We start from the raw sequence: 81,860 nt of genomic DNA, 5'->3' as shown, positions 1-81,860 counted from the left end.
GCATTAGGATATCTCAATTAAAAATTGGTAAGTTAAAGAAAAAAATAAATATGCTTAGACCATAAAAACTGGGTCTAAACATATTATACGAGGAGAATTAAAATGATGGCTAAATCAAAGACATCTGGATATCTAAAGGGGTTTTTTCTATATTTAAACTTATTTATATTTCATTTCATCCAAAAATACACTGGGCTTTAAATCATTAGTTTTTGACTTAATATATGATAGATATAAATTTTTTTTGCTTCGAGTTAGAGCTACATACATAAGTCTTCGCTCTTCTTCTAGCTCATTTTCTAATGAAGCCCTTTTATGTGGAAAATATCCTTCATTTAGGGAAACTATAAAAACATTATCTTTTTCTAATCCCTTAGCCCCATGGACAGTTGTTAACAAAACTCCAGAATTTACTTTAAAATTTATAGAGTCTATTAATGATAAATAACTGTAATATTGCTTAAATCCTTCCTCTAAAGTTGAGTTTTCAGGAAATAATCCTAAAAATTCTGAGATTACATCCTCTAATAACTCTAAATCTATGCCATTAATTTCATAATATTTTATAGCATAGCTCTTATATCCAATATCATTTAAAATAAAATTCACTGCTTTAGTAAAGCTAAGATTTTTAATTATTTTTCCTTTTTTATATATATCATTCAATCTTCTACTACTGATAAAATTCCATTTTTGATGGTTATTAAATCTCTTTATAATGTCTTGATTAGTGATATTCCTATTAGGTTTGTTCTTTATATTCTTTAGACTACTTAAACTCCTATTTAAACTAAAATCAATATATGAAATTATGTCCTTAACAACAAAGCTATTTAGTGTATTAAAGCTAAAATTTTTTACATAAAATCTTATATTAAAATCAATAAATGCTTTCATAAGAAATAAACTTTCTCTATTTGTCCTATATAGAATCATTGTATTTTCTAAAATTAAGTTATCTCTAAGAATTTTTTTTGCTATATTTATTGCTTGATTGGTTTCATTTTCATAATCTACAATATTTGTTATTCCTTTAAAATTATTAAAGGTGATTATATCTTTCTCTGTTCTATATTTATTATTAGATATGAGATTGTTTGAAAGCCTTAGTATGCTTTGAGGACATCTATAGCTTAATACTATTTTATATATTTTCCCTTTAGGAAAATCATTTAAAAAATCCGTTATATATTTCGGATTTGAGCCTCTAAATGAATATATTGCTTGATCTTCATCTCCTACAACGAACAAATTATCTTCACCTTGGATTAAAAGCTTAATTATTTTATACTGGATTTCATTTATGTCTTGAAACTCATCTATAATAAAATATTTGAACTTTTTTCTAAGCTCTTTTAAAATATCTTCGTTATTATATAATAAATCATAAGTGGTGTATAATATATCATTGAAATCTAATCTTTTGTTTTTTATTTTCCATGCAGCATAAGATTTAATTATTACGTCAATGATTGTCTTAGCTTCTGATTCTAAGGATTTAGTATAACTTTTAGAGGAGTTTAGGATTTCTTTTTCAATCTCACTTATTATAGAAGTTAAAAAATCTGAGCTTACAGGGTTTAAGTTTAGTTTATTTAAAAGGATTTTTCGAAGTAAGGATTTTTTTTCATTTTCATCTATAACACAATCATATGTAAAGCTTGAATATCTTATAAGTATATTTAGAAAAAAGGAATGGAAGGTTCCATAAAAGACTGATGTTAGGTTATTGTTTAAAAGAATAGTTCTTTCTTTTAATTCTCTTGAAGAAAATCGAGTAAAGCTTATAGCTACAATATTTTTTCCACTTATTTTTTTATTTGTAGTTAAGTAGTTAATTCTCTCAGATATTACTTTAGTTTTTCCACAACCGGGTCCTGCTACAACAAGGGCAGGACCGTTCAAGTGCATTACAGCGGCTATTTGATTTTGGTCCATAGAGATATCTCCTCATTAAACTTAAAAAAGAGGTGTAAGATGATTATAGAAGAACTTATTATAGAAAATAAAGGTCAATTTATAGATAAGGATACCTTTTTTTTCGATATCGAAACATTAGGATTAAATAGATCTATAAATGAAATTGTTTTAATTTGTATAGGAGTGCTTTGTGAAGAGAATAAGGTTAAAATAAAGCAATACTTTGCAGAATCTCCGAAAGAAGAAAAAGATATATTAAAATCCTTTGTTAAAGACGTATGTAAAAAAAAGAAAATTAAATCCTATAATGGTGATAATTTTGATATTCCATTTATAAATTATAGATTATCTCTACACGAAATAGATTTTGAAATAAATAAAGATATAAGTTATGACATGCTTAAATTTTTAAAACCATTAAAGATTATATGGGAACTAGAAAACCTAAAGCTTAAAACAATAGAAAGGTTTTTTGGTTTATATAGAGAAGATTTAATTACAGGAAAAGAATCTATTGAACTCTATAATAATTATCAGAAAAACAAAGAAGAAGCTATTTTAAGAAAAATCCTTCTTCATAATTTTGAAGATGTTAAGTATATGATAGTACTTGAGGAACTTATACATGAAAAATTACAAAATGATTCTTTCGTTATTAATCACAAAGATGATTTTTTATCTGTTTATATGTATGAGGTGAAAAAACTAAAGCAACAATTAAAAGTAATCTACAAAATAAATAATACTAAGCATTCTAAATATAAATACTATGACGACTTTGGAAACTCTATTGAAATATATGAACATAAGCTAGAATTTAAACTATTTTTTAAAGAAGGAATATTGCCTGATGGAAAAAATATTTCATATATTTATTATAATCAAAGGACAATACCAATAGAAATAAATAAAAAGATAATATTTGAAAACCTGAATTTTCTTTTGAAAATAATGATTAATAATGAATAATAACCAATCTTTACGGGTAAAATTAAAGTAAATAATTTGAAACGGAGGGTTATTATGAAATATAGTAAAAGAATGATGAAATACAAAAATGAATATAGGCCATATTTAGGAAATGAAGAAAACTTAAAAAGTGTAGATTGGAAAAAAGTTTTACTTGGGTTAGTTGCACTTCAGATTATAGTAAGTAGTATTTTAGGAGCTTTTATGATTTCAAAGAAAAATGAAACTCCTGTTGAAAAATATAGTAAAGACCTCAATAAAAAATATAAAAAAACAAAGAAAAAGCTCTCTAAAAAAGCAAATAAGCTTATGAAAGAATTTGAAGCATCAACTGATGATATACATGATAGAGTAATCGATACATCAGATACTGCTTTCTCTAAAGGAAAAGAAATTAAAGATTTCACTCTTGAAAAATCTAAAAAAAGCCTTTCAGAGCTTAATGATTTACTGGATGATATTACTAAGAAAATAAAAGACAAACTATAAATTTTTTAATGAAAAAAGATTGCTAGATGTTATTTAGCAATCTTTTTTCATTAAAGGCCGATAAAAAAAGGAACAAGTATTGGAACAAAAATTGATAAAATTAGACCTGTTATAAAAGAAATTACAGCAGTTTTGCCATCAGTGGCCTTGGAGATAATCGGTAAAACAGTATCCATGGCAGTTGCACCAGCTGGTGCAATTGCTTCCGTATATCCTATATATTTTGCTACTAAAGGAATGCAAATTATTGCTATTATCTCTCTACTCACATTTGTGATAAATGAAAGTGCACTAAGCTGTGAAGAGTAAGGAGCAATAATTATGGCTGATAGTGAGTACCACCCAAAACCTGAGCCGATAGCTGCTGATTCATTTATTGAATAACCTAGAAAAATACCAGCCACTATTGAACCTATAATACTCCCTGCTGCGATTAAAAAAGGTGTTGAAATTGCTTTAATACCTATATCTTTTATTTGATTAAATATATCTTTGTTTTTTCCTATATCTATTCCCACAAAAAAAAGCAAGGTACACAGTCCGATATCCATTAAAGTTCCTAAAAACCCTATAGAGTAGCTAGATAAAAATCTACCTGTTATAATACCAAAAGCAACAGAAAATAATATTTTAAGCGTCAAGTTTTCTCCTCCCCTCTAAATAGTTGTCCTCTTTTTTAAATAATAATAAAATTTTGTTCATTATAAAAATAAAAAATACACTAAAAATTATAGAGAAACTTGCAAAAATAATTCCTTTAAATCCTAAAAAAGAAAAAGAAGACATTACATTAGGGTCAATCCCCATACTTACACCCATTATAAAAAGCAAAAACAAGAGACATACAAGCTGTATTGAATCAAGCTTCTTTATTAGAGCTTTTCCTAAATTACCTTTTCTTCCAACCATAAATCCTAGTAGCATTAATGAAATATAAAGTAAAATTCTTGAAATCATTCCTCTCCCCCGTTCTTAATTACAAACTATAGATATCATATCACTATTTTTTAATGCACGAAAGGTTAAAATCTAAACTAAACATTCTTATATCGTAATATATAGATAAAATTTTGTTTTTCGTTTACAAACATCACTTTATGTTATAAAATATTAATATAGAAAGTATAAAATTTTTCTATATTAATATTAGGAGGTAACTATGAGTGCTATAATAATGGATTCTAAAGCATCAACTGAGCTTAAACGAATTCTATCAGAAAAAAATATTGAATCAACATCAGTTAGAATATTTATGTCTGGAATGGGCTGAAGTGGCCCATCATTTAATCTTGCTCTGGATGAGCAAAAAGAAGAAGATTTAGTTGAAGAAATAGATGGATTTACGATGTTGCTTGAAAAAGATTTGAAAGATCAGTTTGGATCATTTGAGGTTCAATACTTTGAGCAAAACGGTGCTACAGGCGTATTTGTACAGCCCCAATCTCCTATTGGCGGAAATGATGATAGCCCTTGTTCAAGCTGTAGTGGTTGCAATTAAATAAATACAGTATAAAAATCCTGGGTTAATTCCCAGGATTTTTTGTTTTTGAAATATTTTATAGATATAATACTTTAACTTAATAAAAAATCACTTAATGTTTTAGAAGGATTTTAAATATAATCTTTATATACATACTCACTGGTAAACCCTTTAAGAAGAGCTCCGTACCCTACTTTGAAGGTAATTATGTCTCCTATATCATAATTATAATCACTATCTGTAATATCAATTATAAGGTGATCAGAGCTTGCTCCTAAAATAAGAATATTTTGGTCTTTAGGATTTAATGACTCTATATCAGTATCTTGCTGCCCTATTGCAAGAATTGCTCTTCTTCTAACTCCCTTGTCCTCGTAGTATGGGACATTGCCAAAAGCATCAACTCCAATTTCTCCAATTGGCAAAGAAGGTTTTTCTTTTATTTCTACTATTTGGCACTGAAGCTCAAATACATCTTGGTAAAGATTTTTAAGGTCATTTCCATATGCTGTTTCTCTACCTAGTAAAAATGCTTCCCCTACTCTAAGATTACTTACTCCCTTAGGAAGCTCATTTTTATCTATAAGATATATAGAACTAGAATTTCCGCCAGAAATAATAGGAAGCTCTAGATTAAACATGCTTCTTATTTCTTCAGCTATATTGCAAAGAAGAGTCAGGTTGTCATTTTTAGGAATAACAGCTCCGTAGCAAGTAAGGTTGACACCTAATCCCATAATCTTTATATTTTTAAGATTCAGTATTTCTTCCAAATCTTTGAAAAGGTCCTCTTTAGAAAAATAGCCTTCTCTTAAATCACCTAAGTCTACCATAAGGATAATTTCATGAAGCTTTTCTTCTTTTAGTGCGAATTCATTTAATAATTTCACCGTCTTGAGCTCTGAGTTTAAACTTATATCTGAGTATCTAATTACATCCTCAATCTCATTTTGCATAGGGATTCTAAGGAGCATTTTTTTTGTTTGCATATCTTTCATTTTTTTTAGATTTTTTACTCGTGAATCTGCAAAATAATCTACTTTTAATTTATCTAATTCCTTTATTATATTTATATCTGCGCAAAAGGCTTTAGTAACTAAAGATGTTGTACAATTTGCCTTCTTGCAAAGATTATCTATTTCTTTTGCATTATGCTTTAATTTTTCTAAATCAACTTGTATTTTAGGATACATTTAATCAACCTCACTTTTAATTAGTTGATTTTCGTTAAGTTTTAGGCTTTTTTTCATTAAGCTGAAAGAAGCTTCTTTGTGAACCTTTGACAATACACCTAAAGATGCTAGTATATAGTCATTATCCACAAGTATCTCAGTTTCTTCCGTTGGATAAAGATAAAGGCCCGTATGATTATTTTGGGAAATGGATTTCATTATTTCTTTTCTATGTGGAAGTCTTGTTAGAGCTCCACCAGTTCCTATTATATATTTGACCTCTGAAAGATCTTTTCCCTCTGCCAATGAAGATCTTCCTGATGGTCCATACACATTCCTTATTCTTCCAGCATGTCTTTCTAAAGCCTTTAACACTGCTTCCTTGGTCAATCTTTCAACAAAAGAAATCTCATTTTTGTTTTTCGGAATAGCATTATAGGATTTTAATATTTCGCTTATTTCAAATCCTAGTTCTTTTTCAAGCGTATCTTTCCCAATACTTTCTATAAGGTTTTTCATATTTACAAATACTCCAAGATCTCCTTCAACTGTCCTTTTCGCAAGGGGCTCCGGACTAATTAAAATTCGCTCTATCTCTTCTGACCCTTTTGTTACTGAATGAAGATCTGTAGTTGCTCCTCCTACGTCAAATACTATTAAATCGCCTATTTTTTCATAAAGGAGTTTTGAGCTTTCCATTACAGCACCTGGAGTAGGAATTATTGGACCATTTACCATATCTCTTACATGCTCCATACCTGGAGCATGAATAATATGTTCTTCGAATGCATCTTGGATGACTTTCCTTGTAGGCTCTACATTTAACTCATCTATTTTAGGATATACATTATCTACAATATATAGCTTGAATTTAGTGTCTTCAAAAATTAATTTAATCTCTTCTTGATTTTCTATATTTCCAGCATATATTATTGGGATATCAAGGTTTAATTTTGCAAGCATTTCTGCATTATATATGGCTGTATCTCTTTCACCATAATCAACGCCTCCTGCAAGTAAAATAATATTTGGTTTTATCTCTTCTATTTTTTTTATATCAGTTCTTCTCAATTTTCCAGCGGTAACCTGATGAATTATTGCTCCAGCACCCAGCGCTGCCTCTTTAGCAGCTCTGGCTGTCATGTCATAAACAAGACCGTGGACTGTCATTTTAAGACCTCCTGCAGCACTGGAAGTCGCTAGCATTTCTATATAATCTATATTTTCAACTTCTAGTTTTTTTGCAAGGTCATCAATTGCTTCTTTAAGTCCTATATTGACATCACCTTGCAGTACTGAAGTTGGAGCTTGCCCTTGACCCACAAAAACAGGGTCAAGGGAATCAATATTATTAAAAGCGTTTACTACGGTAGTAGTAGATCCAATCTCTGCAACTAAAACATCGATTTTCATTATTTACCTTCTTTCATTTCTCTCCTCTTCTTTACTAGGAAAGTTGCTACGTTTACACCTTTGGAACCTCTTCCAAATCCAGCATCTACTCCTTGTTTTAAAGCTATCTCTGGAGTAACCTGAGTTCCACCAGCTGCAAGCATAATTTTATCTCTTACGCCCTTCTCAACAGCAAGCTCATGGATTCTCTTCATATTTTTATAATGAATATCATCATGACTTATTATTGTAGATGCAAGTATTGCATCAGCGTTAATCTCTATGGCAGCATCCACAAGCTTTTCTACAGGAACAGAAGTGCCTAAATAGTGAACTTCTACTCCATATTTTTCTATTCCGCCATGTTTTATATCAATTATTTCTCTAAGTCCAACTGAATGTTCATCTTCTCCTACAGTTCCAGCTACAACTTTAAGAGGATTTTTTTCAATATCTTCCCTTATTTCATCTTCTGACATTATTTCTGGCTCTGGAGGTATAACCAAATCGTTTATATCTATAGTAAATGGTACTTTACCTTTGATTTCAATTCTTGTACCTTCGGCTTCTTGCATTACTTCTCTATTTATAACTTCTACTTCTTCTAGGTTCATTTTTTTCGCAAATTCAATTGCTGCAAATTCTGCAACCCTTTTTGAAGTAGGAAGAAACATAGTTAAAAGAACAGTACCATCAGCTTGCCACTCTACTTCTGGTTTTATTTTAGAACTGTTTCTGAATTCCTTTGTCTCTTCTAATCTTAGATTTACATTGTCATTTTCATCAAGTTCATCTATATATATAATCTTTTCAGGATCTTCTAAAGTACAACCGCCTATTAAGTCAGATGGGTTTACCTTAGAATCCTCGTTGTACTGAGCGACATTATTGTATCCGAAGTGTGCAGTTACAGGTGCAAAATAGTCTTCATCTCTCTCATATACAGAGCCAGCACCAATCCCTCCATCGATTTTTCTAGCTATTCCATCTCCATTTCTTTCTGGATAGTATCCTGAATCCACAAAGAATCCTTCCTCTACTGCCTTAAAGTACCCTCCCGCTTCAATGATTTCTTCCATAAATAAAACGGATCTTTCTTTTAGCTCTCTTACAGTATCTCTAAGAACTCCATCTTTTTTTATCTCAACCATTTCCATTAGGCCATCCATTCCAACAAGAGCTTGCTTTGCAGTATCACATGCCTCTATGTTGTATATATGCCAAGGTACGTTTCTTCCTTCATCTGGAGTTATTGTAGACTGAATATCTGCTCTTGTAAGCTTAGAGATTAAAAGGTTAAGTACATGAGTAACTGTAGCTTCTCTTGTAGAAGCTTCCATATACTTAGTATTCATTTGGGCTCTCATTCTATAATCCTTAAAAATTTCTCTAAGGGCAACTGCATATGGAAGATCCAGATACATACAAGGCGCTGGAGGTGCAGTTGGAGGAACTGTAGAAAGACAAATATTTTCTTTTTTCATTCCTACTTTAACAGAGAATATAGAGTTTATTGCATGCTGAACTATCAGCTCAGGCATTACCTTCCAAGCTTCTCTTGCCGTTGCATTTGCATTATGTGCGCCATCTATCTGTGCGATGTCAGCCCATGACATTATTGTTTTTGATTCACATGCATCAATAAAAGATCTAATCATATTTATATTTCTATAAAGTACGTTATATTGTGGATCTTGATGGGCTCCATTTACCCCTTCTTCTGCAAACATTACAGCAATATCAGGACCGGCAACCCCAGAAACATATGAATGATAATTTATAGGTCTTCCAACTTCTTCTTCAATTAAATCCAGTGCTTTTCTTTGAGCTCTAACCTGTTTTCTTGTTATAGGCACTCCACCTATTCCTTGTGGTGTCCCCTCAATAAGGCCATCATAATGGGACTGACCAGCAGTTCTTATTACCATGATATGATCTGCTCCATGCCAAGCTGCCATTCTCATTCTTCTTATATCATCTTCAAATCTACCAGATGCTATTTCGGTTGTAATTACAGGTTCAGGTTGAGGATCTATATCTCCAAAATACTTAGAAGAAGGAAGTCCTACGCTATTTCCCATCGGAGTAGTAGCATCTTTGTATATAAATGGTCCCATTTTAAAATTTTCTTCTTTTTGTCTCCAGGTCCATCCTCTTCTTTTAGGTCTATAGCTTTCTAAATCCTTTAATATATTTTCTATATCTAATTTCTCATTATGTTTTAAAGTGAATTCTTTATCCATTATTTCTCTCCTCCCTTAAACATAGCTACAACTTCATCCCAGTATTTTCCTTCACTTAAGGCAACACCTGCATCTCTTATAGACATATCTTTTTCTTTAGATAGCTTGAAAACAATATGTCCTGCACCTTTGCCCATAAGTCCTCTATCAATTGTCTTATCAACTATTGATTTAGATTCTAAAGAAGAAAATCCCATTCTTAAAAGTACAGAACGCTCAATAGAAGGAGTAGTATTTTTTTTACCAAGATCTAATAATGGATCAACTAGTTTTTCTGCTAATTCCCAGAATTTCATTTCCAATTCCTCTTCACTAAGATTAGCTAGATGTCTTCTTCTCTCTTGAAAATCGTCAGCTCTTTTCATTTTTTCCTCCCGAATTTTTAAAAATATTTGATTTAAATAGTTTTTATATTTTATTTATTCCATCTAATGCAGATTTTACAAATTCTATGCTGGTTTTAGTTTCTTTGGCTAAAAATTCCAGATCAGAATCAGAAATAACAACATCAGGAAACTGAGCTATAGCATTTTTTATCAAAGATTTTCTGAGTTTATCCATATCAAAATCCACAGCTTTTATTAAAGATGGATGTTCAGGAAAAATTATACTTTCTCCTGGGATTTCATCTTGCGGATTTCCAAACCTTATATCTATTCCGTTGTCTCTTGCAAAGGAAAGTTGTGGCTGTATATGCTTTCCAGCACCTGTATATTCAGTTTCTTGAACTACAATTATTTCATTTTCATTCATTTCCTGAGCTATAGAAAATGCTGCAGCAAGGGCTGTATTTCCAGCAGGTCCTTTTTCAAGTCCTTCTAGACTAGCAAGTGCTTCAGTAATATAAAAAACTTCTCCTTGATTTACTGTAACATATCTATCCATATATCTTAGAGGTCTAGCGGCTGATCTCGGTACATCAGACCTATCAGGCCAAGTGGCAAATGGCATTCCAAATCCTGTGTGGCTAGTTGTAAAGGACTTTTTGTTGAACTGGCTATCTGATGCCATATGAAGACCTTTTAGGTTAACGCTTGCCGCAACTATTTGAGACTGAGCACCTGCTTTTATAAGACCTCTAGCTGTACCTGTAAGATTTCCACCTCCAGCATTTGAGCATACTATTACATCTGGATCTTTGCCTTCTCTTTCTCGAAACTCCATAGCTAGCTCATAACCTAAGGTCTCTACTCCTGCAATGCCAAAAGGAGTATAAAGGGACGCGTTAAAGTAATCTGTTTCTTCCAATAGAGTCAAGAATTTATAAAAAAGCTCTGGTCCAACTGAAAGCTGTAGTACTTCTGCCCCTAAAGCTTCGCATTTTCTAGCCTTTTCTATAATTTCAGGTTGTCCAACTCCTTTAGAATCATAGCACTCCTGAACAATAATACATTTTAGTCCTGCCATAGCTGCCTGGGAAGCAACCGCTGCACCGTAATTTCCACTAGTAGCGGCTATAACTCCTTTATAACCTAGTTTTTTTGCATGATAAACTGCGTTTGCAGCTCTTCTAGCTTTAAAACTTCCAGATGGATTAGCGGCTTCGTCTTTAATAAATATTCTTGCGCCCTTCCCTTTTGGAGCTAGTTTTCTAGATAGTTCTGTAAGGTTTCTAAGTTCTAAGACAGGTGTTTTACCAACACCAGTAGAATATTGTATCTTTTGCATCTCTTCAAGAGTATAACCAGTTTCCCTCATCATTTTTTCATAATCAAAACCTATAGTTCCACTTTCAAAAATACCGTAATCTATACCTATAGCATTTTTCATTATTTCATTTTTCCTAGACATTACTCCTGAATAAGTCATATCTTTATTCATCCAGATCACCTCCAAAAGTAATCTCTCTAACCTGTTCAGAAATTTTTAAAAGCTCTGGAATGAACTTTCCAAATCCATGATTATAGGTAGGATTTACTTCCAAGAGTTTTCCTATCTCTTCTCGTTTGGTTCGGGTAATGATAGTTACCTCATCACCTATCTCAGCTTCATTATCTTTTAAGTATCCTTTTACCCACATTTCTAATGGTACTTGCTTAGTGTCCTCTGGAACCTGAGGTGCACGTTCATTAGGGGATAAAATTATTTTATGGATTAATACCCAATCATTTTTTTTTGCCATTAAATTCACTTCCTTGAGTTATTTCACTATTTTTGATGATTCTTCTATAAAGTTTCTCATGTCAGACATTATAGCTCTTGGAACAGGAATATCTAACATTGTTTTTAACCCACTATGAGCATTCATAACATGAGGTATTGAGTTTACAACCATTGCTATTGTACCGATTCCACCTGGGATTTCAGGCTTGATTTCTAGATTAATATTAGGATTACCTTTAATCCAAACATAATCTCCAGTTTCTTGTCCTTCTAGATGAGGAAGTATCTGCTGAGGATGTTCCATCTCAATTTTAAGCTCTCCATCAACATAACCAAAACCACATTGTCTGCATCCTGCTACATTTCCAGGCATTACTTCTGCATATTTAGTTTCTCTATGAACTGTTGACATTATTGGCTCTCTTGTTTCATCAACCTTATCAAGATTCCATCCAATTCCATCTGTAATCATCATAATAGATTCTGGGAAACCTACATGTCCTGCAATACTATTGTCTTTAACTCCGCTTTCGAATTCATCCTTAGTTACGCCAACTCCTTGCTCTATCATTACAGCTTTTCCAAATGGAGATAAGTCATTAACTCTAGCAGCTTTAATATGATCTACAGTTTCGCAAGTTCCAGTTAAGGCTAAAATTAAAAGGTCAAGAACAAATCCTGGATTAATACCTGTTCCTAGTACAGTGATATTATTTTCTTTAGCTATTTTATCTATTTCTTTAGCAAGCTCTGGTTCTTGAGCTTTTGGATAAGCCATTTCTTCAGCAGTTGATATGACATTCATTTTTCTTTCAGCTATAAATTTTATTTTTTCAAATGCATGTCTTGTAAATGAATCTGTAGCTAGAAGTACTACATCACAGGATTTTTCTTTAAATGCTTCTTCTGGATCTGCTGTAATAATAACAGAAGCTCTATCCCCTTTTTCAATTTCTAAAACATCAAACATATCTTTGCCAACTCTATGTTCATTTCTATCGCATATTGAGACAATATCTACTCCGGTTTTTTTCAGAAGCATTTCCGCCATACCGCTTCCCATCGCTCCAAATCCCCAAATTCCAACTTTTACATTATTCATTTGAACTCCTCCTAAGGTTAAATAAATTATAAAATTATTTTATCACTATAATATTAATAGCAATTTGCATGCCATATAGAAAAAATAAGAGGATATTCTAAAATAAATCTATAAATAGCTATATTATAGTAAATTTGCGAATGAAAATACTGAATTTTTCTATTAATCAGATTTATAGATCTATAAAAAGTAAAAATTTTCCTCTGAATTCCATAAAAAAGCAAATAATTTTGCACATGGTGCAAAATTATTTGCTTTTTTTAAATTTATATATTAAGTTTTTTTATTTTATGTTGAAGAGTCTGACGCTTTATTCCAAGTTTCATTGCAGCCTTGCTTATATTCCCATTTACTAATCTTAGAGTATCTACTATAATATGTTTTTCCATTTTTTCTAAAAAATCATTTAGGTTTTCATTTCCTATATCATATTCTGGTACAAAGGTTGAATCTTCATCTAAACCATAGATTATTATATTCTGATCAGATATTACATGTTCATCATCAATCATAGAAAACGCAGCCATTATAGTATTTTCAAGTTCTCTAGCATTTCCTGGCCAGTGATGGTTATAAAGCTTTTCTTTAGCTTTATCAGAAAGTATCCAAATTTCTTTATCATATAGCTTATTATACTTTTTGATGAAAAACTCGCTTAAAGGAACTATATCATCTTTCCTATTTCTAAGTGGAGGAATATTTATAGGTATTATATTGAGCCTATAAAACAAATCTTTTCTTAAAAGCTTTTTTTCAATCAGCTCTTTTGGAGGTTCGTTGGATGAAGCAATAACCCTTACATTTACTGCTGTATCCTTAGTTCCGCCTATACGCCTTATATATCCTTCTTGCAGTACTCTAAGAAGCTTTGCCTGCAATTCATAAGGCATGGAATTTATTTCATCTAAAAACAATGTCCCTCCACTTGCTTGTTCAAAAAGCCCTGGTCTATCAATTGCACCAGTAAAGCCACCTTTTGCAGTTCCAAACAATATACCTTCTAGTAATGACTCTGGAAGGGCTGCGCAGTTTTGAGCGATAAAAGGATTATCTCTTCGTTTGCTTGCGTAATGTATGCTTTGAGCTAATAATTCTTTTCCTGTTCCAGTTTCACCATATATAAAAACTGAAGCATCTATTTGAGATGCTTTTTTTCCTAAATTGACAGCCTTTAGAAAATCCTTGTTTTTTCCAAAAATATTTTCAAAAGTGTATTTTTTTATTCTACCTTCACTTTGAGAAGGTGAATATATTTCCTTTTGGAGATCTAAGATTGTATCTGACATTTCCTGAATATCTGTAATATTTTTTGCTATTTCTAAAGCTCCGATTAGTTTATTTTCAAATATTATTGGCATAGTATTATTGATTGTAATAATTTCCTTGCCGTCTTTATTTAAATATATTTGTTTTTTGTTTTTTATTGTAGTTTTATTCTTTAATGCAGTAAGTAAAGTACTTTCTGAGTTTTTCATATCTTTAAAAACTTCTAAAAGAGGTTTTTCAAGTACATCTACTTCCTTCATTTTTTCAAGTTTTGCCATAGATTCGTTATAGATTATTGTGTTTCCTTTATCATCAACTACATGAACTCCTTCTTCTATGTGATGCAAAATTTTTTGCATCACCCAAAGTTTTTCTTTAGACTTCATATTATCTCCTTTAAATTTAATAAGAAATACTCCAATTTTATTAAATTAATGATTTATTATAGAGGTATCAAACTTATTATATTCACAAAAATAAGGTTAGTATATACTAACCTTATTTTATCAGATAATTAAAGTTGTGTGTCTTGATAAATAGGAAATTTATCTGTAAGGGCTATAGCCATTTCTTTAGCTTTTTCAATATTTCTATCAGTAATTACAATGTTTATTATATCTGCAATTTCTTTCATTTCTTTCTCACCCATACCTCTTGTAGTAACAGCTGCAGTTCCTAATCTAACTCCACTTGTTACAAGGAAATTTTCAGGATCAAAAGGTATTGAATTTTTATTTACCGTTATATGTGCTTCATCTAATATTTTTTCTGCTTCTTTTCCAGTAATAGATTTACTTCTTAAATCTACTAGAACTAAATGGTTGTCTGTTCCATTTGTTAATATAGTAAATCCATGATTTATAAGGGCATCAGAAAGTGCCTTTGCATTATTTATTACGTTTTTTTGATATTCTTTAAATTCTGGCTGTAAAGCTTCTTTAAAGCTAACTGCCTTTGCAGCAATTACATGCTCAAGTGGTCCACCTTGAATTCCAGGGAAAATAGCTTTATCTATCTGCTTTGCAAACTCTTTCTTACAAAGGATAGCTCCACCACGAGGGCCTCTTAACGTCTTATGTGTAGTTGTTGTAACAAAATCCGCAACTTCACAAGGGTTATTATGAAGTCCTGCAGCGACAAGACCAGCTATGTGAGCCATATCTACCATCAAATAAGCATCTACTTCATCAGCAATTTCTCTAAACTTTTTAAAATCAATCTCTCTAGAATATGCACTTGCCCCTGCAACAATCATCTTTGGTTTTATTTCATGTGCTAGTCTTTTAACTTCTGCAAAATCTATTAAACCATCCTCTGTTGATACTCCATACTCTGTAAAATCAAAGTATTGGCCAGATATATTAACTGGAGAACCATGAGTTAAGTGTCCACCTTGAGAAAGGTTCATTCCTAAAAGCTTATCTCCTGGCTTAAGCATTGCAAAATATACGCCCATGTTTGCTTGTGAACCTGAATGAGGCTGTACATTAGCATGCTCTGCGTTAAAAAGCTCTTTTAATCTATCTATTGCTAATTGTTCCATTTCATCAACATGCTCGCATCCGCCATAATATCTTTTTTGTGGATATCCTTCAGCATATTTATTAGTAAAGAAACTTCCCATTGCTTCCAAAACAGCTTCACTTACTATATTTTCTGAAGCTATTAATTCAATATTTCTTTTTTGTCTATCAAATTCTTTTTGAAGAGTTTCATAAATTTGTGGATCTGCTTTTTTTAGGTACTCAAAATTCATGATTTTTCACTCCATTCTTAATTATTTGAATTCACATACATAATACCATAAAATAGGTAACGTTTACACATAGTAAAATAATAATTTTTTATATACATCAAAATATTTAGAGGTATAATATTTATATTCAAAATATGAAAATATGTTAAGGGGCACAAAAATGAATGAACTTACTGAACTAAATAAAAAGAAGATACTAAGACTAGCGTTATATGCTGGAGAAATAATGTTAAAAAATGGAGCTGAAACATATAGGGTCGAAGATACCATAATTAGAATCTGTAAGTCAAAAAGACTCAAGCACGTAAGTGCATTTGTGACTCCCACAGTTATTATGGTCTCAGATGATAGATTTGATGGTTTTAGTTTTATAAAAACTATACGATCTAGAAAAACTGACCTTAACAAAATATCGTTAATTAACGATTTTTCAAGAGATTTTGTCAGCTCCTCAATGGATATAGAGACTGGTTTAAGAGAACTAAAAAAAATCGAAAAAGCTACAATTTATTCCATAAGTACAAAAGTAATTTGGTCTGGTATTGCTTCTGCAATGTTTGCTCTTTTGTTTGGAGGAAGTTTATATGATTTTGTTGGAGCTTTTTTAATTTCAATGCTTGCTATGGTAGTTTCTGACAAATTGAATCAGCTATCGGAAACCTCATTTTTAGCCAATGCTGCTGCTGGGGTTATTATTGGAGTTGTATCCATAATATTTAAATATTTAATTGCTCCTGCAAATATTGATATGATTATTGTAGGGTCAATAATGCCTCTACTTCCAGGGGTGGGACTTACAAATGGGATAAGAGACTTTATTTCAGGAGATCTTATTTCTGGGCTGTCAAGAGTTTCAGAAGCTATGCTTGTTGCTGTATCCATAGCTGTAGGAGTTGGTACATCACTTTCAATCTGGATTAATATCGGAGGAACGTTATAATGTCTTTATGGATTCATTTTGTATATTCTTTTTTTGCAACAGTTGGTTTTGCTATTGTATTTAATGTTCCTAAAAGTTCTCTTGTATATGGGGGTTTTTCAGGAGCTGTAGGCTGGACTTTATTTACAACACTTACCAGTGTGCAAGTCAATACTGCCTTTGCAAATCTTGTATCTGCAGTTTGCGTGGCTCTTTTAGGTGAGATATTTGCCCGTATAGAAAAAAAACCTGTTACAGCATTTGTAATACCCGGTATTATTCCACTAGTTCCAGGTTACGGAATGTATTCTACTATGCTTATACTACTGCAAAATGATTTTGAAACTGGAATGCAGATGGGAATATCTACTATTTTTAATTCAGGGGCAATTGCCATGGGAATTATTTTAGTCTCCTCACTTGCAAGGATTTTTAAAATAAATAAAGAAAACAAGGTTTCTTCTTAATAAAATAATTAAAGAAGAAACCTTGTTTTTTATAGGAAATTTTTCCCCGAAATAGATACTATAACCGGATTATATTGATTTGATTTTTTTATTTTTGGTTCATTTAGCTTTATAAGCATTAAAGCTAAAACCATAAATAATATTCCTACTGCCAAGCTACCAATTTCAGATTCAAACCCAAGAAGTCCAAATAAAGGATTTGAAAGAAAAATACCTGCAATAAGGGAGAGTAACGGGATAGTATATATTATAAAAGCAGCTTTAACCACATTTGGAGCTTCCATATCTACTTCTACATAATCCCCTTTTTTTGCACCTGCTTGATTAAGTGCTTGAATAGTTATTGACTTATCATCGCTTGATCCAAGGCCGCATCCTTTGCAATTTCCACAAGCTGTTTTTCTATCTATTTTTACATTGGCGCTAATATCTTGGGTATCGACTACAAGACCAACTTCTCTCATAACTGCCTCCTAAAGTTTAAAAACTACAATTTCAATATGCTTAGTTTTTTTCAATTATAGCTATACTAAGCTCGTCTAAAGATTTTTTATCTGTCTTGCCAGGTGCATTGGTTAATGGGCATATAGCATTTTGATTTTTCGGAAATGCTATAACCTCTCTAATACTATCTTGCTTAGCTAATAGCATCACGAGTCTATCGAGTCCAAATGCTATTCCCCCATGTGGAGGTGTACCATATTTAAATGCTTCTAATAAAAATCCGAATTTATCCCATGCTTCTTCTTTGCTAAAGCCTAACAGATTGAACATTTTTTCTTGGACATCTGAGTTGTATATACGTATACTTCCCCCGCCAAGCTCTACCCCATTTAGAACCATATCATATGCTTTAGCTCTTACCTTAGATGGATTTGTATCTAGAAGCTCTAAATCCTCATCCATAGGAGAAGTAAATGGATGATGCATAGCTACATATCTATTTTCTTCTTCATCGTATTCAAACTGAGGAAACTCAGTTACATAAAGAAGATTATATTTATTTTCATCTAGAATATCCAATTTCTTAGCTGCATCTATCCTTACATGTCCTAAGGCATCAAAAACAACTTTATCCCTATCAGCTACAAATAAAAGTAAGTCTCCTTTTTCTCCTTCAAGCTTATTTATGATAGTTTCTAGATTTTCTTGAGTGAAAAATTTGCTTATTGGAGATGTTACACCCTCTTCTGTAATTTTTATCCATGCCAGGCCTTTTGCTCCATAGGTTTTAGCCACATCTTCTAGTGCAGTTATTCCTTTTCTTGTGAAGCTTGCTTCATATCCTTTGAGATTTATTCCTCTTACACTTTTACATTCTTCGTTTGCAGCTGACTCAAATACTCCAAAACCACAAGTTTTAGCATCAGCTGTAATATCCACAAGCTCAAACCCAAACCTTGTATCTGGCTTATCTGAACCAAATCTATCCATTGCTTCTTTATATGTCATTCTTGGAATTGGAAGACTTATATTTACATCTAAAGTCTCGGACAAAATTTTAGAAATCATATTTTCCATAATATCAAGAACATCATTTATTTCTACAAATGACATTTCACAATCTATCTGAGTGAATTCTGGTTGTCTATCAGCTCTAAGGTCTTCATCTCTAAAGCATTTAGCGATTTGGAAATATTTATCCATTCCAGATACCATAAGTAGTTGTTTGAAAAGCTGAGGTGACTGGGGAAGACCATAGAAGCTTCCCTTATTTACTCTACTTGGAACAAGATAATCTCTGGCTCCTTCTGGAGTCGGTTTTCCTAAAATTGGAGTTTCTATCTCTATAAAACCATTATCTGAAAGATAATTTCTAACAATTTGAGTAACTTTATGTCTTAGAATAAAATTATTTTGCATTTTAGGCTTTCTAAGATCTAAATATCTATATTTCATTCTCAAGTTTTCAGATACTGCATCATCATCTTTAATATATATTGGAGGGGTTTCAGATTTATTTAAAATCCTTAATTCACTAGCATATACCTCTATATCGCCAGTTTTTATATTTGGATTTTTAGATGCTCTCTCTCTAACAATACCCTTTACTGCGATTACATACTCTGATCCAAGCTCTTGAGATTTAACAAATAAATTTTGGTTTATTGTCTCATCAAAGACTATCTGGCAAACACCTTCTCTATCTCTCATATCTACAAACACTATTGAGCCTAAATCTCTTGATTTTTGTACCCATCCCATAAGAACTACTTCTTTTCCTATATCTTCTAAACTCAATTCCCCACAGTAACCTGTTCTTTTCATTCCGCTCATTATATCCATTTAAGACCTCCTGCTTTTTTTAGTTTTAATTTATAGTGATAGTTTAATTTTTACATAAATTTTAGCACTTATTTAGCAGATGATAGCCTTATTACCTCATCAACTATATTTTGAATACCGATTTCTGTTTGAGTAGAATTCTTCATGTCTTTTAAAATCACTTTATTTTCAATGATTTCATTCTCTCCAATTACTATAGTAAATCTAGAATTTCTTTTATTTGCTAGTTTGAATTGAGCTTTTATACTTCTTTCTAAATAGTCCTTATCACAACTTATATCATTTTTTCTAAGAATATGCAAAATTTTAGTTGCTTCTAAAGAAGCTTTTTCACCTAGAGTAGCTATAAATACATCTAAGCCATCCTTTTGCCAAGGAGATAGATTTAGACTTTCTAAAGTGAGAAGGAGTCTTTCAATTCCAAGTCCAAACCCTACCCCTGATATATCTGGGCCTCCTAGTTCATTGATAAGACCATCATATCTTCCGCCCCCACAAACAGTAGATTGACTTCCAATATCTTTGGATACTATTTCAAAGGCTGTTTTTGTATAATAATCTAGTCCTCTTACAATTAATGGATCGACAGTATATTTTATATTAAGTGAATCTAAATTTTCTTTCAAACTTTCAAAATGAGTACGACTTTCTTCGTCCAGATGATTAAGCATTAAAGGTGCATTTTTTGTAATCTGATTACAAGATTCTATTTTACAGTCAAGTATTCTCATTGGATTTTTTTCATATCTCTCTTGGCAGGTTTTGCAGAGTTTTTCTAAATCCTTTGAAAGGAAATCCTTAAGAATAGAGTTATAATTTTTTCTGCTATTTATATTTCCAACTGAATTAATCCTGAGTTCTAACTTATCAGTAAGACCTAATCTATCGAAAAAATCCATAGCTAGTGCAATAACTTCTGCGTCTATAGCGGGAGAATCACTTCCAAAAACTTCAATTCCAAACTGATGAAATGCTCTTAATCTTCCAGCTTGAGGTCTTTCGTATCTAAAACATGGAGTTATATAGAATATTTTAGTAGGCTGTACATCTGCATATACTTTGTTTTCTATAAATGATCTTACGACAGGTGCAGTTCCTTCGGGTTTTAAAGTAATACTTTCATTTGATTTTGTATCAAAAGTAAACATCTCTTTTTGAACAATATCAGTTGTATCTCCTACACCTCTTTTAAAAAGTTCTGTATATTCAAAAGCGGGAGTTCTCATTTCTCCATAGGAAAAATTCTTACATACCTTCTTAAATAATCCTTCAATATAGTTCCATTTTAAAGCATCTTTAGGAAGTATATCTTGAGTTCCACGTGGTCTTCTTAACTCCATTTTTCTACCTCCTTCAATTTTTTCTCTATTAGCTCATCTATTCTTTTTATATATAATCGTACATCTTTTATATTTGGAATTCTCTCTATTCTATCATTTGGTTCATAATAAAACTTAGATATAGCACCTGCACCAAAAGCTAAAATAGTTTGTTTTTCTTCCATTATTCCAATGTTATAAAATGACTCTAGGCTAGATTTGGAATATCCAATATTTTCAAGGTTTAATAATATATTTTTTTGCCTATATAAATAATATGGGTGCAGATTCATATCCTTAGCATATTGCTCTGTCATACTCATAAACATATATATATCATTAGTATTTAATTTTGTTTTATCTTTTTTTACAGACTCAATTAGTTTAGATGCTCTTTTAAGGGATAGTGTATGTACGGTTAAGCTTTCTGGATGAAGCTTTTTTATTTCTTTTAGAGTGTTTTCAAGTTCTTCAGCAGTTTCGTCTTCAAGCCCCAATATTATATCCATATTTATATTATCGAATCCATTTTTTCTAGCTAAATTAAAACAATCAATGATATCTTTTGATGTATGATTTCTTCCAATTTTAATTAAAGTTTTATCGTTCATTGTCTGAGGGTTTATTGACAACCTTGTAACATTAAATGTTTTTAAGATTTTTAGTTTTTCTGAATTTAGTGTCTCGGGACGGCCACCCTCAAACGTAAATTCAAGGATATTATTTTTATTTATATTTTCATCAATAGTATTCATTAAAAATTCAAGTTGCTTTTCATTTATGGAGCTAGGGGTGCCTCCTCCTATGTAAATACTAGTTATTATTTTATCTTTAAGATAGTCAGACTCAAACACTTTCTGTATTTCGTATTTTAATGAAAGGAGATAATCATCTACCAAATTAGATTCTGTTTTTATATCACATGAAAAAAAGGAACAATAATTACATCTGCTAGGGCAAAAAGGGATTGATATATATATAGCTACAGTGTCTTTGATTTTATTTAAAAGGGTATTTTGTCTAAAGGCTATATCAATGATTAAATCTGCTTTTTTTTCTTGAATATAATACTCTTTTACTAAAGAAGTCCTAATTTGATTTCTTGTCAGTTGTTCTTTTAGCATTTTATGTACTATCTTAACTGGTCTTATCCCAGTTAAGATTCCCCATGGCAAAGAAACTTTTGTAATATCTGATAGTAAGGAATAAAAGAGTCTTTTATAAATATTTTTTTCACTTAGAAAGTCTTCTCTTGACTGGAAAATCTCTTTTTCTAAAAGAAAGTTATTATAATATTTCCCAATTATTTTATTTTCTGAGTCCCCTTGAAGAACAATAAAATTCTCCATTGAAACACCATGAGATTCTAATAAGTCTATAGTCTCAATTTTAATATCAATTCCAAAGGATTTTGCAAGTTCTTTTAAATCATAATTATACTCCTCTTTATCAACCTTAACTATCATTAGTCTTCTCCAACAAGATATGGATTTGTTACCTTTTCTATTCCTAGTCTACTTGCAGGTCCATGTCCTGGAAAAACTACAAATTCATCATCTAAAGATTTAAGTTTATTTAAGGATTTTTTCATTTGGGAAAAATCTCCACTATATAAATCAGTTCTTCCTATAGATCCCGAAAAAAGAGTATCTCCAGTAAATAGATTATCATTAATTATTAAAGTAATAGATCCTTTAGTATGGCCTGGAGTATGAATTATTTGTATATTTAAATCACCAAGCTCAATCTTATCATTATCGTGAACATATAAGTCCGCCTCTAAAACTATTTCTTCATTTCCAATTTGATTTGAAAGGTTAAGTTTTGGGTCGTTTAATATATCTTTTTCTAAAAAATGAGCTACTAGTTTACAGTCATACTCAGTTAAAAGTCTTTTAGTTGCTCCTATATGATCTCCATGTCCATGGGTTAGAACTACGTATTTTAATTGAAATTCATTTTCCAGCAAAATTTCGTTTATTTTTTCGAAATCTCCTCCTGGATCTATAACAATACACTTTTGTGTATTTTCATCCCCTACAATATAGCAGTTTACTCCATATATTCCAGCTTCTAATCTTTGTAAAAACATAAAGTCCTCCTAAAAATTTTTTTCTGAGTCAATAAGTATAGTTACAGGCCCGTCGTTTTCTATACTTACCATCATTTCAGCGCCAAAAACTCCAGTTTCAACATTAATTCCTTTTTCTTTAAATTTAGAGATACATTCTTCATATAAAGGTATAGCTTTTTCGGGCCTTGCTGCTTCTGTAAAGCTTGGTCTTTTTCCTTTTCTGCAGTCTCCATACAAGGTAAACTGCGATACAAGCAATAGCTCTCCTTTTATATCCAATAAAGATAGGTTCATTTTTCCCTCTTTATCTTCAAAAATTCTCAATCCTGATATTTTATCAACTATATATTCTAAGTCTTTACTTGTATCATCATTTTTTATACCTAGAAGAACTAAAAAACCACTTTTTATTTCTCCCATAGTTTTATATTCATTGTTTTCCACAATTTTTACGCTAGAAGATTTCACTCTTTGGACTACAGCTCTCATTGTTTCCTCCTAGTTAAATATCCTAAACACATCCATTACTCCTTCTACTCTTTTAATTTGATTCATAATGCTTTTTAGCTGTTCTTTGCTTGAAACTTCAAGAACAACATTCATAATAGCAGAGCCGTCTTTGGAGGTTTTGGCATTAATTCCATTTACAGTTATTTTTTCATCGGCAAATATTCGACTTACATCTGTAAATAAACCTCTCCTATCAATTGCCTTAATCTGAACTTCAGCTTCAAAACTCTTATCCTTATTTTTATCATTGTCCCATTCTACTTCTACAAGTCTTCCATGAATTGGATCATTCTCACTTTTTACATTTGGGCAATCAGCTCTATGGATTGAAACTCCCCTGCCCTTGGTTATATAACCTAATATGTCATCTCCAGGTAATGGATTACAGCATTTTGCAAATCTTATCAATATATTATCTATTTCCTTTACTCTTACACCTTGATTATTTATTTTTTTTCTTTGAGTTTTAGTGTTATTTATTTTTTCTAAAGGTTTTTCTTCTTTTACCTTTGGATGATCAACTTCGTACTTTTCTTTTATTCTTGGCATTACTTGGCTTAATGTAATACCTCCATAACCTAAAGCCGCATAGAGATCATCTTCATTTCCCTGGGTAACTACTTTTGCTACTTGGGTTAAATATTTGTGCTTTAAAAAGTCACTTATGGGATATCCCTGTCTTTTTGTTTCTCTTTCTAGGATTTCTTTTCCTTTTTCTATATTTTCTTCTCTACGTTCTTTTTTAAACCACTGTCTTATCTTATTTTTTGCATGTGAGCTTTTGACTATATTTATCCAATCTCTACTAGGGCCATTTGAATTAGAAGAAGTGAGGACTTCTATTATATTTCCATTTTTTAGTGAGTATTCAAGTGGTACTATTCTTCCATCTATTTTAGCACCAATACAACTATTTCCAACATCTGAATGGACTTTGTAAGCAAAATCCAAAGGGGTAGATCCTGCAGGTAGTTCTACTACATCTCCTTTTGGAGTAAATACAAATACTTGATTTGTAAAAAGATCAATTTTTAAAGATTCCATAAACTCTTTTGGATCTGATACATCCTTTTGCCACTCCATCATCTGTCTTAGCCAGGATAGCTTTTTTTCCATGTCAGATTCATCTGAGTCAATTTTTCCTTCTTTGTATTTCCAGTGTGCTGCTATACCAAATTCTGCTGTTCTATGCATGTCTTTGGTTCTTATCTGGATTTCAAGAGGTTCACCATCAGGACCAAGTACAGTGGTATGAAGAGACTGATACATGTTTGGCTTAGGCATAGCTATATAGTCTTTAAAACGTCCAGGCATAGGTTTCCATATGGTATGAACGATTCCTACAACTCCATAGCAATCCTTTAATGTATCTACTAAAATTCTTACAGCCATCAGATCATATATTTCTTCAAAAGCCTTGTTTTGGTATTTCATTTTTCTATATATACTATAAAAATGCTTAGCTCTCCCTTTTATATCTCCATCAATAGAAGCTTCCGAGATTCTTTCATTTAAGAGATTTATAACTCCTTCTATATAAGCTTCTCTTTCCCTTCTTTTTTTAGAGACCTTGTCTACAAGTTCATAGTATCCTTGAGGGTCAATATATCTTAAAGCTATATCTTCCATCTCCCATTTTATCCTAGATATACCCAGTCTATGGGCTATAGGGGCGAAGATTTCTATAGTTTCAGTAGCTTTTTCTTTAGCTTTTTCTTCTGACATATATTTTAAGGTTCTCATATTATGAAGTCTGTCAGCAAGCTTTATAAGAATTACTCTTATGTCTTTTCCCATGGCCATAAACATTTTTCGAAGATTTTCGGCCTGAGTTTCTTCTTTTGATTTATATTCTAGCTTTCCAAGTTTTGTAACACCATCAACTAATTCTGCAACTTCTGTACCGAATTGCTTTTCTATATCTTCAAATGTTGCCTTAGTATCTTCTACCACATCATGAAGTAGACCTGCAGTAATAGTATGGACATCCATTTCAAGTTCTGCTAAAATTTTAGCAACTTCAAGTGGATGAACTATATATTTTTCTCCAGATTTTCTATATTGGCCCTCATGGGAATTATAGGCATAGTTATAAGCCTTGATTACTAATTCTAAATTAGCATCAGGATTATATTGTTCTATCATAAGCAATAAATTCTCTAACATAATAATCACCTGCGTTTTCAGTTTTGGGAGAATAAAAAAGTCTTATAAGAGCAATAATAAATCACAACTTTTAGATGAAAAATTGAGATTTATTATTGCTCAATTAAATATTTTATAAAAAATAGTCGGCTAAAGCCAACTATTTTTTGTGGAGATTACATTGACTTATTGTTAACACAACAAGATTGAATCTTTATTTATAAGATATATTTATACGTATAAAAATTAGTAATTAACCAAAGAGTTTATATGATACCCGTCAAGTTTATCTCTTCCGTTAAGATCTTCAAGTTCAATTAAAAATTCCATTGCAGCAATTTCTCCTCCAAGAGATTCAATTAGCTCAGCTACAGCTCTTACCGTTCCACCTGTTGCAAGCAAGTCATCCACTATAGCAATTTTATCTCCCTGGCTTATTGCATCAGAATGTATTTCTAATGAGTCAGTTCCATATTCAAGCTCATAGTCAAGTCTTGTAGTTTTGCTTGGAAGCTTTCCAGGCTTTCTAACTGGTATAAAGCCTACACCTAAAGCATATGCTACAGCAGCTCCCATTAAGAAGCCTCTAGCTTCTGGGCCTACTACATAGTCGATCTCCTTGTCTTTTAAATCATCCACTATCTTATTTACAGCGTATGAAAAGGCATTTCTATCCTTTAAAAGAGTAGTTATATCTTTAAAGCTGATACCTTCTTTCGGGAAATTTTCAATCTCTCTTATTTTAGATTTTAAATCCATTAATTATCCTCCTCATGTGAGATAAAGCTCTCTACATTATTTTTAATTAAAAATTTTATTCAAAAATCTCATTGTTTTAGTTTGAGATAAATCGAATCTTTGATTAGAATCAGGTTGATTAAATGATATTTTTACATGTTCTTTAATTAAATCATATTCTATTAAATCTATTTCTTTGAGAATTTCTAGACTGTTTAGAAGTGAAATATGATTCGTCTTCAAGCTCTTAGTTAATAACTCTATGCTTGTATAAATATTTGAATGTTTTTTTACTAATTTATATAGATTTGCTATAGTATCTCTTGAAGGGATATTTTTTAAAGAGACATCTTTGTTTTCATAATTATTATATAGATATATATTTTCAAAATAAGTTTCTATAAGTTTTTCTGAAATTTTCTTAATAGAGACATCCAGAATAATATTATTATATATGCAAAGGTCTATTTTATCAATATTTGGCATAAGTATAATATCTATTTTATAATTATTTGAGCTATGATCTAAAGAGAAATTAATATTTCTATAAAACAAGTTTCTAATTAATTCGGTATATACTTCATAATCATATACAAACACTCCTGTTTTTTCATTACCATCAAGCAACATATAAAATTCATTTGATTCACCATGAATATTTTTACAAGATATAGTTTCATTTAGAGGAATGAATCTTTCAGAATCATTTTCTCTTAATGTTTTTAATCTATGTTGATACGAATCCCACACTCTATATTTTTCGAAACTTTCTTTAATATCCTTAACAAAAAGCTGAAGGTTATTTTTGCCTTGATAATCATTTAGTCCCATTTCGAATACCAAATCTATAGGGTTATTAAAATTTATTTTTTCGTAAAGCTCTGGTTTATTGAAACAAATAGTCTCTATTGAACTCTCTATATATCCCTTAAAATGCTTCTGACCCTTACCTATTAATTTTACATCATTAAGCTTCACTTCAGATATTGAAAAAACAGGTTTTGAATTTCCCATACCAAAAGGCTCTAGCTGAGATATTTGATTTAAAATATCTAGATTTAAAGAGTCTTTATCAACCACACTATCAATAAATATTTTAGGCTCAAGCATAGTATTATCTATACGAAAGTCCCCCAAAGAGTTAATTTCATTTTCAAAGGCTTGTATATTATCCATATTTATTGTAATCCCAGCAGCTTGTTCATGACCACCATATTTTTCTAACAAATAGCTCACACCACCAAGGGCATCAAATAAATTAAAACCCTCAATACTTCTACCAGAACCTTTTCCAATATTATTATCTTCTATTGCTATTATGAAGGTTGGTTTATTATATTTTTCTGTTATCTTTGAGGCTACAATTCCAATAACTCCGCTATGCCAATTTTCAGAGTAAGCGACTAAAATGGTAGAATTTTTTTCTTTCTCTTTAATAATTTCTAGGGCCTCTTCATAAATTGTATGTTCTATTTCCTGTCTTCTTTTATTTAAGGCTTCCAGTTTTTTAGAGGTTTCTAAGGCGTTTGAATAACTTTCAGATAAAAAGAGGCTTACACCAAGATCAGCATCTCCCATTCTTCCGCTAGAATTTATCCTAGGAGCCAAAAGAAAAGCAATTTCAGTTGAGCTTATATTATTAAAATTTAGACCAGATGTAGATATCAAAGCTTTTATTCCTAGGTTCACTGGTTTTTTTAACTTTTCAAGCCCCTTTTTTACTATAATACGGTTTTCACCTTTAAGTTCTACAATATCTGCAATTGTAGCAATGGATGCTATTTCAATAAGCTCATTTATATCATATATCCCACGTTTATACAGTAATCCTTCTGATAGCTTAAGAGCTATTCCAGCTCCACATAAATTTGGATAGGGATATGTGCACTCTTTTTGTTTAGGATTAATTATTGCAATAGCTTTAGGTAATATATCCTTGCACTCATGATGGTCTGTAATTATCATGTCTATACCAATTGAGTTTGCAAAGTCGGTTTCTTCTATAGAGGTTATTCCACAGTCAACTGTTATTACTAAGCTAACACCATTTTTCTTGATATCCATAAGGGCTTCCTCATTGAGTCCATAACCTTCCTCAACTCTTTTAGGAATATAGTAATCTACATTGTATCCTATTTTTAAAAAAGCAAGTTTTAAAATAGATACAGATGAAATTCCATCGACATCATAATCGCCATATATACAAATCTTTTCTTGGTTTTCAATTGCACTTAATATTCTCTCAACTGCTAAAAGTAAATCCTTCATTAAATAAGGATCATAAAGGTTTTCTATATTTGCGTTTAAAAAAAGATCTTTTTCTTTTACTGAAATATTTCTGTTTTCCAATAATTTTTCAATTATAGATGTTTTATTATTATTTTTTATTATCCACTTTTTTTTTATCATAACTCACCTTTTATATTTTGTTGGATTTAATACTATAGAAATGATAAGAGCAAGTCCCATTACTATAGCTATTAGATATCCCAAAATCCCGAGGACAGGATATCCCCAAATAGTAGGCTCAATTTTTGTAGTGATTACAAGAGATGATCCCATTAAGAGCGCTGAAATAATCAAGCTCATTGATATTAAATTAGTCATGTGATTTACTGATTTTTCTAAATTCATAAATGAAATATCATCTATGGACATTTTTATATTATTTTTTTCAAGATTTCTTAAAAGTACTCTGAGCTGTCTTGGAATTACCTTTAGATCCGAGAAAAGACTTTCTGTAAGCCTCCTAGACTCTAAAAGTAACTTTTGAGGATTTATCTTATTTTTATAATATTCTTTTGAAAATTCTTTTAAAACCTCTGAAAGAGAAAACTCAGAATCCAACTTTCTTACTCCACCCTCAAGTGTGATTAATGCTTTGATTAAAATAGAGAATTGAGATGGAAGCTTGAGTTTGTTAGCTCTTGCAAATTTTAGAAATTCGGTGAGCATTTCTGAAATATTCATCTGGTTTAGGGATATGGAATAGTAATAATGTATATAATAAGTTAAGTCTTCCCTTACTTTTCGCATATCTGTATCTCTAGATATAGCATCCATTTCCAAAAGATTTGTTATTATTTTTTCTACATCTCTATCAATGGAGGCTAGAAAAATCTCTGTTACAAAGTCTAATGTCAATCTGTCCAAGATACCAACTATTCCAAAATCAATAAACGCAATTCGATCTCTTTCTAAGACAAATATATTCCCAGGGTGAGGATCACCATGGAAAAATCCATTTATAAATATTTGTTCCATATAAGTTTTTATCCATAGTTTTGCAATCTTTTTTTTATCATAATGTGGCTTTGTTAGAACTTTCAAATCAGATATTTTGATACCATTTATTTGTTCAAGCATTAGAACTTTATCACTTGTAAATTCCCAGTTTACGCTTGGTATATATATATCTTTATTACTTATATAAATTTCACGAAATTTTTCACAGTTTCGCCCTTCAAATGTATAATCCAGCTCCCGTAAAAGCTGTGTGGAAAATTCATCTGCTATTTCAGAGAGATTTATCCCTATATCTTTGAAATTATCATCCAATAATTTAGCAATTCCTTTTAATATCTCGATATCTGTTTTTATAACTTCTTCTATATTTGGTTTTTGAATTTTTATTATGACTTTTTCCCCAGACCTTAATATTCCTTCATAAACCTGACCTATAGAAGCGGAAGCTATTGGAACTTCATTGAAGCTATAAAACACTTCTGAAAGTGATAATCCAATTTCTTCTTCAAAAATTTCCCTAGCCTCATCAAAAGAAAAACACTTTACATTGTCCTGTAGTTTTGAGAGTTCTTCTGCTAAATCTATATCTATGATGTCTATTCTTGTAGAAAGTATTTGACCGAGCTTAATAAAAGTAACTCCTAATTCTTCAAGAACATTTTTTATTCTCTCATTAACAGACATGTTTAATATATCTTTGTTTGAAGCACCAGATATTTTTCCTACTATTCCGTCTACATTTAATTTTTCGGCTAAAAATGTAAATCCGTATTTTGCAAAAACTTGTATGATTTCTTTATATCTTTTTAAATATCTGTACTTAGGTTTATATGTTGGAAATTTCAAGAAAACTCCTCCTCAACTAACATAGTTTTCCTTTTTCCAATAAAAAAGAAAAGGGCAATATTTATATATTGCCCTTTTTACTCTTTATTAAAACCCAAACAGGACTAGCTATAAAAATTGAAGAATAAGTTCCTGTTAATATACCTGCAATAAGCGGCAGTGTAAACTCTTTAATTGAATCTACTCCAAGTATATAAAGTGCAGTGATAGCAAGTATAGTTGTAAAAGATGTATTTAAGGATCTTCTAATAGTTTGTTTTATAGATAACTCTGCAGTTTCAGCAAAAGCACTTCTCTTTGCTGTTTTTAGATTTTCCCTTATTCTATCAAAAACTACGATAGTATCGTTTATTGAATAACCAACCACAGTTAGCATAGCAGCAACAAACGGACTGTTTACAGGGATTCTAAATATAGAATATACAGCCAATACTATAAGAACGTCGTGAATCAAGGCAACAATTGCTGAAATTCCATAGGAAAACTGAAATCTAAAAGTTATGTAAAGAAGCATCCCTATTGTAGCTATTATTATAGAAATAACTGCTTTATTTCTTATCTCAGCACCTATTTGGGGTCCATATTGACCAGAGCTAAGTCTATCAGCATCATCAAGGTTATACTTTTCTTTGAATTCGTTATATAAACTCACTCGTGTTTCGTTATTAAAGCTTTCAGTAGTTCTAATCTGGATGATTTCCCTTTGATTACCGATATGATTGATTGTAGCACTAGAATCATAACCATCTACAATCTCTCTTATTTCTTCAGTTGGAATATATTCATCCATTTCAATCTGAATTACAGTACCACCTGTAAAGTCTATACCATAGTTAAATCCTCTTATTGCAGCAAGAGATAGACCTACAATAATAATTACTAAAGAAATTGCAAAAAATACTTTTTTATTTTCTATTATTTTCATGATTCTCCCCCTATACTCCAAAATATTTGGTATTTTTAAGATTCATTGCTCCAACTGTGATTTTAAGGAGAAATCTGGTTATTACTATTGCTGTAAGCATGGATACTACAAGTCCAATCATTAATGTAATAGCAAACCCTCTAATTGGTCCAGTTCCAAAATTATAAAGTACAATTCCAGCAATAAAAGTAGTTACTTGAGAGTCTAAAATAGTTGACATAGCTTTGTCAAAACCAGAATCTATAGATACTCTAACTGATTTTCCAAAACTTAATTCCTCTTTTATTCTTTCGAAAATAATTACATTTGCATCAACTGCCATACCAACAGATAGTATTAATGCAGCTATTCCAGGCAGTGTTAATGTTGCATTCATCAATATATAGGTATATGTAAAAATAATCATATATGCCATAAGAGATAAAACAGCAACAAGTCCTGGAAGTCTATAATAAATAATCATAAAAAGCATAACTAATAATATTCCTATTATAGCTCCCTGAATACTTTTTTCTAAAGCTGTCTCTCCAAGAGTTGCCGTGATTGTTGAGCTTTGAACCTCTTCAAAATCCACTGGCAATGCTCCTGCTCTGATAAGTCCAGCAAGTTCTGAAGCTCCTTCAACTGTAAATTGTCCTGTTATTTGAGCTTTTCCGTTAGGAATTTCTTCATTTACTATAGGACTTGAAATTACCTCGTCATCTAAAACTATAAATAAAGGCTCACTTGTAGGAGCTAATTTTCTAGTGGCTTCGGCAAACTTTCTGCTTCCTTCTGCATTAAACTCTAAGGAGATGAAAGGCTGGTTATTTCTGTTGTCTATCATTACCTCTGCTTTAGATACTTCTGCACCAGAAACAACTACTTCACCGTCAGGCATAATAAACTGAAGCTGAGCTGTCTTCCCTATAGTACTTATAGCCTGCTCGGAATCCTCTACCCCTGGTAGTTCGATTCTTATCCTTTTTTCTCCTTCTCTAACAATTATAGGTTCAGTTAGACCCATTCCATCTACTCTTCTTCTAAAAACCTCAATTGTTTGGCTTATAATTCTATCCATTTCATCTCCAGTAGCTGAAGATTGTGCTTCATATACTACAAAGACTCCACCTCTTAAATCAAGTCCTTGCTTTATATTCGTTCCAGCAGGTGATATAGATGCTCCGCCTATATTTAATCCATTTATAGCTATAAAGCCACTTAAAAGAATTACTATAACACTACATACTAATAATATCCGATTTTTACTTTGCATATAAATTTCCTCCTAGCTATTTATGATTTTCAGCCAGCTCTGTATAATGCTCAGCTGATTTTTTTATACCTTCAATTTCTTCTTCAGAAAGATTTCTTATAACTTTTCCAGGACTCCCTAATATAAGAACACCTTCTGGAAATTCTTTGCCTTGAGGAATTAAAGATCCAGCTCCAATAATAGAATTTTTGCCAATCTTAGCACCATCCATTATTATGCTGCCCATACCTACAATGACATTGTCAGATATCTCAGCGCCATGGAGAATAACTCTATGTCCCACTGTAACATTATCTCCAACAACCACAGGATAATCTTTGTCAACATGGACAATACATAGATCTTGTATATTACTCCCTTTTCCTATAGTAATACTTCCTTCATCAGCTCTTAATATAGTTCCATACCAAATACTGCTTTTTTCTCCAATATAGACGTTTCCTATCACATCTGCATTTCCAGCTAAAAAACAACAATTTGATATATCTGGACTATTTCCTTTATAATCTTTTATCACAGCAATCTCCTCTTTCTCTATTAGATTTGCATCTACGATTATATAATAATAACTTCTATATGTCCAAAAAAAATCTTCCACCTTTTTAAGGAATAAAATAAGTGGAAGACTTATGTTTTAGGGTTTTACTTTTGCAATACCCCATTTCTCAAAAACTATTTTTGTCTTATCTGCCCCTATTTCGACAGTAACTGATTCTTCATTGATTTTGATTATTTTTCCAACAATCCCTCCAATTGTAACCACTTCATTTCCAACTTTTAGACTTTCGCGCATATTTTTTAGAGCTTTTTCTCTTTTTTGCTGAGGTCTAATAAGTAGAAAATAAAATATTACAACAAATACTAAAGGTACGAGCAGTCCACTTAATTGCTGAGGGTTCATTTTATTCACCTCCTACTAAGGGCGATTTTTATACAATTATTATAATAACTTATTTTTTATATTTCTTCTATAATTTTATAATAATCCATAGCTTCTAAAAAAATCATTTTTAAAATCAAGAAGTCTATCATTCATTATAGCTTCTCTCACATCCTCCATCAGCTTTAGAAGAAAATGAAGATTATGGGTTGTTATTAGTCTTGAGGCTAATATTTCATTGCATTTTACCAAATGTCGTATATAAGCTCTTGAATAATTTCTGCAGGTATAGCAGGAACAATTTGGATCTAGAGGTGTGAAATCTTCTTGATAAGTAGCATTTCTCACTACTATTTTCCCAAGACTTGTAAGTGCTGTTCCATTTCTAGCTATCCTAGTTGGAAGCACACAATCAAACATATCTACTCCTCTTATTACACCTTCTAATAAATCGTCGGGACTTCCAACTCCCATAAGATATCGTGGCTTATCCTTTGGAAGTAGTGGAGTAGTATTTTCTAAAACTTCGTTCATAATATCTTTTGGTTCTCCAACTGATAGACCTCCAATTGAATATCCTGGAAAATCAATCTCCATAAGCTCCATGGCTGATTGATATCTCAAATCCTTATACATACCACCTTGTACTATTCCAAATAAAGCTTGTTTTTCAGGATATTTATGAGCGTCTTTTCCTCTTTTTGCCCATCTTGTAGTTCTTTCTAAGGATTTTTTTACATAATCATAATCTGCTGGATAAGGAGCACATTCGTCAAAAGACATAATAATATCAGCACCTAAAGAATTTTGTATTTCAATTGCCTTTTCTGGACTAATAAAGTGTTTTGATCCATCTATATGTGATCTAAACTCTACTCCTTCTTCAGATATTTTTCTAAGAGGTCCCAAACTAAAAACTTGAAAACCCCCGCTGTCTGTTAAAATTGCCCTATCCCAATTCATAAACTTATGTAGACCACCTGCTTTTTCAATTAATTTATGGCCAGGTCTCATATAAAGATGATATGTATTTGATAAAATAATTCTAGCATCCATTTCCTTGAGCTCTTCTGGTGTCATAGACTTTACAGTTGCAAGAGTCCCTACAGGCATAAAAATAGGAGTATCTATTATACCGTGTGGGGTATGAATTTTTCCTAGCCTTGCTCCACTTTGTTTACATGTTTTTATTAGTTCGTATCTAATTGCTGACATTTTTTCATTCCCTTCTAATTTCTAAAAAATATACATGGCATCGCCAAAGCTAAAAAATCTATATTTTTCAGCAATAGCACTTTTGTAAGCGTTTAAAACATTCTCTTTTCCTGCAAAAGCACTTATCATCATAATTAAAGTAGATTCTGGCAAATGAAAATTAGTGATTATAGAGTCTACGAATTTAAAATCATATGGAGGGTATATAAAAATATCAGTCCACCCTGATTTATGAACTATATAACCGTTTTCAGAGGCTGATTCAAGAGTTCGTACACTAGTAGTACCTACACATACTATTCTTTTCCCTTGTTTTTTTGAAGCATTTAACCGCATAAATGTATCATCATCTATCGCAAAATATTCTTTATGCATATTATGTTCTTTTATATCATCTGTCATTACGGGTCTAAAGGTTCCTAAACCTACATGAAGGGTTACATACTCAATTTGAACACCTTTATTCTTAAGATTTTCCATAAGCTCTTCAGTAAAATGAAGGCCAGCAGTAGGAGCTGCAGCTGAACCACTTATTTTTGAGTATACAGTTTGATACCTCTCTTTGTCTTCAAGCTGATAAGTTATATATGGAGGTAAAGGCATTTTTCCTAGTTTATCCAAAATTTCTTCAAATACTCCTTCAAATTTGAACTTTATAACTCTTTTTCCTTCTTCTAATACATCAACAACTTCTCCTTCTAATAAACCCTCACCAAAGGATATTTTAGTTCCAAGTTTTAATCTTTTTGCTGGCTTTGTTAAAGCTTCCCATGTATCAATAGATAATCTATTTAAAAGCAAAGCCTCTACTTTTCCATCAGTTGCAAATTTTGTTCCAATAAGTCTTGCTGGAATTACTCTAGTATTATTAAGCACTAAAACATCATTTTCAGATAATAAATTTAATATATCTTTAAAATTATTGTGAGATATTTCTCCAGTTTTTTTATTTAGCATCATTAGTCTAGATTCATCTCTGTTCTCTAAAGGCACTTGAGCAATCAACTCTTCTGGTAAATCGAAATAAAAATCTTTTGTTCTCAAATTCAGCATCCTTTCCTACTTGATATGAACATCAGTAAAGTAATGTTGTAAAATTTCTTGATAAGTAAAGCCTAGCTCACCCATTTTTTTTGCCCCATACTGGCTCAGTCCAACTCCATGACCCCAGCCCTTTCCAGAAAAAATAATTTTATCTGTATAAAAATTATCTATATTCTCAAAATCCCTCTCATCTGAAGAACCTGATAGAACGCTTCTTAAGTCGTTAAACAAGGCCCTCTCAGAATAATCCGTATTCGTAGTTTGGATCACATTAATATTTTGGGAGGTATTGGTTTGAGTATTTAGTGTGAAAAAATTACTTTTTAGACTAAAAAATGAGCGAATCGACTCTTTTTCTAAGGAATGGTTTCCTAAGCTTCCTTTAATAACAACCTTCATAGCTCTATTATTTTGAGATTTTTGGCTAACCTCAATTCCTACAAAGCTTCCTATTTGAATATTTCTATCTTTTAAAAGCTTATCTATTTGTTCTTTAGTAAATTCTACTTCCCAATTGTCATGAGGAGAACCAAGTGAATAAGGGTCCTGTACTCCTTTTAAATAAGGAAAGCTTGCAGACCATATATTTTCTGAATTTTCTGTTTGACCACCACTTGATGAATGGTAATAAACCTCAGCAATATCATTATTATAATAAAGAAGCTGACCTTTTGTACTATCAACAGCAGAATTTGAATTTCTATGTTCTGAGGAAAGCCCCTTATATACTTGAGATGCAGTAGTTGAGCATAGATTAAATCCAAGCTTAGAATATTTATTTAAATTTTTAACAGCAAAATTTCTAGCTGAAATAGCTTGAGCTTTCAGCGCTTCGATGTTCCATGAAGCAGGCATCTCATTTGGAACCACTCCATATAAATACTCTTCTAATTTAAGTACATTTATAACAGTTAATCTATTATTAGTTCCAATCTTAAAAGAAACTCCTCCTCTATAATCCGATGTATGAATCTTTATTTTTTCTTCTGAAGATGTAATCATCAAATTTTCAGCCTCAAAATAACCTGCGATAGGGGATTTATCATGTGTTAAAAGAAGTATAGAATTTTCTGTAGTAGAAGTACCTAAGTTAAAGTTAATACCTGGATTTTGAGAGGCGATAAAATATCTTCCATTTTTTAAATAAACAAAAGCTTTTTCACTTGAAAGCATATTTAAAAGCTCTGTTTCCATATAGGCTTCAGAGAAAGATACGTAAGATTGCTCAGAAAGATATATAGTTCCTCTATATGGGACAACTTCAATACTATTTGGTAGACTAGAGATTAAGTTTTGACCTGTGGTATTATCTATTAGATTTAAATTTTGTCCGCCAATATTTACACTTTCACGTCCCGTAGATTCAAAAAAAAGACCTATCTTTATATATTCAGGGACTTGGTTAGTTTGAAAAATTCCATAGGCTGTTAGATGGGAAAATAAAAAACAACCTATTAAAACTAAAGTGAAAACTGTTTTTTTCATAACTAATCTCTCCTAACTCTATTAAAATGTAGATAAGTAAGGTCTGTAGCCATTCTACCTCGAGGAGTTTTTTGCAAGAAACCACGTTGTATTAAAAAAGGTTCATAAACTTCTTCAATAGTCATCCTGTCTTCTCCTATAAGTGCTGCTATTGTATCTAACCCTACTGGACCACCATTAAATTTTTCAACAATGGATATAAGCATCTTTTGATCCGTCTTATCTAAACCAGCTTTATCGATTTCAAACATTTGAAGAGCCTCATCCGCAAGTTTTGAAGTTATTATTCCATCTCCTCTGACCTGAGCAAAGTCTCTAACTCTTCTTAAAAGTCTATTGGCGATTCTTGGTGTTCCTCTTGATCTTCTAGCTATTTCAATGGCCCCTTCTTCTTCAATTGGTATAGACAGTATATTTGAAGATCTCTTTATTATTTCTAGAAGATCTTTTTCGCAATATAGCTCTAGATTTAAAATCACACCAAATCTATCTCTTAAAGGAGATGTGAGCATACCAGTTCTTGTTGTTGCGCCAATTAAAGTAAACTTAGGAATATCTAGTCTTATGGATCTAGCAGAGGGGCCTTTTCCAATTATTATATCTAAGCAATAATCTTCCATAGCGGGATATAGCACTTCTTCCACATTTCTATTTATGCGATGAATTTCATCAATAAAAAGTACATCCCCTTCATTCAAATTTGTAAGAAGTGCAGCCAAATCTCCAGATCTTTCAATAGCCGGACCTGATGTTACTTTAATTTCACTCCCCATTTCATTTGCTATTATATGAGAAAGTGTAGTCTTTCCGAGACCAGGAGGTCCATATAAAAGGACATGATCTAAGGACTCATGTCTTTTTCTTGCAGCTTCAATAAATATATTAAGCTGATTTACTACTTTGTCCTGACCAATATACTCATCTAAAATTTTGGGTCTTAAAGGGTTTTCGTTATCATCTTCTCTTTTATAAGAAGAGTCTAATAGCCTTTCTGATTCAAATTCATCATACATCATAATTTCTCCTAGTTTTTATTTAATAAAAGTAAAGATTTTTTTATTATATTTTCAATATTATCTGTATTATTTTGTGTAACTATTTTTTTGACTACAATTTCAGATTCCCTTTTTGTAAACCCTAAACTAATTAGAGCTTCTATGGCTTCCACTTCCAAAGTAGGGCTATTAGTAAAGAAGGTAGGTTGCACTTCTGACTCTAAAATATCAAATTTGTCTTTTAATTCTAAAACAAGTCTTTCGGCAGTTTTTTTCCCAAGTCCTGGGACTTTTGAGAGCATATTAATTTCTGAATTTAAAATAAGACCTTTAATAATCTTAGGAGGATATGTAGATAAGATACTAAGGGCAAGCTTAGGACCAACCTTAGAAACATTTGTAAGAGTACTGAAGAGCTTCTGTTCCTCATGGGTGAAAAATCCAACAAGTATGAACTCGTCTTCTCTTACAATAAACTTAGTATATATTTTTTCTTCAGACCCTATACTAAGACTGCTTAGGGTATGTGATGAAACTAAAATTTCATATCCTATTCCTCTATTTTCCAGTATAATTTTATCTATTTTTTTTTCAACAACAAGTCCTTTTATATAACTAAACATAATTTTCTCTCCTATGCTCTAAATAATTCTCTATGTTTTGCTGAATGGCAGTGGCAAATGGCTACTGCTAGTGCGTCTGCAGCATCATCTGGCTTTGGAACACTTTTAAGGCCTAAAAGAAGTCTTACCATTTCCTGGACTTGCTTCTTATCTGCTTTTCCATATCCTGATACCCCTTGCTTTACTTGTAAAGGAGTATATTCATAAATCTTTTTTTTATTGAGTTGCCCACAAAGGACAAGAACTCCACGTGCATGAGCTACTTCAATAGCTGTTTTCACATTTTTATTGAAAAAAAGCTCTTCAATAGATATTGAATCTATGTCATATGAAGATATCAATTTATCTAATTCTTTATACAAATGCTCTAGTCTTTCAGGGTAAGGGATTTTAGCTTTTGTTTGGATGGTACCATAATCTAACACTTTAAAAGAATTTGATTTATATTCTATAATACCATATCCAACTATAGCAATCCCAGGGTCAATTCCTAATACTATCATGATGCCTCCTGCTTTTTTAATATAAAACTTAATAGAGACTGCTTAAGCAGTCTCTATACTTTAGTACTTATATAATTTTATCATTTAATTACCATAAATCATATATCTAAAGGCTTCTTATTTCTACAAGATTACCTTTATTTTTTTCTACCTTAGTTGATTGATTAAGGTGTTTTATTTCGTTATAAAGGAAAATAGCAGTTACTATAGATGCTGTAAAGTCTGCAGTTGGTCCAGAAAGCCATACTCCTCTCAGACCCCAAAACTTTGGAAGAATTATAAGCATAGGCATAAGAACTATAACCTGTCTAAGCAGGCTTAAAAACATAGCTTTTGGTGCTTTTCCCACAGCTTGAAAATAATTAGAGCTTACAATTTGAAATCCTATGACAGGAAGCATTAATAAAAATATTCTCATTCCTTCAGATGCAACCTTAATTAATTCAGGATCATCATTAAAAATTTTTATGAGATTAACAGTAAAGAACTGAGTTAGTAAAAAACCAGTTATAGAAATTACTGTAGCCGCTAAAATTGCTAATTTTAAAGCTTCTTTCACTCGTTCATATTCTTTTGCTCCATAATTATATCCTATAATAGGTTGAGAACCTTGATTAATACCAAATATAGGCATTAAAAAGAATATTGCTATAGCATTTATAGCAGTCATTGCTCCAATTGCTATATCTCCACCATAAGCCTTGAGTGAGTTATTTGCAAGTATAGTCACAATACTTGCTGCAATCTGCATAGAGAATGGAGAAATCCCTATAGATACGATACTTTTTACTATGGATAGTTCTAATTTTAAATTTTTAATTTTAAGGACAAGATTGCTATTTTTAGATATAAAGTGGTATAGCACCCATGACATAGATATAAACTGGGAAATTATAGTTGCATAGGCTGCCCCTTTTATTCCCAGACCAAAGGTGAAAATAAATATAGGATCTAAGACTATATTTATAACCGCCCCAATGAGCATAGTATACATTGCAACTTTAGGGTTTCCTTCTGCTCTTATAATATTATTTAATCCAAATCCGATAGCTTGAAATATAGAACCTGCCAATATAATACTCATATAGTCATTAGCATAAACGAATGTATTTTCACTGGCCCCAAACAGATAAAGAAGTTGTTCCTTATAAAAATAACCTACAATCATTATAAAGCCCATTATTAGTATGGTAAGAGAAAGAGCATTTCCTAGTATTTTTTCAGCTTCCTTAATTTTCCCCTGACCAAGCCTTATAGATATTATTGCTCCGGATCCAATACCAACTAGCATTGCAAAGGCCATAAGTATAGTCATAAAAGGAAGATTAAGTCCTATGCCTGTCATAGCCAGATGCCCAAGTCTTCCTATATATATTCTATCTACGACATTGTATAATGCGTTTACTACCATTCCGATTATTGCAGGAATGGAAAATTTAATTAAGAGTTTACTTATTTTTTCAGTTCCCAATTCATCCTTATTTTTCATTTTTTTCTCCCCTTATGCACATAGCTTTTTTATACTCAGAAGCATTTTCCGTCATTTGTTCCATTAGTAGCTTTAGTTGTTCTTGGCTGTTTTTATCTATATCTTTAAGTATGATTTTTTTCCATTCATTGGTTATTTCCATTATTTCACTTTTTAGTTTCAAGGATTTATCAGTTAGGAATACCCTATTTATTCTTTTATCAGAGGGGTCTGAATCTCTCTTTACGTACTTTTCTTGTTCAAGACGTGCTATTGCTCTAGCGGTAGTTGCTTTATCTATATCTAATGCTTTACTCAGTTCATCCTGGCTTATTCCGTCATTTCCATATAAATAAAGCAAGAAAGTATATTGGCCGCTTCCTAGACCGTATTTTGTCATTTTCATGTTCATAAAGCATTGTCCATGCCTATATAGTATAGATATGTGACGGCCTATCCTAAAATCTTGTAAAAATGAATCCATTAGAATGCCTCCTTATTTAGTTGGTTATGCAACTATTATATCGACTTTTTGTTGCGGACGCAACTATTTAAATAAAAAAATAAGGCTAATTTGAATAAGCCTTATTTAGAGTAAATAAATTATTTTATTGTTGCCAGTTATGATATATATTTTGTACATCATCATCATCTTCAAGTAAATCTAATAATTTAAGCATACTTTTTTCTTGATCAGCATCTAATGAGGAGTGTGTTTGGGGAATCATTTCAATATCAGACGAAATAAACTCATATTTAGAGGTTAATAAACTTTCTTTGACTTCCATGAAATTTTCTGGATCAGTTATTACTACATAACAGTCCTCTTCAACAATAAAATCCTCAGCACCTGCTTCAAGTGAAGTCTCCATTAAATCGTCTTCGCTTATATCTTCATTTTGCTCTATTATAATTTGCCCTTTTCTATCGAACATAAAAGAAACGCATCCTGCTGTCCCAAGATTTCCACCATTTTTATCAAAATAATACCTCATATTTCCAGCAGTTCTATTTTTGTTGTCTGTAAGTGTTTCAACAATAACTGCTACTCCACCAGGACCATAGCCTTCATATGTTATATGCTCATAGTTTTCAGATTCCCCAGCACCAAGACCTTTTTTAATAGCCCTATCAATGTTGTCATTAGGCATATTATCATTTTTCGCTTTTTCAATAGCGTTTTTTAAAGTTGCATTATATTCTGGATCGCCACCACCCATTTTAGAAGCTACAGCAATAAGCCTAGCATGTTTAGTGAAAATTTTTGCTCTTTGAGCATCTTGCTTACCTTTACGGTTTATTATATTTCCAATACGTCCCACAGTAGGAACCTCCTTTATAATTCATTCGCTTTAAAATTTTAACATATTTTTATTTTCTGGTAAATAAACTCTTTTAATCTACTTTTCTTAATATTACTTTGAAATATTTATGTAAATACTAATTTCCATAAAAAAACTTTAGATTTGAATACATTCAGCATTCAAATCTAAAGTTTGAATTTTTATTTTGGACCTAAGATTGCATAAACGCAGTCATCATATACTACTTCAAGATTTAAATCTTCAGCTTTGTTTAAAACATTTTCATCCCATGTACCTGGCTGAAGCCAAATATTTTTTATATTATTTTCTTTTGCTTCTTCTAATACCCCCACAGCAATTTTAGGATTTACAACTATATCAATACAATCTATTTCTTGTGCTATTTCCGAAATTGATGCATAAACATCTACCCCAGCAATTTTTTCCCCTTTATATTTTGGATTCACTCCATATACTTCATAGCCATGATCAATCATTCTTTGGGGGATTTTGTATCCAAACTTAGATTCATCTGGGCTAACACCATATACTACCCATCTTTTTTTAGACAGCATTTCTTCTTTTATATTCACTTAAAGCCCTCCTTGTTTACAAATATTCTCTTCAAATTAATACCCTTTTTTTTATTGAATCATCATATTATTATATTTATATTTAATTAATTATGATATCTTCTCCTACCATATCAACATATATAGGGTCTCCAAAGGAAAAATCAATACTATTATTCGTAAGCTCTACTAGATAATCTTTAAAACTAGAGGTTTCTCCTAGTGGAATATAAGCTTTAAATTGAATATCTTCTTTGTATTCAATATCTGAAATAGGGATATTTTTTAATTTAAATCGATTTTCTATTATACCCATAGTGGAATAATCAACTGATATTTTTACAGGGATATATATAATCTTAGTAGTTATCTTAGCTTTTATTATTGAAGCTTTACATGCCTTTGAATATGCTCTTACTAATCCTCCAGCTCCTAGCTTTATACCTCCAAAATATCTAGTAACAACCACTACAATATTTGTGAGATTTTCTTTTTTTAATATTTCTAGTGTTGGAATGCCAGCAGTCCCTGAAGGCTCACCATCATCAGAATATCTTTGAATATTTTGATTCTCTCCTATTACATATGCCCACACATTATGAGTAGCGTCTTTGTTTTCTATTTTAATCTTTTTTATAAACTCCAAAGCATCCTCTTCGGTTTCTACTGATTTTGTATGAGCAATAAATCTAGATTTTTCGATTATTAATTCTTCCTTATCTTCTTTATATATCGTTTTATAAGATTTCAATTTATTTACTCTCCATTTTATTTTGAATTATTTCTATAGCAGAGTTAGCAGCACGCTTTACATACTCTTTTTCTTCAGGGTCCATAATAATATCAAATAACCTATCCACATGATTATAATTCCCAATTTTTTCAAAAGCCTTTATAGCATATTGTCTAACTTGTGGTTTTTTGTCTTTTAGTCCCTGAATTACATAAGGTAAAAATTCTTCAGAGCTAAATTTTCCCATAGCAGAAAAAGACATTCTCCTGATATTTCCATGGGGGTGAGCACTAAAATATTTTAGCTTATCCTTTAGGTTTTCAAACCTTCCTTCACCAATTGTCCATATTAATATCATTAAATCCTCGATATTGTCTCTACTATCAAGAGCCTTTTCTAATAAGTCTTCAAAAGAATTCTTTTCTTTTTCTGTGATTTCAAGCAAATAAGAAAGCCTTTCTTCCTTTCCTAAAGAAAGATATTCTATTAGCATGCTATTATCATATTGGGTAAGCTTATGCTCTGAAAATTTTCTTTTTTGGGATATGATTTGCTTTTGAATTTCTTCAATAGGGAGCCTTCTTATTAAAGAAATTTGAGAAAGAGATTTTCCTTCCTTATAAAGTAAAAATGTTATTTCTTCTTGAGTCATAATATTTATTTCAGACCATGATTTATCCATAGAATCACCTAATCATTCAAGTATTCTTTATATCTTCCAAAATCCTCTTCATCTATCTCTAAAGAAATTATAAAACCATTTTCGTCATATTCTTCGGTGAATTTATATTTTTTATGAAGCGAGCTTACAATATCGCCTTTGTCAAAAGGAATTTTTAGTTCTACTTTAACTAAATTACTTTTTAGAGATTTTTCGATTTCTTCTAGAAGGACATCCATATTATATCCAGATTTAGCGGATATAAAAATATATTCTTCACCTTGAGGTATAAATGGTATCTCAAAATTAACCTTATCTGCCTTATTAAAAACATAGATGGTTTTTTTATTTTCAGCACCTATCTCTGAAAGAACTTGCTTTGTAGTTTCAATTTGCAGTTTAAAATGCTCGTTTGATGAATCTACTACATGAAGCAAAATATCGGCATAGACTACTTCTTCAAGAGTTGATTTGAAAGCATCAACTAAGTCGTGAGGCAAATCTGAAACAAACCCTACTGTATCAGTAACTAGATATTCTTTGTTAGAAGGAAGTGAAGCTTTCCTAAGGGATGTATCTAACGTTGCAAATAACATATCCTTTACAAAAACTTTTTTATCTTCTTCATACTCCTTATGAGTTTTAATAAGCTCATTAAGGATAGTAGATTTTCCAGCATTTGTATAACCAACAAGAGCAACAATAGGAAGACTGGATTTTAATCTCTTTGACCTTTGAACAGCTCTGTTGCTTTTTATTTCATCTAACTCTTTTTTTATTTCTACGATTCTTCTTCTAATATGTCTTTTATCTGTTTCTAATTTTTTCTCTCCAGGGCCTCTTGTACCTATTCCAGCACCAGTTCGTGACATTTCAGCTCCAAATCCAATTAAACGTGGAATTCTATATTTTAGCTGTGCCAATTCTACTTGAAGTCTTCCTTCTTTTGAAATAGCTCTTTGAGCAAATATGTCTAAAATTAATGTAGTTCTATCAATGACCTTAGAAGATATTAATTCTTCAAGATTTCTTATCTGAGCACCGGAAAGTTCTTCATTAAAAACAATCATATCAGCACCTAGTTTATCTTTATAATCCCTTATTTCTTCAGCTTTACCCTTTCCAACATAATATGCAACGTCATATGTTTCTCTATTTTGAATCATAACTCCAACGACATCTCCACCTGCTGCTTTTGCTAATTCCTCTAATTCTTCCATAGACTCCTCTAGGTTGAATTTATTGCTTCTTTTGCTATACGTCGTGACATTTAGTCCCATAAGTATCATTTTAGGTTTATTTATATCTAATTTGTTTTCCATTTTTTTCTCCTCTATAAATAAATTTTCCAAGTGCTAACTTAAATTATTATTTTATCAATTGATATATTCTTATTATATAGCAATAAAACAAATTGTTAAATGTTACAGTTTTGAAAAAATTATATTTTAAGATTTACATATGATATAATATATGAGATTAAAATAAGGAGGTAATCTATGAGTACTAAAAATACAGATAATGCTCAAAATGCTTCTAATAAACCAAAGAAAAAGAAGAAAAAAAGAGTTAGTATCTGGAAAGTCATGATTCTTGTATTTGTTTTGCTTTTTATAATTGGGTCAGCTTCAGTATTTGGGCTTTTATTTGCAGTTATAAGGACTGCCCAGCCAATAAATGCTAGCAATATACAAAATATGTTGGATGAAAGTTCATTTATTTATGATTCGAATGGGAATATTTTAGAAAAAGTTCATGGATATAATTATAGAACTGTAGTTTCTTTAAATGAAATTTCAAAGGACTTACAAAATGCTGTTATTTCAATAGAAGATGAAAGATTTTATTCTCATCCTGGGGTGGATGTACGTAGAATAGGTGGCTCAGCAATTCATAATATTAAAACAAAGAGCTTAGGTCAAGGGGCATCTACTATAACTATGCAACTTGCTAAAAACCTCTATACTTCTCCAGAAAAAGACTTCAGCAGAAAAATAAAAGATGCATACTATGCACTTGAAATTGAAAAGCAATTAAGTAAAGATCAAATTCTTCATGCTTACTTAAACACAATGTATTTGGGAAGAGGAGCGATTGGGGTTCAAGCAGCATCTCAAACTTATTTCTCAAAAAACGCAAATGAATTAACTTTAGCAGAATCTACTATGCTTGCTGGTATTACTCAAAGGCCTTCAAGGTTTTCGCCATATATCACAGCACCTATTTCTCCAGAAGAAAATATTGAAGAGTTAGAGATTGTTTTGCTACCAAGTACTGAAGAAACTCCTTTGCCAGTTGAAGAAGATATCTTGATATTTGATAAGGCATTAGCTTCGGGGAAAATTGATAGATTTGAATACAATCAATTAAAACGTGGGGATGTTTATATTAGAAAGGCAGTACTTAACGAGGAAGCTAAAAAAAGGCAAGAGACTGTGCTTTTCAAGATGAGAGAGCTTGGACATATCACTCAAGAAGAATATAGAGTAGCAGTAGATGAGCAAATCAATATTCAAATTGGTAGAAAAAACGAACAGGGAATCTCTACTTACTTTGTTGATAAGCTAAAGCAAGATGTTATCACAGCTTTTATACAAAAAGGTTATTCTGAAGATGAAGCTACTGATATATTATATAACGGTGGTTTAAGAATATATTCAACTTTAGATACAAATATCCAAAAAACAATTGAATCTCAGTTTGCAAATAACTCGAATTTCCCGGGAACTTTCACCGATGAAAACGGAATACTTCAGCCACAGGCTGCTATGGTTGTAATTGACCAACACAATGGACATGTAAAGGGTCTAGTAGGTGGTAGAGGAATTGGTGGAAGAAGGATATATAATAGAGCTATTAATCCAAGACAGCCGGGATCATCCATAAAGCCTTTAGCAGTATATCTTCCTGCATTAATGAATGGTATCCCAGCATCAACTGTAATTGATGATTCTCCAAGACCTGATGGCAAAGGCGGTTATTGGCCTAAAAACGTAGGTAGCTATTATGGCAACCTTACTATGAGAAGACTTATAGAAACATCTTCCAACGTAGCTGCTGTCAAATTAGGTGAATCATTAGCTGGTGATGAACAATCATCAATTAGAGTAATGTTTAATACTTTAGAAAAATTAGGATTTACAACCTTGGTTGATAGAAATCAAAACTCAAGAGTAAATGATGAAAATCTATCCCTTACTTTAGGTGGAATGACAAGAGGTCTTACCCCACTAGAACTTACAGCTGCATATGCGTCTCTTGCAAATGAAGGGAATTATATTAAACCAATCTTCTTTACAAAAATTGAAAATTCAAATGGAGACATATTGTTTGAAAACAAACCTGTAACTAGAGAAATCACGGATCCTCAAAACGCATTTATTTTAACAGATATGTTAAGAACTGCTGTTTCAAATGGAACCGGAAGATCAGCTCAGCTTTCTTCAATGACTTCTGCTGGAAAAACAGGAACCACCTCAGATAAAAAAGATGTTTGGTTTGTGGGATATACCCCATACTATACAGCTGCAACTTGGATAGGAACTGATATGCCCGAGCCACTTAGCGACAGTAGTAGAATGGCTGCACTTTTATGGAAAAGTGTCATGGACCCTGTTCATACAAATTTAGAAAATAAAGCATTTACTAGACCTTCTGGAGTTGTAGAAATAACAATCTGTAAGGAATCTGGTCTGCTTGTTACTGAGGCATGCTTAAGGGCAGGAGCTCAAATAACTGAAATGGTTAAAGCTGGAACTGAGCCTAAATCATACTGCACTATTCACAACGATTACAATACTCCTATCGAAAATGAATCTATAGAAGAGGGAATATTTGATAACGAAGAAAATGAAACTCCTGATTCAAATAATGAAGATAATAATCAAAATAACGAAAACGAGCAAAATAATAATTCCAACAACGGAAATGATAATAGTGGAAATGGTAATAATGGAAATGGTAATAATGGAAATGGACAGCCTCCAAATGATAACACAAATAATGATAGAGAAAATTCAGTTCCTGAGCCATTGCCGATTTTTGACAACCCCGCCCCACCAAATAGTAATCCATAAAAAATGAAATTTAAATAATATATTTTAAAAAGAAAATCCCAGACACTGCTATTAATTGCCTGGGATTTTTTCTTACTATTTTTTTAATTAATCTATATACTTTTATTTAAAAAATCAAGCATTTGCTTTTTTGTTGTTTCTTTATCTGATAAACTATCAAATCCTTCACCGCAAAGCATAAATTCTTCTTCATCTTTACCAATTTTTTTACTTAAGCAGTACTTAAAGTAGTCAGGTTCTATAAAATCTAAATATACTATATAATTTTCTGTTTCTAACATAGCCAATTCTTCTGCGTTTATAGTCTCATTAGAATCAGATGAATTTTGATCAATATTCCATTCGAAATATATTATATTTTCCATAATTACCTCCCATTAAATTCTATCTAAAAAATATTATCTTAATTATATCAAATATTCTACAAAATTTATATTTTTTGGTATAATAATATGTTGTGATTAATTAAATAAAATTATGTTATAAGTGATATAAAAAAGAGTATATATCTAATATATATTAAAGAGGAATTAACTAGGAGGTACTTTTGTGAGACATTATATGCATATAGATGAAAATAAGTTAGAGGAAGTTTTTTTTCTAAAACCCTCTTTTTTTAACTCTAAAACTGAAAAAAATTCTTTAAGATTTGCACTTGGAGCTACTTTATATATGCCAGGTACAAAATATATCGCTCCATATCTTCTAGAAAAAAGATACTCCCATCTTACTTCATATACAATGTGTTTTGAAGATTCAATTCGAGAAAAGGATTTGGAAATAGCAGAAAGAACTGTTTTGAATACCTTAAGGACTTTGAAAATGGCTGAAGATGAAAATAGAATAGATTTAGATGAATTACCTCTTTTTTTTATAAGAGTTAGAAACCCAGAACAGTTTGAAAATTTTTTTAACAAGCTAAAAAATGAACATTATCTTTTAAATTATATATCTGGATTTGTTTTTCCTAAGTTTTCTACCTTAAATGCTCATAAATATATATCTATATTAGAAGAAGTAAATACCTACAATAATAGTATCTATGGAATGCCTATACTGGAATCTAGTGAAATTATTTTAATTGAAAAAAGAAACGAAGAGCTTTTAAACCTTAAAGCACTCCTAAGTGAAAAAAAAGATTTAATTTTAAATATTAGAGTGGGCGGAACAGATTTATCCTCGATTTTTGGATTAAGAAGAAGTGTAGCTATGAGTATTTATGATTTGGGAGTTGTTGCTTCTGGTCTTTACAATATAATTAATGTCTTTTCCGACCTTGCAATTAACGACGTAGCAATTAGTGGTGTAGTATGGGAATACTTTAATTCAAAATTTAAAAACTCATTTGAAGATGATTATTCTAAGAGAAATTTAAATTTTAATGAAGAAAAAATTCTTGCAAGAACTCCTTTAACCAATAATCCAGCATTAGACGGACTTATTCGAGAAGTGATTTTAGATAAAAGTAATGGTTTTGTTGGAAAAACCGTAATTCACCCAGCTCAAACATCTATTGTTAATGCAATGTACTGTGTGACATTAGAGGAGTATGTGGACGCAAAATTTATTTTAGATAACTTTAATAACGGAGGAGTATATAAAAGCACTAGTAATAATAAAATGAATGAAATATCACCACACTATAACTGGGCAAAAAAGATTATGGATCTAGCATCTATCTACGGAGTTTTAAATTCAAATTATAGTTATCTGGATTTGTTTTAACAGTCTTAAAAACATTAATATTTCAAAAAATTCCTATAATAAAAGCCTTAAATTAGATAAGAAATCTAATCTAAGGCTTTATTTTTATTCCATTGTTTCCTGAATTATGGATTTTATTTTTGATACTACAAGATCTATAGCAACAGCATTTTGTCCACCCTCAGGTATAATTATATCTGCATACCTTTTGTTTGGCTCTATAAATTGCAAATGAGCAGGTCTAACAGTAGAAATATACTGATTGATTACTGAATCTACTGTTCTTCCCCTTTCATGAATATCCCTTTGAATTCTTCTAAGAATTCTAATATCTGCGTCAGTATCTACAAAAATCTTTATATCAAGTAAATCCCTTAGTTTTTCGTTTTCCAAAACCATTATTCCCTCTAATATTATGATACTTCTTGGATGTACAGTGATTGTTCTATCTTGAAATCTCGTATGATTTTCAAAATCATATACAGGCTTTTCTATAGATTGACCACACATCAAGAGGTTTAAATGTTTTATCAATAAGTCATTGTCAAAAGCAAAAGGATGGTCATAATTAGCTTTTATTCTTTCTTCCATAGGCAAATCACTTTGGTCTTTATAATAGGCATCCTGCTCAATCATTGCTATATCTGAAGGGGGTATATTTTCGATTATTGATTTTACAACTGTACTCTTTCCAGAGCCAGTCCCTCCTGTAATTCCAATTAAAATAGGTTTAATCAATTTTAGTTGCCACCCTTCTGAGAATATATTCTTTATCTAATTTATTTTCCCCACTCAGTTCAATATAATAAATTTTTTTTGGTACATTTGCAACTTCGAGAACTTTCATATCTTCATCGTATATTTTAATTATTTTTGTGTTTATTTCTTCTATATCTGGACCAATAATTTCAATGTCGTCCCCTATTTCAAATCTATTTCTTTGCTCAACTAAAAAAAGATTTTTATTTGATACAACTTCCTTGATTAGGCCTATAAAGTCATAGTTTCTAATATAGGAGCTAGAACCATAATTTTGAGCTTTATCAGTGGCTTTTTCTTCAAAAAAACCAGTTGTAAAATCTCTATAGCTTACTTTTTTTAGCTCATTGAGCCATTCTTCTTTAAATGTCCAATTTTCTTTTAGTTCATAATATGAATCGATAGCTTTTCTATAAGCCCTAACAACCGTAGCGACATAATATGAGGTTTTAATTCGGCCTTCTATTTTAAAGCTACTTATTCCGCTTTCAATTAACTGGGGAATATACTCAATTAAGCATAAATCTTTTGAATTAAAAAAGTAAGTGCCTCTTTCATCTTCTTCAACTGGAAAATACTCTCCCGGTCTTGTCGATTCAACTAGAGAATAATTCCAGCGGCAAGGCTGAGCACACTCTCCTCGATTGGCATCTCTTGAGGTCATATAATTACTTATTAGACATCTTCCAGAATATGACATACACATAGCACCATGAACAAATGCTTCTATTTCTAGAGTTTCTGGTGTCTTGCCAGATAGCTCCTTTAATTCTTGAAATGAAAGCTCTCTAGCGGCAACTATTCTTTTAATTCCTTGACTATGCCAAAAAGCTGCACCTTGATAATTTGTAGTATTTGCTTGAGTACTCAAATGTATTTCCATATTTGGAACAGCTTCTTTTGCTATTAATAAAAAGCCTGGGTCCGAAATTATTAAGGCATCTACACCTAAATCTTCCAGTTTTTTAAAATACTCTCCTGCTCCATTTAAATCTTCATTGTGGGGGATTATATTACAAGTTACATATACCTTTTTATTTCTTTTGTGAGCGAATTCAATACCTTCTCTCATATCATCCTCGGTAAAGTTTTTAGATGCAGCTCTTAATCCAAACTGCTCTCCACCCATATATACAGCATCAGCTCCATATATTATTGCCATTTTCAGCTTTTCAAGATCTCCAGCTGGAGCTAATAATTCTATTTTTTCCAAATGTTTCACCTCTAATGTAATTTTGATAGTATTTTATTTATTATTTAAATAACTTATAGAAAGTCCATCTCCAACAGGGATAATTGTACTTGTAAGTTTTTTATGTGACATCAGCTCTTCTATAAACCCTTTCATATTTCTTACTATAGTTCTTTTTCTTCTTGGAACCTTATCAAAATCCATTGCAACCATACCCTGATAAAGTATATTATCGCATATTATAACTCCATTTTCTTTCATAAGAGGAAGGATAAGGGTCAAAAATTCCTTGTACTGGCCTTTGGCAGCATCTATAAACGCAAAATCAAATAACTCTTTCCCTTGAAGTTCTTTTAGAGAATCTATTGCATTGCCTTTTATAATGGATATATTATTTAAAGCATTCCTTTTTTTGAAGTTTTCATATGCAATATTAAACATATCATCATTGATTTCCAAGGTTGTAATATTACAATTTTCATTTAAAGTTTCATAAAAAAGTAATGAAGAGTATCCTATTGCAGTTCCAAGTTCCAATATGGAGTTTGGTTTTTGTATCATTAGATGAGTTTTTAAATAATTGGCAACATCATTTTTTATTATAGGTACATTGTTTATATTTGCAAATTCACTAAGTTTTTTTAAAAAGTCACTACATTGAAAATTTAAATTTTCAATGTATGAATCAATTGATTCTTGCTCAACAAATTCTGCTCTTCTCATAAGTCATATACTCCATTCTAAAAATTAACTTTTGATATTTTTATTCTCCTAGATATTTTTTCTTAGCCTTAAGATGTTCATCATAAGTTTTTGAAAATTCATGACCACCATCTCCCCGTGCTACAAAAAATATAAAGTCAGTTTCCTCAGGCTCTAAAGTTGCAAGCATAGAATTTAACCCTGGAGAGGCTATTGGAGCAGGAGGTAGACCACTATTGATATAAGTGTTATAAGGAGACTCTATCTTTGTATCAGCTATTGATAATATTGGCTTTCTTTCTTTTATTATATATTGAACCGTTGCACAAGATTGAAGGGGCATATTTATTGATAGTCTTTTATAAAATACTCCAGCTATTACTGGTCTTTCTTCTTGAAGTACTGCTTCTCTTTCCACTATAGAAGCCATCGTAATAAACTCATTTAGAGTTATATTTTTCTCTAAAAGCCTATCCTCTACTTGATTTGATTTGTAAATATTTTCAAATCTATTTAGCATCAATCTAATAATATCCTCTGAGTCCATATCATTATTTATATAGTAGGTGTCAGGAAAAAGATAGCCTTCTAAGCTCAATATTGATTCACTGGATAAAAAGTTATAATCTTTTTTAAATAACTCAACGTTATTTGCGGTTTCTATAAATTCATCTGCTGATAAAATTCCTGCAGCTTCCAATGTTTGGGCTATATTTCTTACTTCATAGCCTTCAGGAATTGTAATTTTATTGTCTATGGCTATAGCACCTTTGTTGAGAATATCAAGTATTTCATGGGTAGAGTTGCTTTTACTTATACTATATCTTCCAGCTTTTATGCTTTCCTTTTCATTTAACTTAGCATAAAGCAAAAAAACTCTTTCATTTTTAATTAAATTATTGGAATGAAGAATGCTAGAAGCCTTTCTAAGTGATGAGCCTTGAGGTATTTCAACGATTAACCCTTCTGTAGATGTTTCATCTACAGGACTGATCATAGAATTATAATAAAATAAAGTTCCCACTATAGCGATTCCAATAAGAAGTATTACAACTACTATAGCTTTTAACAAAGTTTTCATAAAATCCTCCTTTATCTTCAATTATTTATTATAATATAAATTTCTTTATTTATATAGTCGTGATTGAAAATAAGCTTATAAAAAAACTAAAAGCCCGAAAGCTTTTAGTTTAAAATCGAACTATATCATCTTTTACAATTAGACCATGCATCAATTTTTTTGGATGGCATTCATCATCAGAAAGAGAATATGCCTTTATTATTAATTCTTCTGCCTCTTCGAATTTTGTCTCATCATTGTAAAATAAAGTAGCTATTGAGTCATTTTCAGTGAATTTATCTCCAACTTTTTTATTGAGTATTATTCCGGCTGAAAGGTCTATCTTACTTTCCATTGTATCTCTTCCTGCACCCAGAGCTAGGGCTGCTCTTCCGACAAACTCTGCATTTATTGACTTTACATATCCTGTATGCTTAAGTTTTATTTCCTTTTTATATTTTGCTTGTGGAAGCAAGCTATAATCATCTATTACTCTGGAGTCTCCACCTTGAATTTCAATTAGCTCCTTAAGTTTGTTTAAAGCTGATCTATTTTCAATTGAGCTTTTAATCATCTCTTTTGCCTCTTTTTCATCTGAAGCTATTTTAGCAAGTATAAGCATCTGAGATCCAAGCTCCAAACATAACTCATAAAAGTCAGCTGGACCATTTCCTTTTAATGTTTCTATTGCCTCTATTACTTCTAATGAATTTCCCACAGCATTTCCTAAAGGTTGATCCATATCAGTGATTAAAGCAACAGTATTTTTGCCCATTGCATTTCCAATGTCAACCATTTCTTTGGCTAGAGAAAAAGATTCATGTAAGCTCTTCATAAAAGCTCCACTTCCAGTTTTTACATCTAAAACTATTGCATCAGCACCGGAGGCTAGCTTTTTGCTCATAATACTGCTCGCTATAAGGGAGATATTATCTACCGTAGCAGTAACATCCCTTAGAGAATATAGTTTTTTATCGGCAGGAGTTATCTTAGCAGTTTGTCCGGATATAGCGATTTTATGGTTATTTACATTTGAAATAAATTGGGATTTTTCTAAATCTATTTTGAAACCAGGAATAGCCTCAAGCTTATCTAGAGTACCACCAGTATGTCCAAGCCCCCTTCCAGACATTTTAGCCACGGGTGCTCCCAAGGATGCAACAATTGGAGCAAGAGCAATTGTAGTTTTATCTCCCACTCCGCCTGTTGAATGCTTATCAACCTTAATGCCATTTATTTCAGCTAAATTTATTTTATCCCCAGAGTTGATTATTGCTTGGGTGAGACTTACAGTCTCATTTTTTGTCATTTTCTGGAAATAAATAGCCATAAGTAAAGCTGCGGCTTGATAATCCGGCATATTTCCAGCAGTGTATTCATTAATAAAAAAATCTATTTCTGCTCTTGATAATTCTTGACCATCTCTCTTTTTTTTAATAATGTCTATAGCTTTCAAAATTAACACCTCTTTTATTTTTTTAAAAAGCAATATGAATTAAATTAAAATCAATTTAAAAAACTACTCTAAATGGCTTTTATTTATTAAAAACCATTGGATTCCTACTAAGGTTTTAGTATCTATAATCTCTTTGTTTTTTATCATTTTTATAGCTTCATCAATGTCAATCTCAATTACCTCTATGGCTTCATCCCCATCAGGCCTTGGCTCTGTCCAATCTTTGGTTTTTCCATAATATAAATATAATTTTTCATCACTATACCCTGGAGATGTGTACATGGATGTTATAAACTCAACATCCTCTACTATATATCCTGTTTCTTCAATTAACTCTCTTTTTATAGAGTCCTCAGGATTTTCTTTGCTTTCTAATTTTCCAGCGGGAAGTTCAATTATATATGAGTCTATTGCTTTTCTATATTGCTTTACTAGAATTAGCTTTCCAGATGGATTTACTGCAACTATACAAGTTCCCCCTGGATGATTTATGATTTCTCTTTGGGAGTACTTTTGATCTTCTATTTCTACAGTTAGAACCTTTAAAGAAAGTACTTTTCCTGTATAAATCTCTCTAGAGGAAATTGTTTTTTCAGGTAGATTCATTTAATCAATCCTTTCAGATATATACTCTGCCGCTGCAATACTACAATTGAAAAGATAAGGGTCATCTTTATAGCTTCTTCCCATTGACTTAGGTCTTATAACAAAGTCTGCTACTAAATCAGAGTAAATGCTTTTTTTATAATTGATGAAGTTGTGTTTATTAAGGAGACTTTCAGTATTTATAGTATTTTCTATCAAACTATATGAATTTTCATCGTCAATTGCAAAAGGGACGATACATTGTGTTTTGACTATATCTTTTAAAATTGTAAGGGTATGATGGCTTAATCCATGATGCCTACTCCTAAAATCCTTAAAACTCACCCTTGGAATCGCTACCGGAGTCCCTCCTAAAGATGCTATGCTGTCTAAAATATACCCTTGTTCAATACCCGTAAAACCATATTTTGTTCCTGTGCCTACTATTCCTGGGCCCATACAAATCATTATTGCTCCAGCCTTTAATACTTCTCTTGCCATTATAATGGCTGTATATACATTTACTGCTTCAAAGTCTCCTCCAAAGCTGTTTCCTGTTGTTATAGTATAATCAATAATATTTTCTTCCTTTAACTTTCTAATATTATTGCTTAAGGAAATAGGTAATGCTGCTCCATCTGTCATAATATAAACAGTTTTTGACTGAGGGGAGAATTTTTTAAACGCCTCAAAAAATACTGAAACTTGACTATGCAAAGTACCTACAGCTATAGGATGACCAAATAAACTTTCAAATTCATTAATTTCTTTATGAAAAGGACTTTCTTGCTCTTCAACAGAAAAACATTTGAACTGTAAAGGGGTATACCTTAGTTTCATAATATGCCCAGAGCCTTTAATTTCACTGTTATCGTTGTTGTAATTAAAATAAACAAAATGATACCCGCCTGTTCCCAATTTTAGGTCTATGGCAGATGTATTTAGTAGTACTTCATCCATACAAGAACAAGTTCCAGTAAACATCTTATAATTTATTGCCCCATATTTTTCTTTATCAATTTCTACAATAATTTCTTGGATATCATCATAATCCTTAATTATTTCACTTACATATCCTTTTTTAAGCCCTATACTATTCATAGTTACCTTCCTAACATATCTAGATATTTAAGAAATTTATTATTTTCTATAATGCTTGAAAATGAAATTTTTTCTGCTATAACATGAATTAAGACTAGTACAATTAAAATACCTATTTTAAACCAAATGCTTAGGCTCGTTGCACAGATAATCCCTAAATATACTCCTAAAAGATTCGAGCCACAATCTCCCATCATATATGATGCGTTTAAGTCTCCCTTAATATAGACTAAAAGTACAGTTATAATTAATATCATATACATAATACCTTGAGATGCCATGAAGGGCATTAGTATAAGTGAAGTAATTAAAAAAATCTTAGATGCTCTTCCAGGCCTTAAATCCCAAAGATTCATAAAGTTTGTAAACAAAGAAATTAAAAATAAATTCACAATGATTTCTATAGCACCATTTGATATTTCTAAAGAAACATAAAGAGCTATAACAAACCCTGACATTGCCTTGAGCATGCCTGTTGTTATATTGAATTCTACAAGTGCTTTTATATGCCCTTTTAGACCTTTATTTTTTTTATCCTTTGTCATATCATCTAAAAAGCCAACAAAAGCCATCATTAATATAGCAATTATCAATAAGTCCGAAATATTATATATAAAAAAATACTTTAAAAATCCACTAAAAAATATTATAGGAGGAATAAACATTAAACCCATTCCAATGGGAATTTCTATACCTTTGTAATTTAATTCGGTTTTGTTCATATCTGTTAATGTGTTGAACATTTGTTTTTTAAATAGTAATGATAAAAGTAAAGTTATTAAAATCAGTAAAATCCACATTTTGTATTACCTTTCAAATATTTTTCTAATAAGTATTATTCCAATATGCACAAACTGCTTCAGTCTGTGTTTTATTCCACCAATATCCCTTCCTGTTTCATCATGGGACATTTCCACTGGGATTTCAATTACATTATAACCTCTTCTAAGTATATCAATGGTCATACCGACTTCAACTCCATAGCCAAATGGTATAGTCTTAAAGTCTTTTAAGACCTCAGTTTTAAATACTCTTTGGCCTGAAAGACCACTATATATCTCTTTTCCAGTGAAAAATTTAATCCCATAGAAAGAAAGTTTTTTTACCATTCCAAATCCTCCTTTTTTCTTTGGAGGAGGAAACTTAGCTATGGTGACATCAGCTTTTCTTTCTAATATAGGAGAAATTAGTTTTTCCATTTCTCTTGATGTAAGTCCTACATCACCATCTACAAATCCTATAGCATCATATCTATCTATTATAGTTTCGAGACCCTTTTGAAGGGCATTCCCTTTTCCTTTATTTTCTTTCAAGGAAATAACATTTATATTTTCTATATCCTTTAATATATTAAGTGTATTGTCGGTAGAGCAGTCATCAACTATAAATATATCAGGATTATAAGTTATAGCTTTTAGGCCTTTTATTGTATCATTTATATATTTTTCTTCGTTATAAACTGGTGCTAAAATAGCAATTTCCATATTTCCTCCTATCTTAAATTAGGGAACAATCTATCAGCGGTTGATTTAGTTCCAAAATTTCCTTTTTCTCCATCAAGTATATATACTAAAGATATAATACCTATAGTTTGATCAACATTGTCAATCGTGGAAATACCAAGAGATTCATATTTTTTTATGTCAGAATATATTGCGTTTGTATGCTCTGCTCCTACAACAAAGATTCCGCTGGATTTAGAACTTTTTACAATATTTGTATCTATATTTTCAAATCTTTCATTTTCCTCTTTTAATGAACCGCCTAGTAATACGATATTATCTACAGCTTGAGTCTTTCCGTTATTAATTATTGAAATAACTCTAAGATTTTCAAGATTTTTTAGAATTTCTAAATCTCCATTTTTAAGGCTTTCTATAATAAGGTTTGAAATTTTTTCAACTGATATAACTTCATTTAAAAATATATCCATTGTAATTGCTTCATCATAAGGAATTTGTAAAATATCACTGCTGATTAAAATATGCGGCCCGATTTGAGCTCCCGCTTTTTCTAATCTTATTCCAAGGTCATGAAAAAAATAATCTTCTGTAGTTTGTATAAGAGCTACATTTTTTCCAAATAATTTATTCCCTACTATAATATCATTGGAAGCCTTTAAAAAATCTTCAAAATCAGATTTTAGCTTTTCTTCTCTTGATGCACTTTCTCTCAGCTCTAGGTTTAAGCTTTCGTTTTCAGTTCTAATTTCAGTTAATTTGCTATCCATATCTTCTACAAGCCTTAATTGTTGTGAGCTAAAAATCTCGGAATTATTCAGATTAAAACCTATCATTATCCCAATCCCTAATGAAAGAAAAACCGCACCAATCGTAACTACTAAATATTTTATATTTAAAACCATATTATTCTCCTTTAGTTGAGCATCATTTTTATTCTAATTTCTAAAACCCTCAATAAATGTTGCATAGGCTGAGAAAGGTATATAAGAATTCCTATCGGGAAAAAAGCAGATACAATTAGCCACCATATATGTTTGATTTTTAAGCTTCCTTTATAAAGCAAGCTAACTCCTTTTGCATCTATAAGCTTATATCCAATTTTAAGTCTCACTAAAAATGTACTTCCCATGCCTTTTCTGCCTTTTTCTAGAAAGTCTATCAAATTAGAGTGTGTTCCAACGGCTACAATTAATTCTGCTTTATTTTCATATGCAATAAGCATTGCTATATCTTCGCTTGTACCTGGTGATGGCATTATTATGGATTCAAGTCCTAGGGAGTTTATTCTTTCCAGCCCAGGAGCCTTTCCGTCTTGATAAGCATGAACTACAATCTCCTTAGCTTTTTTAAGACACAAATCGCTCACACTATCCATATCGCCAACTATTATATCAGGAGTAAGTCCAAATTCAAGCAAGGCATCTCCTCCGCCATCAACGCCAATCATTATTGGTTTCACTTCATCAATATAAGATTTTATTGTGAGCAAATCTTCTTTATAATTTTTGCCTCTAACTACTATAAGTACATGTCTATTTTCAAATTCTGTTTTAAGATTAGGAATTTTAAAATCCCCTAAAATCATACCCTTTTCTTTTTTTGCATATTCTATAGTATTATCAATAAACTTATCTAATTCTTGTGATAAATTTTCATGTGCCATCATCATTTGGCTTTCAATTATCTTTTTTTCTAAAACAATACCTTCTGCAATTAATTTATCTTCTTTATATATTTTTCCATCGAAATCAATTTCAATAAGTTCAGTTTCCTTTATTTTATCTAAGAAATTTTTTTCCTGTATCTCAATGATAGTAATTCCATTATCGTTGAGAATCTGAGGACCACTATTAGGATACTTCCCGCTTATTGACTTAGACATATTTATAACAGCCTTTATTTTCGCAGCTACAAGTGAATTGGCAGCCACTTCATCTATATCTATATGATCTATTATAGCTATCTCACCTGGCTTTATTCTTTTAGCCAAATCTTTAGTTCTTTTATCGATGGCTACTGGGCCTCTTATCAACATTTTATCCTCCAAAGCATTATTCTGATGTAATATATGTATATGAGCATTCACATTATATCACATAACAAAATTTAAATTAATACAGAGGATTTACAAAAAAAGAAACTCTTTGCGAGTTTCTTTGTGTTAGAATTTAAACTTTATCTCCTGGAATATTCCAGCTAAGAATTCTAGGTTTGTAGGCTTTTTCTTTTTAAATAAGGAATTTATATATATTGAATGACTCAAATTACTGTTTTCAATATTTTGAGAGGCTAATTCTATGCTATGTCTAATAGCTCTTTCAACTCTACTTGAAGTTGTTTTATTTTTTTCAGCGATTTTAGGATAGAGCTCCTTGGTTATTTTCTTCAAAATTTCAGGATTTCCGTAAGCTTCTATAAGTGCATCATTTATATAGCTAAAACCTTTTATATGAGGCATTATTCCAATATCTAAAAGAATTTTTGAAACAAATTCCTCTATATCATTAATCTTTTTTTCATTGCTTAAAGGTTTTGAATCCATTCCAAAATATACTTCTCTTATTCTTTTAGGAAAAAGTTCAAAATCAAAGGGCTTCATCATATAATAAGACGCACCCTTTAAAAGTGCATAAGAAGTAATCTTTTCTTGTCCTACAGATGATAAAATTATAATTTTAGTATCTTTGATGTCTAGCTCCTCTATTTTTTCAAGTACACCTATACCATCTAAAATAGGCATTATAATATCAAGGAGAAGAATATCAGGAGAGTATTTTTTTAATTTTTCCAGCGCTGATGCACCGTCATATGCAGTGGCAACTAAATCTATATCACTTTCATAGCTTAAAACTTCAGATATAATATTACAAAATTCCTTGTTGTCATCTGCTATCATTAATTTGATTTTTTTCATTTTAACCTCTATAGATTAATTATTATTTGAAATTAATTCCTTAGCGTATTTTAAAGAGTAGTTTGTTATATTCTGACCACCTAGCATCTTTGCAATTTCCTTAACTCTTTCTTCTTTATCTAGGGTTTCAACTACTGTTTTTGTCATATCTCCCACTTCGATTTTTTCAACTAAATAATGACTAGTTCCTTTTGATGCTATTTGAGGGAGATGGGTGATGCATATTACTTGACTTGTTTTTGATATCTCATTCATTTTGTTTCCAACCATTTGTGAAGCAACTCCGCTTATTCCTGTATCTATCTCATCGAAAATCATGGAGTCAACATCCCCAACACCAGAAATGATTTTTTTAAGGGCTAACATAAATCTGGAAATTTCTCCTCCAGAAGCCACCTTTTTAAAAGGCTTAAGGTTTTCTCCTTTATTAAAGGTTATTAAAAATTCCAGAGAGTCCTTCCCGATTTCATTAAATGTATCACTTTCTAAAATTTCAACTTTAAATCTAGTATTTATCATTCCTAAAGATTCAAGTTCAAGGATTATTTCTTTTTCAAATTCTTTTGCAGCCTTAATTCTCATCATATAGAGATTTTTTGATAAAAAATTCATTTCATTTTCAATTTCTCCAAGCTTATATTTAAGTTTTTCACTATTTATAGATATATTTTCCAGATACTCTGTTCTAAGGAGTGATTTTTCTAGAAATTCCATTACTTCTTCATAGGTTTTTCCATATTTTGTTAGGATTTTGTTTATAGTATCAAATCTAGCTTTAGTCTGATTTAAAATTTCTGAATCATATTCAAATTTACCTAATTCATCTCTTACAGAGAAAGCTAAATCTTCTAATTTATAGTAAATATCTTCCAAAATAGTAGTCCAACTTGCTATACTTGAGTCCATATTTTTATATTTTTCAAAATCTCTTAATATATCATTTAAAGATTTTAATATATTTTCTTTATCTGAATAAAGCAAATTATAGCTTTTATTTACAGCTAAGGAAATTTCCTCTGAATTTTCCCAAAAGTCTAATTTTCCTTGTATTTCTTCAATTTCAGTTTTAGAAAGCTTTGCATCCTGAATCTCATTAATTTGATATTGAAGTAAATCTATCTCTCGGGCAATTTCAAACTCGCTACTTTCCTTAGAAAGTTTTTTTATTGAATTTTGGATTTCTTTATATTCTATATAAAGCTCTGTATAATCTTTATATTCTTGGTTTTTTCTAATTCCACCATATTCATCTACTATTTCTATTTGTTTTTCCTTTTCAAGGAGGGTATCAAACTCATTTTGACCGTGAATTGCAATCAAAAACGTTGATAATTTTTTTAAAAAGTTTATTGTTACAAGAGTTCCATTTATTCTGCAAGTGCTTCGTCCATCACTAAACAATTCTCTACGTAAAAAAATTACATCCTCATTTAAATCTATACCCTCTGCTTCTAAAAGAGGACTTATTTTAAGCCTTGTATTTTGTGAAATGAAAAATATAGCTTCAATTATGGATTTATCTTTTCCAGTTCGTACATAGCTTTTATCAGATCTTTTCCCAAGAGCAAAAGAAAGAGCATCAATTATGATTGATTTACCAGAGCCAGTCTCTCCTGTAAAAACATTAAACCCTTTTTTAAGGTTTATTTTCAAATCATCAATAAGAGCAAAGTCCTTTATACTTATTTCTTTTAACATAAAACCTCCTACAGAAGTTTTTCAAATCTTTCTACAAAAACAGGTATATCATCCATATTTTTCATTAAAACAAAAACTGTATCTGTTCCACCGATAGTTCCTAGTATCTCTTTTTCTTCAAGGGAATCTATTACTTTTGCTACTAAATTAGCAGCGCCATCAACAGTTTTGAGACATATTATATTCCCAGAATAGTCAATAGATATAAGTACATCTTTTACAAATCTTATTAGCTTGTCAAAAGAGCTTTTGTCAGAATCCTTTAAGATGGCATATTTATAATTACCATTATTCCCTAAAACCTTCACTAGTTTTAATTCTTTTATATCTCTTGATATTGTAGCTTGGGTCACTTGTATACCTGCTTTACCTAGCTCATATACGAGCTCATCTTGGGTATCGATTTCCTTCTGCTCTATTATTTCTATTATTCTGGAATGTCTTGATTGTTTCAAAAATGCTCCCCCTTTTTATAGTTATGAATTTGTATCTTTAGATGAGAAATCATTGTGAGCTTTGTCTACAATTTCTCCGATGTATTCTATGATATTTAAACTTTGATTTAAATCTTTATTAAGAGAAAAGTAAGCTAAAAACTCTATATTTCCTTTTGGACCAGTTATTGGAGAATATGTGAGTCCTTTTATAGATAAATCATTTTGCTGTGCGAAATTCAAGATTTCTTCGATTACTCTTTTATGGACTTTTAAATCTTTTACAACTCCATGTTTTTTTACCTCTTCTCTTCCTGCTTCAAACTGAGGTTTGATTAATGCTATAATTTCTCCATCAGAGGTTAAAAGATTTTTGACTACAGGAAGTACGAGCCTTAAAGATATAAATGAAACATCTATGGTGGCAAACTCTCCTTTATCTTCAATAGATGAGGGATCTAAATGCCTTATATTGGTACGCTCCATAGAAATCACTTGAGGATGTTGTCTAAGCTTCCAATCAAGCTGTCCATATCCGACATCTATTGAATATACCTTTTTTGCATTATTTTGTAGCATACAATCTGTAAAGCCACCGGTTGAAGCACCTATGTCAAAACAAATTTTATTATCCAATTCTATTGAAAAATACTTTAAAGCTTTTTCTAACTTTAACCCCCCTCTACTTACATAAGGAAGTGAGTCATTTTTAATTTTTATTATTTCTTCTTCATCAACTAAGGTACCAGCCTTATCTACCATAAAATTTCCTACAATTACATTTCCTGCCATTATATTTCTTTTAGCTTTTTCTCTACTGTCAAAGAAGCCTAACTCTACAAGCAAAATATCTAACCTTTTCTTCATGATATCTCCTCAAATAGATTGGTTTTACCTATTGTATCTAAAACCTTCATTTTTATTTTATTACTTGAAAGCCCATACTTGTCGTATAAGATATCTACAGACCCGTGTTCTATAAAAGAATCTGGTAAAGCTATATTTACAGCTTTGCCACTGAAATTTAATTTGTTTAACTCACTTAAGACAATTTGACCAAAGCCACCTGCAATAGAATTATCCTCTAAAGTGAAAATATGCGTAAAATCCCTAGCTATATCTTCAAGCGTCTGAATATCAAGGGGTTTTATTATTCGAGAATTTACTACTTCACATCTTATATTATACTCAGTTTCAAGTTCTCTAGATGCTTTAAGAGCATTATGAACCATTTTTCCTGTAGCCAAAATCGCTATTTTAGTCCCTTTTTTTAGAGTTTCCCATTTGAAAATATCATCTTCTTTTGAAGACTCAATATCCAAGTCATTTCCTCTAGGATATCTTATAGCTACTGGAGTTTTTAGACTATGTGTTTGTTTTATAATCCTGCGTAACTCAGATTTATCTTTAGGGGCAAATATAGTAAGATTTGGTATCAAGTTTAGGTAGCTAAGATCAAACATTCCATGATGAGTTTCTCCATCTTCTCCAACAAGACCAGCTCTATCTATTAATAGTGTCACTGGTAAATTTTGTAGTGCAACATCATGAATTATTTCATCAAATCCTCTTTGTAAAAAAGTAGAGTAAACTGCAAAATATGCTTTAGTTCCAGTTGATGCTATTCCTGCTGCTAGTGTAGTTGCATGACCTTCTGCAATACCTACATCAATCACTCTTTTAGGATACTTGATTTTTAAATTCTCAAGACCTGTACCATTTGCCATAGCAGCGGTAATAGCCAAACACTCTGTATCATCATTGAATATATCTTCTAGAGTTTCGCCAACAGTTTGGGAATAGTTTTCACTTTTTACCTTCATTACACCCTTATCTATTTCAAATTTTCCAACTCCATGATATGAACTTGGGTCTTCTTCTGCAAATTTATATCCTTTACCTTTTTTTGTAATTACATGAAGCAATTTGGGACCTTTTATTTTTTTAAGTTCTTCAAGAGCTCTTACAAGAGTTTTGTAATCATGTCCATCAATTGGTCCAAAATATTTTACACCCATCTCATCAAAAAGAGCTCCGGGCATTACTATATGTTTTAAACCGTCTTTTATTTTTACTGCTGTTTGAGAGGCTTTTACCCCTACGATTGGGACAGAACTTACTAAATCAATCATATGCTTTGAAAGCTTCCTGTATACAGTATTAATTCTGATATTACATAAATAATCAGAAAGTCCACCCACATTTTCACAAATAGACATTTCATTGTCATTAAGGACTACTAATAAGTTGGCATCAGAGCTTCCGAGGTGATTTAGGCCTTCAAGGGCTAGGCCTCCTGTTAAAGCTCCATCTCCTATAAGTGCTATAATTTCATTTGAATCCCCTTTTATGTCCCCTGCAAATGCCATTCCAAGTGCCGCAGATATAGACGTAGAGCTATGACCTGTTTCAAAGCAGTCATGTTCACTCTCGTTTCTTTTAGGAAATCCACTTAAACCTTCATATTGTCTAATAGTACCAAATTTTTCTCTTCTTCCTGTGAGTATTTTATGAACATAAGACTGGTGTCCCACATCAAATACAATCTTATCTTTTTTTGTATCAAATACTGAGTGCAAAGCCAATGTCAATTCTACAACTCCAAGATTTGAAGCTAGATGACCTCCACTCTTTGATATGTTTTTTATTAAAAATTTCCTGATTTCCTTAGCCAATAAAAATATTTCTTCTTCTTTAAGATTTTTTAAATCTTTTGGAGAATTTATTTTATCTAAAATTTTATACATCATCTATACTCGCTTTCCAGATATTATCTGCATTAAATCAATATTTGAGCAACAATTATTCCTAAAATCGCACCTGCCAAAACTTCAATAGGTGTATGTCCTATTAATTCCTTGAGTCTTTTTTCAGTGATTGGATGTTTTTTATGGTGTTGAAAATCATCTATTATGGAATTCAGTATTTTTGCTTGTTTTCCAACGGCCATTCTTACTCCAGCAGCATCATACATTACTATAAGAGCAAATACAAGAGCAAGTGCAAACTCAGGAGAATCATATCCTCTTTTTAGTCCAACAGCAGTTGCTAAACTAGTTACAAACGAAGAATGAGAGCTAGGCATTCCACCAGAGCCAACAAATCTAGAAGCATCAAACTTATTTTCAAAAAAGAAGGTTAATATAACTTTTATTAATTGAGCAATAAACCAAGCTAAAAAACATGCTAAAAATACATCGTTTCTAATTAATCCATTAATAAAATCCAAAATCTACCCCCTATCTAGCTTTTTCTTTCAAGAATATAATTTGACAATTCTTTAAAGAAAAAAACCTTATCTTCATCAAAAATTTCAAGATATTTTAAGCTTTCATCACGAATTTGTTTAGAAAGTTCAATACTCTTTTCCAGTCCATAAAATTTAGGGTATGTAGCTTTATTATTTTCTTCATCGCTACCAATTGGTTTTCCTAAAACACTTTCATCTCCTATGATATCTAAAATATCATCGGTTATCTGAAAGTTTAGCCCAATTGATTTTGAATATCTTTTCAAATTAGATAGTTCATCACTATTTGCACCACAAAGTATTGCTGCAGAAACAATAGAGGCTTCAATTAATGCTCCAGTCTTATGTCTGTGGATGAACTCCATAGTTTCTATATCTATGTTTTTTCCTTCAGAATCTATATCAACTACTTGACCGCCAATCATTCCAAACATTCCTGCTGCTTTCGCAATTTCATATGATGCTTCAGCTTTGTTTTGATTTATACTATCTTTCATATCTTCAAAAAGAAGCTCAAATGCATAATTAAGCAAAGAATCACCTGCTAAAATTGCCATAGCTTCTCCAAAAACGATATGATTGGTGGGCTGACCTCTCCTTAATGAATCATCATCCATAGCAGGCAAATCATCATGAATTAATGAGTAAGTGTGTATCATTTCAATAGCACAGGCATATGCCATATAATCTAGTGGATTCTTTCCAAATAATTTTATGGTCTCCATGAATAATACTGGCCTCAATCTTTTGCCACCAGATTTTATACTATATTTCATTGATTTTAAGATATCTTTTTGGTAGGTCAAATCTTTATCTAAAAATTTCATCAGATGTTCTTCAACTATTAGCTGATCTTTCTTTATAAGTTCTTTAAATGTCATTGTTTCCCATCCCATCTTCATTTAAATTTTTATTCAGATATTCTATTTGAAGCTCAGCTTCTTTTATCATTTCATAACATTTTCTATATATATTTATGCCTTCTTCATATTTTTTTAAAGAATTTTCTAGATCAAGATTTCCAATCTCCAGTTCGCTCACTATTTTATCCAGTTTTTTTATGGATTCATCTAATCCTAGTTTTTTTGGTGCCATTATAATCATCTCCGATCTGTCGAAGTAAGCCAATAAAATTATGAATTTTTCTTTTTAATATGAGTTATATTTGCCTTTATATCTCCATCATGAAGTTTTACTATAATATGATCATTTATTGAGATATCTTTGATGCTTGATATCTGTTTTTTTTCTTTTTGAACTACTGCATATCCTTGTTCGAGTATATTTAAAGGATTTAGCAAATTGAGCTTAAGTCCTATATTTTCCAAATTAAACTTTTTATTTTGAAGTATTTTATTTTGAGAATAAATTAGTGTTTTTAGCAATCCTGAAATGCGAGCTTTTCTTTCCTCCATCTTAAGAACAGGGTTATTTTTTTCTAAAGTTAATTTTGATGTATTTAAAAGACTTAAATTTTTTAATAAATTTTCATTTATTGCTTTATCTAGTGCTTTTTTCTTTTTATCCAACTCTTCTAATATATCGATGATATTAGGGGTTGTTATTTCTGCTGCTGCAGTTGGGGTTGATGCTCTTGCGTCTGCTACAAGATCGCTTATAAAAAAATCTGTTTCATGACCTATAGCTGAAACTATAGGAGTATTGGATGAAAATATTGCTTTTGCCAGAGATTCATCATTGAAAATACTCAGATCATCAAATGCTCCACCACCTCTAGCAATAATAAGGGTATCCACATTTTCTTTAGAGTCAAAATAATTTATACCCTTAATTATATCAAAAATACTGTCTTTTCCTTGAACTTTAGAATCATAAACCTTTATATTTACAAGAGGGTATCTCCTGTTTATGGTATTTATTATGTCACCTATAGCTGCCCCCTCTATAGATGTTATAATTCCAATGCTCACAGGATATTTTAAAATATTTTTTTTGTGTTTGACATCAAAATACCCCTTTTTTTGTAAATTATCTTTTATTTTTAAAAATTCAAGATAGAGTTCTCCATCTCCAACTTTAATGTACTCCTTTACAATAAGAGAGTAAGTTCCAGCTTTTTCGTAAACCTTAATTTGACCATTTACTTTTAAACTTATTCCATTAATAATTTCTTTTTCCAAATTCTCCTCAGTAGATTTAAAAATAATACAATTTATTTTTGAGGACGAATCCTTTAAGGAAAAAAAACTATATCCATAAGAAGTTTTTTTAAAATTAAATACCTCTCCAGACACAGAAACATTATGAAGGAGAGGATTAGTGTTTAAAAGTTTTGATATATAATTATTTAGCTCTGTAACAGTAAGGGTTTTAATTCTCATAAGTTTCACACCTGTCACTATTTTTTGAAATAGGTTCTAGTTATTTATTGGATTTGCTTCATAAGATTCCCAAGTATTCCATTTATGAATTTGTATGAACTTTCATCTCCATAATCTTTCGCTAAATTTATTGCTTCATTAATAGAGACTTTATAAGGTATATCTTCCATATGAACTATCTCTGTAACTGCCACTCTGAGTATGCTTAAATCCACCTTGGCAATTCTTGACATATCCCATGAAAGGCTTATAAGGCTTTTAATGCTTTCATCAATAGCTTCTTTATTTTTAATATAAAGCTCATATAAGGAATAAAAATATTTATCCTCTAAATTATTTATAGAATTATTTTCTAAGAAGCTTTTATATATCTGATTTCCGAAATCTTTATTCATTTCCATTTCATAGAACATTTTTATTAAAAGTTCTCTTTGATTTTTTCTTTTCATTTTTCCTCCAAAGTATATTTTTTTAAAAGAAAATTCCATTATTTTGCTTCTGGAGGCTTTTCTTGTTTTGTTGTAATTCCTTGAATATAGACATTGACAGTTTTAACTTCAAGTCCAGTCATCGTCTCTACAGTAGTTTTAATATTTTCTTGAATTTTTTTTGCGGTATCAGGAATTATGCTTCCATATTCAATATAAACATAGGCATCTATATCAGCCTTTCCGTCTAAAACTTGAACTTTTACTCCTTTTGAAAAATTCTTTTTGCCTAGGATTTCTCCGATATTTCCGGTAATACTTCCAATCATTTGTGCAACCCCTTCTACTTCACTGGTTGCTAGGCTTGCTATAATAGATATTACATCTTCAGAAATTTTTATTTGACCAAATTCTTTATTTTCCATTTTGCACCTCCATGTCTGATGTTATAAGTAAATTATATCAAATTTATTCGCCAAAATCATATTTTTATTGAATTAGATGCTTTTTTCTTCGGACACTTTATTATTTTTTTCTGCATAGGAAATTATTTTTTCAATTGATTTACTGTCATAAAAGGTTTTTGCTTGTTTTATTGCGTTTTTTATTGCTTTTCCCTCAGAACTTCCATGAGCCTTTATCACAATACCATTAACTCCTAATAATGGAGCTCCTCCGTACTCATCAGAATCTAAAGATTTTTTCAATTCTCCAAAGGAATTTTTGAGCATTATTCCTCCTATTTTGCTTTTAAGACTAGACATAATAGTCTTTTTTATTAACCCAAATATAGTAGAAGCCACACCTTCTGTTAATTTTAGTATTATGTTTCCAGTGAATCCATCACATACCATGACATCTACTGTTCCTTTTGGTATATCTCGAGCCTCTATATTTCCAACAAAATTATATTCAGCATTATTTTTCATAAGTTCAAAGGAAGATTTATAAAGGTCGCTTCCTTTTTCTTCTTCTGCTCCTATATTTATAAGACCAACTTTTGGATTTGATATATTAAGGATGCTTGATGCATAAATAGATCCCATTAATGCAAACTGATCCAAGTTTTTTGGTTTGCAATCTGCATTTGCACCTATATCTAATAAAACACTTCCACCACTTTCATTTGGATAAACTCCAGTAAGAGCAGGTCTGTCTATTCCTTTTATTCTTCCTAAAACAAATAATCCTCCTGCTAAAATAGCGCCTGTACTTCCAGCGGAAACAAATGCATCAACTTCTTTATTTTTTAAAAGATTTAAACCAACCACTAAAGATGAATTTTTTTTAGTTCTTACAGCCTTTACTGGCTTTTCGTCGTTAGATATCATTTCTTCACAATGTTTGATTGTAATCTTTGGAGTATCGATATTTTCTTTTTCCAAATGCTTTTTTATAATATTTTCATCTCCTAAAAGAATTACTTCTACATCCATGGCATTTATAGCTTCAAACGCACCTTGAATATTCGATAAAGGAGCATTATCTCCTCCCATAGCATCTAATGCAATTTTCAATAGTATCACTCCTAATATTGTCCTATTAATTTATTAATATGTATATTATAGTATAAATCCTGTTATTTATTAACATATATATTAAATATTATTTATTCATTAAATATGAACCAAAATTTGTTTATTGAAATATAAAAGCCTCGTTTATATTAATGATTTGTAATCGTTAGTATAAACGAGGCTCTTATTTTATTATTTTTTATTTTTTTTCTCTCTTCTTACATCTGGAAGTGCTATTAAGCTAAAGTTATAAGGCCTTTTAGATTCATCCATTTCTTTTGAACTTCTGCTATTAAGTATATCTATTAATTTTGATTCTACTAAATCCATTATTTCTTTAGCTTCTCCTTCTGTTATGTAATACTCATTGTAGTGCCTTAAGTGTCTAGAACTTATTTCGTTATTTTCAGCAGCTCTATAATAATCTTCACTTATTTTTTCAAATAAAGATATAGAAACTTGGTTTAAAGTTTGTGCTACTGAGTCATTTCCTGGAAAATTCAGTATACTTTTATCTATTACTACCATTTTTGCCTTAGGCATATAATATTTTTCTATAATTCCTGATTTAACCCTCTCTTCCACAAGTTCAAGAATCCCGGCGGAAACAAGAATTTTTATATGATAATTTATTTTTGCATGTGGTTCGCCTAAAATTTCAGAAAGCTGTTTTGCAGATAATGCATCCTGTCCAAAAGCCTCTAAAATTTCTACCCTATAAGGGTGAGATACAGCTTTTATCTCTTCTAGTTCTCTTAAAACAAGTATATCCTTCATTATAAGTGCCCTTCCCCTCGTTCTATTAAATTTGTAAATATCGGAAATTAAAAGCAATGAATGTAACAAAAGTCCAAAAGACAACAATACTTTTTTATATATTATATTCTTTTATCATATAATTGTCAAAGTATTCTATAAAATAAACAATTTTTATAACTTTTCTTTATTGAACATATTATAATTTTTTTATAGTATTGATAAATTCAATTTTTCTGAAATAAATTTCAGCATATCAAGGCCTCCAATACTGTTTCCTTTACAGTCCAGAGAAGGAGAATAAGTCCCTATTCCGTACTTGAAAGGCACGCTTGCCATTATACCTCCACCTACCCCTGATTTTGAAGGTATTCCAACATTTATTGCATATTCTCCAGATTCATCATACATCCCACATGTAAACATAAAAGCTTTTACTATTTTGCTTATTTTTTCATCAAGAATTCTTTCGCCATTATAATTTATACCATTTTGAGCTAAGCAAAGACCCATTAAAGCTAAGTCTTTTACAGTCACTTCAATTGAGCATTGTTTAAAATATAAATCAAGGGTCTCCTCTACATCACCTTCGATTATTCCTTCATTTTTTAAGATGTGGCCAATTGCTCTATTCCTGTGACCCGTTTCTTTCTCTGATTTATATACAGAGTCATTTATTGATATATCAGGATTACATGCCATTTTTCTGAAAAAATCCAAGATTTTATTTTCTTTCTCTTGAAGATTCTCTCCCTTGATTATAGAAGCTATTGCTATAGCTCCTGCATTTATAAAGGGATTATAAGGTTTAGATGGCTTAACTATCTCTAATTTCATATAAGAATTAAATGGATCTCCAGAAGGTTCTTTTCCTACTTTACTAAATATTTTTTCTTCGTCATACTCTAGTAATGCAAGAGCAAGCATTATTGGTTTTGATACACTTTGAATAGTAAATTTCACATTACTATCACCAGCTTCATAAATGTTCTTTTCCAAATCCACTATGCATATACCTATATTTTGGGGATTAGATTTTGTAAGCTCAGGAATGTAGTCAGCGAGCTTTCCTTTCGATAAATTTGGTTTTGCTATTTGAATTGCTTGATTCAATATGTCATTCAAGTTGGACACCTCCATTAATGTACTATTTTGCTTCCGCCAATGAATTCTCTAAGTAAAGATGTATTTGGAATATCAGATTCGTCATCTATGCTAAGGAAATACTGGAGAAATTTTAATAACCTTTTAGCCTCTCTATATTCTTCATCTTTTATAGAAATTTTATTTAATAATGGCTCTACATACTTTTTTAAAACTCCAATTTCATAAATAAGAGCAGAATTAAACATTATGTCAGAGTTTTCTTGGAACGGAAATATATTTTTTTCTTCCCCTCTATTTACGCTCTTCCACATTCTGATAGTATCATTTGCAGTATAAGATCTATGTTCGAAATCTCTAACAATTCTCCTTATAAGCCTTATATCTGTAGTAGATATTTTATTATGCTCATCCAGATTTAGCTGAGTGAGGGCACTGATATATATTTTAAATTTATTCCCTTCTGGAATTGATTGAGTAAGGACTGGATTAAGCCCATGAATACCTTCTATTATTATAGGTTGATTTTCTTCTATAGAAATTCTTTTGTCTTTTGTATACTCCCTTGCTCCTGTTTTAAAGTTAAATGTTGGAAGATTAATTTCATATCCTGAAATTAGCTTTTCGAGATCTTCATTAAAGGTATTTAAATCTATGGCATATACTGATTCGTAATCCTTTTCTCCGAACTCATCAAGTGGAGTATCTTCTCTATTTACAAAATAGTCATCTACAGATATTGAAACTGGCCTCATTTTGTTTACCATAAGCTGAAGTTTTAATCTTTGAGCAAAGCTCGTTTTTCCAGAAGAAGATGGTCCAGCAATTAATATTAGCTTTCCTTTTTCTTTATCATTATTAATCATGTTTGAGATGTCACAGATTTTCTTTTCATGATAAGCCTCTGCAAGTCTTATGACCTCAGGAATTGAACCATTTTCTATAGCGTCATTTAACGAGGCTGCATTCGGAATGCTCAGTACATCTGCCCAGCTTTTTGCTTCTTTATAAATTTTAAACAAATTTGGCTGATGAATAAATTTGGTTACTGTCTTGGGATTTTTTATATCTGGACCCAATAAAACTATCCCTTCATTATAAAGTCTGAGAGAGAAAACTTTAAGCATATTAGACGAAGGAACCATATATCCATAAAAATAATCTTCAAGCCATCCACATCTGTATAAGTGCAAATCTTCAGTATTTTTGTATTTTAATAAATCCGCTTTTCCAACTCTATTTTGTTTTTTATATATATCAATTGCATCTTTTTTGGAAGTTTTAAATCTAATTATTTTTTCATCTTGGTCAATAAAATCTCTCATCCTGTTTTCTACTTTATTTACATCTAAAATTGTGAATTTTTTACTCGAATCTACTTCACAATAAAAACCATTACTTAAAGAGTGTTGTATTTTAACATTTGAGTTTGGATAGAGTTCTTCAATTGCTCTTATAAAAAGAAAAGTAAGACTCCTCATATAAGTTCTTCTTCCATCTTTGTCTGATATATCTATAAACTTCACTTCACAGTCATGTTCTAGACGATATCTTAACTCTCTAAGGTTATTGTCAACTAAAGCTAATGTTACAGGATAATCCAAATTCAATTTAATTTCATCATATTCTAATATTTCTTCTAAGGTAATCCCTGAGTTAAATTTCATGTCATTTTCACCTATTCTTACAGTTATAAGACTCATAATAACCTCCTAGATATTTTATGAATTTAAGAAAGATATGGATTTTTGAAGTTCATTTAATGGCATTTCAAAGATTATATGTTTATATAGATTGTTTTCTAATATTGAGTTGTAATATTTTTTTCCTTCGTCTCCTAAAATATAAATGCCTAAATGCTCATCTAATGTAGAATCATTAAAATTTAGATGAAGTAATGAAGAACTTATTAATGAAGACTTGTCAAAAGAAGTTTTTTGAATCATTGAATGACCTGTATCGTGACAAAATTTTAATCTGTCCGATCCCACCTTCTCAATAATTTCTAGAAAATCTCTTTCATAACAGCCAAAAGACGATAAATCTCCAGATTTTTTTGTAATAAATGTATATACATTTTCAATATAAAGAGTAAATTCCTCATCTAAGTTCAACAAATGATTGAGGTATTCGCATGCCAAATCTATATAATATTCTCTTTTTTGAGCTAGCTTCCATAAGAAAACGTATCCAAGGTGCATATTAAAATAGAGAGGTTTTAATTTTAAAGCCTCTCTTACAATTTGTTCAACATAATAAAAGTTCGCATCTCTAAGAATCTTTATATCTTCTATAGGATTGGTTTTAAGAGGAAGATGAAACCCTTTATCTAGTTGTTGATTTTTCGTCTTTGATATAAAAAAATCCAAGTCCTCTAAATTGTCAATTCCATATTCCAAAAGCTTTAGATGTGTAGTTTGTTGTATAAATTCAAGCTTTTCATCTAAATCAAACCATAAAGCACTAGTTCCAATCATAATATATCTCCTAAAAAGTTTTAATTTTATTAAAAGGAAATAATCTTATAAACACTCTTCCTATCACATCATCCATTGGAATAAAGCCTACAGAAGAGTCTCTACTGTCTAAAGAATTTGGTCTATTGTCTCCCATTGCAAAAATATGACCTTCTGGCACTACTGCATCTACGTATCCATCTGTATAATCTCCATTTATGTAATCCTCATCAATTTCCTCAGAGTTTACATAAACCTTACCATCTACAACCTGAATAAGATCCCCTTCAGTACCTATAACTCTTTTTACTAAATCCTTTTCTTTTCCATTGGGCTGTAAGAGATGAGACTTAAATACAATAACATCTCCATGTTCTGCAACTTCATTTCTATAGGCTTGTCTATAAATTAGAAGATAATCATTTTCTTCAAGAGTTGGATACATTGAAATTCCTCTAACAAGTGTAGGTCTTACAAATGTGGTTATAATCAATGCCATGATTATAGCTATTATTATTGTTTTTCCCCATTCAAATATTTCTTTTTTTATTGATTCACTCATTCTTATTGTTCTCCTTTATATATTAATCTATTATTTTTCCCATTAATAAGTAATCGTAAAATTCTCCGTTTATAAAAAGTGCTCTTTTATTTTTTCCTTCTACTTGAAAACCAAATTTTTTATAAAGACCTATTGCTCTTTCATTGCAGGAATTGACCTGTATATCAATTTTGGCAATACACTCTGTATTATATGCGTAATCGAGTGTTCTTTTAATAAGCATAGTTCCTATAGACTGTCCCCAATATTTTTTTAAAACCCCCATCCCCAAATTACAACAGTGATAGGTCCTATCTTTCGTTCCCCCTTCAAGATATATTAAACCACATAGTGAAGTTTTATCAAATGCTCCCAATAAAATACAATTTTCTTTTTTTGAGAGATGGTCTATGAATAATTCTTGCCTTTTAATATCAACACCATAATCTTCTGATGAAAAAGGGAAATTTTCAGTTTCATCACTTAATATTTTTATTATGTTTGAAACTGCCGATGCATCGTGAATTTCAATCTCTCTAATTTCTAAGTTTCCTACAAAATTTTTAGTCATAATATACTTGTCATCCTTTTGTTATTGAATTGTCTACTAAAACTTTCTATTTTATTATATAATATAATATAATGTATTAGTTGACTATTTTAAAATTTACTCGAGGTGTACATATGGAAAAAATACAAGATTGGATATACGAAATTAGCGATATACTATTTGGAGTATTTATTTTAGCTAGTGTAATCTTTATTACTAGTCATCAGCTTTATGGATGGTTTAATATTGGCAATCCCCTTGCTTTTGGCGAAAGTATTACTACAAATGTTCCTAAAGCTGTTTTGAGGGACGAAGAAAACGATGAAGATATATCTCCTGTGGTTTCTGTAGAAAGTGTAGAACCTGAAGTTCAAAGTAATTCAAATGAGGATGATAATTCTGAAACTGAAGAAGTAATAATTAGAAATATTGCAATAGCTCCTGGAACGAGCTCTCAGTCTATTGCAAGAGCTTTATATGAAAATAGCCTTATTGATTCTACAAATGATTTTTTAAATAAATTACAAAGCATGGGATTAGAAAGAAATATAAAGGCTGGTTCTTTTCAGATTCCTCAAAACTCAACTTTAGAAGAAATCATATTAATAATAACAAAATAAGAGGGCGTACGCCCTCTTATTTTGTTATATAAATCTCTTCTAAATATTAAATTTAACAACTAAGCTTTCATCTAATACTCTAAAAGTAAAGGATTCGGCAATAAAGAACTTCACTTTCTTGTCATCATGACTTTCATAACCTATTGAAAAGTCTTGACCTATTGTAAATTCAATATCTTCATGATTATATGGAATCATAAAAGCGCAATCAATTGATTCACTTAAAATTACATCTCCACCAATCATATCCTTTATTATTTTTATAAGTGGGTATCCTTCAAATATAGAGTTTAGTTTTCTATAAACATTTTTTCCAACTACCAATGAAAAAGGTCCTTCAGAGAATGAATCAAGTAGTATAAATCTAGCATCGGACATTGCCGCCAATATACTAGATGCGTCTTCCCCTAAATTCAAGTTATGTTTTGCAACACTTGAAAGGCCTAAGATATCACCCTTTTCATAACCATTATATACAGCTTCTTCTTCAAATAAAGCTATCTTTTTTGCTGCTATTTCCAATGGCTCTAAATTAATATCCTTTGCTCCTCTTATTATATTATCCATTTCCCATCTATCAAGTTCAAAATTTATTCTCGATTCTACTAAAGTTTTTACTTTGTATTTTCCTGCACATACTCCGCTTTCACTGCATTCATCAATTATCTCTAATCTGCCCTCTGGCACTACTGGATAATCCCAACCCATAGGTCCTTTTACATTTACTACTTTTCTTGCAGACAGTATATTTTTTAAAACTTCTTTAGCTCTTTCATCAATTTCGTCCCATACCTTTTCAGAAATAGGAGCCATTTCTCTTTTTAGAATGCTCATCAGATAACCTCCCTTTTTATTTCATCCCGCCAATATTCAAACCGCTATTACCTTTATGTGCTGAAGTTCCTTCTTCTATAGAAGTTATTGGTCCTTCTTGAAATAAATATGTCTTTAATTCTTCATCCCATTTATCCATATTTCTTCTAAGCCATTCAAGAGTCATACATGCATGTTCTATTTCTTCATCTCTATTATGAGCCATTATAGCTTTAAGCTCTGGATCTTTTGTAGTAGCTACTCTTTGGTTATACCAATCAACAGCTTCTACCTCTTCTTTTAAACTATTAATAGCCCTACTTATATTTCTAGTTTTTTCGTCTAATAGCTCTACAGGTTCATGATAATTTCCTGACATAAAAAATCCCCCCTAAAATATTTTTTCTACAGTTTGAGTTATACCCTTGTAGATTTTGAATTATTCATTTAATAAAAATTTGAGTTATTAATATTTTAAAAAATTAAACATTATATTAGTTTTTAAGCCAATATTTTCAAATAAAAACGTTCTTTATTTCATCGAGGTTTTGTCCATTTGAAAAAATTGTCATATCTCCAATTTGAACTACTTTGCCTCCAGCCTCTTCAATTAGAAGTATTCCTGCTTTAACATCCCATGGGTTGGAAAAAGCGTAAAATAGCACATCAATCTTTCCAGATGCTACAAAAGCTAAGTCCGCACATGCAGCTCCAAGTATTTTAGTTCTCATAGTCATAGGCGATAAGGAACTAGTTATGGTACTTAATAGTTTATTATCAAGGTCTCTTTCTGAGTTGTTTTTTCCAATATTAAAATCTCCTGTTCCTATAATAAAATTTGAAAGATTATCATTGTTAGATACAGAAATTGGCTTATCGTTTAAAAAGGCACCTTTTCCTTTTAGAGCATAGTATGTCTGATTAATAGCAGGAAGATGATGTACTCCAATTATTGTTTCACCATTTTTTTCAAATGATATTATAACCCCAAAGATCGGAATTCCTCTTGTGAAATTTATTGTTCCATCTAGAGGATCTATAATCCAAGTATATTCAGAATCTGTTTCATGTTTTCCTGATTCTTCAGCAATTATATTATGGTTTTTGTAGGTTTTTTTTATATTTTCAATGATTAGTTTTTCGCATGCATAATCCACTTCTGTCACCAAATCTTTTGACCCTTTTAAATCAATCTTAAAATCCTCATAAAACTGTTTTAATAGATATTCACCAGCTTCGTTTGCATATTGAATTGCATCCTTCAAAACTTTTTCATAATCCATGAAATGGTTCATCCCTCTCTTAAATAACATTTTATTTAAATAATTACTCTATACATGATATACCCTAATAGATTCATTTGAAAATTTCCTTTTTAAATTTGTTTAGATTAGATTATTTATGTATACTATAATAAATAAACTAAAAAAGCGAGGAAAATACTATGGGAAAAATACTGCTTTATGGACTAAACTCTGAAAGAAAAGATGAAATCAATGACTTATTAACAAATAACGGATTTACTGATATAGATTTTTTAGAAAAAGAATCTGGAAATCTTCTAGTTGGATATCTTCACTCCCTAGATGGATATGAAAAAGAAAACCATACTCCAAAGAATGCTGCCCCTGAGATAGAATTTATGATGATCAGTGGTTTTGATGGTGCTGAAATTAAAACTTTAGTTACTTTATTCAAAGAAGCAAATATAAATAGACCTGTTACTTCAACACTTACAAAAATAAATAAGGATTGGGTATTCGCAGACTTGATTAAAGAGGTTTATGAAGAACACCTTGAAATGACAAGACAAAAAATATAAAACTTAAAAAAGGCACATCCTAATTTTTCAGTGGATGTGCCTTTTTATTCAAAACATAAATATAATTATGCTTTGATGTCATCTCAGCTATATATTAGGAATTTTCCAATTTATTTCATTTATCTCCTGTTTTTTTAAAAAGTTATTGACCTTAGAGAATTGTCCGCTTCCAAGAAACCCTCTATGGGCCGAAAAGGGGCTAGGGTGAGGACTTTTTAAAATTAAATGCTTGTCATTTTTAATTAGATTTTCTTTTTCTCTGGCCTGATTCCCCCAAAGCATAAAAACCATTGGTTTTTCCCTTTCACCTAAAACCTCTATTACTCTATCTGTAAATGTTTCCCAGCCTATTCCCTTATGTGAGTTAGCTTCTCCTTTTCTTACTGTAAGAACAGTATTTAAAAGAAAAACTCCTTGTCTAGCCCAAGGAATGAGATATCCATTGTTGGGTATTCCATAATTATAATCGTTATCAATTTCTTTATATATATTTAAAAGTGAAGGGGGAATTTTTACTCCTTTTTGCACTGAAAAAGCTAATCCATGGGCCTGGTTTGGACCATGATAGGGGTCTTGTCCAAGAATTACAACATTTATATCACTATATGATGTTTCTTTAAATGCAGTGAAAATATCAAACATATCTGGGTATATAGTGTATGTAGCATACTCTTTTTTTAATATTTCACGAAGATTTAAATAATAATCTTTTTTAAATTCATTTTTTAAAATATCGTCCCATTCATTTCCTATATTTACCATATTTATCTATCCTTTCTTATAAAATAAGTTTATAAAAATAACCCATATTAATTATTTCATTATAAACGATGTTTTCATTATATCAAAACTGTATTATATTTTTTAAAAAAGTCATTTTTAATAAATATAATAAATTAAGTCGGTATTAAGATGTTATAATGATATGTATTTAAGGAGGCGTAATCATGAGTAAACTTGAAGCTGTGTTTGCAGGTGGATGTTTTTGGTGTATAGAGGCAGCATTTGACAATGTCGAAGGAGTATTGGACCTAAAGCCTGGATATATAGGCGGTAATACCTCTAATCCTACCTATAATGATGTTTCTAGTGGTATAACTGGACACTTAGAAGCAGTGAAAATATGGTACAATGATGAAAAAATATCATATGTAAAGTTACTTTCTATTTTTTTCCAAAATATTAATCCTACAGATTCCAGTGGTCAGTTTGCAGATAGAGGAACTCAATATGAAGGGGCAATTTTTTATACTAATGAGACTCAAAAGAAATTAGCTTCAGAGTTTATTAATCTATTAGATAGATCTCAAATATTTGATAGTCCTGTAGCTGTAAAGCTTATTTCAGCAACAGAATTTTTTGAAGCCGAACAATATCATCATAGGTATTATAATAGTAATAAAATACATTATAAAACCTATAAGCAATTTTCTGGAAGAGGCCCTTTTTTGGAAAAAATATGGACAAAGGAAAATATAGAAAAAATAAATGATATTGTAAATGGCCTTGAAAACAAAAAAGAAATATAAATACAGGAATAGTTTTTTAAAATAATTTCAAGAATGGAGAAAAAATGAAAAATATAAGATTGGAATTACAGTACGATGGTTCTCGTTACCTTGGATGGCAAAGACTCAATGAGAAAGATATAACAATTCAGGGAAAGATGGAAGATATGCTTTCCTTAATGTCAAACGAAAAAACTAATGTAATCGGTTGCTCAAGAACAGATAAAGGCGTGCATGCAAAGGGATACGTATGTAATTTTATTACAAACTCAGAACTATCCCCAAAAGAAATAATAGACTACTCTAATAAATATCTTCCTGAAGATATCAGAGTTATAAAAGCTAGTGAAGCGTCTGAAAGATTCCACGCTAGATATAATGCGAAGTCCAAGCTTTATAGATACACTATAGATAATAACAAATATGCAGATGTTTTTTCGAGAAAATATTCCTCTCATATCCCTGAATCTTTAGATATAGAGTTAATGAAAATCGCATCTAAAAACTTTATAGGCACCCATGATTTCGAAGGATTCACTACTATGAAGTCAAAAAAGAAAAATTGCGTTAGAACAATATCAGATATTCAAATTTCTCAGCAAAATAACTTTATTTTTATTGATTACACTGGAGACGGATTTCTTCACAATATGATAAGAATAATAACAGGAACTCTACTTAGAGCCGCAAGAAAAGACCTAAGTCCTCAAGAAATAACAAATATATTAACAACTAAAGATAGAAGTATAGCTGGCCCAATGGTCGAATCCAAAGGCTTAGCTCTAATCAAAGTATCTTATTAAAAAAATGGGGCTGTCGGGAAATAGCCCCTTTCTAAAAAGCGACTTTGTCGCTTTTTTTAATTCTTAAAAAAATATAAAAAAAGGCAGCAAATTAATGCCAC

Annotated in this window: 84 protein-coding genes; 11 read left to right on the top strand and 73 right to left on the bottom strand. The window is 30.9% G+C overall.

Annotated elements, in window-relative coordinates; genetic code table 11:
- Window positions 1-159 precede the first annotated feature (159 nt).
- Complete coding sequence (locus J2Z35_RS07210) at window positions 160-1,938, bottom strand: ATP-dependent helicase (RefSeq protein ID WP_209660714.1); 1,779 nt, start codon at window positions 1,936-1,938, stop codon at window positions 160-162.
- A 39-nt stretch (window positions 1,939-1,977) separates the two neighbouring features.
- Between J2Z35_RS07210 and J2Z35_RS07205 the strand changes: the two genes are divergently transcribed.
- Together J2Z35_RS07205 and J2Z35_RS07200 are read left to right on the top strand one after the other, a co-directional pair.
- Window positions 1,978-2,889, top strand: coding sequence for a ribonuclease H-like domain-containing protein (locus J2Z35_RS07205; protein WP_209660713.1), 912 nt, complete (start codon window positions 1,978-1,980; stop codon window positions 2,887-2,889).
- Window positions 2,890-2,943: 54 nt separating this feature from the next.
- Window positions 2,944-3,378, top strand: coding sequence for a hypothetical protein (locus J2Z35_RS07200; RefSeq protein WP_209660712.1), 435 nt, complete (start codon window positions 2,944-2,946; stop codon window positions 3,376-3,378).
- 50 nt (window positions 3,379-3,428) lie between these two features.
- On the opposite strand, the gene J2Z35_RS07195 is transcribed toward J2Z35_RS07200, so the two are convergent.
- Complete coding sequence (locus J2Z35_RS07195; protein WP_209660711.1) at window positions 3,429-4,019, bottom strand: lysine exporter LysO family protein; 591 nt, start codon at window positions 4,017-4,019, stop codon at window positions 3,429-3,431.
- Complete coding sequence (locus tag J2Z35_RS07190) at window positions 4,009-4,335, bottom strand: DUF340 domain-containing protein (RefSeq protein ID WP_209660710.1); 327 nt, start codon at window positions 4,333-4,335, stop codon at window positions 4,009-4,011. The genes J2Z35_RS07195 and J2Z35_RS07190 overlap by 11 nt, the downstream gene beginning before the upstream one ends.
- 388 nt (window positions 4,336-4,723) lie before the next feature.
- Between J2Z35_RS07190 and J2Z35_RS07185 the strand changes: the two genes are divergently transcribed.
- A complete protein-coding gene (locus J2Z35_RS07185) occupies window positions 4,724-4,876 on the top strand; it encodes a hypothetical protein (RefSeq protein WP_209660709.1) in 153 nt (50 codons plus the stop codon).
- Between the two features lie 113 nt (window positions 4,877-4,989).
- On the opposite strand, the gene orr is transcribed toward J2Z35_RS07185, so the two are convergent.
- The 9 genes from orr to J2Z35_RS07140 all read right to left on the bottom strand — a co-directional run bounded on the left by orr (window position 4,990) and on the right by J2Z35_RS07140 (window position 15,892).
- Entirely contained in the window at window positions 4,990-6,051 is a 1,062-nt protein-coding gene (orr, locus tag J2Z35_RS07180) for an ornithine racemase Orr (RefSeq protein WP_209660708.1), read from the bottom strand.
- Window positions 6,052-7,443, bottom strand: a complete 1,392-nt coding sequence (locus J2Z35_RS07175) for a GlmL-related ornithine degradation protein (protein WP_209660707.1) — start codon at window positions 7,441-7,443, stop codon at window positions 6,052-6,054. It lies immediately after the preceding gene.
- Window positions 7,443-9,665 (bottom strand): D-ornithine 4,5-aminomutase subunit OraE, encoded by a 2,223-nt coding sequence (oraE, locus tag J2Z35_RS07170; protein WP_209660706.1) that lies wholly within the window; start codon window positions 9,663-9,665, stop codon window positions 7,443-7,445. Before oraE ends, J2Z35_RS07175 begins: the two co-directional genes overlap by 1 nt.
- A complete protein-coding gene (locus J2Z35_RS07165) occupies window positions 9,665-10,030 on the bottom strand; it encodes an ornithine aminomutase subunit alpha (protein WP_209660705.1) in 366 nt (121 codons plus the stop codon). The genes oraE and J2Z35_RS07165 overlap by 1 nt, the downstream gene beginning before the upstream one ends.
- Window positions 10,031-10,073: 43 nt before the next feature.
- Window positions 10,074-11,486 carry a 2-amino-4-oxopentanoate thiolase subunit OrtB gene (gene ortB / locus J2Z35_RS07160; RefSeq protein WP_209660704.1) on the bottom strand — a complete coding sequence of 471 codons (1,413 nt, stop codon included), beginning with the start codon at window positions 11,484-11,486 and terminating at the stop codon, window positions 10,074-10,076.
- The gene (gene ortA, locus J2Z35_RS07155) at window positions 11,479-11,787 is read right to left on the bottom strand and encodes a 2-amino-4-oxopentanoate thiolase subunit OrtA (RefSeq protein ID WP_209660703.1); all 309 of its coding nucleotides are present in this window, start codon (window positions 11,785-11,787) and stop codon (window positions 11,479-11,481) included. The genes ortB and ortA overlap by 8 nt, the downstream gene beginning before the upstream one ends.
- 18 nt (window positions 11,788-11,805) lie before the next feature.
- Complete coding sequence (ord, locus tag J2Z35_RS07150) at window positions 11,806-12,870, bottom strand: 2,4-diaminopentanoate dehydrogenase (RefSeq protein ID WP_209660702.1); 1,065 nt, start codon at window positions 12,868-12,870, stop codon at window positions 11,806-11,808.
- Window positions 12,871-13,136: 266 nt separating this feature from the next.
- Window positions 13,137-14,522, bottom strand: a complete 1,386-nt coding sequence (locus tag J2Z35_RS07145) for a sigma-54 interaction domain-containing protein (protein WP_209660701.1) — start codon at window positions 14,520-14,522, stop codon at window positions 13,137-13,139.
- 128 nt (window positions 14,523-14,650) lie between these two features.
- Window positions 14,651-15,892 (bottom strand): serine hydroxymethyltransferase, encoded by a 1,242-nt coding sequence (locus J2Z35_RS07140; RefSeq protein WP_209660700.1) that lies wholly within the window; start codon window positions 15,890-15,892, stop codon window positions 14,651-14,653.
- Window positions 15,893-16,052: 160 nt separating this feature from the next.
- Here J2Z35_RS07140 and J2Z35_RS07135 point away from each other — a divergent pair, with 160 nt between their 5' ends.
- Together J2Z35_RS07135 and J2Z35_RS07130 are read left to right on the top strand one after the other, a co-directional pair.
- Entirely contained in the window at window positions 16,053-16,832 is a 780-nt protein-coding gene (locus J2Z35_RS07135; RefSeq protein ID WP_209660699.1) for a threonine/serine exporter family protein, read from the top strand.
- Window positions 16,832-17,278 (top strand): threonine/serine exporter family protein, encoded by a 447-nt coding sequence (locus tag J2Z35_RS07130; protein ID WP_209660698.1) that lies wholly within the window; start codon window positions 16,832-16,834, stop codon window positions 17,276-17,278. Before J2Z35_RS07135 ends, J2Z35_RS07130 begins: the two co-directional genes overlap by 1 nt.
- A 29-nt stretch (window positions 17,279-17,307) precedes the next feature.
- On the opposite strand, the gene J2Z35_RS07125 is transcribed toward J2Z35_RS07130, so the two are convergent.
- The 27 genes from J2Z35_RS07125 to hflX all read right to left on the bottom strand — a co-directional run bounded on the left by J2Z35_RS07125 (window position 17,308) and on the right by hflX (window position 45,427).
- On the bottom strand, window positions 17,308-17,742 hold the full coding sequence (locus J2Z35_RS07125) for a SoxR reducing system RseC family protein (protein ID WP_209660697.1): 435 nt from the start codon (window positions 17,740-17,742) through the stop codon (window positions 17,308-17,310).
- A gap of 40 nt (window positions 17,743-17,782) precedes the next feature.
- On the bottom strand, window positions 17,783-19,564 hold the full coding sequence (gene aspS, locus J2Z35_RS07120; RefSeq protein WP_209660696.1) for an aspartate--tRNA ligase: 1,782 nt from the start codon (window positions 19,562-19,564) through the stop codon (window positions 17,783-17,785).
- A gap of 68 nt (window positions 19,565-19,632) precedes the next feature.
- Complete coding sequence (gene hisS, locus J2Z35_RS07115; protein ID WP_209660695.1) at window positions 19,633-20,904, bottom strand: histidine--tRNA ligase; 1,272 nt, start codon at window positions 20,902-20,904, stop codon at window positions 19,633-19,635.
- Window positions 20,895-22,349: a coproporphyrinogen dehydrogenase HemZ gene (gene hemZ, locus J2Z35_RS07110; protein WP_209660694.1), complete on the bottom strand. Its 1,455-nt coding sequence runs from the start codon at window positions 22,347-22,349 to the stop codon at window positions 20,895-20,897. Before hemZ ends, hisS begins: the two co-directional genes overlap by 10 nt.
- Complete coding sequence (locus J2Z35_RS07105) at window positions 22,349-22,975, bottom strand: MBL fold metallo-hydrolase (protein WP_209660693.1); 627 nt, start codon at window positions 22,973-22,975, stop codon at window positions 22,349-22,351. Before J2Z35_RS07105 ends, hemZ begins: the two co-directional genes overlap by 1 nt.
- A 9-nt stretch (window positions 22,976-22,984) precedes the next feature.
- Window positions 22,985-23,446 (bottom strand): D-aminoacyl-tRNA deacylase, encoded by a 462-nt coding sequence (gene dtd / locus J2Z35_RS07100; protein ID WP_209660692.1) that lies wholly within the window; start codon window positions 23,444-23,446, stop codon window positions 22,985-22,987.
- Between the two features lie 9 nt (window positions 23,447-23,455).
- Window positions 23,456-25,633, bottom strand: a complete 2,178-nt coding sequence (locus J2Z35_RS07095; protein ID WP_209660691.1) for a RelA/SpoT family protein — start codon at window positions 25,631-25,633, stop codon at window positions 23,456-23,458.
- Window positions 25,634-25,858: 225 nt separating this feature from the next.
- A complete protein-coding gene (locus tag J2Z35_RS07090; protein WP_209660690.1) occupies window positions 25,859-26,371 on the bottom strand; it encodes an adenine phosphoribosyltransferase in 513 nt (170 codons plus the stop codon).
- Between the two features lie 42 nt (window positions 26,372-26,413).
- Window positions 26,414-28,759 (bottom strand): single-stranded-DNA-specific exonuclease RecJ, encoded by a 2,346-nt coding sequence (gene recJ, locus J2Z35_RS07085; RefSeq protein ID WP_209660689.1) that lies wholly within the window; start codon window positions 28,757-28,759, stop codon window positions 26,414-26,416.
- 3 nt (window positions 28,760-28,762) lie between these two features.
- On the bottom strand, window positions 28,763-30,442 hold the full coding sequence (locus tag J2Z35_RS07080; RefSeq protein WP_209660688.1) for an ABC1 kinase family protein: 1,680 nt from the start codon (window positions 30,440-30,442) through the stop codon (window positions 28,763-28,765).
- Between the two features lie 61 nt (window positions 30,443-30,503).
- Window positions 30,504-31,367: a protein translocase subunit SecF gene (gene secF, locus J2Z35_RS07075; RefSeq protein WP_209660687.1), complete on the bottom strand. Its 864-nt coding sequence runs from the start codon at window positions 31,365-31,367 to the stop codon at window positions 30,504-30,506.
- A gap of 10 nt (window positions 31,368-31,377) precedes the next feature.
- Window positions 31,378-32,622, bottom strand: a complete 1,245-nt coding sequence (gene secD / locus J2Z35_RS07070; protein WP_209660686.1) for a protein translocase subunit SecD — start codon at window positions 32,620-32,622, stop codon at window positions 31,378-31,380.
- Window positions 32,623-32,638: 16 nt separating this feature from the next.
- Window positions 32,639-33,220, bottom strand: a complete 582-nt coding sequence (locus J2Z35_RS07065; RefSeq protein ID WP_330623409.1) for a gamma carbonic anhydrase family protein — start codon at window positions 33,218-33,220, stop codon at window positions 32,639-32,641.
- A gap of 36 nt (window positions 33,221-33,256) precedes the next feature.
- Window positions 33,257-33,523 (bottom strand): preprotein translocase subunit YajC, encoded by a 267-nt coding sequence (gene yajC, locus J2Z35_RS07060; RefSeq protein ID WP_209660685.1) that lies wholly within the window; start codon window positions 33,521-33,523, stop codon window positions 33,257-33,259.
- 75 nt (window positions 33,524-33,598) lie between these two features.
- Window positions 33,599-34,717, bottom strand: coding sequence for a tRNA guanosine(34) transglycosylase Tgt (gene tgt, locus J2Z35_RS07055; protein ID WP_209660684.1), 1,119 nt, complete (start codon window positions 34,715-34,717; stop codon window positions 33,599-33,601).
- 21 nt (window positions 34,718-34,738) lie between these two features.
- Window positions 34,739-35,761 (bottom strand): tRNA preQ1(34) S-adenosylmethionine ribosyltransferase-isomerase QueA, encoded by a 1,023-nt coding sequence (gene queA, locus J2Z35_RS07050; protein ID WP_281063627.1) that lies wholly within the window; start codon window positions 35,759-35,761, stop codon window positions 34,739-34,741.
- A 15-nt stretch (window positions 35,762-35,776) separates the two neighbouring features.
- Complete coding sequence (locus J2Z35_RS07045) at window positions 35,777-37,246, bottom strand: SpoIID/LytB domain-containing protein (RefSeq protein WP_209660682.1); 1,470 nt, start codon at window positions 37,244-37,246, stop codon at window positions 35,777-35,779.
- Window positions 37,247-37,248: 2 nt separating this feature from the next.
- Window positions 37,249-38,259, bottom strand: coding sequence for a Holliday junction branch migration DNA helicase RuvB (ruvB, locus tag J2Z35_RS07040; protein ID WP_209660718.1), 1,011 nt, complete (start codon window positions 38,257-38,259; stop codon window positions 37,249-37,251).
- Between the two features lie 11 nt (window positions 38,260-38,270).
- A complete protein-coding gene (ruvA, locus tag J2Z35_RS07035) occupies window positions 38,271-38,864 on the bottom strand; it encodes a Holliday junction branch migration protein RuvA (RefSeq protein WP_209660681.1) in 594 nt (197 codons plus the stop codon).
- 11 nt (window positions 38,865-38,875) lie between these two features.
- Window positions 38,876-39,367: a crossover junction endodeoxyribonuclease RuvC gene (gene ruvC, locus J2Z35_RS07030; protein ID WP_209660680.1), complete on the bottom strand. Its 492-nt coding sequence runs from the start codon at window positions 39,365-39,367 to the stop codon at window positions 38,876-38,878.
- Between the two features lie 106 nt (window positions 39,368-39,473).
- Entirely contained in the window at window positions 39,474-40,856 is a 1,383-nt protein-coding gene (locus J2Z35_RS07025) for an MATE family efflux transporter (RefSeq protein WP_209660679.1), read from the bottom strand.
- On the bottom strand, window positions 40,846-41,319 hold the full coding sequence (locus tag J2Z35_RS07020) for a MarR family winged helix-turn-helix transcriptional regulator (protein ID WP_209660678.1): 474 nt from the start codon (window positions 41,317-41,319) through the stop codon (window positions 40,846-40,848). Before J2Z35_RS07020 ends, J2Z35_RS07025 begins: the two co-directional genes overlap by 11 nt.
- Window positions 41,320-41,443: 124 nt before the next feature.
- Window positions 41,444-42,157 carry a YebC/PmpR family DNA-binding transcriptional regulator gene (locus J2Z35_RS07015; RefSeq protein ID WP_209660677.1) on the bottom strand — a complete coding sequence of 238 codons (714 nt, stop codon included), beginning with the start codon at window positions 42,155-42,157 and terminating at the stop codon, window positions 41,444-41,446.
- 182 nt (window positions 42,158-42,339) lie between these two features.
- Entirely contained in the window at window positions 42,340-42,732 is a 393-nt protein-coding gene (locus J2Z35_RS07010; RefSeq protein WP_209660676.1) for a CoA-binding protein, read from the bottom strand.
- An 82-nt stretch (window positions 42,733-42,814) separates the two neighbouring features.
- Complete coding sequence (locus J2Z35_RS07005) at window positions 42,815-43,462, bottom strand: YigZ family protein (RefSeq protein WP_209660675.1); 648 nt, start codon at window positions 43,460-43,462, stop codon at window positions 42,815-42,817.
- 1 nt (window position 43,463) lies between these two features.
- Complete coding sequence (locus J2Z35_RS07000; RefSeq protein ID WP_209660674.1) at window positions 43,464-44,126, bottom strand: HEAT repeat domain-containing protein; 663 nt, start codon at window positions 44,124-44,126, stop codon at window positions 43,464-43,466.
- A gap of 8 nt (window positions 44,127-44,134) precedes the next feature.
- The gene (hflX, locus tag J2Z35_RS06995; protein WP_209660673.1) at window positions 44,135-45,427 is read right to left on the bottom strand and encodes a GTPase HflX; all 1,293 of its coding nucleotides are present in this window, start codon (window positions 45,425-45,427) and stop codon (window positions 44,135-44,137) included.
- Between the two features lie 177 nt (window positions 45,428-45,604).
- On the opposite strand from hflX, the gene J2Z35_RS06990 reads away from it, so the two are divergent.
- Window positions 45,605-48,181 (top strand): transglycosylase domain-containing protein, encoded by a 2,577-nt coding sequence (locus tag J2Z35_RS06990; RefSeq protein ID WP_209660672.1) that lies wholly within the window; start codon window positions 45,605-45,607, stop codon window positions 48,179-48,181.
- A 92-nt stretch (window positions 48,182-48,273) separates the two neighbouring features.
- On the opposite strand, the gene J2Z35_RS06985 is transcribed toward J2Z35_RS06990, so the two are convergent.
- On the bottom strand, window positions 48,274-48,546 hold the full coding sequence (locus tag J2Z35_RS06985; RefSeq protein WP_209660671.1) for a hypothetical protein: 273 nt from the start codon (window positions 48,544-48,546) through the stop codon (window positions 48,274-48,276).
- A gap of 184 nt (window positions 48,547-48,730) precedes the next feature.
- Between J2Z35_RS06985 and J2Z35_RS06980 the strand changes: the two genes are divergently transcribed.
- Window positions 48,731-49,906, top strand: coding sequence for an HpcH/HpaI aldolase/citrate lyase family protein (locus tag J2Z35_RS06980; RefSeq protein ID WP_330623407.1), 1,176 nt, complete (start codon window positions 48,731-48,733; stop codon window positions 49,904-49,906).
- A gap of 84 nt (window positions 49,907-49,990) precedes the next feature.
- On the opposite strand, the gene udk is transcribed toward J2Z35_RS06980, so the two are convergent.
- The 29 genes from udk to J2Z35_RS06835 all read right to left on the bottom strand — a co-directional run bounded on the left by udk (window position 49,991) and on the right by J2Z35_RS06835 (window position 76,214).
- A complete protein-coding gene (gene udk / locus J2Z35_RS06975; RefSeq protein ID WP_209660670.1) occupies window positions 49,991-50,623 on the bottom strand; it encodes a uridine kinase in 633 nt (210 codons plus the stop codon).
- Complete coding sequence (locus tag J2Z35_RS06970; protein WP_209660669.1) at window positions 50,616-51,857, bottom strand: peptidase U32 family protein; 1,242 nt, start codon at window positions 51,855-51,857, stop codon at window positions 50,616-50,618. Before J2Z35_RS06970 ends, udk begins: the two co-directional genes overlap by 8 nt.
- Window positions 51,858-51,890: 33 nt before the next feature.
- On the bottom strand, window positions 51,891-52,559 hold the full coding sequence (locus J2Z35_RS06965; RefSeq protein WP_209660668.1) for an O-methyltransferase: 669 nt from the start codon (window positions 52,557-52,559) through the stop codon (window positions 51,891-51,893).
- A 40-nt stretch (window positions 52,560-52,599) separates the two neighbouring features.
- Window positions 52,600-53,619, bottom strand: a complete 1,020-nt coding sequence (gene mltG, locus J2Z35_RS06960; protein ID WP_209660667.1) for an endolytic transglycosylase MltG — start codon at window positions 53,617-53,619, stop codon at window positions 52,600-52,602.
- 109 nt (window positions 53,620-53,728) lie between these two features.
- Window positions 53,729-55,054: a pyrimidine-nucleoside phosphorylase gene (locus J2Z35_RS06955; RefSeq protein ID WP_209660666.1), complete on the bottom strand. Its 1,326-nt coding sequence runs from the start codon at window positions 55,052-55,054 to the stop codon at window positions 53,729-53,731.
- 63 nt (window positions 55,055-55,117) lie between these two features.
- Window positions 55,118-55,660, bottom strand: coding sequence for an NUDIX hydrolase (locus J2Z35_RS06950; RefSeq protein ID WP_209660665.1), 543 nt, complete (start codon window positions 55,658-55,660; stop codon window positions 55,118-55,120).
- Window positions 55,661-56,740, bottom strand: a complete 1,080-nt coding sequence (locus J2Z35_RS06945; protein ID WP_209660664.1) for a DUF3866 family protein — start codon at window positions 56,738-56,740, stop codon at window positions 55,661-55,663.
- 2 nt (window positions 56,741-56,742) lie between these two features.
- Window positions 56,743-57,483 carry an MraY family glycosyltransferase gene (locus J2Z35_RS06940; protein ID WP_209660663.1) on the bottom strand — a complete coding sequence of 247 codons (741 nt, stop codon included), beginning with the start codon at window positions 57,481-57,483 and terminating at the stop codon, window positions 56,743-56,745.
- A gap of 63 nt (window positions 57,484-57,546) precedes the next feature.
- A complete protein-coding gene (locus J2Z35_RS06935; RefSeq protein WP_209660662.1) occupies window positions 57,547-58,224 on the bottom strand; it encodes a glycosyltransferase family 2 protein in 678 nt (225 codons plus the stop codon).
- Between the two features lie 8 nt (window positions 58,225-58,232).
- Window positions 58,233-59,105, bottom strand: coding sequence for a copper transporter (locus tag J2Z35_RS06930; RefSeq protein WP_209660661.1), 873 nt, complete (start codon window positions 59,103-59,105; stop codon window positions 58,233-58,235).
- 11 nt (window positions 59,106-59,116) lie between these two features.
- Window positions 59,117-60,238 (bottom strand): putative cytokinetic ring protein SteA, encoded by a 1,122-nt coding sequence (gene steA, locus J2Z35_RS06925; RefSeq protein WP_209660660.1) that lies wholly within the window; start codon window positions 60,236-60,238, stop codon window positions 59,117-59,119.
- A gap of 126 nt (window positions 60,239-60,364) precedes the next feature.
- Window positions 60,365-61,117, bottom strand: coding sequence for a sporulation transcription factor Spo0A (gene spo0A, locus J2Z35_RS06920; protein WP_209660659.1), 753 nt, complete (start codon window positions 61,115-61,117; stop codon window positions 60,365-60,367).
- A gap of 15 nt (window positions 61,118-61,132) precedes the next feature.
- Window positions 61,133-62,815 (bottom strand): DNA repair protein RecN, encoded by a 1,683-nt coding sequence (recN, locus tag J2Z35_RS06915; protein ID WP_209660658.1) that lies wholly within the window; start codon window positions 62,813-62,815, stop codon window positions 61,133-61,135.
- An 8-nt stretch (window positions 62,816-62,823) separates the two neighbouring features.
- Window positions 62,824-63,270: an arginine repressor gene (gene argR / locus J2Z35_RS06910; RefSeq protein ID WP_209660657.1), complete on the bottom strand. Its 447-nt coding sequence runs from the start codon at window positions 63,268-63,270 to the stop codon at window positions 62,824-62,826.
- 21 nt (window positions 63,271-63,291) lie between these two features.
- Complete coding sequence (locus J2Z35_RS06905; protein WP_209660656.1) at window positions 63,292-64,116, bottom strand: TlyA family RNA methyltransferase; 825 nt, start codon at window positions 64,114-64,116, stop codon at window positions 63,292-63,294.
- Window positions 64,113-65,996 (bottom strand): 1-deoxy-D-xylulose-5-phosphate synthase, encoded by a 1,884-nt coding sequence (gene dxs, locus J2Z35_RS06900; protein ID WP_209660716.1) that lies wholly within the window; start codon window positions 65,994-65,996, stop codon window positions 64,113-64,115. Before dxs ends, J2Z35_RS06905 begins: the two co-directional genes overlap by 4 nt.
- A 32-nt stretch (window positions 65,997-66,028) precedes the next feature.
- The gene (locus J2Z35_RS06895) at window positions 66,029-66,478 is read right to left on the bottom strand and encodes a divergent PAP2 family protein (protein WP_209660655.1); all 450 of its coding nucleotides are present in this window, start codon (window positions 66,476-66,478) and stop codon (window positions 66,029-66,031) included.
- 14 nt (window positions 66,479-66,492) lie between these two features.
- Window positions 66,493-67,401 (bottom strand): polyprenyl synthetase family protein, encoded by a 909-nt coding sequence (locus tag J2Z35_RS06890; protein WP_245330795.1) that lies wholly within the window; start codon window positions 67,399-67,401, stop codon window positions 66,493-66,495.
- On the bottom strand, window positions 67,370-67,594 hold the full coding sequence (gene xseB, locus J2Z35_RS06885) for an exodeoxyribonuclease VII small subunit (RefSeq protein ID WP_209660654.1): 225 nt from the start codon (window positions 67,592-67,594) through the stop codon (window positions 67,370-67,372). The genes J2Z35_RS06890 and xseB overlap by 32 nt, the downstream gene beginning before the upstream one ends.
- A gap of 38 nt (window positions 67,595-67,632) precedes the next feature.
- Window positions 67,633-68,841, bottom strand: a complete 1,209-nt coding sequence (gene xseA / locus J2Z35_RS06880; protein ID WP_209660653.1) for an exodeoxyribonuclease VII large subunit — start codon at window positions 68,839-68,841, stop codon at window positions 67,633-67,635.
- Window positions 68,842-68,885: 44 nt separating this feature from the next.
- A complete protein-coding gene (gene nusB / locus J2Z35_RS06875; protein WP_209660652.1) occupies window positions 68,886-69,290 on the bottom strand; it encodes a transcription antitermination factor NusB in 405 nt (134 codons plus the stop codon).
- 38 nt (window positions 69,291-69,328) lie between these two features.
- The gene (locus J2Z35_RS06870) at window positions 69,329-69,694 is read right to left on the bottom strand and encodes an Asp23/Gls24 family envelope stress response protein (RefSeq protein WP_209660651.1); all 366 of its coding nucleotides are present in this window, start codon (window positions 69,692-69,694) and stop codon (window positions 69,329-69,331) included.
- A 72-nt stretch (window positions 69,695-69,766) separates the two neighbouring features.
- Complete coding sequence (gene plsX / locus J2Z35_RS06865; RefSeq protein WP_209660650.1) at window positions 69,767-70,786, bottom strand: phosphate acyltransferase PlsX; 1,020 nt, start codon at window positions 70,784-70,786, stop codon at window positions 69,767-69,769.
- A 192-nt stretch (window positions 70,787-70,978) separates the two neighbouring features.
- Window positions 70,979-71,563 carry an ArsR/SmtB family transcription factor gene (locus J2Z35_RS06860; RefSeq protein WP_209660649.1) on the bottom strand — a complete coding sequence of 195 codons (585 nt, stop codon included), beginning with the start codon at window positions 71,561-71,563 and terminating at the stop codon, window positions 70,979-70,981.
- Between the two features lie 189 nt (window positions 71,564-71,752).
- Complete coding sequence (gene glsA, locus J2Z35_RS06855; RefSeq protein WP_334300522.1) at window positions 71,753-72,676, bottom strand: glutaminase A; 924 nt, start codon at window positions 72,674-72,676, stop codon at window positions 71,753-71,755.
- A gap of 5 nt (window positions 72,677-72,681) precedes the next feature.
- A complete protein-coding gene (locus tag J2Z35_RS06850; protein WP_209660647.1) occupies window positions 72,682-74,349 on the bottom strand; it encodes a nucleoside kinase in 1,668 nt (555 codons plus the stop codon).
- Window positions 74,350-74,367: 18 nt separating this feature from the next.
- The gene (locus tag J2Z35_RS06845) at window positions 74,368-75,123 is read right to left on the bottom strand and encodes a TIM barrel protein (protein WP_209660646.1); all 756 of its coding nucleotides are present in this window, start codon (window positions 75,121-75,123) and stop codon (window positions 74,368-74,370) included.
- A 10-nt stretch (window positions 75,124-75,133) separates the two neighbouring features.
- On the bottom strand, window positions 75,134-75,664 hold the full coding sequence (gene lepB / locus J2Z35_RS06840) for a signal peptidase I (RefSeq protein WP_209660645.1): 531 nt from the start codon (window positions 75,662-75,664) through the stop codon (window positions 75,134-75,136).
- A gap of 22 nt (window positions 75,665-75,686) precedes the next feature.
- Window positions 75,687-76,214: a GNAT family N-acetyltransferase gene (locus J2Z35_RS06835; RefSeq protein WP_209660644.1), complete on the bottom strand. Its 528-nt coding sequence runs from the start codon at window positions 76,212-76,214 to the stop codon at window positions 75,687-75,689.
- Between the two features lie 113 nt (window positions 76,215-76,327).
- Between J2Z35_RS06835 and J2Z35_RS06830 the strand changes: the two genes are divergently transcribed.
- Window positions 76,328-76,813 carry a hypothetical protein gene (locus tag J2Z35_RS06830; RefSeq protein WP_209660643.1) on the top strand — a complete coding sequence of 162 codons (486 nt, stop codon included), beginning with the start codon at window positions 76,328-76,330 and terminating at the stop codon, window positions 76,811-76,813.
- A gap of 39 nt (window positions 76,814-76,852) precedes the next feature.
- Here J2Z35_RS06830 and J2Z35_RS06825 read toward each other — a convergent pair whose 3' ends face one another.
- From J2Z35_RS06825 to J2Z35_RS06815, 3 genes are all read right to left on the bottom strand, one after another.
- Entirely contained in the window at window positions 76,853-77,647 is a 795-nt protein-coding gene (locus J2Z35_RS06825) for a family 1 encapsulin nanocompartment shell protein (RefSeq protein ID WP_209660642.1), read from the bottom strand.
- Between the two features lie 16 nt (window positions 77,648-77,663).
- Window positions 77,664-78,005, bottom strand: coding sequence for an encapsulin-associated ferritin-like protein (locus J2Z35_RS06820; RefSeq protein WP_209660641.1), 342 nt, complete (start codon window positions 78,003-78,005; stop codon window positions 77,664-77,666).
- A 136-nt stretch (window positions 78,006-78,141) separates the two neighbouring features.
- On the bottom strand, window positions 78,142-78,909 hold the full coding sequence (locus tag J2Z35_RS06815; RefSeq protein WP_209660640.1) for an inositol monophosphatase family protein: 768 nt from the start codon (window positions 78,907-78,909) through the stop codon (window positions 78,142-78,144).
- A gap of 161 nt (window positions 78,910-79,070) precedes the next feature.
- Between J2Z35_RS06815 and J2Z35_RS06810 the strand changes: the two genes are divergently transcribed.
- Complete coding sequence (locus J2Z35_RS06810) at window positions 79,071-79,448, top strand: DUF3783 domain-containing protein (RefSeq protein ID WP_209660639.1); 378 nt, start codon at window positions 79,071-79,073, stop codon at window positions 79,446-79,448.
- A gap of 87 nt (window positions 79,449-79,535) precedes the next feature.
- On the opposite strand, the gene J2Z35_RS06805 is transcribed toward J2Z35_RS06810, so the two are convergent.
- Complete coding sequence (locus J2Z35_RS06805) at window positions 79,536-80,210, bottom strand: uracil-DNA glycosylase (RefSeq protein WP_209660638.1); 675 nt, start codon at window positions 80,208-80,210, stop codon at window positions 79,536-79,538.
- 185 nt (window positions 80,211-80,395) lie between these two features.
- Between J2Z35_RS06805 and msrA the strand changes: the two genes are divergently transcribed.
- Both msrA and truA read left to right on the top strand, forming a co-directional pair.
- Entirely contained in the window at window positions 80,396-80,977 is a 582-nt protein-coding gene (msrA, locus tag J2Z35_RS06800) for a peptide-methionine (S)-S-oxide reductase MsrA (RefSeq protein WP_209660637.1), read from the top strand.
- A 44-nt stretch (window positions 80,978-81,021) separates the two neighbouring features.
- Window positions 81,022-81,759 (top strand): tRNA pseudouridine(38-40) synthase TruA, encoded by a 738-nt coding sequence (truA, locus tag J2Z35_RS06795; protein WP_209660636.1) that lies wholly within the window; start codon window positions 81,022-81,024, stop codon window positions 81,757-81,759.
- Window positions 81,760-81,860 lie beyond the last annotated feature (101 nt).

The organism is Acetoanaerobium pronyense (genome assembly GCF_017874355.1).
In the GTDB taxonomy this organism is placed as follows: Bacteria; Bacillota; Clostridia; order Peptostreptococcales; family Filifactoraceae; genus Acetoanaerobium; species Acetoanaerobium pronyense.
Note: the sequence above shows the minus strand (reverse complement) of the source record. Positions and strands in the feature narration are given on the sequence as shown.

Excerpts from the sequence above, each read along its gene's own strand:
- J2Z35_RS07210 (WP_209660714.1), bottom strand. The coding sequence starts at position 1,938 with ATGGACCAAAATCAAATAGCCGCTGTAATGCACTTGAACGGTCCTGCC.
- J2Z35_RS07205 (WP_209660713.1), top strand. The coding sequence starts at position 1,978 with ATGATTATAGAAGAACTTATTATAGAAAATAAAGGTCAATTTATAGAT.
- J2Z35_RS07200 (WP_209660712.1), top strand. The coding sequence starts at position 2,944 with ATGAAATATAGTAAAAGAATGATGAAATACAAAAATGAATATAGGCCA.
- J2Z35_RS07190 (WP_209660710.1), bottom strand. The coding sequence starts at position 4,335 with ATGATTTCAAGAATTTTACTTTATATTTCATTAATGCTACTAGGATTT.
- J2Z35_RS07185 (WP_209660709.1), top strand. The coding sequence starts at position 4,724 with ATGTTGCTTGAAAAAGATTTGAAAGATCAGTTTGGATCATTTGAGGTT.
- orr (WP_209660708.1), bottom strand. The coding sequence starts at position 6,051 with ATGTATCCTAAAATACAAGTTGATTTAGAAAAATTAAAGCATAATGCA.
- J2Z35_RS07175 (WP_209660707.1), bottom strand. The coding sequence starts at position 7,443 with ATGAAAATCGATGTTTTAGTTGCAGAGATTGGATCTACTACTACCGTA.
- oraE (WP_209660706.1), bottom strand. The coding sequence starts at position 9,665 with ATGGATAAAGAATTCACTTTAAAACATAATGAGAAATTAGATATAGAA.
- J2Z35_RS07165 (WP_209660705.1), bottom strand. The coding sequence starts at position 10,030 with ATGAAAAGAGCTGACGATTTTCAAGAGAGAAGAAGACATCTAGCTAAT.
- ortB (WP_209660704.1), bottom strand. The coding sequence starts at position 11,486 with ATGAATAAAGATATGACTTATTCAGGAGTAATGTCTAGGAAAAATGAA.
- ortA (WP_209660703.1), bottom strand. The coding sequence starts at position 11,787 with ATGGCAAAAAAAAATGATTGGGTATTAATCCATAAAATAATTTTATCC.
- ord (WP_209660702.1), bottom strand. The coding sequence starts at position 12,870 with ATGAATAATGTAAAAGTTGGAATTTGGGGATTTGGAGCGATGGGAAGC.
- J2Z35_RS07145 (WP_209660701.1), bottom strand. The coding sequence starts at position 14,522 with ATGAAGTCTAAAGAAAAACTTTGGGTGATGCAAAAAATTTTGCATCAC.
- J2Z35_RS07140 (WP_209660700.1), bottom strand. The coding sequence starts at position 15,892 with ATGAATTTTGAGTACCTAAAAAAAGCAGATCCACAAATTTATGAAACT.
- J2Z35_RS07135 (WP_209660699.1), top strand. The coding sequence starts at position 16,053 with ATGAATGAACTTACTGAACTAAATAAAAAGAAGATACTAAGACTAGCG.
- J2Z35_RS07130 (WP_209660698.1), top strand. The coding sequence starts at position 16,832 with ATGTCTTTATGGATTCATTTTGTATATTCTTTTTTTGCAACAGTTGGT.
- J2Z35_RS07125 (WP_209660697.1), bottom strand. The coding sequence starts at position 17,742 with ATGAGAGAAGTTGGTCTTGTAGTCGATACCCAAGATATTAGCGCCAAT.
- aspS (WP_209660696.1), bottom strand. The coding sequence starts at position 19,564 with ATGGATATAATGAGCGGAATGAAAAGAACAGGTTACTGTGGGGAATTG.
- hisS (WP_209660695.1), bottom strand. The coding sequence starts at position 20,904 with ATGGAGTTAAGAAGACCACGTGGAACTCAAGATATACTTCCTAAAGAT.
- hemZ (WP_209660694.1), bottom strand. The coding sequence starts at position 22,349 with ATGATAGTTAAGGTTGATAAAGAGGAGTATAATTATGATTTAAAAGAA.
- J2Z35_RS07105 (WP_209660693.1), bottom strand. The coding sequence starts at position 22,975 with ATGTTTTTACAAAGATTAGAAGCTGGAATATATGGAGTAAACTGCTAT.
- dtd (WP_209660692.1), bottom strand. The coding sequence starts at position 23,446 with ATGAGAGCTGTAGTCCAAAGAGTGAAATCTTCTAGCGTAAAAATTGTG.
- J2Z35_RS07095 (WP_209660691.1), bottom strand. The coding sequence starts at position 25,633 with ATGTTAGAGAATTTATTGCTTATGATAGAACAATATAATCCTGATGCT.
- J2Z35_RS07090 (WP_209660690.1), bottom strand. The coding sequence starts at position 26,371 with ATGGATTTAAAATCTAAAATAAGAGAGATTGAAAATTTCCCGAAAGAA.
- recJ (WP_209660689.1), bottom strand. The coding sequence starts at position 28,759 with ATGATAAAAAAAAAGTGGATAATAAAAAATAATAATAAAACATCTATA.
- secF (WP_209660687.1), bottom strand. The coding sequence starts at position 31,367 with ATGAAAATAATAGAAAATAAAAAAGTATTTTTTGCAATTTCTTTAGTA.
- secD (WP_209660686.1), bottom strand. The coding sequence starts at position 32,622 with ATGCAAAGTAAAAATCGGATATTATTAGTATGTAGTGTTATAGTAATT.
- yajC (WP_209660685.1), bottom strand. The coding sequence starts at position 33,523 with ATGAACCCTCAGCAATTAAGTGGACTGCTCGTACCTTTAGTATTTGTT.
- tgt (WP_209660684.1), bottom strand. The coding sequence starts at position 34,717 with ATGTCAGCAATTAGATACGAACTAATAAAAACATGTAAACAAAGTGGA.
- J2Z35_RS07045 (WP_209660682.1), bottom strand. The coding sequence starts at position 37,246 with ATGAAAAAAACAGTTTTCACTTTAGTTTTAATAGGTTGTTTTTTATTT.
- ruvB (WP_209660718.1), bottom strand. The coding sequence starts at position 38,259 with ATGTATGATGAATTTGAATCAGAAAGGCTATTAGACTCTTCTTATAAA.
- ruvA (WP_209660681.1), bottom strand. The coding sequence starts at position 38,864 with ATGTTTAGTTATATAAAAGGACTTGTTGTTGAAAAAAAAATAGATAAA.
- ruvC (WP_209660680.1), bottom strand. The coding sequence starts at position 39,367 with ATGATAGTATTAGGAATTGACCCTGGGATTGCTATAGTTGGATATGGT.
- J2Z35_RS07025 (WP_209660679.1), bottom strand. The coding sequence starts at position 40,856 with ATGAAAAATAAGGATGAATTGGGAACTGAAAAAATAAGTAAACTCTTA.
- J2Z35_RS07020 (WP_209660678.1), bottom strand. The coding sequence starts at position 41,319 with ATGGATTCATTTTTACAAGATTTTAGGATAGGCCGTCACATATCTATA.
- J2Z35_RS07000 (WP_209660674.1), bottom strand. The coding sequence starts at position 44,126 with ATGGATAAATCATGGTCTGAAATAAATATTATGACTCAAGAAGAAATA.
- hflX (WP_209660673.1), bottom strand. The coding sequence starts at position 45,427 with ATGGAAAACAAATTAGATATAAATAAACCTAAAATGATACTTATGGGA.
- J2Z35_RS06990 (WP_209660672.1), top strand. The coding sequence starts at position 45,605 with ATGAGTACTAAAAATACAGATAATGCTCAAAATGCTTCTAATAAACCA.
- J2Z35_RS06985 (WP_209660671.1), bottom strand. The coding sequence starts at position 48,546 with ATGGAAAATATAATATATTTCGAATGGAATATTGATCAAAATTCATCT.
- J2Z35_RS06965 (WP_209660668.1), bottom strand. The coding sequence starts at position 52,559 with ATGAGAAGAGCAGAATTTGTTGAGCAAGAATCAATTGATTCATACATT.
- mltG (WP_209660667.1), bottom strand. The coding sequence starts at position 53,619 with ATGAAAACTTTGTTAAAAGCTATAGTAGTTGTAATACTTCTTATTGGA.
- J2Z35_RS06950 (WP_209660665.1), bottom strand. The coding sequence starts at position 55,660 with ATGAATCTACCTGAAAAAACAATTTCCTCTAGAGAGATTTATACAGGA.
- J2Z35_RS06945 (WP_209660664.1), bottom strand. The coding sequence starts at position 56,740 with ATGAATAGTATAGGGCTTAAAAAAGGATATGTAAGTGAAATAATTAAG.
- J2Z35_RS06940 (WP_209660663.1), bottom strand. The coding sequence starts at position 57,483 with ATGTTCAACACATTAACAGATATGAACAAAACCGAATTAAATTACAAA.
- J2Z35_RS06935 (WP_209660662.1), bottom strand. The coding sequence starts at position 58,224 with ATGGAAATTGCTATTTTAGCACCAGTTTATAACGAAGAAAAATATATA.
- J2Z35_RS06930 (WP_209660661.1), bottom strand. The coding sequence starts at position 59,105 with ATGGTTTTAAATATAAAATATTTAGTAGTTACGATTGGTGCGGTTTTT.
- steA (WP_209660660.1), bottom strand. The coding sequence starts at position 60,238 with ATGTTGATAAGAGGCCCAGTAGCCATCGATAAAAGAACTAAAGATTTG.
- spo0A (WP_209660659.1), bottom strand. The coding sequence starts at position 61,117 with ATGAAAAAAATCAAATTAATGATAGCAGATGACAACAAGGAATTTTGT.
- recN (WP_209660658.1), bottom strand. The coding sequence starts at position 62,815 with ATGTTAAAAGAAATAAGTATAAAGGACTTTGCTCTTATTGATGATTTG.
- J2Z35_RS06905 (WP_209660656.1), bottom strand. The coding sequence starts at position 64,116 with ATGAAGAAAAGGTTAGATATTTTGCTTGTAGAGTTAGGCTTCTTTGAC.
- dxs (WP_209660716.1), bottom strand. The coding sequence starts at position 65,996 with ATGTATAAAATTTTAGATAAAATAAATTCTCCAAAAGATTTAAAAAAT.
- J2Z35_RS06890 (WP_245330795.1), bottom strand. The coding sequence starts at position 67,401 with ATGAAGATGGGATGGGAAACAATGACATTTAAAGAACTTATAAAGAAA.
- xseB (WP_209660654.1), bottom strand. The coding sequence starts at position 67,594 with ATGGCACCAAAAAAACTAGGATTAGATGAATCCATAAAAAAACTGGAT.
- xseA (WP_209660653.1), bottom strand. The coding sequence starts at position 68,841 with ATGAGAATTAAAACCCTTACTGTTACAGAGCTAAATAATTATATATCA.
- nusB (WP_209660652.1), bottom strand. The coding sequence starts at position 69,290 with ATGAAAAGAAAAAATCAAAGAGAACTTTTAATAAAAATGTTCTATGAA.
- J2Z35_RS06870 (WP_209660651.1), bottom strand. The coding sequence starts at position 69,694 with ATGGAAAATAAAGAATTTGGTCAAATAAAAATTTCTGAAGATGTAATA.
- J2Z35_RS06860 (WP_209660649.1), bottom strand. The coding sequence starts at position 71,563 with ATGAAGGATATACTTGTTTTAAGAGAACTAGAAGAGATAAAAGCTGTA.
- J2Z35_RS06850 (WP_209660647.1), bottom strand. The coding sequence starts at position 74,349 with ATGAGTCTTATAACTGTAAGAATAGGTGAAAATGACATGAAATTTAAC.
- J2Z35_RS06845 (WP_209660646.1), bottom strand. The coding sequence starts at position 75,123 with ATGATTGGAACTAGTGCTTTATGGTTTGATTTAGATGAAAAGCTTGAA.
- lepB (WP_209660645.1), bottom strand. The coding sequence starts at position 75,664 with ATGAGTGAATCAATAAAAAAAGAAATATTTGAATGGGGAAAAACAATA.
- J2Z35_RS06835 (WP_209660644.1), bottom strand. The coding sequence starts at position 76,214 with ATGACTAAAAATTTTGTAGGAAACTTAGAAATTAGAGAGATTGAAATT.
- J2Z35_RS06830 (WP_209660643.1), top strand. The coding sequence starts at position 76,328 with ATGGAAAAAATACAAGATTGGATATACGAAATTAGCGATATACTATTT.
- J2Z35_RS06825 (WP_209660642.1), bottom strand. The coding sequence starts at position 77,647 with ATGAGCATTCTAAAAAGAGAAATGGCTCCTATTTCTGAAAAGGTATGG.
- J2Z35_RS06820 (WP_209660641.1), bottom strand. The coding sequence starts at position 78,005 with ATGTCAGGAAATTATCATGAACCTGTAGAGCTATTAGACGAAAAAACT.
- J2Z35_RS06815 (WP_209660640.1), bottom strand. The coding sequence starts at position 78,909 with ATGGATTATGAAAAAGTTTTGAAGGATGCAATTCAATATGCAAACGAA.
- J2Z35_RS06810 (WP_209660639.1), top strand. The coding sequence starts at position 79,071 with ATGGGAAAAATACTGCTTTATGGACTAAACTCTGAAAGAAAAGATGAA.
- J2Z35_RS06805 (WP_209660638.1), bottom strand. The coding sequence starts at position 80,210 with ATGGTAAATATAGGAAATGAATGGGACGATATTTTAAAAAATGAATTT.
- msrA (WP_209660637.1), top strand. The coding sequence starts at position 80,396 with ATGAGTAAACTTGAAGCTGTGTTTGCAGGTGGATGTTTTTGGTGTATA.
- truA (WP_209660636.1), top strand. The coding sequence starts at position 81,022 with ATGAAAAATATAAGATTGGAATTACAGTACGATGGTTCTCGTTACCTT.